We start from the raw sequence: 115,343 nt of genomic DNA, 5'->3' as shown, positions 1-115,343 counted from the left end.
CAAAGGCCGCCTATCCCAACGACGAGATTGACGCTTAGGGCTGGAGCAAAGGCGCTGTCCGGAAGTCGTTTGATTTAGGACAAACTTTATCTGCGTCCATGCCCTATATTTTGCGTACTGCCGATGCAAATAGGGCCCGTAAAGATTGACTGCAGGAATTGTTACGGGCTGCGGTTTTATTTTGCGAAAACCGTATACGTGCGGGTTTATTCGGTATAATTAGGGATCGTTGGATTCGCGGTAGCAGTGCAGTTAGTCTGTCATTTGTTTCTTGCTTCTTCAAACGATCGTAAACGGACTTCGGTCCACTTCAACTGAAATAGGAAATTGTAATGGCAACTGGCATCGTTAAATGGTTCAATGACTCCAAAGGCTTCGGGTTCATCACCCCGGACGAAGGCGGCGAAGATCTGTTCGCACACTTCTCGGCGATTCAGAGCCAGGGCTTCAAGTCCCTGCAGGAGAACCAACGCGTCTCGTTCGACGTGACCTCCGGTCCGAAAGGCAAACAAGCTTCGAACATCCAGCCGCTGTAATGCGCTGAATGTCTGACAAAAAATCCTCGGAATCTCCGGGGATTTTTTTTGTCCAGCCGCCCAGTAAAGCCGAGTGATCCCGGCCTTACTGGGCGGTTTTCATATGGCGGTCATATTCTTGCGCCAGTATTCCGGCTGGGAATACGCGTGACGCAGGAAATCGACGAACACGCGTATGCGCAGCGGCAAGTGCCGGCGCTGCGCGAACACGGCATAGATATCGTTGCCGGGCGCCGCATACTGATCCAGCACCGGCACGAGCAGTCCCGCTTCGATTTCCGAACTGACTTCCCACATCGAACGCCATGCGAGGCCGCGCCCCGCCATGGCCCAGTCGTGCAACACGGCGCCATCGTTGCACACCATATTGCCGCCGACCTTCATGGTGACGATCTTGCCGTGGTCGCGGAACGACCAGCCCCGCTGGCTGCCCTGGCTGCTGATGGCGAGGCAGTTGTGCTTCGCCAGGTCGTCAAGGGTCTGCGGCGTGCCGTGGCGCTTCAGGTAGCCCGGCGTGGCGACGACGACGCGGTGGTTGTCGGCCAGCTTCACGCCGACGAGGTTCGAATCCGTCAGGCTGGCGATGCGGATTGCGATGTCGACGCCTTCGCCGATGACGTCGACGACGCGGTCGGACAGGTTCAGGTTCACGCTCACTTCGCGGTGCTCGGCGAGGAAGGAGGGCACGAGCGGCGCCACGTGCTGCCGGCCAAAACCCGCAGGTGCCGACACGACGAGGTGCCCCGTTGCGCGCGCGCTCCGTTCGGACACGGCCGCTTCCGCTTCTTCCAGTTCCGCAAGGATGCGCTGGCAATCCTCAAGGAACGCCGCGCCTTCGTCCGTCAACGCCAGCTTGCGCGTGGTACGCTGTAAGAGCTTGACGCCCAGCCGCGCTTCCAGCGCATCCAAGCGGCGTCCGATCATGGCCGGCGCGATGCCCTCCGCGCGCGCCGCTGCCGACAAGCTGCCGCGGGCGATGACTTCGACGAAGGTTGATATCTGCCGGAAATGGTCCATAGGAAAGCCTCAGTTCTGCTCCTCATCTGTGACAAAAACGCACAGATGAATATATTTTTTGTCTCGTTTAGGCGAGTAATAGTGAATATACTTGAAGCAATATCAAACGCCAAGGCGGCTTGTGCCAAGACGGCCGCGGCGTGCCGAATTTCATACTAAACAGGAGAATGCAATGACCATCGCCACCCCAGCCGGAATGGAAATCCGGGCCGAGATCAAGCCCGGCTACGAACAGATCCTGACCCCGGAAGCGCTCGCGCTGGTAGCGAAACTGAGCCGCGAATTCGAGCCACGCCGCCAGCAACTGCTGGCCGCCCGCGTGGAGCGCGCGAAACGCCTGGACGCCGGCGAGCGCCCGGACTTCCTGCCCGAAACGGCGCACATCCGCAACGGCGACTGGACGATCGCACCGATCCCGAAGGCGCTGGAATGCCGCCGCGTGGAGATCACGGGCCCGGTCGAGCGCAAGATGGTCATCAATGCGCTGAATTCGGGTGCCGACAGCTATATGACGGACTTCGAAGACTCCAACACGCCGAACTGGGACAACCAGATCTCGGGCCAGATCAATATGCGCGACGCCGTGCGCAAGACGATTTCTCTGGAACAGAACGGCAAGCAGTACAAGCTGAACGACAAGGTCGCGACGCTGGTCGTGCGTCCGCGCGGGTGGCACCTTGACGAGAAGCACGTGCTCGTCGACGGCAAGCGCATCTCGGGCGGCATCTTCGATTTCGCCCTGTTCATGGTCCACAACGCGAAGGAACAGCTGGCGCGCGGCGCCGGCCCGTACTTCTACCTGCCGAAAATGGAATCGCACCTGGAAGCGCGCCTGTGGAACGACATCTTCGTCATGACGCAGAACGAACTGGGCCTGCCACAGGGCACCATCAAGGCGACCGTGCTGATCGAGACGATCGTCGCCGCGTTCGAGATGGACGAAATCCTGTATGAACTGCGCGAGCACAGCGCCGGCCTGAACGCGGGCCGCTGGGACTACATCTTCTCGTGCATCAAGAAGTTCAAGCTGGACAAGGACTTCTGCCTGGCCGACCGTCCGAAGGTCACGATGACGGCGCCGTTCATGCGTGCGTACGCGCTGCTGCTGCTGAAGACCTGCCACAAGCGTAACGCTCCTGCAATCGGCGGCATGTCGGCTCTGATCCCGATCAAGAACGATCCGGAAAAGAACGAAGTTGCGATGGGCGGTGTGCGCAACGACAAGGCACGCGACGCCACCGACGGCTACGACGGCGGCTGGGTCGCGCACCCGGGCCTCGTCGACCTGGCGATGACGGAGTTCAAGAAGGTGCTGGGCGACCGTCCGAACCAGATCGACAAGCAGCGCCCGGACGTTGAGGTGACCGCGAAGGACCTGTTGGACTTCCGTCCGGAGACCCCGATCACGGAAGCGGGCTTGCGCTACAACATCAACGTCGGCATCCACTACCTGGGCGCCTGGCTGGCCGGCAACGGCTGCGTGCCGATACACAACCTGATGGAAGATGCGGCCACCGCCGAGATCAGCCGTTCGCAGGTGTGGCAATGGATCCGTTCGCCGAAGGGCGTGCTGGAAGACGGCCGCAAGGTCACTGCCGACATGGTGCGTGCGATGATTCCGGAAGAGCTGGCGAACGCGAAGGCAGCCGCGCCGAACGGCGACAGCCCGACCTATGACCGTGCTGCGCAGATCTTCGAACAGATGTCGACGTCGGAAGAATTCGCCGAGTTCCTGACGTTGCCGCTGTACGAAGAAATCTGATCGTGCGGTAGGGTGGACGGCTCCGACGCGCCGCCGGCATCCCGGCGGCGCTCGCGCCGTCCACGCGTCCAACGTGCGCCGACTCAGCGCCGACGCTGCGACAGGGGTTCGCGCGCGAGAAACGCCCGCAACGCTTCTTCATCGATCGCTTGGCCCAGCAGCCGCCAGAGCAGGGTATCGATCCGGTCCGCTCCCCAGAACAGTTCCTCGTCGCCGTCGACGCGTAACGTCGGCACGCCAAATACCCCATCGGCCACAGCCCGCGCCGTCGCGTCGGCCAGCGCCGCTTTTACGGCAGGCGTCTGCGCGGCCACCAGCAGGCTGGCGCCATCCAGTCCGGCCGCGTCCGCAAGGCGCTTGAGCGTTTCGTCGTCCATCAAATTCTCTCCGCTTTCCCAGGTCGCCCGCGTGAACGCGACCAGGAGCGTGCGCCGCTGCGCGTCGTCCTCCACCGCCGTGCACATGCGCAGCGCGGGCAGCGGGTTGAACGGGTGGCCGGGCGGCCCGGCGAATTGCAGGCCGCGCCGCGCCGCTTCGCGCATCACGTCGCGGAACAGGTAGCGCCGCTTGGCGTCGACCTCGGCAGGCCCGACCGTGCCGTGCGCGTTCAGCAGGCCCGCGAACAGCACGGGCACCACGACGACGCGTGCGCCCGCCGCCTCGATGCGCTCGAGATCGGCCAAGCCCAGCCATGCGTAGGGGCTGACCGGGTCGGCATAGCAGCGCACCGCCGTCATGGCGCGCTCAGAAGACATTTTTCCACGCGCGCAGCGCGGCGAACACCGTCACGGGGTCGGCGCCCGGATCGACACGGCCGGCTACTATCAGGCTGTCGACGATCGCAGGCTCGCTCGTGCGCAAGAAGGGATTCGTCGCCTTTTCGATGGCGATCGTCGACGGGATCGTGGGCAGGTGCGTGCCGCGCAGCTGGCTGTCGTGGGCGATGCGCATCTGCAGCGCCCGGTTGCCCGGTTCCAGCGCTTCCGCGAAACGCAGGTTCGACAGCGTGTATTCGTGGGCGCAAAATACGAGCGTATCGTCGGGGAGGGCGGCAAGTTTCGCGAGCGACGCCGCCATTTGGGCGGGCGTCCCTTCGAACAGGCGGCCGCAGCCGCCGCCGAACAGGGTGTCGCCGCAGAACAGCCAGCGCGTCTTGCCGTCGTCGCGGACGTACGCGATGTGTCCGTTCGTGTGGCCGGGAACGTCCAGCACGGCAAGCTCGAGCGGCAGCCCGGGCACGTGCACGCGGTCGCCTGCGCCAAGTGGATGGTTGACGGCCGCAATGACCTCGTTGCGCGGCCCGAATACGGGGACGTTGCTGAGTTCGAGCAGGCGCGTCACGCCGCCAATGTGGTCAGCATGGTGATGGGTGAGTAGAATGGCGGTCAGGGTCAGGCCGTTTTCCTGCAGGGCCGCGAGGATAGGCTCGGCGTCGCCCGGGTCGACCACTGCCGCATGGACGCCGTCATGGATGATCCACAGGTAATTGTCCTTGAACGCGGGCACGGTCAGTACAGCAAGCTCAGTGGGCGCGGAAGTCATATGGGCATCGATAAAGGTTGGGCATGGACAGCGCGGCATCCGAAAAATCCATTATAGCGCTCGACCGCTGGCTGCAATCGCCGGCGGGCGCGTACGTGCGCGCGTGGGAACAGGCGTGCCTGGACGAGTTGACGGCCGATATCTTCGGCTTCAACGCCATCCAGATCGGCGTGCCGCAGATCGATGCGCTGGCCGCCAACCGCATGCCGAATAAATGGCAGGCGGCCACGCGCACGTCGACGGCCGACGAGCTCGCGTACGCGGCGCGGGGCAAGCAGATCGCCGTCGCACTCGATTTCGCCGACTTGCCGTTCGCGTCGCAGAGCCTTGACCTGGTCGTGCTGCCGCACGTGCTCGAGTTCGCGGCCGAACCGCACCAGGTGCTGCGCGAGGTCGAGCGCGTGCTGATTCCGGAAGGCCAGGTGATCATCTGCGGCTTCAATCCGGCCAGCCTGTGGGGCATGCGCCAGGGGATGGGCCGCATCACGAGCAGCGACTACCTGCCTGCCGCGGGCGAGTTCATCTCTATGCCGCGCCTGAAAGACTGGTTAAAATTGTTGAATCTCGGCGTCACGCGCAGCCATTTCGGCTGCTATGCGCCGCCATTCCGGACGGCGCAGTGGCTCAACCGCTTCGCGTTCGTCGAAGGGGCGGGGCGGCGCTGGTGGCCCTATCTGGGCGCCGTGTATATGGTCCACGCGATCAAGCGTGTGAAGGGCATGCACATCATCGGCCCGGCCTGGAACAAGAAGCCGGGCAAGGCGCCGCAGGCGGTGCCGGCGACGAACCGCAACGAACATCACAAGTAACAGACAAGGAAGCGAAGCAGCATGACCAAAGTTGAGATTTATACCGACGGTGCCTGCAAGGGAAATCCGGGCACCGGCGGCTGGGGCGCGCTGCTCGTGGCCGACGGCGGCCATGAAAAGGAAATCTTCGGCGGCGAGCCGAACACCACGAACAACCGGATGGAGCTGCGCGCCGTGATCGAGGCGCTGACCGTCCTCAACCGCCCGTGCGAGGTCGTGCTGCACACGGACAGCCAGTACGTCCAGAAGGGCATCTCCGAATGGATCCACGGCTGGAAGGCACGCGGGTGGAAGACGTCGACGAAGGAGCCCGTCAAGAACGACGATTTGTGGAAGGCGCTGGACGCTGCCCAGCAGCAGCACGCCGTCGAATGGCGCTGGGTGCGCGGGCACAACGGCCACCCCGGCAACGAGCGCGCCGACGCGCTGGCCAATATGGGCGCCGCATCCGTAAAGCGCTGATTTTGTTATACTTACGGGTTCTCTTCACCGCTTTTTGAGTCATCACGCGCATGCGCCAAATCGTCCTCGATACCGAAACCACTGGCCTCAATCCGCGCACCGGCGACCGCATCATCGAGGTCGGCTGCGTCGAGATCTTCAACCGCAAGCTGACGGGCAATAACTTCCATCGCTACATCAATCCCGAGCGCGATTCGGACGAGGCGGCATTGGCGGTCCACGGCCTCACGACGGAATTCCTCAGCGATAAACCGAAGTTTCACGAGATCGCCCACGAGCTGCGCGAATTCGTGCAAGGCGCGGAGATCATCATCCACAATGCGCCGTTCGACCTCGCGTTCCTGAACCACGAGTTCGAGCGCATGGGCTTGCCCCCATTCATCGAGCATTGCTCCAGCGTGATCGACACCCTCGTGCACGCAAAGGAACTGCACCCGGGCAAGCGCAACTCGCTCGACGCGCTGTGCGACCGCTATGGCATCTCCAACGCGCACCGCAAGCTGCACGGCGCGTTGCTCGACTCGGAGCTGCTGGCCGACGTCTACCTGGCCATGACGCGCGGCCAGAACACGCTGTCGATGGACGTCGAGGTGGACGCGGGCGGCGGCGGGGGCATGTTGCTGGAAGCGGGTCCGCTGGGCGACATCCTCGTGCTGTCGGCCAGCGCCGACGAGCTTGCCGCGCACGACGACGTCCTGGCCGCCCTCGACAAAGGCGTGAAGGGAGAATGTGTTTGGAGAAAATATTCTCCGCAGGGGTGACAAAACGCAAAACTCCCCCTATAATGCTCGTCATTGCAGCGACGCAATCGTAGCAAAGCAGTAGAAAGTAGGGCGGTTAGCTCAGGGGTAGAGCACAGCATTCACACTGCTGGGGTCGCAAGTTCGAAACTTGCACCGCCCACCAGAATTCAAGGTAGCACAAAATGAAAGCCAGCGATCAGCTGGCTTTTTGTTTTTGCCGTCCCGTTGGGGCCTTTTGTCGCGGCGCGTTTCGTCGTTCAGGGACATGGCATGGCGCCGGTCGTGGCGCCGAGCGTACCCGCCGGTACGATCGTCTCGGCGGACGGCAGCTTCATCGCGGACAGATTGAAGAGCGGGAAAATCATCTGGTAGGGCAGCGTTTCGCAATTGCCGTCCCCATCCATCGACGCGCACACCCGCGCACGCACGAACCGGATGCAGTTGTCCGCATCGGGATTGGTCATGCAGTTCAACCGGTTGGCCGCGGGGCAGCTCGGCAGCGTGCTCATGTGATTCAGGTCCCACGTGGCGTTCGACACGGACAGATAGTCGATCTTCACATTGTCGGAACTGACGGGCGTACCCAGCGCAAGCGGGCCCGACGCGTCACGGAAGACTGCGTTCGCCTGGACTTTCTGCAGCGCGGCCGCGTCCCGGAAGTCGACGTTGGCGGCGGCGGAGGCGGCACGGCGCGTCACCTCTTCCAGCGTGTTCAGCAGGAACTCCATGCGTGCCAGCTCGAGTGTGGCGAACACGATCGTAAAAAAAATGAGCGCGACCAGCGCGAATTCGACGGCCACCGAGCCCGCCTCCCGCGTTCGCCCCTTGAACGCCGGCTGTTGCATATCAATTCCCCACGTAGCGCGCGGGCGCATAAGGTGAAATCAACAATCCGGTATCGCTGCCCGTGAGAGGGTTGGTGTAGCTGAAACCGAGCGACACGTCGAATTGATACAGCGTGTGATTGACGTCCTTTGTGTACGTGATCGTGCAGGGTTTCGTCATCGGACTCCCCCCGACCTGGTAGGTACAGAAAATGGCCGGGTCCACCGTGGCGCCGGCCGGGACGATGCCGGCCATTTCCCGTTCGACGATCTTCCGTGCCAGGGTCAGCGCTGCAAAATTTCCGTCCGGCCCGGATGTGACGACTTCCACCCGTGGCGCGGTGGACAGATAGAGCGTCGCGTCGTGCACGGCTTTTTGTGCAGCCGAGTACTGGCGACAATAAAAGGCGAGCACGATCGATGGGAATGTCAGGAATAACGTCAGGATGGGAAGCACGAACGCCATCTCGATGGCGACTGCGCCATGGTCGTCACGCCGACCGGTCGATTTGGGTCTTGGTCTCATCGGTAGAGCCTCGCATTACCGCCCAGTGCGGTCTCGGTGGCCATGCCGGCGAACTCCGCATCGATGGCGGTCGACGTTGCGGGGACGGTCATGAAGAATTTCGCGATGCCGAGTACGGTCGCCGTCGCGCTCGTGCCTGCGGCAACCGGGCAGCTCAACAGGGGGATATTGAGCACGCGGGTATTGCGGTAAGGTTTGTAGCTCGCGGTGCCGCCGGTTGCCTGATACGGCGTCGTGCCCGGGTAGGATTGCGCGACGGGCGAGCCCGGGTTGTAGAGCAGGCTCCAATCCGTCGTGCTGAACGTCTGGTAGCCTGCGGCGGGTTCGACGCCGCCATTTGCGGTATAGGAAGCGTACTTGGCCGCCTTCGCATACGACCACAGCGGCCCATACGCTGTCTTCGTCGCGCCGGCCGGCTTTTCCGCGACCGTCAGCAGGGGATCCGGGGCGGACAACGCGTTGGCGGTGAGTCCATCAGGCCGGTATTTCATCCACGTCGCGTTGGTGAGATCGAAGCTCCTGACGTTCGGATCGGCCGGCGCCGTCGATGACTGGCAGGGTGCGACATACGTGCCGAACCGGGAATTCAGGTACATGTAGAGCGAGCCGATGGGGAAGCCCCGCTCGACCGTGATGGTGCCGCCGTTCAAGGTGGGCATCGCCATTTTTCCTGTGCAAACAAACGGCGCAACGACATCCATCCGGGTCATCACTGACGTGCCGACCGTGCCCGGTTGTGCGATGGGGTTGACAAGGAAGTTTTCGGGCGTGCGTCCTCCCGGGTTCAGGCTCATCAGGTTGTAGCTGACGCCGCGTCTGAAGCCGAACTCCATGAGTTCTCCGGATGCAAGAGCGGTTGCAGGCGTGTTCGCGTTCGCGCAGACGGCCAGCGGCAATACGTTCAGTGAATCGCGGCCGGCCACGGCCGACGCCGTGATGTTCGATGTCGCAAATGCCGATGACAGGACGGGCATGAGGAAGTTCTGGACACGGCCATGGCTGGCATCGAGGGCCGCTGTGTCGACGCGGGCGAAAAACGCGTTCGAGGCACGCGCCTTCGCCGTGGCGCCGTCCATCCAGCCCCCGGCGCCACCGCTCGCATCTGTGCCGAACGTCAACGCGGCGCTCGACCAGGAAACGGTCGCCCCGCTATAAGAATAGGTGTAACCGACCGCAGCCTGCCCAGCCGCCGCGACGGCCCTGTCGATACCGGCTGGCGTACCGTCCAGGGCGGAGGCCGCAGCCAAGGCAATGGCGTCGGCGACGCTTTGCAGTTCCGCTTTACGGTTGTAACTGCGGCTGAGGTCAAGCGCCATTCCGAACATCGCGACCATGAGGAGGATGACAAACGGCGTCATGATGGCGATGGCGCCGTCTTCCGACCGCTTGTGCCGCAACCAGTCGCGTCGCGCGGGAGGCGGCGCCGCAAGGCTTGATGTGTCGATGGGCACGAATCGATCCTCCTGGTGGCTTCCAAGACGAATCCTAGAGGTTGGTACTGGCGCTACGTTGAGGCGTCGCAAAATCGGACGGTGCATCGGCGATGACCGGGGTCTCGCCGGGCATGCCAACCCACCGTGAATGAAGCGCACGACCGGTTGTGATAAAGCGCGTACCTTCGGCGCTGCCGTTCTGGTAACGTGTGAGGTTTCGTTTTGGCAAATTTGCGATCCAGAATGTCATTCTCATTGCCGCCCAGCGCAGTCCACCGGATCTCCCGCAGCGCCGTCCTGCTCTCGATCGTCTGCGCGACGCTCGTTCCGCTTGCGGCCATCGGCGCCGACGACGGCACGGACACATCGATCACCGTCGTGAAAGAGCTGCAGGAATTCGTGGTCCAGCCCGACGGCAGCTTTGTGCTGACCCAGCAGTCGGCCAGACAAGTGAACGAGCAGCGCGCCGTCGCCGGGGCCGGCCAACGCCAATTCCATTTCAACCGCACGGTCGAAGAGGTCGCGGTCCTCGAGGCGTACAACCAGAAGCCCGACGGTCGCCGCATTCCCGTGCTGCCGGAGCAGATCAAGCTGCAGCAGGAGCCGGCCTACAGCGGGGCGCCCATGTTCCAGGACATGCAGGTCAAGACGCTGATCTACAGCGACGTCGCGGTGGGCGACGTGCTGTACTCGACGATCCGCCGCACGCGCCGCGTCGCCATGTTTTCCGGGCAGTTCGACGACGTCACGTATCCGGAATACCATCCGACCGGGCAATACACGGTGATCTATGACATGCCGGCGTCGATGGCGCTGAAGGTCGACGACGTGGGCTACAAGGCGGCCGCGCCGGCGCACCACGACGGTCGCACCGTCTACCGTTGGGATCTCGTGCCGGCCGAGAATCCGCGGCTCGAAGCCGATACGGTGGCGTACTGGGACTTCGGACGCCGCCTGATCGTCTCGACCTTCGACAGCTACGCCAGTGTGGGCCTCGCGTATGACAGCGCAGCCGCACCCGCCGCCGCGCCCGGGCCCGCGGTCGCGGCCCGCGCGCGCGCGCTCGCGGAAGGCTTGGCCACGCCGCGCGCCAAGGCCCTGGCGGTCGCGGACTGGGTGCGCAAGAACATCCGCTACGTTGCCGTCTATATCGGCAACGGCGGCGTCGTGCCGCACAGCGCCGATTCCGTGCTCGCCAACCGTTACGGCGATTGCAAGGACCACACGACGCTGATGGAGGCGATGCTGCGCGCCGTGGGCATAGCCAGCACGCCGGCGCTGATCAACGCCGGCAACTCATACAAGCTGTCGCCGGTCGCCAGCCTGGGGCAACTCAACCACGCCATCACGTACGTGCCGGCCCTGGACCTGTTCCTCGATTCCACGGCCGAAGACATCGCGCCAGGCTACCTGCCCGCATGGGAGCTGGACAAGGACGCCATCCTGACCCGTACCGGTGCGCTCGCGCACACGCCGGTCACGCAGCCGGGTGCCGTCAAGAGCCGTTTCCGGGTGCGGATCGCCGCCGACGGTGCCGCCACGTTCCAGTTCACGCGCGACCAGACGGGGTGGCTGGCAGATCCGGTCCGCTTCGAGCACCGCAACTGGCGCAAGGCCGACCAGGACCGGTTCGTCGCGACCCTGCTGGCGTCGTTCGGGATGAAGGGCAGCGGGACCGTCGAGCAGGGCAACCCGGGCGACGGCGACGTCGCAAGCGCGGGCAAGGGCTACAGTTTCACGCTGCGCGGCAAAGCCGACAACTGGACGTATTTGCCGGGCACGATGGGCATGGCGGCCGCCAGCAGCCTGTACATCGGCCTGGCGAACGAGGTGTTCGCGCTGACCAACGAAACCGCGCGCACGCAGCCGTTCGTCTGCCCGGAGAGCGACTTCGACGAGGAGGCCGACTACGAATTCCCGGCCGGCGCCACGCTGTTGGCGGTGCCGCCGGACGTGCACGTCGCCAGCCCGTATTTCCAGTACGACGCCCGCTTCACCCGCCTGGACGGGCGGCTGCACATCGCCCGCCGCTTCAAGAGCGGCAAGGCCGGCACGCGCGTGTGCACCCCGCAGGATCACGCCGCGATGCAGGCCGACATCCGCCGGATGGTGCGCGACCTGCGCAGCCAATTCATCCTGCAGGTGCCGGACACCGCGCTCGCGGCGCACTCGCAGCCGGCCGCCGGCGCACGAACCAATCTGGATTGAGGAACCATGGGAATCATCGATTTTCGCGAAATCGTCTCCGCCAAGGCCGATCATGCGTCCGTCAAGAATGCGCCGGTGGGCACATCGGCCCTGCCGGACGACTTCGAGACGTTTTGCCGCGATTTTTTCGAATCGCTGCGTGGCATGACGATTTTTGAACAAATCTCCACGGGGCCGGATAACGGCATCGACCTCGGGGTCGAGGAAACCCGCGCCGATGGAAGCAGGATTCGCTGGCTGGTGAGCTGCAAGCACAAGGCCCACTCGCGAGCTCCGGTGAACGAGGACGAGGAAAAGAACATCCTCGAGAGAGTGTACAAATGGGAGTGCGACGGCTTCATCCCGTTTTATACGACCTCGCCATCGGCCAAGGTGAAATCGAACATCGAAGGGGTGGCGAAGTCGGGGAAGCGGGTCGACTGGTATCTGAAGGATCGCATCGAACGCGAGCTGCTCGGATCGGCCGCCGGCGTCCGGATGGCTGCCAGGTATTTCCCGAAGTCGATGGTGAATCACTACTCGACCTTCATCGCGACCCTGCAGACCTGGTCGGCGAGCGACGTCGTCGTCGACGACGACGGCGTCGCCAGCATTGCCGGCTTTCGCCGTGTGGTGGGCCATGCGAATGACGACGCTGCCGCGGCCATCCAGCACCTGGCCAGGCTCGCGAACCTGTCCGACACGATGGACGCGCACGAGCCATACTTCGTCAAGGCGCTGAACGACGCCATCGAGCTGGCACCGGATTTCTTCGACTACAGGAAGTCCCCGGTGACGTTGGCGGATTTCGCGCATGTGAGCCCGACATGGTGTTCTTATTCGCTCTACCGCGCGAGCATCGACAGGAACAATGGACGTGCGCTCGCGTTTGCGTATTTTGTCGGGGCGGTCTGGAGCTTCTGGGATCACGCGAGGGCAAACCGGGTCTTTGCCGAGATGCGGGCGTTCCGCGGCCGTCTGTCGCTGGACGACGACCTGACGCCGGACCAGGTCGAGAGCATGCGAGCGTCGGAGGAATTCAAGCAGGCGGTACGTCACCATATGGCGCAGGGTTATCTGTCGGTCGGCCAGGTAGGCATGCTGCTGCAGGAACAGATGAGAGACATCGTGACGCGTCTGTTTGCTTACACGAATCCGATCCCGTGCACTGCATGAGCGCGCAGGAACGATACTCCCGCGCCCGGGAGCGCATTGAAGTCGGCCAGTATGAAGCGGCCTTGGCGGACCTGATCTGGTTCCATGACAACGCGCTGTTGGAATCGCGCGCATGGTCGGGTGTCCGGCTGTCTTATGCCCTGGACGACTGGGTCAGGCTGGGCGAGCTGTACCCGCCGGCGATGGTCGCGTTGCACGGCGTGAGGGACGACAAGGTTGCGGGATTGCTGGACGGGCGGTTGGACAGGTCGGCTTTCCACGACGTCGCCGCCATCAACGCGATCCTGCAGACGCCGGAAAAAACGCACGGGTTGTATCGGCAACTCATGGACGCACAGCCCGAACTTGCCCGGTCCTGTGTGCAATCCGCCTTGCCGTCCATCGTCGCAGCGAAAGACTATCGACTGGCGGCGCAGCTGCTTCCCGATCCGGAAAGCGCGGTGCGAAGGTATGCCGCCCGGTTGAATTACGATGTTCAGTACATCAAGCGTTGCCGTTACACCCGTGCGCCACGCCGCTGGGCCTACCTGTGCCATTACCTGGAAGGCGTCCAGCGCCTGCTGGCGGTGCTGCGCGGCGTGGACAACCACGGCGAGGCGGACCGCTTGAAAGCACTCGCGATCGCGCTCGTTCCTGATCCGTCGCTGCGCAGGGAAGTGCGCAACGGATTCGTGAAGATGCCGCGCGCACCGATGATGAAGCGGTGACCGGCGCGGCGCCGCCGACGTGCGGCGCTTGCACCCGAATTATTTTAGGTCTAAAGTAATTCGAGGTACTCACCGATCCCATCTTCTCCGGGGGCGCTTCATGGCACGTCCGTCCGTTGCAGAGTCCAGTCCCTCGGCCCACGTCGACACGTTCGCGCGCGACCATCTCCCGCCGCCCGACCTGTGGCCGGACCTCGTGTTCGACCTGCCGTCCCTCCGGTATCCGCCCCGGCTGAATTGCGTCGCCGAGCTGCTCGACCGCCACGTCGCGGCCGGCCGCGGGGCCCACACCGCCGTGCTGGGCGACACGCTGACGTGGACGTATGCGCAGCTGCGGGACCACGTCGACCGCATCGCCCACGTGCTGCGCGCCGACATGGGCCTCGTGCCCGGCAACCGCGTGCTGCTGCGGGGCGCGAACTGCCCCACGATGGCCGCCGCCATCCTCGCCGTGTTCAAGGCCGGCCTGGTCGCGGTCCCGACGATGCCGCTGCTGCGCGCCCGCGAGCTCGGGATCGTCGTCGACAAGGCGAAGGTGAATGCGGTCCTGTGCGCCCGTCCGCTGGCGGGCGAACTGGAACAGGTCGATGGCCATCCACCCGTCGTGTACTTCCACGACCCGGACGCGCCGGACGGCCTCGAAGCGCGCATGACGCGGCACGACGGGCCGTTCGCGCCCGTCGACACGGCCGCCGACGACGTCTGCCTGATCGCCTTCACGTCCGGCACGACGGGCATCCCGAAGGGCACGATGCACTTCCACCGCGACATCCTCGCGATCTGCGACTGCTTCCCGCCGCACGTCCTCGGCGCGGACGCGGACGACGTCTTCATCGGTACGCCGCCGCTCGCGTTCACGTTCGGCCTCGGCGGCTTGCTGTTGTTCCCCATGCGGGTGGGCGCGTCCGGCGTGCTGCTGGAAAAGCTGACGCCCGAGGGGCTGCTTGCGGCGATCGAACGCTTCCGCGCCACCGTCTGCTTCACGGCCCCCACGTTCTATCGGCAGATGACGCCGCTGGTGCCGCGCTACGACGTCGGCTCGCTGCGCCGATGCGTATCGGCCGGCGAGGCGCTGCCGGTGGCGACGCGCGACGCGTGGCGTGCCGCGACCGGGATCGAGATGATCGACGGGATCGGTGCGACGGAACTGCTGCACGTCTTCATTTCCGCCAGCGGCGCCGACGTGCGTCCCGGCGCGACGGGCAAACCCGTGCCCGGCTACCGCGCGTGCGTGCTGGACGACGACGGCCATCCCGTGGGGCCTCGTGTCGTCGGGCGCCTTGCCGTGAAAGGCCCGACGGGTTGCCGCTACCTCGCGGACGAGCGCCAGCGCGACTATGTGCTCGATGGCTGGAATCTCACGGGCGACACCTACGAGATGGACGCCGACGGCTATTTTTACTACCGCTCGCGCACGGACGACATGATCATCTCGGCCGGCTACAACATCGCCGGCGCGGAAGTCGAAGACGCGTTGTTGCGGCATCCCGCCGTGGCCGAATGCGGTGTCTTCGGCCGCGCCGACGAAGAACGCGGCCAGATCGTGGAAGCGCACGTCGTCCTCAAGCCCGGCCACGACGGCACGGCGGACATGGCGCGGGCGCTGCAGGAATTCGTCAAGGCGCAGATCGCGCCGTACAAATACCCGCGCGCCGTGCGCTTCACCGACAAGCTGCCGCGCACGGAAACGGGCAAGCTGCAACGCTTCAAGCTGAGGCAATCATGAACATTGTGTGCATCGGTGGCGGACCGGCCGGGCTGTATGCCGCGCTGCTGATGAAGAAGCGCGACCCGGCGCACCGCATCGTCGTCGTCGAACGCAACCGGCCGTACGACACGTTCGGTTGGGGCGTCGTGTTTTCGGACCAGACGCTCGGCAACCTCGTCGCGGCCGACGAAGCGACGGCGCGCGCCATCCTGCAGGCGTTCAACCACTGGGACGACATCGACGTGTTCTTCAAGGGCCAGCGCATCACGTCGGGCGGCCACGGCTTCTGCGGCATCGGACGCAAGCGGCTGTTGAACATCCTGCAGCAGCGCTGCGAGGAACTCGGTGTCGAACTCGTGTTCGAGACGACCGTGCAGGACGACCAGACCGTCGCGCAGTGTTACGGTGCCGACCTCGTGATCGCGGCCGATGGCCTCAACAGCCGCGTCCGGGCGCGCTACGCGGACACATTCCAGCCGTCCGTCGAGACGCGGCGCTGCCGTTTCGTGTGGCTCGGCACGAAGAAGAAATTCGACGCGTTCACGTTCGTGTTCAAGGAAACGGCTTTCGGCTGGTTCCAGGCCCATATCTACCAGTTCGACGGCGACACGTCCACGTTCATCGTCGAGACGCCGGAAGACGTGTGGCGCCGGGCGGGCCTCGCCGACATGCCGCAGGAAGAGGGCATCGCGTTCTGCGAGCGGTTGTTCGCCGAGCACCTGGACGGGCATCCGCTGCTGTCGAACGCGGCGCACCTGCGCGGCGCCGCCATCTGGATCGCGTTCCCGCGCATCGTGTGCGAGCGCTGGGCGCACTGGAACGGCGACGTGCCCGTCGTGCTGATGGGCGATGCGGCGCATACGGCCCATTTCTCGATCGGCTCCGGCACGAAGCTGGCGCTGGAAGATGCGATCGAACTGGCGCGCTGCGTCGACGTGCATGACAGCGACCTGCGCGCGGCGCTCGACGCCTACCAGGCCAGCCGTTCGGTGGAAGTGCTGAAGATCCAGTCGGCGGCGCGCAATTCGATGGAGTGGTTCGAGAACGTCGAGCGCTACGGCGCGCTGGACGCCCAGCAGTTCGCGTACTCGATGCTCACGCGCAGCCAGCGCATCTCGCACGAGAACCTGCGCCTGCGCGACCCCGGCTATGTCGCGCAGTTCGAGGACTGGTTCGCGCGGCGCGCGTGCGCGCAGGCTGGCATGGCGCTGCCCGCGGAGGTGCGCGTGCCCCCGATGTTCACGCCGCTACGCATGCGCGGCGTGCTGCTGAAGAACCGTATCGTCGTGTCGCCGATGGCGCAATACTCCGCGGTCGACGGCGTGCCGGGCGACTACCACCTCGTGCACCTGGGCGCGCGCGCACTGGGCGGCGCGGCGCTCGTGATGGCGGAGATGACTTGCGTGTCGGCCGACGCCCGGATCACGCCCGCGTGTCCCGGCATGTATGCGCCCGAACACACGGCCGCGTGGCGGCGCATCGTCGACTTCGTCCATGGCCAATCGGATGCGGCCATCGGCATCCAGCTGGGCCACGCCGGCCCGAAAGGATCGACGCGGCCCATGTGGGACGGCATCGACCAGCCGCTGCTGGAGCACAACTGGCCCCTGATCGCCGCGTCGGCGCAGCAATACCTGCCCGGCATCTCGCAGGTCGCGCGCGCAGCGACGGCAGACGACCTGGCCCGCGTCGAGGCCGACTTCGTGTGCGCCACGCAGGCGGCCGACGCGGCGGGCTTCGACTGGCTCGAACTGCATTGCGCGCACGGCTACCTGCTGTCGTCGTTCATCTCGCCGCTGACGAACCACCGCACGGACGACTACGGCGGCACTCTTGAAAACCGCTGCCGCTATCCCCTGCGCGTGTTCCGCGCGATGCGTGCCGCCTGGCCGGCGCACAAGCCGATGAGCGTGCGGATCTCCGCCCACGACTGGGTCGACGGCGGCATCACGCCCGCGGACGCCGTGCAGATCGCGCGCCTGTTCAAGGAGGCGGGGGCCGATATGATCGACTGTTCGTCGGGGCAGGTGAGCAAGCAGGAGAAGCCGGTATTCGGACGCATGTACCAGACGCCGTTCGCGGACCGCATCCGCAACGAGGCCGGCATTCCGACGATCGCCGTCGGCTCGATTTATGAGGCCGACCACGCGAACAGCATCATCGCTGCCGGCCGGGCCGACCTGTGCGCCGTGGGGCGGCCGCATCTGGCGAACCCCGCGTGGACGTTGGCGGAAGCGGCGAAGATCGGCTGCACGGCCGTTTCCTGGCCGCGGCAATACCTGGCGGGCAAGGCGCAGCTCGAACGCAATCTCGAACGCGAACGCCAACTGGCGGCGGCAGGCAGCGGCCTGTCGCCACAACAGATCGCGGCGCGGCTGCTGGAGGGATGATGGAGACGTTGAACGGAAAGCATGCGGTCGTCACGGGCGCCAGCCGGGGCATCGGCCTCGCGGTCGCGCGCACGCTCGCGGCGCATGGCGCGCGCGTGACCCTGATGGCGCGCGACGAGGCGGCGCTCGCGGAGGCAGCGCTGGCCCTGGGCGGCGCGGTGGCCTGGCAGGTCGTCGACGTGGCCGATCTGGACAGCGTCGGGGCCGCGTTCGCGCGCGCGGGCACCGTCGACATCCTCGTCAACAACGCCGGCCAGGCCGCGTCGGCGCCGTTCGGCCGCACGGATGCCGCGCTGTGGCAGCGCATGCTGGACGTGAACCTGACGGGCGCGTACCACTGCATCCAGGCCGCGCTGCCGGGCATGGTGGACAAAGGATGGGGGCGTATCGTGAACGTCGCGTCGACGGCCGGCCTGACGGGCTACCGCTACGTGGCGGCATACTGCGCGGCGAAGCACGGCCTCGTCGGCCTCACGCGGGCGCTGGCGCTGGAGGTGGCGGCGAAGGGCGTGACGGTCAATGCCGTGTGCCCCGGATTCACGGAAACGGACATCGTGCGCGACGCCGTCGCGACCATCGTGCGCACGACGGGCCGCACCGTGGCCGAAGCACGGGCCCAACTCGCGTCCGCCAATCCGCAGGGCCGCCTCGTGCAGCCGGACGAGGTGGCGCACGCCGTCGCGTGGTTGTGCATGCCGGGCGCTTCCGCGCTGAACGGCCAGGCCGTCGCCGTGGCGGGCGGGGAGGTCATGTGAAGCCGGCGCACGACGTTCCCGTCGACCTGACGGCGCGCCTGACGGGCGGACACCACCAGGCGCTGAAGCTGTGGCTGCGGCTATTGGCGTGCACGGTGCGGGTCGAGTCGACGATCCGCAGCCGCCTGCGCGCCACGTTCGGCATCACGTTGCCCCGCTTCGACTTGATGGCCCAGCTGGAACGCCATCCTGACGGTCTGCGCATGGGCGAGCTGTCGAAACGCATGATGGTCACGGGCGGCAACGTCACCGGCATCGCCGACCAGCTCGAGCGCGAGGGCCTGGTCGTGCGCGTGCCCGACCCGCAGGATGGCCGCGCGTTCATGGTCAAGCTCACGCCGCGCGGCCGCAAGACGTTCGCCGACATGGCGGCCGTGCACGAAGGCTGGGTCGCGGACCTGTTCCGCGACATCCCGGCCGCCGACAAGGCCACGATGATCGCGTTGCTCGACACGATGAAGCGGCACCTGAACGACGACAATATCGATAACCGGGACTAGGAGCACACGATGCGTTACCTGCAGGGCGACCCGCATGCGCTGCCGCGCGGCCGCGCGGCACTGGCCGGCTACCGCGCCGAACATTTTCTTTACGCCGCGAGCGACGGCGTGGCCACGATCACGCTGAACCGGCCCGACCGCAAGAATCCGCTGACGTTCGACTCTTACGCGGAGCTGCGCGACCTGTTCCGCGCGCTCGCCTACGCGGACGACGTGAAGGCGGTCGTCATCGCGGGCGCCGGTGATAATTTCTGTTCCGGCGGCGATGTCCACGAGATCATCGGACCCTTGACGCGGCTGGACATGCCTGGCCTGCTCGCGTTCACGCGCCTAACCGGCGACACCGTGAAGGCGATGCTGGCGTGCCCGCAGCCCATCGTGGCGGCCATCGACGGCGTGTGCGCGGGCGCGGGAGCGATCCTCGCGATGGCGTCCGACCTGCGCCTGGCCAGCCCGCGGGCGCGCACGGCCTTCCTGTTCGCGAAGGTGGGGCTCGCCGGCTGCGATATGGGGGCGTGCTCGATCCTGCCGCGCCTGATCGGCCAGGGCCGCGCGGCGGAGCTGCTGTACACCGGACGGGCGATGTCGGCGGAGGAGGGCGAGCGCTGGGGCTTCTTCAATCGGTTGTGCGCGCCGGACGTCTTGCTGGACGAGGCGTTGGCGCTGGCGCGCGGCCTGGCCGCCGGCCCCACGTTCGCGCACGGGATGACGAAGAAGATGCTGCAGCAGGAGTGGAGCATGGGTGTCGCGGAGGCCATCGACGCGGAGGCGCAGGCGCAGGCCATCTGCATGGCGACGAACGATTTTCATCGTGCGTACCACGCGTTCGTCGCGAAGACGGCGCCCCGCTTCGAGGGAGATTGACATGGCGGACAAGGCTTACCTCGCGTGGCCGTTCTTCGATACTCGGCACGCGGACCTGGAAGCGGCGCTCGACGCGTGGGCGGCGGAGTATGTGCGCGACTTGCACGGGACCGATATCGATGACGATTGCCGTCACCTCGTGCGGTTGCTGGGCCAAGGCGGCTGGCTGCGCCACGCGATCGCGTCCGACGGTGCGGTGATCGACACGCGCGCGATCTGCCTGATCCGCGAAACGCTGGCGCGCCACAACGGCCTGGCCGACTTCGCGTTCGCCATGCAAGGGCTGGGTTCCGGCGCGATCAGCCTGTTCGGCACGGCCGCCCAGCGCGAGCGCTATTTGCCGCGCGTGGCGCGTGGTGACGCGATCGCCGCGTTCGCGCTGTCGGAGCCGGACGCCGGGTCGGACGTCGCGGCGATGCGCTGCACGGCCCGGCCGGACGGCGACGACTATGTGCTGGACGGCGAGAAGACGTGGATTTCCAATGGCGGGATCGCCGACTTCTACGTCGTCTTTGCACGCACGGGCGAGGCGCCGGGCGCGCGCGGCATCTGCGCGTTCATCGTCGACGCCGACACACCGGGGTTCGCCATCGCCGAACGCATCGATGTGATCGCACCCCATCCGCTGGCGCGGCTGCGCTTCAACGGGTGCCGCGTGCCGGCTGACCAACGTATCGGTGAGCCGGGGCAGGGCTTCAAGGTCGCGATGGCCACGTTGGACGTGTTCCGCACGTCGGTGGCGGCCGCGGCCCTGGGCTTCGCGCGACGCGCGTTCGACGAAGCGCTGGCACATGCGCTGGCGCGTCCCATGTTCGGGCAGCACCTGGCGGACTTCCAGCTTACGCAGGCGAAGCTCGCGCAGATGGCGACGGCGATCGACGCAAGCGCGCTGCTGACGTACCGTGCCGCGTGGCAGCGCGACCGCGGCGTCAAGGTGACGAAGGAAGCCGCAATGGCGAAGATGACGGCGACGGAGTCCGCGCAGCAGGTGATCGACGCAGCCGTGCAGATGTTCGGAGGACTCGGCGTCACGAGCGGCCACCCGGCCGAACGGCTGTACCGCGAGATCCGCGCGCTGCGTATCTACGAAGGTGCGACGGAAGTCCAGCAATTGATCATCGCGCGCGAGCTGCTGCGCGCGGCGGCGGAAGGGGCGTGATGGAGATCCTGCAACCACCGGACTGGCCGCGCCCGCGGGGCTACGCGAACGGCGTCGCGGCGCAGGGCCGCCTCGTGTTCGTCAGCGGCATGATCGGCTGGAACGCGCACGGCGAGTTCGAGAGCGACGCCTTCGCCGAGCAGGCGCGCCAGGCCCTGCTCAACGTCGTCGCCGTGCTGCGCGAGGCGGCGGCACGGCCGGAGCACATCGTCCGGATGACGTGGTACGTCGTCGACAAGGGCGAGTACCTCGCCGCGTCGGCCGCGCTCGGCGCCGCGTACCGCGAGATCATCGGCGCCCATTACCCGGCCATGACGGCCGTCGAAGTGCGGGCCCTCATCGAGGACCGGGCCCGCGTGGAGATCGAGGCGACGGCTGTCGTCCCCGACGACAGGTAGCGGCTCGGTCAGCTGGATGCGATCAGCGCGGCGATGTCCGCAGCCGTGAGGGCGCCGCGGTAGATGCGGAATTCGTCAATGCGGCCGTTGAAATAGGGGTCGCCCGCGTATTGCGAGCGACCGATCCAGTTCTGGCCCGTGCCCCCCAGCTGCCACGGCGGCAGGAATTCCGCGCTGTTGCTGCCGACCGCGGTGCCGTTCACGTACAAGGTGGCGACCTGCCCGGACAACGTGACGGCCACGTGCACCCACTGCGCCGTCGGCAGCGCGGCCGTGCCCGTCACCGCCTGTTCGCCGTGGCCGCCGTCGACGGTGATGGCGAAGCGCACGGTGCCGCTGCCGGAGCGCGGCGTCAGGAACATGTAGCGGCCCGTGCCCGAGCCGAAATCGAAGATCCGCTCCCAATTGCGTGACGCGTTCCAGTACACCCAGCACGCGACAGTGAAGTCCGACAGGTCCGTCACGGAGTTCGCGGGCAGGCTCACGTAGTCCGTGCTGCCGTTCAGCGCGAGCGCCGTCCCCGATTTGCCCGCACCCCAGGCGCCGCTGCCGACGAGTGTGCCCGTGTGACCCTGGCCGCTCGCGTCGGACACCGTCGTGCCCGTGCTTTCGTTGCAGGCGAGGTAGGTGTGCAAGGTCTTGCCGACCTTCGCCGTCGCGCGGTTCGAGTCGGCCGTCTCGCCGCTCGGGGTCATGGCGGAGACGACGTAGTACCACGTGCCCGTACCCGGGTTGTCCGCGTAGGTCAGCAAGTCCGTGATGCCGCTGGCGATCGTCGTCCACGGCCCGCTGGTGGACGTCGCACGCTTGACGTTGTAGCTCGTCGCATAGGCGCTGCCCCACCACGACAGTTCCACGCCGCCCGCCGGCGTGCGTGCCTTCAGGCCGCTGGGCGGCACGCCGGCCGCGATCGGGTCGCGCGTGCACGTCAGGGTGCCGTAGCCCAGCTGGTCGTAGCCGCCGCTCGTCGAGCCGTAGTTGCCGCCGCCGCCTTCCGGCTGGATCTGCAGCGCGAACATCTTCGAATAGGGCGCCGCCAGGCCGCGGCGGTTCACGTAATGGTTGTAGACGAGCGCCCAGCAGGGCCGGACGTTGCCCTGGCTGCCCGTCGCGAACACGGTCTGGTTGACGTTGTCGGCGTTGTTGTAGGGGACGTACGGCACCGTGTAATACGTCGTGCCCGACTGGATCAGGTTCGCCTTAGCCACGTATTCGGCGCCCATCAGGAAGCGGTTGTTGTCGTAGCCGTACAGGTCCACGCCCTGGTTCCAGGCCATCTCGCAGATGGCGCCGCCCAGTGCGATGCCGAGCGTGTTGTGGCCCTGGTCGCGGCCCGATTCCTGCCATTGCCCCAGGAAGCCGGGATGGATGTAGTACACGGCCTGCGCGATCGCGCCGTTGCCGGGGCCGGACTGGAAATACGTGACGGCTTCGTCGAACAGACTCCGGTCGTCGCACAGCACGCCGATGGCGAGGATGGACGCGATCTGGCACAGGTCCCAATTGGCCCAGTAATGCGTGATGTCCGTGCCGTTGTGGCGGATGAGGAAATCGTGGTTGATCGGATAGAAGACGGTCTTCATCATGTTCTGGAAGCGCGCGAAGTCGGCCGCGGCCCAGCCGGTGTACGTGCGCACGATCTCGCCGGCGTTCGCGAATTCGTAGCCGTAGATGCCGGCGGCCAGCGCGGCGTCCGACGTGCCCTGAATCGCGGTCAACGTGGACGACCATCCGTTCATGATTTGCACTGCCTTGTCCGCATAGGCAGTGTCGCCCGTGATCTTCCAGCGCAGCGCGCAGGCGTACGCGGCGGCCACGTCGTTGAACAGGGTGCCGTAGTTCTCCGGGTGGACGCCATCGTAGCCGCGGTAGACGATTGTCTGCGGGTGCGGCGTGTATGTCAGGCTCGCATGGGAGTTGTTGATCAGGAGGTTCCAGCTGCCGGCCCACGGTGTCGCCGTGTACTTCGCGTTCATGCGGTCGAAGTCGGCCTGCGTGTGCAGCAGGCCCGGATGGGCGAACGGGCCGGTCGTGGCGGCTGTCACGGCGCCGGCGAGAAGGCGCGGCGCGGATGCGCTGCCGGTACCGGCGCCGCAACCGGTGAGCGCGAGGGCGCCGAGGCTCAGGAGGAAGCTGCGGCGTCCGAGCTCGGCGCGAGAGACGTCGTCCGGGGCGTCAGCAGGTGTCAGTGGAGATGAGGCGGGTGCGTTGTCGTGCGGTTCGATTCTTTTCATGAAGCGTCTCCATGCCATGCAGGCGTGTGTGATGCGATCGAAGGGATGTCACAACGGGTGCTGCCGTACTGCGGCGCCGATGCTAGCACGGACACGTGGCCGTTGTTATCGTTAACTTCAATCGTGTCAGCCATGTCCAAAACATATTGATATCGCGAAAAATGGAATGGGTCCGCGCCTGATGTTGCGGTAGGATCGCTACGTATCGTTAGCACCTGACCGGGCATCTCACATGTAAAGCCTTGACAGTGCGATCGCTTGTGATATAAATGTAATCGTGGCTGTTATCGATACCAAGAATGGCGGGGCGCAGAGCGGCCAGCCGCGACCAAACGACAAGCCCGGCGACGGCGGTATCCGGACGCACGGGCACGAGGAGACGATTTGTTGTCGACGTTCCGTGCGTGCGCGCGCTTGTGCGCCGCGTCCCTTGCCGTCCTGTGCACCTGCCTCTGCGCAGTGCCCCCGCTGGCCGCGCTCGCCGCGCCGGGCGTTGTCGCGGACGTCGCCGTGAACCGCGTGCAGGTGCACCCGTTTCCGAATGCGATCCGGTATTCGCACCACAACGACGACTACACGGTACGGGTGCGCGTACCCGGCGGTGCCTGGCAAGCCCTGTACGAGTACAACGTCAAGGTCGATCTCGACAAGCCGCAGGATGCGTCGATGGTCTATTTCAGTTTCGACGGCACCGTCGAGGTGGCGGTCCAGAAGAATAACGGGACGTTCGCCAATGTGCTCGTGCGCCCGGACGGGAAGGGCGTCCGGCCCGCCGTGCGCGACGGCATCGTCTACTTCACGCTGCGCCGGCCCGAGAACCTGAGTGTGGAATTCGATGGCGACCACCTGCACAACCTGCACGTCTTCACGCACGCGATCCGCGCCGACATGCCGGCCGTGCCTGCGACATTGACCTCGAACGACATCGGTACGGGCACGATGCCCGACATGACGCAGCGCACCGTCTTCTTCGGCCCGGGCATCCACGGCGGCGAATTCCGCGTGCGCTCGCACAGCACGGTGTACATTCACGGTTCGGCCATCTTGCGCAATCCCCTCGTGATCGACGGTGTCGAGGACGTGAAGGTGATCAGCGACGGCCTCATCGAAGGGGCCGACCTGACCGTGCGGAATGCCCGCAACGTCGAGATCGATGGCCCGATCTTCCTCAACCCGCCGCACGGCACGATGCGCTGCATCGCGTCGCAGGATCTCGTCGAAAAGAACATCCGTACGATCGGCGCCGGCCAGTGGTCGGATGGCCTCGGCCATTTCGCGTGCCAGCGCGTGACGATCGCCGACAGCTTCGTGCGCACGTCGGACGACTGCCTGACGTTCTACAATCATCGCTGGGACATCTGGGGCGACACGCGCGACGTGACGGTGAAGGACACGACCTTATGGGCCGACATCGCGCATGCCGTCATGATCGGCATCCACGGCAACACGCCGACCCCGGCCCACCCGGACAGCGAAGTGCTGGAGCGGCTGCGCTTTTCGAATATCGACATCCTCGACCACGACGAGGACGAGCCGGAGTACGAAGGCGCCCTCGGCATCATGGCCGGCGACGACAACCTCGTGCGCGACGTCGTGTTCGAGGACGTCCGCGTCGACCGCATCGAGGAGGGCAAGCTGTTCAACTTGAAGATCGCGTACACGGCGAAGTACAACACGAGTCCGGGCCGCGGCATCGAGAACATCACGCTGCGCAACGTCCATTACACGGGCAGGGGCGCGCCAAGCGCGTCCGCGATCACGGGTCGCGACCCCGCGCGCAAGGTCAGGAACGTGACGCTCGAGAACGTGACGGTGGGCGGCAAGCGGTTGGCGGGACCAGCGCCGGACCTGCTTGAGGTGAACGATTTCGTGGAAGGCTTGCGATTCCGTTGAGTGATCGATCACATTCCGGACCCGGCTGTCAAGCGCAGGGCGTCGCTTGGATGCGACACTGATAATGTTATTTCATAAAGGCATCAATACAGGGAAGGATGGCACGTATAATTCAACGCAGATTTGTTATCGATATCTAAAACGCCGGTCCAACGAGGCCGGACTTGAACCAGCAGACAAACAATACTGGAGGAGAACACAATGAATCATCAACGCAGCATCGGACCGAAGATGTCGCTCGTCGCCCTGGCGCTGGCGCAAGCCTTCGCGGGCCACGCCTACGCGCAGCAGGCGGATGCAAACACGGTCGTCGTGACGGGCATCCGCGCGAGCGCGCAGTCGTCGGTGGCGATCAAGCGCAACACGATGGAAGTCGTGGATTCGATCACGGCGGAAGACATCGGCAAGCTGCCGGACCCGAACGTCGCGGAAACGCTCACGCGCCTGCCCGGCGTGCAGGGCTATCGCTACGGCGGCGAGGGGGCCTCGCCGTCCGGCAGTGGCTCCGGCCTGACGATACGTGGCCTCGCGGGCCAGACGGCGTCGCAAGTCAACGACCGCGCCTACTTCACGGCCGGCGCCCGCGAATTCAACATCGAGGATGCGATCCCGGGCATGATCGCCGGCGTCGACGTCTACAAGAACCCGTCGGCCGAACACATCGAGGGCGGCATCGGCGGCCTCGTGAACCTGCGCACGCGCAACCCGAGCGACTTCAAGAAGTTCACCGCCGCGCTGAACGTGAATGCGCGCTACAACGATCTCGCCAAGAAGACGGACCCGGAAGTGTTCGGCCTGCTGGCGAACCGCATCGACCTGGGCGGCGGCTCGCGCATCGGCCTGATGGCGGCGTTCGCGTTCCAGAAGAGCACGGGCCGTTCGGACAGCAACCCGGCGAACCGTGGCCCGGACTTCCGTCGGGTCGTGCGCGGCGACAGCGCCGAGTATGCGAGCCTGGCGGCCGCGAACACGGCCAACAGTACAGGCCAGCCGATGGCGCAATATGTCGGCCGCAACGACGTCAGCTATCTCGCGCCCGTGACGATGCGTCCGGTGTCGTCCACTGTCGGCGTCAACACGCCGGACACGAGTATCCTCACCCCGGACCAGGCCGCGAACATCATCTCCACGCCGGGCGTGAACACGAGCGTGTTCCAGGAAACCATCATGCGCCAGCGTAAGGGCCTGAACCTGGCGGCCGACTACCGCGTCGACAACTCGCTGCGCTTCTATGTGGAAGGCAATTACACGTACTACCTGTACCACCAGAACTACCGCTTCGTCTTCGTCGACAATGGCGGCAACGTCCAGAACCTGCGCACGACGGCGTTCCCCGTGACCGAGAGCATGGTCAACCGTAACTTCAACGGCGGCAGCAACGACGTCATCACGAGCCAGCGCCTGTTGAGCGGCACGTTCCTGAATGCGTCGCTGCGTCCGTGGGGCGGCGACGAGCACAGCCCGTACTCGACCTGGATCGGCGCGGGCGGCGTCGAGTGGAGCCCGACGCCCGCGTGGAAGTTCAAGGGTGACTTTTCCTACATCAAGTCCGACCGCAAGCAGGACAACCGCCGCGTCGAGATGGCCGGTTTGCAGAACGAGTACTGGGACGTGACGCGCGTCGCCGACGGGGCGCCGCACCAGCTGACGTTCAGCGGCCCGAGCCTGTCCGATCCGCGCAATTTCGTGTTCAACCAGTACGCGAGCGGTAATTTCCAGACCTGGGACGACAAGGGCCACGCCATCGCGCTGGACGGTTCTTACACGTTCGAGAGCGGACTGCTCGACAGGCTGAAGTTCGGCACGCGCTATGCGCACCAGCAGAGTCTGTACAAAAACAACTCCTGGGGTGCCCGCCCACTGACGACGGACGGCAAGGGGCTCGCCGCCGACCGTTCGAATGCGATCCTCGTGTCGACCATGCCTGGCGTCCTGCAATATGCGCCGTCAAACTATATGGGGGGTAATGCGGGCTATTCCGGCGGCTATGTCGTCTATTCGCCGGATGCACTGTTGGGCAACCAGGTACGGAACCAGTTCCCGAACGCGAATATTCCGGACGAAAACTCCTTCGCTGAGAATGCGATCGCGCGCCGCTTCCTGGAAGAGAACACGCTGGCCGGCTACCTGGTCGGCGAGTTCACTGCGCTGGGCGACCGCATCAAGGGCAACGTCGGTGTACGCGTCGTCCGGACCGAGTCCAAGGCGACGGGACGGGTGCTGGACCAGACCCAGGCCACGCCGACCATTATCGACAACCGTCAGGAAAAGTCATACACGAACGCGCTGCCGACGTTCAACGCCACGTATTCGTTCACGGACGATTTCCTCGTACGCTTCGGCTACGGCCGCGGCATGACCCGTCCCGACCTTGGCTCGCTGAACCCGAGCGTCTCCGTGGACGCGACGGGCAACTACAGCATGGGCAATCCGGACCTGAAGCCGCAGACGGCGAACAGCGTCGACCTGTCGTTCGAGCGCTATTTCAATTCGACGAATTACGCGGCCGTGGCCATCTTCAACAAGGACATCAACGGGTTCTTCAGCACCGTGGCGCGCTGCATGACGGTGCCGTTCCTGCCGCGCTTCAACGGCGCCGGCAGTTCCTGCCCGAGCGGCCAGTACCTGATCAACCAGCAGGTCAACGCAGCGAAGGGCTATGCGCGCGGCGCCGAGGTGTCCGGCCAGTGGTTCTTCAACGGCGCGGACAACTGGTTCAAGAACTTCGGCGTGTCGGGCACGTACACGTACGTCAAGACGTCGAATCCCGTCAACGTGGGCACGGCCATCGCGCCGGTGTACATCACGACGCCGCAGCCGTTCGCCTCGAAGAACAGCTACAGCGTCTCCGGCCTGTACGAGGATAACAAGCTCTCGGCGCGTCTCGTGTACACCTGGCGTTCGTCGCAGCTGTGGGGCGGCGTGAATGCCCTGAATCCGATGGGCAGCGGCTACATCGCCGGCTACGGCCTGCTCGACGCGTCGTTGAACTACGCGTTCGACGAGCACCTGACCTTGTCCGTGAACGGCTCCAATCTCACGAACAAGGCGCCGAACCGCTACATCGGCGAGGCGCTGTCGATGGAAACGGGCCAGGAACTCCAGCACTTCGACAACGGCCGCACGTTCAGCGTCGGCCTGCGCTACAAGTTCTGATCCCACCGCGTCGCAACGACACCGGCCGGCCGCATCGCGCGGCCGGCCGGTGTCGTTTCAGGGATCATCCGGCGCGGGGACGGCCGTCAGTCAGGCATCGCGGCGGGCGCCGTCACGTTGACGTAGTCCGCTTCGAGATACGCGTCCTGCACGCGCGCGCGCGCCTGCGTGCCCACGCTGAACAGGCCGACCTGCGCGCCGACCCACGTGCCGCGCGTGACGGGGAACGCGTCGCCGGCCGGCTTGAACGTGCGGCCGTCCAGGCTGTACGAAAAGCCGACGAACGCGTTCTCGTTCATCGCCATGCGCAAGTACACCGTGTCCGGCGCGTCCGCCAGCACGACGGTGGAGTCTTCGCGGCAGCGCGGTCCGAACGGGCCGCACACGGTGCGCACGAGATCCGTGTGGCCGCCGCTGCGGCGCAGTCCCACCCAGGCGTATTGCATGGCGTTGACGATCAGCCCGGCGCGGTCGCCGTCGACCGCACCGTGCAGGCGCACGCGCGTGTCGACGACGAAGCGCGACGCGGGCGTCTTCTGCGTGAGGATCGCGCCCGCCGCCCGGACATAACCGTCGGATTCCGGCACGACCTGCGTGAACAGGCGAAGGTGGCCCGGGTTGTCGGTCAGCGAGTACCAGCCTGGCGCCGGATTGGCGGCCCACTGCCATTGCGGGCCGAGTCGCGGGCCGGCGAACGTGTCGCTCGTCGCGGGCGCGGCGGGCGCGAACCCCTGCACCGGCTTCGCGTACGTCGCCACGGGTTCGCCGACGCCCGGCGTGCGTCCCGACGCGCCGATGACGGGCCAGCCGTCCTGCCAGCGCATCGGCTGCAGGTGCACGACGCGCCCATAGGCGCCCTTGTCCTGGAAATGCAGGAACCAATCCTTGCCGTCGGGCGCATCGACCCAAGCACCCTGGTGGGGCCCATTGACCGGGGTGTCGCCCTGGTCCATCACGCGCCGCGCCTCGTATGGCCCGGTGATCGTACGGGAGCGGAACACGGCCTGCCAGCCCATCTCGACGCCGCCGGCGGGCGCGAACACATAGTAATACCCGTTCGCCTTGTAGAATTTCGGGCCTTCGACCGTGTGGTAGCCGGGATAGCGCGCGCCGTCGATGATGACCTGGCCAGCGTCGTCCAGCATGCGCGTTGCGCCCGCGTCCATGCGGCGCAGCGTCAGCACGTTGTTGATGCCGGCGCGGCTCTTCGCCCACGCGTGCAGCAGCCAGGCGTTGCCGTCGTCGTCCCACAGCGGCGTCGGGTCGATGATGCCGCGTCCAGCCAGCAGCAGGCGGGGCGCCGTCCACGGGCCGGCGAAGTGCTCGGCCGTCGTGACGTACACGCCATAGTCCGGGTCGGGATAGAAGATCCAGAAGCGGCCGGCGTGCCAGCGCAGGCACGGCGCCCAGACGCCCTTGCCGTACTGCGGGCGCTCGAACGCGGCGGCCGGCACCAAGTGGGGAAGGGCGTGGCCGACGAGCGTCCAGTTCACGAGGTCCGGCGACTCCAGCAGCGGCAGGCCCGGCGCATTGTTGAAGCTCGATGCCGTCATGTAGAAGGTGGTGCCGACGCGGATCGCGTCCGGGTCCGAGTAATCCGCGTGCAGCACGGGATTGCGGTAGCGGCCGTCGCCGAGGTCGGCGCGCCATGGCGCCGATGCAGGCAGCGGCGCGATGGCCGTGGCGGGCGCGGGTTCGCCGATGCCGCGGCAGCCGGCGACGGCGGCCAGGACGAGCATGACGGCGGCCGCGCCGCGCGTGCGTGCGGGACGGTGATCGGGCGGCGGGACGGGCAACTGAGGGGGCACCGATATCTCCTGGTCGGGTTGGGTTGTTATCGATCTCATGGTAGCATTGTTGAATTGGCACAATCAAGGCAATCCGTGCCGCATAAACAGGCATCAAGTGGGCATTCGGGCACCGGCCCGTGGGCCGACGGTGGCGCTTCTGCGCCGGCGGCGCTATGATGTTCAAAAGAACACACTGTTTGAAATCGATAACATCGCCAGGCAGCCAGACTACAGGACAATAACTCAATGAGCAGTGAAACGAAGCAGGGCGACCGCTCCACCGGCGGCGCGACGGTCTGGGACGTGGCGCAAAAGGCCGGCGTCTCCGCGATGACCGTCTCCCGCGTCATCAACGGCAATGCCAGCGTCAGCGACAAGACGCGGGAAAAGGTCAACCGCGCGATCCAGGAATTGAACTACCAGGTGAACGTGGCCGCGCGCGCGGCACGCATCGGCACCCTGCGCGTGGGTCTGTTGTACAGCAACCCCAGCGCCGCGTTCCTCAGTGCGTTCCTCGTCGGCGCCCTCGGCGAGTGCAGCCAGACGGGCGCCCACCTGATCCTGGAGAACTGCGACAACCTGCGCAGCCAGCGCAAGGCGATCGACCGGCTGATCGCGGACGGCGCCGACGGCATCATCGTGCCGCCGCCGCTGTGCGACTCCAAGGCCGCGCTGAAGCAGCTGGGGGAACTCGGCATTCCCTCCGTCGCCGTCGCGACGGCGCGGCCGTCGCCGCAGATGTCGGCCGTGCGCATCGACGACTACCAGGGCGCGCTGACGATGACGAAGCACCTGCTGGCGCTGGGCCACACGGACATCGGTTTCATCAAGGGCGACCCCGAGCACACGCCGGCGCAACTGCGCTACCAGGCGTTCATCGACGCCATGCGCGAGGCGGGCCACAACGTGGCGGCGGAACGCGTCGCGCAGGGCATGTTCACGTATCGCTCCGGCCTGTTGGCCGCACGCGAGCTGTTGTCCCAGCCGACGCGGCCCACGGCGATCTTCGCCAGCAACGACGACATGGCGGCGGCCGTCATCGCCGTCGCCCACGGGATGCATCTGCAGGTGCCGGACGACATCGCCGTCTGCGGCTTCGACGATACGCCGGTCGCGACGACCGTGTGGCCGGAGCTGACGACGATCCACCAGCCGATCACGGAAATGGCCGGCAGCGCCGTGGCGCTGCTCGTCGAGCACATCCGCGCGCGCCGTGCGGGGCAATCCTATATGCCGCAGCACCGGCTGATGCCGTTCACGCTCGTGGAGCGCGAATCGACGGAAGCCGTGGAGTAGGCGTCACCAGTAGGGGCGCCACGTGCGGGTGAGCCGCACGAGCGCCTCGAGGTAAAAATAATCGCCCCAGATGCACGCCTCGTCCACGCCGACGCCGTTCGGCTTGTGGTAGACGCCGTGCTTCAGCAGGCCCGAGCCGGGCGTGATGCCCGTGTCGGCATAGTCCTGCGCGAGCGTGCACACCATGCCGGCGGCCGCGCGTTCGTACTCGCTGCGCAGCGGGTCGGCGAGGGGCAGGTGCTGCGCCAGTTCCAGCAGGCCGCACGCGGCGATCGCGGCACCCGAACTGTCGCGCGGTTCCGGCCCGGACGTGAAGTCCAGGTCCCAGTAGCAGATGCCGTCCTCAGGTAGCCTGTTCAGGAAGTAGTTCGCCAGCACCTGCGCGAGCTGGATGAGGCGCGCGTCGCCGTTGTGGCGATAGACGAGGGGGAAGCCCGAGATGCCCCAGGCCTGGCCGCGCGCCCAGCAGGAATCGTCCGCGTGGCCCTGGTGTGTCTTGCCGTGCAGCGGCGCGCCGCTGGCCGGGTCGAAGAAGAACGTGTGGAACGTGGAGCCGTCCGGACGCACGATGTGGCGCGCGGCCGCTTCGATGTGGCGGTCGGCCGCCATGCGGAACGCCGCGTCGCCCGTGTGGTCGCTCGCCCAGTACAGCAACGGCAGGTTCAGGTTGCAGTCGATGATCATGCGCCCGCGCTGGGCCGGATCGGACAGTTCGCCCCACGCCTGGATGATGCCGGCGCCCGGCAGGTAGCGCTGCAGCAGCAGGCGCGCGGCGCCGAGGGCCGCTTCCGCCGCCAGCGGCTCGCCCGTCAGCTGCCAGCCTGCGACGCACGAGAGGCTGTACAGGAAGCCGAGGTCGTGGTGGTTCACGTTGATGCGTTCGCGCTGGCGCGTGTGGAAGCTGTGTACGTGGCGCAGCGCGGCGGCGCGGTAGCGCGCGGCGCCCGTCAGCTCGTACGCGAGCCACAGCATCCCCGTCCAGAAGCCGTTCGTCCATTCCGTGTTGTCCATCGCGGCATACACGCCGTGCGTCGACGACGGACGCGGGAACGCGTCGCCGAAGTAAGTCAGGTTGCGGTCGACCGTGTCGAGGGCGCGCCCGATGGCGCGGTCGATGGCGGCGCGGTCGATGCCGCCGCGCCAGCGGGCGGGCAGGGCGGCCGTATTCAGCGGCTCGAGCGCGGCCGGGTTCAGCGGGGATGACATATCAACTCCTTGCGATCATTTGGCCGGTTCCGCCAGCGGCGCGACCGGGTCCGCCGCCGTTTCCGGTGGCGTGGGCAGAAGGAAGACGGCGGACAGGACGATGAACACGAGGCCCATGCCCGCCATCGCGAGATAGGTGGCCGGGTAGCCGATGCGGTCGTAGCTGATGCCGGCCAGCGGCGACAGCGCGGCCAGGCCGATCGAATGGCCGAAGCTCACGCCGACCATGTACACGGTCGACGCGAAGCGGTTGTCGAAGTGGCGCGCGATGTAGCGGAACAGCGAGACGGCGAGGATCGGCAGCTCGACCGAGTGCAGCAGCTTCATCGCGGAAATCGACAGCGGGCCCACGGCGAGGCCCGAGCCCGCGATCCGGACGAGCATGATGGACCCGGCCAGCAGCAGGCCGTGCTTGGCGCCGATGCGCCGTACGAGCAGCGGCGCGAGGAACAGGCCGGCCGCCTCCAGGAAGATCTGCGTCGAATTCAGGTAGCCGAACATGGCGGCGCCCGTCTGCACGTCGGGGAACAGCGACGCGAAATAGCTGGGGAACTGCTGGTCGAACACGAGGTACAGGTTCGTCACACCGAGCACGAACACCATGAAGCGCCAAAAGCCGGGCATGCGCAGCAGCGCGAACGCCTCGGCCAGCCGCACGCCGTCGCGCGCGCGCACGGCGGTGTCCGGCGGCCCGGTGCGCCAGACGGCCAGCAGCGCGAGCATCAGTACGCCGGCGGCCGAGGCGAGCGCGAAGTTGATGCCCGGGTCGATGTTGTAGATCCGGCCGCTGAACAGCGCGGCACTGGCGAAGCCCAGCGAGCCCCACAGCCTCACGCGGCTGTATTCGAAGCCGTCGCGGCGGCCGATGCGGTCGACGTACGACTCGATCGCATAGCTGCCTGCGATGAACGTGATCCCGAGATACAGCCCGCCGACGGCGGCGCCCAGCAGGATGTTCAGCTTCAGCAGCGGCGCGTACACCATCGTGAAGAACGCGCCCGACAGCGCGACGAGGGCCGCCACCGTCCACAGGATGTTGCGGCGCGTGCCCACGCGGTCCGACACGAAGCCATATACCGGTTGCGAGCACATGGCGGCGATGAAGTTCGCGGAGAAGACGATGCCCGTCTCTGTGCCCGACAGCTTCAGCGTGGAGCGCAGCCACAGGGCGAGCAGCGAGATGCTCATCGCCTGCGCGAAGAAATATATGTAGACGAAGCCGCACAGGAACCGGAAGTGCGAGTGTCGCGTTGCCATGCTGTCTCCTTGCTGTCGTTATCCGGCGCACCGGAGCCGTGGCGCGGCTCCCGTGCCGAGATACTGTTGGCCGCGCGCCCGGAAGTCAAGGGCCGTCATCGCGCCGCCTCCAGCGCGCGCAGCACGTCGTGGCAGGCGCCCATCGTGTGGTAGTCCGTCTTGCCGGCCGGGCTCTTCTCGTCGCTCACCTTGCGATTGTCCGGACCGAGGATGCGGTACCAGGCGCCGTGCTCGTGATCGACGAAGTGCCGCCAGCTGTACGCCCAGATGCGGTCGTACCAGTCCCAGTACAGCGGATTCCCGGTGCGCACGGCCAGCAGCGCGGCGGCCGCGACGCTCTCGGCCTGCACCCAGAAATACTTGTCGCCGTCGCAGATGGTACCGTCGGGCGCGTATCCGTAGCAGATGCCGCCATGGCGTTCGTCCCATGCGCGCGCCAGCGCCGCGTCGAACAGCTGGACGGCGCGCGGCGCCAGCCAGTCGGCGTCGCCCGCCAGGTGGGCGCGGTGGCGTTCGAGCAGCAGCAGAAGCTTCGCCCATTCCGTCAGGTGGCCCGGCTGGTAGCCCCATGGGCGGAAGATGTTGGTCTTGTCGTCGCGGTTGTAGTTCCAGTCGACCGACCAGTCGGCGCGGTAGTGCTCCCAGACGAAGCCGCCTGCGAGCGCGGCCTGGCGCTGCGTGATGTTCGTGGCCAGCAGTTCGGCGCGGCGCAGGTAGCGGACTTCGCCCGTCGCCTCGTAGGCGGCGAGCATCGCTTCGCACGCATGCATGTTCGCATTCTGGCCGCGGTAGGTGTCGAGCGTCGACCAGTCGGCGCTGGCCTGGTCCGCATACAGGCCGTGCGCCGGCTCCCAGAAGCGTGCTTCCATCAGCGCGTACGTCTCGGCGAGATACTCGCGCGCCTCGGCGACACCCGCCTGCAGCGCATGGGCATAGGCGAGGACGACGAACGCAAGGCCGTAGCAGTGGTTGTCGGCGTCGAGGACCGTCTTGCGGCCCCGGTCCCACGCGACCTGCCAGGCGTAGCCGCCCGTGTGCGGGTCGCGATGTGCGCTGCGCAGGAACGCGACCCCGTGGCGCACGGCGGCGAGGTAGTCCGGATCGCCGAAGCGGCGGTATGCCGTCGCGTAGTTGAAGACGAAGCGCGTGCTGCTGACGAGGTGGCGCGTCGTGCGGTCGTACACGGTGCCGTCGTCGCGGAAGAAGTGATAGAAGCCGCCCGTCGGATCGATGGCGCGCGGGTGGTAGAACCGCATCGTGGCGGCGACGTGGTCCAGCAGGAAAGGGGGAGAACGGAAGTTGGGGGCCATTGCTCGCTCGTTTAGTCGGAAGTCGGGGATGCGGCCTGCGGCCAGGCGGCGATGCGGTAGCGGGTTTCCCACGGCGCGCTTGGGGCGATCGCGATGCCGTGGCGGTCCGCGAGCGGATGGCCGGCCGGCGCCGTCGCCACGCGTCCCAGGTCGAACAGGCTGTTCACCGGCTCGGCGCCGAGCGCCAGATGGCTGCTCATCCAGGGGAAGTGGATGCGCCCGCCGTTGCTGACCCACAGCAGCAGGTCGGGCAGCTGCGCCGTGTCCCACCAGAGGCCCACGCATGCGTCGTAGTCCAGGTAGTGCAGCGCGAGCGGCGGGGCGCCGTCGACGCCGCCGACCGCGCGCACCTGCACCAGTTCTTCCGCCGGCGCGGCCAGTGGCAGGTGTGCCAGGTCGATGGGGCCATCGACACCGGCCAGTGCGTCGAGCGCCGGCGACATCGTATCGGCAAGGAGGCGCGACACGGCGCCCGCCGGCTGCGCGGGATAGCTGTGGATGCCGGCGTGCGGGCCGAGCGCGACGCGTACCCGGCCCGCCGCCGGCGGCAGACGGAACGTCGGGTGCAGGCCCGCGGGCACGCGCGCGGGGCGGCGCGCCCATACGCGCAGCACGATGTCGACGGCCGGCGCGTGCGGATCGGCCGCGATCTCGCGCTCCATGTACTCGATCGGCGAGCCGGCCGGATAGTCGATGGCGAGGTGGATGCGCGCACCCGTCGCGGACACGCAGCGCCAGTGATGGTTGGCCGCGTAGCCGTGGTTCCAGCCGTCTTCCGGCGCGTGCGTGCGCCAGTCGGCCGGCAGGCCGTGCGGCGGTTCCGTGCAGCCGAACGGCACGCAGGGCCATTCGCCGCGCAGGCGGCGCATGAGGCCGGGCAGCCGGCTGGCGCGCGTCATGCCGGCCCACGGCGCCACGTGCATGATGTCCAGCTCGCGTTCGTCGCCGATCCGCAGGCTCAGGGGCCCGAGCATGCCGCCCAGCGATTGCACTTCCGCGCTGCCGTGCTCCCAGGCGAGGCGCCACGGTCCGGTCATGTGCGCCTCCACGCGTCAGTGCCCGGCATCGAAACCTCCGGCGTGCGCCGCCGCCCGCCAGTCGGCGGAGGCGGGCATGACGTCGTCCGCGATCGCGTGCTTCAGCGCCGCGGCGGCGAGCGCGAACCCGGCCACGTCCTCCGGCGCCATCCCGCATTGCAGCCCGTGCAGGACGCCGGCCGCGAACGCGGCGCCCGTGCCGATACGGTCGACGCTGCCCGACAGCCGGTAGCTGCCGCCCGTCACCGTCTTCGTGCGCGTGTGCAGCGTCGCCGACAGCTCATGGGCGTCGGCGCCGACCTGTACGCGGCGGGTCCACGCGAGCAGGGTCAGGTGCGGGAATGCGGCGAACGCGGCCCGCGCCGCGTCCGTGTCGCGCGCGGGATCGGCCAGCTCGGGGCGCGCGAGCGCGGCGGCGAGATCGTGCGGCGCGGCGAACAACACGTCGGCGTGGCGTAGCGCATCCCTCAGCGGGGCCGCGGCGCCCGGGCGCTGATCGTTCCAGGACGAGCTGCAGTCGCTGGCATCGATGGCGACGCGCACGCCGCCGGCGCGCGCCGCGCGCAAGGCTGCCGGCACCGCGTGCGCGGGACCGTTGGCGCTGCCGGGCACGATGCAGGACACGTGCAGCCACGCGGCGCCGTCCAGCAGGGCGGGCCAGTCGTAGACACCCGGCTCGGCCAGCGAATACGCGGAACCGGCGCGGTCGTAGACGATCTCCGACGTGCCGCCCGCGCCGCCGGGCGCGAGGAAGTACAGGCCCATGCGACCCGGCCGCAGGCGGATGCCGGACGTGTCGACGGCGTGGGCATCGAGCGCGGCGAGCGCGCCGCGGCCCAGCGCGTTGTCGGGCAGGACGCTGACCATGGCCGTCCGGTGGCCGAGCAGGGCGAGCGAGACGGCGACGTTCGTGTCCGCGCCTCCCGGGGCGGTGTCGGTGGACACCTGCAGCGGCAATCGTCCCGGCGGCGCGGCGAGGCGCAGCAGGATTTCGCCGAAGCAGACGATGCGGCCGCTCATGTCGGGACGGGCGCTCATCGGGCCAGCCAGCCGCCGTCCACGGGCAGCACGACGCCGTGCACGTAGTCGCTGGCGCGGCTTGCAAGGAAGACGGCGGCGCCCGCGAGGTCGCCCGGCTCGCCCCAGCGCCCGGCCGGGATGCGGGCGAGGATGGCCGGCTCGCGCACCGGGTCGGCGCGCAACGCCGCCGTGTTGTTCGTGTCGAAGTAGCCAGGCGCGATGGCGTTGACGTTGATGCCCCGCGCGGCCCATTCGTTGGCGAGTGCGCGCGTCAGTCCCGCTACGGCGCTCTTGCTGGCGGCGTACGCCGGTACGCGGATGCCACCCTGGAACGACAGGAGCGACGCGATGTTGATGATCTTGCCGCCACCGCGCTCCGCCATGTGGCGCGCGGCCGCTTGGGCGAGGAAGAACACGGATTTCAGGTTCGTGTCGATGACGGCATCCCAGTCGGCTTCCTCGACGTCGAGGCTGTCGGCGCGGCGGATGATGCCGGCATTGTTGACGACGATGTCGAGCCGTCCGCTCAGGCTGATGGCGGCATCGACGGCGGCGCGCGCGGGGGCCGTCGACGACAGGTCGGCGCGGACATCGAGGAAGCGCCGGCCGACTTCGGCGACGCGCGCGCCCGTCTCCGTCGCGGCGCTGCGGCCGACGGCGACGATGTCGGCGCCCGCCTCGGCCAGCGCGATCGCGATGCCCTGGCCGAGGCCCGTGTTGGCGCCCGTCACGAGCGCCGTGCGCCCGTCGAGGTTGAACAGGTCGAGCATGCGGTCCCTCATTTGAGCTGGCAGATGTCGAGGACGTGCATGTCCGTGTAGTCGAGGTTCTCGCCGCCCATCGCCCAGATGAACGCATAGTTCGCCGTGCCGGACCCCATGTGGATCGACCACGGCGGCGACACGACGGCCTGCTCGTTCGCGACGACGATGTGGCGCGCGGCGTCGGGCTCGCCCATGAAGTGGAAGACGCGCTGGTCGTCTTGCAGGTCGAAATAGAAATAGACTTCCGAGCGGCGTTCGTGCACGTGCGGCGGCATCGTGTTCCACACGCTGCCCGTCTTCAGCACCGTGAGACCCAGCAGCAGCTGTGCCGATTTGCAGACGCCGGGAATCACGTATTGGAAAATCGTTCTCTCGTTCGACGAGGCCGGGCTGCCGCGCTCCAGCGGTACGGCCTCTGCATGCGTGATCTTCGTGACTTCGCAGCGCACGTGGGCCGGTGTCGAGGCGAGGTAGAAACGGGCCGGGTTCGCGGCGTCCAGCGATTCGAAGACGACGTCCGCGCAGCCCATCGGCACGTACAGGCCATCGCGCGGCGCCAGCTCGAACGACCGGCCGTCGACGGTGACGCGGCCGGTGCCGGCGGCGACGTTGATGATGCCCAGTTCGCGCCGCGCGAGGAACGGCTGGCCGGCGGCGGACGCGGGCTCCGTGTGGTTGGGCAGGGCAAGCGCGCGGGACACCGGTGCCGCGCCGCCGATGACGAAGCGCTCGTCGTGGCAGTAGTTCAAGGCGACGGCATCGGCCGCGAACATCCGGTCGATGAGGTAGCGGCGGCGCAGCTCGTCCGTGCTGGCGCCCGCCATCATGTCGGGGTGGGTTGCGTAATAGGTCTTGTCGAACACTGCGGTCTCCTCGTCGTTCGTCACGTTGCCGGTCATCGGGTCTCAGTTATCGATAACAATCATAACAGGGTATTTCGAAATGTCAAAGCATCGGTTCAGGGTCCGGGGACGTCGCGGCCGCTCGTGCTCGCGCGGACGGCAGCTGCGGCACGCTGACCGACAGAAAACGCTTGTGCGGATCGGTTACTGTTGTTATCGTTAACTTTCGCTGTGCCCGGTGTCGGTAGACGCGAACCGCGGTGCCGTTTCACGCGCGTCGTCGCGTGCAGATGAACGGCGCCGCAGCATGACCGGTCCATGCGGGCATAGCGATCTCCTTGCGGGTATGTTCCGGCCCGTATTCGACCTGCCTCATCGAACAGGCAGGTCTTTTTTTTTTGCCCGGACGCCGCGCGGCCCGGCAATGAGCGACCGGGTGTGCCGGCGCGACGGGCTGCCGTGCCGCTCGACGCGATCCCGGCGTGTGGCGGCCGCCACCGGGCGTGGCCGCGCCGACGCGCCGCTAATCGCTGGCGGCCTTGCCGGTGCGGGTGGCCGCAGGGAGTGGCGCGCTGCCGAGCGCCTTGCGCAATGCGTCCGCCCGGGCGTCGGTCGTCGTGCTGTCGAGGGCCTGCTGCGCGGTGACCGGCTTGCCGTCATACGCTTCCGTCAGACGCTGGTTGAAGCGGACGTCGTTGATGCCCACGGTGACGGCACTGCCGAACAGCCCCTTGTTGCCGGACCAGACGACGACGTCGCCGACCGTCGAGCCTTCGGCCATGCGCGCGAAGTTGACGACGGTGATGCCCGCATCGGCACTGAGCGAGAAATTGTTGCGCTTGCGGAAGCTGTCGACGGCTTTGTCGTTCAACAGCACGAGGGCGATGGGGCCGCCTTCGGCGCCGGCTTGCAGGCCGATGCTGATGGCGCCGATGTCGAAGAACGCGGGGTTGCTCCAGGTCCCGTCGGGGCGCCGGATCATCAGCACGCCGGCTCCGCCCGCACCGCCTATGCCGAGGGCGGCGCGGCCGTAGGTGGGTACGATGAATACGCCGTGCGCCCGCGCCAGCAGTGCCGGCATGCCTGCGTCCGCATGCATGGTCTGCACGACGCCGACGGCATCGTCGACGTGCTTGACGGCCGCCTGCTGGCGGCGCGTAGCCGTGTCGCCGTCGTGGGCGGCCTGTGCGGGTGTGGCCCGGGCCGTGCGGGCGGGCTGGGACGCCTGCGCAGTGGCCGCGGGCGGCAGGCAGGCGAGCATGAGCAGGGCGGCAAATGCGGTGGCCGGAAGCCGGAAGGCGAGGCCGCGCCAACCGGCGCGGGGCAGCATGGTGGGATCTGGCATCGCGTACGTCATGACGTTCTCCTCGGCGGGTGTCAAGGTTGGGCCGGAAGTTGCCGGCGATGGAGGTGGAGCTTATGTCCGCACCCGCGTCCTGGTTTGACATGCGTCAGTCGTGCGCAGGTGTCGACACCACGCGCTGGTCCGCCGTATCATCGACGCTCCGCCGCATGGAGTCGTCGAGATGGGGTATCGCTTCCTCGCCGCCGCGGTGCTGCTGCTGCACCTCGGCTTCATCCTGTTCGTCGTGGCAGGCGCGGCGCTCGTCGCGCGCCGGCGCCGGCTGGTGCCGCTGCATCTGGCGGCCGTCGCGTGGGGCATCGTCGTCGAGGTGACGGACGCCGCCTGTCCGCTCACGGCGCTGGAGGGCCGCCTGCGCCTGCTGGCCGGCACGGCCGGTTATGCGGGCGGCTTCCTGGATCACTATTTGGTGGCGCTGATCTATCCGGCCGGCCTCACGCGCGGCATGCAATGGATGCTGGCGGGCGTCGTGCTGGCGCTGAACGCCGTGCTGTACGCGCGCATCCTGCACCGCCATCGATCCGGGCCGCATTGATCTTGGTCTGACGGACGCCAGGAACCCTCGACGGGCCATCCGCTCAAACGCAGGACGGCCGCGTTGTCGGTCACGGGAGAATTCATGGAAAGTATTTTCTTTCGCTCATGGTGGGTGCCCGCCCTGCGTGGCCTGCTCGGCATTCTGTTCGCGGTATTGGCCATCGGGTGGCCCGGGCTGACGCTGCTGTCGCTCGTCGGCCTGTTCGCCGCGTATGCGATCCTGGCCGGCATCGCGTCGCTGGCCGGCGCAATCCGTCACCGTACCGCCGGGCAGATGCACTGGGATGCCGTCATCCTGGGCATCGTCAGCATCGGCGCGGGGCTCGTGGCCGCGTATCATCCGGCCGCGACGGCGTTGCTGCTCGTCCTCATCATGGGCGCGAACGCGCTCGTCGTGGGCGTGCTCGACATCCTCGCCGCGGTCCGGCTGCGCCAGTCGATCGCGGGCGAGTGGTTGCTCGCGCTCGCCGGCGTCGCGTCCGTCGTGTTCGGCGCGTTCGTGTTCGGCGCGTTCGTGTTCGCGCGGCCGGGCGCGGGGGCGCTAGCGCTCGTGTGGCTCGTGAGCCTGTATGCGTTCGTCACCGGCGCGCTGTTGCTGGCGCTCGGCGTGCGCATGCGCGCGCTGGAGCGCGCGGGCGGGACGGGGCACGACAGGCGCGTCGTGCCCGACCGGCGCATGTCGCCAGCCCGCTAGCGGTCATCGCCATGCATTCGGCGGCGCGCGTACGGCGCGGGACGGGATCGGTTAGCATGGACATCTATCGTTTGACGACGGGAGAGATGCATGCCGACTTCGATGAAGACTCCGGGGCCCGACCACCCGATCACTATCGCCCCCGCGGGCGGCCATGTCACCGTGCGTGCCGGCGGCGCCGTGATCGCCAGCAGCCACCGCGCCCTCGCGCTGCGCGAAGCGGCTTATCCGCCCGTGCTGTACATTCCGCGCGCCGACGTCGCGATGGATCTGCTGCAGCGGACCGACCACCAGACCTACTGCCCGTACAAGGGCGATTGCGCGTACTACTCGGTGGCCGGTGCGGGGCCGCGGGGCGAGAACGCCGCGTGGAGCTACGAGTCGCCGTATCCGGCCTTGGCTGCGATCCGGGAGCACCTGGCGTTCTATCCCGACCGCGTCGATGCGATCGACGTCCGCTGAGCGTCGCGGACGATGAGCGGTACGCCATTCGACGAGCTCGAACTGACGGGGCGGGCTCGTACGCACGTGCGCCAGTACGCGCAGCCCCGCTTCGCTGCGCGGCCGGAGGTCGCGGCCGCCTTCCTGGACATGCGGGCGGCGGCCAGCCGCGACGGCATCGACATGGTGCCGATCGCATCGTGGCGGCCGTTCGAGGCGCAGGCGCGCAACTGGAACCGCAAGTTTGCTGGCGCGGCGACGCTGTACGATTGCGACGGCAACCCGCGCGACCATGCGGTGCTGGCGCCGGAGGCCATCGTGCGTGCGATCCTTGCCTGGACGGGGCTGCCCGGTGCGACGCGGCGGCATTGGGGCACGGACATCGACGTCTTCGACCGCACGGCGCAGCCGCCCGGCTACCGGACGACGTTGCTGCCGGACGAAGCCAGGCCCGACGGTGTGTACGCGCGCCTGCACGCGTGGCTCGACGTGCATGCCGTCCGCTTCGGCTTCTTCCGGCCTTACCGCACCCGGCGAGCCGGGATGTGCCCGGCGCCGTGGCATTTGAGCCATGTGTCGTCGTCGGCGGCGGCGCTGGCGGCGCTGGACATCGACATGGTCGCCCGCGCCGTGCGCGCGTCCGACTTGCTCGGGCGCGACCTCGTGCTGGCGATGCTGCCTACGCTGTTCCGCGACCACGTGTCGAACGTGGACGGCCCGGACGACCCGGACGGTCCGGCGCTCCCGTCGCCGCGTTAGGCGCCCGCGCGGCTGAGGCGGTGTACGCCGCCCACGTCGGCACGATCCGCGCGTGCGGGTGGCGGCGTCAGGTGCAGCGTGGTGCGGGCGAGCGCGTCCATGCGGACGCCGAGCGGCCGGCGCATGGGGCCCGGCTCGAGGCGGGTGGCGAACATCCACAGCACGGGATAGTCCAGCGTCGCCGGCACGGCCACGTTCAGGATCATGGCGAGCTGCCAGTCCGCGTTCTGGAGGTCGTCGATGCTGACGAGCAGCGGTCCGTTCGCGGCGCGGCACTGGATCAGCGCGCACAGCGCGGCCGTCTGCAGCAGCTGGGTCGTCGGCAGCGGCCAGTCCGGCGCCGTGTCGACGAGGCTCGCGCACGCGTCGGCGTGGATGGCCGGCAGCGCCAGGTCGGCGCAGCGGGTGCGCACACGGTCGGCCAGCGGCGCCGCGTCGTCGTCCCGTGCCAGGCCGAGCAGGGCCAGCATCAGGTCCGCGGCCGTGTGCGCGACCGCTTGCCCGGCGGTGCCGCCGTCGAGCAGCACGCAGGCATAGCCGCGCGCGCGCGCGTCGCGGGCGCCGAATGCAAGCAGGCTCGACTTGCCGGAGCCAGCCTGTCCCTGTACGTCGATCAGCCTGCCCCGGCCGCTGACGTGGACGGCATCGATGACGGCGCGGCATTGCAGCCGCTCGACGTCCGAGGCCTCCTCCGCGCCGCGTGCCTGGGCGGTCCGGCGCGGCGGCGCCATCTCGATCAGCGACTCGACGCCGATGCCGTAGAACGCAGCCAGGTGACGTACGGTGCGGTACGGCACCGGCTTGCCGGACTCGGCCCGCTTGATCGCGGCACGCGTCAGGCATTGGCGGCGTTCCTGGAACTGTTCCGACAGGGCCTCGCGTCCGCCGCGGCGGTGGCGCAGGGCTTTCAGATTGTGCACGTCGAGCAGGACGCGGGCATCGAATGGCGGGATGGACGAGGAGGCGCAGTTGAATGTCATGGCACGTTCGCAAAGTGGCGCCGCCCGGCTGGCGGCAACCATGTCATTGCAAACGCCGTGCCATGGCGAAAATCACCCGCGGACGCATCGGATGGGCCTGGTGCAAGGTCATCTTGGCCTGTTTTGCTATTTCTACGTGTAAAATTGCCATGTCCTTTACATGTAAAGCGTCCGACGTGCTTCCCGACTTTACCGCATGAGCGATTCCACCGAATACACACAGACGTTGCAGCTGTCCGCGCAGGGCCTCCCGGGGCGGCCTCTGCTCGCGCTGACGATCCTCTGGCATCCGGACCCGGCCCGCATCGGCGAACAATTCGTCGGCGATCCCGGGGTGTTGGAGGTGAACCGCTACGCGCCCCTGTTCTACCGGCCCGGCGAAGCGGGACTGCCGCTGGGCCACGGCACGATTTCGCGCGACCCCGTGCGGATCGTGCGCGACGGCGAGGTCGTTTTGTTGCACTTGCCGGCGACGCGCATGCCGGTCGAGCTGAACGGCCGCGCGGCGACGGGCCAGGTAAGGCTGGGTGCGGCCGACGTCGCGCATGGCCAGGTGCTGACGTTGGGCCGCGCCGTCGTCCTGTGTCTGCACTGGATGACCTGCCTGCCGAAGCACAATCCCGTGCCGGGCCTCGTCGGCGTGGGCGCGGCGGCGATCAGCCTGCGCGACCAGATCCGCATGGTGGCCCCGACCGACATCCCCGTGCTGCTGCTGGGCGAGACGGGCACCGGCAAGGAGATCGCCGCGCGCGCCATCCACGCGCTGGGCCAGCGCGCGCAGACGCGGCTGGTGGCCGTCAACATGGCGGCATTGAACGAATCGCTGGCGGCGGCCGAGTTGTTCGGCGCCACGCGCGGCGCGTACACGGGCGCGCAGGAGCGCCGGGGCCTGTTTGCGGAAGCGGACGGCGCCACGTTGTTCCTGGACGAGATCGGCAATGCGCCCGCGAGCGTGCAGCCGATGTTGCTGCGCGTGCTGGAAGGCGGCGACTACCGGCCGCTGGGCGCGAGCCAGGACCGCAAGACGAGCGCGCGCCTCATCGCGGCCACCGACCAGGACCTGGACCTGGCCGCATTCAATCAGGCCCTGCTGCGGCGGCTGGAAGGGTTCGCGATCCAGCTGCCGCCGCTGCGCGCGCGCCGCGAAGACATCGGTGTCCTGATCGCGCATCTGCTGAAGGCGTATGGCGCCGAGCCGACATTGCCGGTGGAACTCGTGGTGGAAATCGCCTGCTTCGACTGGCCCGGCAACATTCGCCAGCTGGGCCACGCGCTGCGGCGTGCGGCGCTGCTCGTGCAGCATGGTGGTACGCCCCAGTTGGAACAACTGGTGCGGCTGACGCCGGCGCCGGCGGGCAGCGCGGCCCGCCTGATGCCGGCCGCCGACGTCGCGCCTCCGGTGATGGCGGCCCCGGCGCCTGCAGCTGTCCCGTCCGCGCCGGACGCACCGCGCCGCAAGCCGTCGGCGCTCTCCGATGCCGACGTCCTCGATGCCATGGCCGGCAACGATTGGAATATCCAGGCGGCCGCCCGCACGCTCGGGATCTCGCGTCCGACCATGTACAAGCTGCTCGACGGGCACCGAGAGATCCGCTGGGCCGAACGGATTCCGCCCGAGGAGATCGAACGTGCGCTCGCCGCGTGCGACGGCGACGTCGGGCGCTGCGCGGCGTCGCTCAGGACGCCGACCGAGTCGCTGCGGCGGGAGATCCGGCGCCTGGCCCTGGACAGGGTGGCGCCGCTGTAACGTGCCGGATCAGCGGCCGTTCACATCGTGTCGACTTGCATCTCCGGGTCCGGCAGGTAGTAGAAGGAGCTCGTGCCGCCGCCGTCATGCGCGGAGAACGACACCGTGAATCCCCACGTGCCGAGATCCTGGCCCACGTGCACCGTCGAATTGGCCTTGAGGTTGATGCGATTGCCTTCCGTGAACGGGGAGCTGTTGCGGCTGCTGGTTGCCATCACACCGCTGATCAGCACGCATTCCGCGATGTCGCCGGGGCCGGAGAACTGGAAACTGACCTTGTCGCCTTGCTTGACCAGGAACTTGTCGCCGTCCTGATGCGGGACGCCGTCCAGGCTCCAGGTCGCCAGCGTCTGGCCTTGCACATAGGTGACGACGAGTTGATGCGTTTGCTGCGGCATGATGCTCCTTTCGGTTGAACTGCGATCGGTGGGGTGAGTCGAGATCAGTCAGCGTGATAGGCCGGGTCGCGGCGCAGCGCTACGAGGTCGGGTTCGGCTTCCACGTATTTGGCCGGGTAGCCGAGACGGAGGGCGGCGGCGACCGCCGCGAGCGCCAGCTTGCGGTCGCCCAGCAGTTCGTATGCGAGGCCGGCGCGGAACTGGACGTCGGCCGTGGCGGGCGCCAGCGTCAGTGCGCGCCCCATCAATGCCCGCGCTTCGTCGGGGTGGCCGGAGCGGGCGGCGTACAAGCCCATGCGCGAAATGAGGACGACGTCGCTCGGCGACCGCTCCAGGCGTTCCGCCAGCAGGCGCCGCGCCTTGTCGTAGGCTTGCCGCGCTTCTTCACCACGGCCGGGGATCCACAGCAGCGTGTCGGCCAGGTTGGCCCAGTTCAGATAGGAGCCCGGTGCCCCGCGGACCGGCGACACGGCATTTTCGAACGCGTCGGCCGCGCCCACGTAGTCGCCGCGCACGAACAGGATGTTGCCGAGGTTGCCGTACAGTTTGGCACTCGGGCGCACCTGCAGTCCTTGCTGCAGCACGCGCAGCGCCTCGTCGACACGGTTTTGGCGCATCAACACGGCCGTCAGGTTGGAATAGGCCGTCACGGCATCGGGCTGCAGCGCGATACTGCGGCGGAACGCCTCCTCGGCGGCCGCGTCGTCGTGCTGTTCGTAGTTCACGACGCCGAGCGCATCGGTGAAGACGCGCTCGCGCGGGAACCGGCGCATCGCTTCGGCGATGGCGGCGCGGGCTTCGGCGTAACGGCGCGCGTGGCGCAGCGCTTCGACCTTGCCATACCACGCGAAGAAATTCGCAGGATCGAGGCGCAGCGCCCGCTCGTGCGCGGCGAGGGCATCGTCGCGCTTGCCCTGGAAATCGCGCACCCAGCCGCGTGCGATATGTGCCAGTGCCAATTGATCGTTCAGGTTCAACGCCTGCTGCGCATCCGCGTCGGCCTTGCGCAACCACGTGTCGTCCTGGCGATCGCTGCCGTAGCGGAACGCGTGGACGAGCGACATGCCGGCCGCGGCGGCCGCATTGTCCGGACTATGTTTCAGGATGCGGTCGAAGTGACGTTCGGCCGTTTCGAGACTGCCGGGACGGTCGAACAGTTTCACGTCGGCGAGGCCCTGTTCCATGTCGAGCGCTTCGGAATACGGGGCGATGCTCGCGGCGAACGTGCCCAGCCGGGGCCCGATGCCCCACCACGTGCCAGCGGCCAGCGCGGCGCCGACAGCCACGATGGCGCCGATGCGGGTCACCCGGCGGGACGGCGCGCGGCGCGGCGCGGCGCGGGCTACCGCGGCCGGTGCGGTCCGTGCAGGCTTGCCGCCCAGGTCGGCGAGGCGCTTCACGACCTCGTCCATGCTTCCCAGCCGTTGTTCCGGCTGGCGCGCCGTCATCGCCCGGATCAGCGCGATCAGCGAGGTATCGAGGGTGTCGGGATAATCCCATCCGTCGGACGACGTCTGCACGAGGGCGGCGGCGAGCGCCAGGCCGTGCAAGGTCGCGAACGGCCGCGTGCCGCCTGCGAGTTCGTACAGGATGACGCCGAGCGCGTACACGTCGGAGCGCGGGTCCGGCGTCGCGCCCTGCAGCCGTTCCGGGGCCATGTAGGCGATCGTGCCTTGGGGATCGGCGTCGCTGCCCGACGTCGCCGTGCCCAGCGATACGGTTTCCGTGGCGAGCGCGTCGTGGCGCAGCGCGAGACCGAAGTCGAGGATGCGCACGCGGGCGTCGGCTTCGACCATCAGGTTCGACGGCTTGATGTCGCCGTGCACGAGGCCGGACGCGTGCGCGTCGCGCATCGCATCGGCGACCTGGCGGACCCAGTCGAGCGCGGTGGCGAGCGGTACGGGACCGTCCTGCAGGATCTGCTTCAGCGTACGGCCATCGACCAGTTCCATGACGATGAACTGGCCATCGCTGTCGTCCTCGACGGCATGCACGGTGACGAATGCGGTGTGGCGCAGCGATGCGGCGAGGCGCGCCTCGCGCACGAGGTCGGCGCCGGCCGAGCCGCCGTGGCGGATCGTCTTGATCGCGACGCGCCGCTGCAACCGCGTGTCCCACGCTTCGTGGACCGCGCCGAAGCCGCCTTCGCCGAGGCGGGCGCGGAACTCGTAATGTGCGGGTTGGCGGCGTTCGCGCTGGACGTCCGGTGCCGTGTTGACTTCAGAAGGAATAGTAGCCACCCATGAGCGACAATGTGATTTTCAGCAACATTATAGCGAGAGTGCAACTGTAGGGAAGGGCTTTGGGGCATGTCTGGCAACTATTTTTGACAAGCCCGGTTGACAGGAGGCGCGCGATGCGGCCGCGCGACTCATCCCCGCGGCGCCCGCTCCGGTGCGACGAACGCCAGCGCTTCCTCGAATGAGCGCAGGACGATGTCCACGTGCTCTTCCACGGTCGGCTGCGGCACGGACGACAGGTCGAACGGCAGCTTGATCGTGGCAAGCAACGCGTCCGGCAAATGCGTGCGCAGTTCCGCCGTCGCGTTCATCCAGTCGCCCAGCCGCTCCTCGACGGGATAGGGCAGGATCACGTTCGAAATCAGCTCCGCCTTTTCCGGGCCTGGCCGGTCGGCCGAGCCGAGCAGGGTGCTGCGCGCGTCGACGTTCGCTTCGCGCAGCGCCGAGACGAGCAGCTCGCTGAGCAGCTCGTCGCGTTCGACGGCGAGCGCGGCGCACAGCACGACGGAGTGCGCGGGCACGTCCAGCGAACCTTGCCAGCGGCCCTGCCGCGTCTCGCGCATCTGGCGGAGGTACGCCCCGAGGTTCGCGTCCAGCAGCGAGACGTCGCGCCGGCGCCGCGTGCGCGCGGGGGTGCGGCCGTCCGGATTCAACGTGGCGGCCACGCGGCCCATGGCGGCGCGCATCGTCTCCATCTGGCCCGCGTCGATGCGGCCGGCGCGCATGTCGGCGCCGGCGAGCGCGAGGCCCGGCAGCAGCACCTTGTCGCAATAGCGCGCGAAGCTGGCGCGGCGCAGATAGGCGAGGGCATCGCGCACGATCGTGTCGCTGTCCGCCGTCAGCAGGCGTTGGTACAGGCGCTGGGCGCCGGAGACGTTGGGGGCGTCGCCCAGCAGGATCGTCACCGGTTCCAGCCCACGCACGTGCCGGCCGGCCACGACGAAGCACAGCGTGAGCGGCGTCGAGAGCAGCAGGCCGACGGGGCCCCACATGGCGCCCCAGAACACGGCCGAGATGATGATGGCGAGCGGCGACAGGCCCGAGCTGTGCCCGTAGACCTTCGGCTCGACGACATTCGCGACGAACAGTTCGAGCGCGACGAACAGCGCGATGCACGATAGCGCGAGCTCCCAGCCGGGGTCGATCGCGGCAACGAACACGGCGATGACGGCGCCGGCCGCCATCACGCCCAGGTAGGGCACGAAGCGCAGCATGCCCGAGAGCGCGCCCCACAGGCCCGCGTGCGGCACGCCGGCCAGCCACAGCAGCAGGCCGATCAGTGTGCCGAACGTCAGGTTGACGGTGAACTGCGACAGGAAGAAGCGCGACACGCCCTGCGCCGCGTCGCCCAGGGTGCGGATCGTGCGGTTGATTTCCGTCTGGCCGGCGAGGCGGATCAGGCGGTCGCGCAGCGATTCATGCTCGAGCGAGATGAAGACGAGCAGCACGAGCACGAGGCCCACCTCGCCCAGCGGGCCCCAGGCCATCGCGAACAGGCGCGCAAGCGAGTCGCGCGTCGTCGGACGCGGCTGGCGGATCTCGACCGGGAGCGGCTGCGTCGGGCTGACCGTGACAGTCGTCATGCCGCGCCGGCCGCTGATGATGCCCCGTTCCTGCGGCTGTACCGCGCTGATCTCGGCCTCGATCCGGGCGAACGGCCGCTCCGTCAGTTCACGCACGGCTGAGACCTTCGTGCGGATCGCGGCGCGGTATTTCGGCAGGTCGGCCGTCACTGCGACGAGCTGGAACGCGAGGACGATGCCCAGGCCCACGATACACGTGCCGACCATCAGGACGGACAGCATCGTCGCGGGTGCCTGGCCCAGGCCGATGCGGCGCAGGGTGCGGATCAGCGGGGCGATGACGAGGCTGAGGATGACCGCCAGCGCGAGCGGTTCGAGGACGTCGCGCCCGAAATACAGCAGACCGAGTACGCAGCAGCCGGTGACGATCGAGCTGGAAGTCAGTTGCTTGAACAGAGTGGAATCGCGCATTCGCGGCCGGCGGCAAAACCGCCAATGTAGCAAAAAATGCCGTGCCCGGCCAAATTTCGCAGAAGAAATTTTTTAGCGGGCGACGATCAACCGCAGCCCCAGCGCGATGAAGATGGCGCCGGCGGCGCGGTCGAGCCATTGGCCGGCCTTCGGACGGCGCGCCAGCCATTGCCCGATGGCGCCCGAAAAGAAGCCCAGCAGGCCGAACAGGACGATGGCCTGCGCCGTGAACGTGAGGCCCAGCAGCGCCGTCTGCAGGTTGGCGTCGCCGCGCTGGGCGACGACGAATTGCGGCAGGAACGACAGGAAGAACAGCGCGACCTTCGGATTGATGGCGTTGGCGACGAGTCCCTTGACGAACAAGGTACGGGCCGGCGCGGCCGAGGCGCCGGCCGTGTCGATGCGGGCGCCGCCGCGGCTGCGGATCGCGTGCCAGCCCATCCACGCGAGGTACAGGCCGCCGCAGACCTTCAACGTGGTGAACGCGAGTGGCGACGCGGCGATCAGCGCGGAAACGCCCACGACGGCCAGCAGCGTGTGCGACAGGCAGCCGAACGCGCAGCCGAGTCCGAACGCGACGCCGCGCGCGCGGCCTTTCGAGACACCCACGCTCAGCACCATCATGTTGTCCGGTCCGGGCGACAGGGTAAGCAGGATGGCGGCGGCGAGGAAGGCGAAGAACTGGTCGGGTGTCAGCATGGGTGGTCCTGGCGCAAAAGGCAATGTTACCGTGGCGGGGCCGATTGCACCAGTGCACCGGGAGTGGCGCTTTCGTGTACAGTGCGATTCCGCTAGTTTTCCGGCCTTCGCATGTCCAAGCATCACCGTCCCTTCCGTCACCTCACCGAACGGATCCTGAATGCCGTGCTGTCGAACGGGGCGGTGGCCGACTTGAGCTACCGTCTCGGCGGCACGGGCACCGTGCGGGTGACGCGTCAGGTCGTCGACCTGGGGCCCGAGCGGCGCCCGGCACAGCCGCTGCGGATCGGCTTCGCGTCCGATTTCCACGCCGGGCCCACCACGCCCTCGGTCGTGTACGACGACCTGCTCAGGTGCGTACGCGAGGAGGCACCGGACGTGCTGCTGCTGGGCGGCGATTACGTCTCCTTCTGCGCCGACAACGTCGCGCAACTGAAGCCTTTTCTCGCCGGGCTGCGGGCGCCGCTGGGCGTCTATGCGGTGATCGGCAACCACGATATCTGGAACGGCCGCGGCGTGATCGAAGACGCCTTGCGCGCGACCGGCGTGCAGGTGCTCGTGAACCGCAGCGTGGCGCTGCCGGCGCCGTTCGGCCACGTCAGCGTGTGCGGCATCGACGATCCATGGCTGGGCCGTCCGTCCGGGCCGGATGCGTTCGCCGGCGCGGGCGATGTGCGCATCTATCTGATGCATTCGCCGGACGGGTTGCGCCACGTCGGGGGCGAGCGCTTCGACGTCGGCTTCGCCGGTCACACCCACGGCGGCCAGATCGCGCGGCCCGACGGCGTACCGCTGTTCCGGCCGAAGGGCCGGTTTTCGCGCCTCTACTGTTACGGCCGCTTCGACTTGCCCGGCCACGGGCCGCTGCTCGTCAGCCGCGGCGTCGGCTGTTCCGCCATTCCGCTGCGGGTGAATGCGGACCCCGAGCTGCTCATCTGTACGTTGCGCTAGTCATGTAACATTTTTCATGGCCGATTTTGCATGTTTCCATGCGCGCTGGCTTGAAATATTGAGTATTTCCTTTGATTCTCGATAACAGAATGGAGATAATGGCACGCCGCCAAGCGCCTGATCGGCATTGATTTTGCATGTCAGGCGGCTTTGCCGGTCCGAGCCCCAGGAGGAGACCGCCTCAAGCGTCCGTATGCAGGCTACCGCCTGCCCGTCGCGCGCACAATAATCAGGGACCGGGATCTATCTACATATCGATTGGAGAAAGCAGTGAGTCTTTTCAGAACCAAGAATCTCGACAACATGGTCGCAGCCTCCCGTACCCCGGGCGGGCTGAAGAAAGTGCTGGGGCCAACCGACCTCATCCTCATGGGCATCGGGGCGATCGTCGGCACCGGTATCTTTGTGCTGACCGGCACCGGCGCGTTGACGGCCGGTCCGGCGTTGACGCTGTCGTTCATCGTCGCCGCCATCGCCTGCGGCTTCGCGGCCATGTGCTACGCGGAGTTCGCGTCGACCGTGCCGATCGCCGGTTCGATCTACACCTACAGCTATGCTGTGCTGGGCGAACTCGTGGCCTGGATGATCGGCTGGGACTTGCTGCTCGAGTACGGACTCGCGACGTCGGCCGTGGCCGTCGGCTGGTCCGGCTATTTCCAATCGCTGCTGAGCGGCTTCGGCATCACGATCCCCGAAGCGCTGTCCGCCGCGCCGGGCGCGCTGCCGAACGTGCACACCGTCATGAACCTGCCCGCGGCGTGCATCATGCTCGTGCTGACGGCAATGCTGTCGTGGGGCGTGCGAGAATCCGCCCGCGTCAACAACGTCATGGTCGTCATCAAGATGATCGTCGTGCTGCTGTTCATTGCCGTCGGCGTCAAGCACGTCACGCCGGCCAACTGGCATCCGTTCGCACCGTTCGGCGCGTCGGGCGTCATGAGCGCCGCCGCCGTCGTGTTCTTCGCGTTCATCGGCTTCGATGCCGTGACGTCGGCCGCCGAGGAAGTCAAGCGTCCGGAACGCGACCTCCCGATCGGCATCATCGGTTCGCTGACGATCTGCACGATCCTGTACGTGATCGTCGCCGCCATCATGACGGGCATCGTCCCGTTCCAGATGTTCAAGGGCGTCGACCACCCCGTCTCGCTGGCGCTGCAGCACGCGGGCGAAAACTGGTTCGCCGGCTGGATCGACCTGGGCGCCATCCTCGGCATGACCACCGTGATCCTCGTGATGGCCTATGGCCAGACCCGCATCATCTTCGCGATGTCGCGCGACGGCCTGCTGCCGGCGAAGCTGTCGACCGTGCACCCGAAATTCGGCACCCCGTTCTTCGCCACGTGGGTGGTCGGCATCGTGTTCGGCTTCATCGCCGCGTTCGTGCCGCTGAACGTGCTGGCGGAACTCGTCAACATCGGCACCTTGGCCGCGTTCTGCCTCGTGTCGATCGCCGTGATCGTGCTGCGCAAGAAGCGTCCGGACCTGAAGCGCGCGTTCCGCTGCCCGGGCGTGCCGATCGTGCCGGGCATCGCCGTCGTGTTCTGCCTCGCGCTGATGTCGTTCCTGTCCGCGATCACGTGGATGGCCTTCGTCATCTGGCTCGTGCTGGGCCTGATCGTGTACTTCGGCTATGCGCGCGCCCGTTCGGCCCTGAACGGCGTCACCCAGTCGTAAGCGGTTCCCTCCGGACGGCGCCCGCCGTCCGGTCGCATGGCGGCGCTGCGGCGCCGCTCGTCGTTTACGATCGATATATTTTTTGTAATCCCTGTCCGACATCGTCGAGGGAATCGTACCGATTACGCCCGCAACGCCGGGTCCGCATAATCGGGGCAGCATCGTTACCAAAAGATTCTCATGACTTCCACGTTCGTCGATGACGGCCACGCATGCGCGGCGGCGCGCGCGGCCCGTCCCGCCCAGGTGCCCGCCGCCAAGGCGCTGTATTTTTCCTTGCTGGACAACCCCGCCGGCTGCCGCGCGTCTGCGTCCGCCTTCCTGCGGGCGCAGATCGAGGTGGCGCGCGCGGAACCGTGCGAGCTGCCGGACGCCGTCTGGCAGCTGCAAGGCTGGATCCAGGGCCGCGCCGAAGCCGTCGGCATCGCGTACCGCGAGTACCTGGCGGCGCGCAAGAACGGCGCCCCGCGCCGCTACTTCTCGAACAAGGCGCATGCGCTGTACTTCCTGAAGGGCGTCGCGCCGACGAAGCTCGTCGACGGCGCCTGGTTGTACGGCACCTTGGGACGCTGGAACCATCCCGACTTCCACCCGCTGATCAAGACCTATCTCGAAGAACTGGGCGACGGCGTGCCGGACAAGAATCACGTCACCCTGTACCGCCGCCTGCTCGCGACACACGGCTGCGAGCATTGGGAGACGCTCCCTGAAGACCATTTCGTGCAGGGCGCGATCCAGCTGGCGCTGGCCCATGAGGCCGACGCCTTCCTGCCGGAGGTCGTGGGCTACAACCTCGGCTACGAACAGCTGCCGCTGCACCTCCTGATCACGGCTTACGAATTGAACGAACTCGGGATCGACCCGTATTACTTCACCTTGCACGTCACGGTCGACAACGCGGGCAGCGGCCACGCGCACAAGGCCGTGCAGGCGTTGGCACACCTGATGGCGCAATCCGGCGATCCCGCCGCGTTCTTCGCGCGCGTGCTGGACGGCTACCGCCTGAACGATCTCGGTGCGTGCACGACGTCCGTCATCGGCGCCTTTGACCTGGAGGCGGAACTGGTCGAGATCCTCACCGCGAAGGCGGCCATCGGCAGGAACATGCATTCCGATTACTGCCGCGTGGCCGGCCGCTCCGTCAACGACTGGCTCGCGGATGCGACACAGATCCCCGCATTCCTCACGGCGCTGGAAGACGCGGGCTGGATCCAGCGCGGCGCAGACGTTGAGCACAGCCGCTTCTGGCGCCTGATCCAGGGCGAGCGTGCCGAGATGTTCGGCGTGTTTTCCAGCTACGAGCAGCAGGTGTTGCGCGACTGGATCATGACGCCCCGCGACGCCGGTGCGACGGCGCGCACGGACCGCGTGCTTAGCCACCGCGCGCGGCAGCGCGCGCTCGACAGCCTCACGCAGCATGCGCCCCGCAGCGGCTACCCGGAGCGGGGCCTGATCCGGCGCCGGCCCGCGGGCGCCGGTGGCGACACGGAACTGCACCAGCTGGAAGAGCGCGTGGCGAATGCGGCCGGCAAGGTTGAGGCGATGGCCATGCTGGCGCGCCTGATGTCGCCTTCCGTGCATCATACGGCGATCGGGCTGATGGCCACGCGGATGTATTCGCGCCTGCTCGACGCGTAGCAAGACCCAGCGGCGCGCCACCTGCGCGCGCCGCGATGACAAGCAACCCGTCCGAACGAGAGACTCCAGTGCACATACTCGAACAACGCTTCCTGCGCGGACCGAACATCCACGCCGCCACGCCCTGCATCCTGTCTGTGCTCGACCTGGACGATTTATATGGCGTCTCCACGCGCGACCTCCCGCATTTCAACGACGCCTTGCTGGACCTGCTGCCGTCGCTGGCCGACTACCTCGTGCCGACGGGACAGCCGGGCGGCTTCGCGCAGCGCCTGCGCGAAGGCACGTACCTGGCGCGCGTGATCGAGCACGTCACCCTGGGCCTGCAATGCCTGGCGGGCGCGCCGGCCGCATTCGGCCGCACGCGCCCCGTGACGGGCAGCCCCGGCCAGTACCGCATCGTCTGCGCCTATCTGCTGGAAAAGGTGGCGCAGCCGGCGTTCGCGCTCGCCGTGGACATCGTCGACGCGCTCGCGCACGGCCGTCCGTTCGACCTGGCGCCCCGGCTGGATGAATTGCGCGACCTCGCGGACCACTACGCCGTCGACGCGAACACGGCCGCCGTGCTCGTGGCCGCGCACGAGCGGAATATTCCCGTCCAGCGCATTACGGAAGATGCCAACCTGTTCCAGCTCGGATGGGGCGTGAAGCAGAAACGCATCCAGGCGACGCTCACGGGCGACACGGCCACAATCGCCGTTCGCATCGCCGGCGACCGCCAGCTCACGCGGCGGCTGCTGGACGAAGCGGGCATCCCCGTGCCGGCGGGCGAGACCGTCACGGCGGTCGACGAGGCGCTGCGCGTCGCCCGCAACCTGGGCACGCCCGTGACGGTGAAGCCCCTCGACGCGGAGCAGGCCGACGGCGTGACGGCCGCCTGCCGCACGGACGCCGAGATCGAGCACGCGTACGCGCACGCGCGCACGTTCGGCCGCCAAGTCGTCGTCGAGCGTCACGTCGAAGGCCAGCAATACCGCGTGCTCGTTGCCGGCCGCAAGGTCGTCGAGGCCACGCTGCGGCAGCGCACCGACGGCGCCGATGGCGACGTGACGGACCTGCTGCCGGAGTCCACGCGCCGCCTGTGCGTGCGCGCCGCCGCGAAAATCGGCCTCGACGTCGCCGGCATCGACATCGTGTGCCGCGACATCGCCGTCCCGTTGGCCGACCAGGGCGGCGCCATCGTCGGCGTGAGCGCGGCCCCCGCCATCGGCGCGTCGCGCGCCGCGGGCGACGCCATCGTCGACGGCTTGATGGGCGGCTCGGACGGGCGCATCCCCCTGATCGCGTGCACGGGCACGAACGGCAAGACGACCACCACGTTGCTGATGGCGCATGCGGTGCGCCTCGCCGGGCGCGTCACCGGCGTGACGTCGACGCATGGCGTCACCATCGCGGGCAAGGAAGTCACGAAGGGCGATTGCACGGGCTACTGGTCGGCGCGCACGGTGCTGGCGTCGCCGGACGTGGAATTCGCCATCCTTGAAACGGCGCGCGGCGGCATCCTCAAGCGGGGCCTCGCGTTCGACCGCTGCGACATCGGCATGGTGTTGAACGTGTCGCCCGACCACCTGGGCCTGGACGGCGTCGACACGATCGAAGACCTCGCGCAGGTGAAGGCCGTCGTGCCGCTGTCGGCCAGCCGCGCCGTCGTGCTGAACGCGGAAGACCCGCTGTGCGTGGCGATGGCGCGCCGCGTGCACCCGGACGTGGAGATCGTGTATTTCTCGATGGAGGCGGACAACCCCGTGCTGCTGCGCCATCTGGAAGAGGGCGGCCGCGCCGTCTACTTCCAGGATAATGCGATCGTCGTCGCCGACGCCACCTATCACCAGGAATTGCTGCGCGTGGAAGCGATGCCGATCGCGTTCGACGGGCGCGCGCGCTACAACATCGCGAACGGCCTGGCCGCCACGGCCGCACTGATGGCTGCGGGCATGTCGAACCTGCAGATCGCGACGGGGCTGTCGACGTTCGTCAGCGACGGCAAGACGAACCCGCTGCGCACCAATGTGTTCGATGTGCGCGGCGTGACCGTGATCGTCGACTACGCGCACAACCCCGCCGCGTACGCGGCACTGGCCGAGATGGCCCGCTCGCTGCTGCCCGGCCAGCTGGTGGGCATCGTGACGGCACCGGGCGACCGCCGCGACGAAGATCTCCTCGAGGTCGGGCGCGTGTGCGCGGGCCGCTTCGACGAGCTGGTCGTGTACGAATCGTCCAGCCGCGGGCGGGCGTATGGCGGGGCCGTCGACCTGATCCTGCAAGGCGCGGAAGACGTCGTCGGCAAGACGGACACCCTGCACCGCGAACTGGACGCGGGCGCCGCGATCCGCCTGGGCTTGTCGCTGTGCCGGCGCGGGGACGTGCTCGTGTTCGCGTGCGGCTCGTCGCTGGACGTGTTCGTGGAAGCGATCCGCGTGACCGATCCGGAAAGCGCCGCCCGGATCGCGGCGCAGGTCAGCTGACGGCGTCAGGCCGCGGTTGAAGCCCGCCCGAGCGGGAAGGTGCGGACGACGTAGCGCCACGGCACCGCGACGATCGGCAGCAGGACCCACGCGAAGGCGAACGTCATGCCTTCGGCCGGGGAGCCGGTCAGCCGATCGTGTGCCCACAGCGGGTACGCGACGACGACCAGCCAGATGATCTTGTAAAGGATCTCCAGCAGCAGGATCGGCAGCATCCGCACGGGCTGCAGGATGCCGAGCAGGCCGAACGACGCGAACGCGGCCCACACGCTCCAGGCCAGCGCATCGAATGGCGCCCAGTCGCCCTGGTGCGTGAGGAGGGTCGTCCAGGAATCCTTGCCGAGAAAGACGAGCATCAGTCCGTAGATCAGGCGCATCAGGTAGATGTTGATCGGCGCGATGCCGTCGTAACGGGCGGCGTTGCCCGTGAAGAGCGATTTGATCATGGCGTCACCTCGCTGCGCACGGCGTTCGTCCGGCGCGTCCACGCCGCCACGTCGACGCCCTTGATCAGCAGCCACAGACAGAACGTGCTCTCGCCGACCAGGGACGGCAGCAGGATGAACGGGAACAGCACGCTTTGCAGCGCGGGCGACAGGATCATGCTGAAGCTGTTGACGAGGTAGCACAGGCCCGCAAGCTGCATCAGGACGCCAATCGTGGCGGGGAAGAACCCGGAGCGGCGGATCAGGTGGCCGATCAACAGGCACTCCACGCCGAAGAAGATCAGCGCCAGGCCGAACGCGTGCGCATGGGCGACGACGGACTGGTAGGCCAGCACGTGCAGCAGGGCCGGATCGGCCGATTGCAGGTACGCGCCGCCCAGCAGCGGCGTGAGTACCGCGTGCAGGTGCAGGGCGCCCACGCTTTCCACCGCCAGCGACATGAACGCGAACGCGATCGCGAGCTGCGTGAGTCGCCTGTCGACGGGGCGCAGCAGCACATACCACAGTGCCGTGAGCCCGACCGCGCAGATCAGCAACACGTCTTCGCCCGCAATGCCGAGGCGCCAGAGGAATTGCGCGCCCAGGATGTGCTGCGCCGTCGCGTCGGGGTCGCCGTCCACGATCAGCCGTCCGCGGATCAGCGCTTCGCTCGCCAGGCCGATGACGATGATGATCAGGTAGAGCACGCCGGCCACGCGGGCATAGCGTTGGACAGGGGGCATGGCCGGCGCCGCCGGCAAATCCGGGCGGCGGCTCATCCGACGTCCTTCAGCATTTTCTCGACGGAGGCCAGCCGCACCTGCATGTCGGCGAGCGTGGACTGGATGGCCGCCAGCGCGGCAGCCGTCTCGGTGTGTGCGGCGCTGCGCAGCTTCGCCTGCTGCACGGTGGCGAAGGCGCGCATGCCGAATACGACGATGACTGTGCCGAAGACGGCGGCGAGTGTGATCAGATATACGTGCTCTTCCATGTTGTCCTCTAGTCGTTGTGGTCGTTGCCCAGGGATGCGGCCGCCGCGGCGATCAGGTCCGGCGTCAGCGCGTACTCGAAATCGGCGACCTCGATGTAGTTCAGGGCCTTGCCGTCGGCCGAGACTTCCATCCGGCTGACGACGAGGCCCGCGTCCTGCAACTTCTGCACGTGCAGATGCAGCAGCGGACGGCTGATGCCCAGTTCGCGCGCCAGCTGGCTGATGTAGTTGCGCCCGCCGACCCGCAACGCGGCAATGATGCGCAGCCGATGCGGATTGGACAGCGCCGCCAGCATCGCCAGCAGCTCGTCTCCGGTGAGATGTTTCGGCCGATCTTTCATGTGTCAACAATAGCTGACATGTGAAAACGAGTCAATACGCGCCTGGCGGGGAGCCAGGCCGTGTGTTTACCGTGATGCGTCACGGGAAGGCGCCTACACGGCCTCCGCCTCGATCCTGCTGGCCGTCGCCGGCGACGTGGGCCGGATCGCGTCCGTCAACTCCGTGATCGACGACCCGCACCCGAACACGAGGACGTCGCCCGGCGCGCAGCGCGCGAGTCCCGCGCGGATGGCCTCGTGCACGTCCAGCTCGACCCGCAGCCGGTCGGCCTCGAATTTGCCCAGGCCCGCGCCCTGCACGAGCAGCGCAGCCACTTCGCCGTCGGCGCGGCCGCGATTTTCCGTTTCGTACACGACGAGGTCGTCGAAGCCCGCCGCGCACGTCTCGCCGATGGCGACGAGGTCTTCGTCGCGGCGGTCGCCCGGCGCCGCGACGACGCCGACGAGGCGGCCCGGCGTCAGCGCGCGCGCCGCCTCGGCCAGCGCGGCGTAGGCGGCCGTGTTGTGGCCATGGTCGAAGATGACGGTCACGCCGTCGACGTCGAACACGTTCGAGCGCAGCGGGTTGTGCTTCCAGTCGGAGACGAACGTGCGCAGGCCCGTGGCGATCTCCTGGTTGGCGAACCCGCACGCGGCCAGCGCGGCGGCGGCGGCCAGGCCGTTGGCGATGTTGTAGCGCGCCGCGCCCTGCATGGTGCACGGCATCGTGCGCACGTCCAGCAGCGCGTCGTGGCGCGCGCCGTTCGCGAGCACGATCGTGCTGTCTTCCAGATAGGCGCCGCGGCCGCCCCGTTCCAGGTGCCGCAGCAGCACGGGATTGTCGGGGTCCAGCGCGAAGTACAGGATTTCCACGCTGCGCGCCAGCTCGGCGGACATCGCGACGCAATGGTCGTCCTCCGAGTTCAGGACGACGGTGCGGCGGGCGCGTTCGGCGATGACGAACTTGAGGCGCGCGAGGTCCTCGACCGTGTCGATGCCGTCGCTGCCCAGGTGGTCTGCCGTGACGTTCAGCACGACGGCGACGTCGCACCAGTCGAACGGGAGGCCGTGCTCGAGGAGGCTGCCGCGCGCCGTCTCCAGCACGGCGAAGTCGACGTCCGGCGCCGCGAGCACCGCGCGTGCCGAACGGTAGCCCGTGCAATCGCCCTTGACGATGCGTTCGCCGCCGATGTATGCGCCTTCGGTCGTCGTCACGCCCGACGAGAAGCCCGCCAGCCGCGCCGCGTGCGCGACCAGGAGGCTCGTCGTCGTCTTGCCGTTCGTGCCCGTCACGGCGACGACGGGGATGCGGCCGTCGTCGTCGCCGAACAGCGCGTCGACGATGGCGGCGCCGGCGTCGCGCGGCGCGCCGCGGCTCGGGTACTGGTGCATGCGGATGCCGGGCGCCGCGTTGACTTCGATGATGCCGCCATGCTGTGCGCACAGCGGCCGGGCGATGTCGTCGCAGACGATGTCGATGCCGGCGACGTCCAGGCCGATCGTGCGCGCGGCGCGGATGCAGATGTCGCGCGTGTCGGCCGGCAGCAGGTCCGTCACGTCTTCCGCCGTGCCGCCCGTCGACAGGTTGGCGTTGCCGCGCAGGTCGACCTGGCGGCCGGTCTCCGGCACTGCATCGAGGTCCAGGCCCTGTTGCGCCAGCACCTGCAGCGCGAGGTCGTCCAGCGGAATCTTCGTGAGGATGTTCGCGTGGCCGTCGCCGCGTGCGGGGTTGCTGTTCTCGACGTCCACGAGTGCGCGCACGGTGGAGACGCCGTCGCCCGTCACGTGCGGCGGGCGCCGCCACGACGCGGCCGCGATCTTGCGGCCCGTGACGAGCACGCGGTAGTCGCGGCCTTGCAGGTGTTCTTCGACGATGACGCGGTCGCCGTATTTGCGGGCGAAATCGAATGCGCGCGCGATTTCGTCTTGTGTCGCGCACGCGACCGTCACGCCCTTGCCCTGGTTCGCATCCAGGGGCTTGACGGTGACGGGCCCGCCGAGCCGGCGTGCCGTACGCAGCGCGGCATCCAGCGTGGTGACGGTGGCGCCGGCCGGTACGGGGACGCCGGCCTGGTCGAGCAGGGTCTTCGTCAGCTGCTTGTCGCTGGCGATGCCGACGGCGACGTGGTTCGTGGCACCCGTGATCGTGGCTTGCAGGCGTTTCTGGCGGCGTCCCCAGCCCAGCTGGAACAGGTTCGCTTCGTCCGTCAGGCGCAGGCTCGGGATGCCGCACCGGTGCGCGGCCGCCAGCACGGCCGCCGTGCTCGTGCCGATGGCGTGGCGGCGGGCCGTGTCGCGCAGGTCGGCCAACGCGGCGTCCAGGTCGAACGCTTCGTGATGGGCGCACGCGGCGATCAGCGCGGCCGCCGTGCAGAGCGCTTGCCCGGCCACCTGTTCGATCGTGTAGCCGCACACGATGCGGGCGCGCTGCGGGCGGGCGGGATCGATCCGCGTCAGGCTGAACGGCCCGGGTGCGCCGGCGAGTCGCTGCAATTCCATCGCGACGGCTTCGAGGGCTTCATGCCCGGCCTGGCAATCCGACATGCGGGCCGCCGCTTCGGCCGGCATCGCGGGCAGCAGCGCGAGCAGTCGCGCGCCGAGGCCGGCGGCATTCTGCTGGCCGGCGACGTCGACGACGGCCAGCAGGCAGGGCCCCGGTGCGTACAGGTTCGGGCCGTGCAGGAAGCGTTGTTCGGCGATGTTCATGAGATCGGATTCCGTTTCGTGATGTTTTCCAAAAACTCGAGCAGCGGGGGCGGGATGCGTCGGGCGTCGCGGTCGTCCGCGCCGGGCAGGCCGTAGCGGCTGCCGGCCGGGAGCAGGTGCAGGCGCACGTCGATCAGTTCCGGCGTGGCGTGGTCGGCGATCTCCGCCACGTTCGTCGACATCGCGCGACCGTCCACGATCGTGACGGCACCTTCGCCCACGACTTCGATCCCGACGCCCCGCTCGACGACGAGCGCCGTATCCTCGTCGATGCCGATACCCTGCAAATACGGGTTCTGCGCGACGACGGACAAGAGTCGCGAGAGCCGCTGGCGCTCGGAAAAATGCTGGTCGATGACGACCTTGTGCAGGAAGCCGAGGCCCGCGCCCAGGCTCACGGATCCCTTTTCGGGATGCAGCTCGGCGCGACCCTGCGCAAGCATGTGGCCGGACATCGCGGACGCGCCCGCGCTGGTGCCGCCGATGCACGCGCCGCGCAGCTTCAGCGCCGCGTGCATCTCGGCGTCCAGCGCCGTGCCGCCGATGATCGCGAGCAGACGCTTCTGGTCGCCGCCCGTCATGAAGATGCCGTCGGCATCGAGGACGTCGCGGATCAGGTCCTCGTCGTTGGCGTCGTGGCGGGTCATGAGGTGCAGGTGCACGTGGCGCGTGACGCCGAGGTCGCGGAACGCGCGGTCGTACGTCTCCCACATCCGGGCGCACACGGCGCTGGCCGCGGTGACGACGACGATCTTCGCGGACGGCCCGCCGCACAGTTCGACGAAGCGCTTGAGGATCGCCATGTCGCGCTCTTTGTCCTCGCCGCCGCCGATGATCACGAGGTGGCCGTGGCTGCTGGCCAGCTGGTCGGCTTGTGCGGCCTGCGCGGTCATGGCGTCACGATCCGCGCGTGCGGCATGTCCTGGTTGCTGAAGGATGCGGCGTCCGTGCGGCTGACGGCGATCAGGCCGACGGGCACCTTCGCGTCGAACAGGCCGACGCCGCGCGCCAGCGCCTGCGCGAGCGGCATGCCGTCCTCGATCCAGGCATAGACGGTGCGGGCCAGCAGGTGGCGCACGATCTGCTCGCCGATGCCCGTCGCCGCGACGGCGCCCGCCGGGCCGGCGTAGAAGCCGCTGCCGATGATCGGGGTGTCGCCCACGCGCCCCAGCAGCGACGGGGCCGAGCCACCTGTCGACAGCGCGACGGCGAAGTGGCCGTCGGGACCGCGCACGACGGCGCCGACCGTGTCGCAGGCGGCGTGCGCGGGCAGGTCGAGCGGGGTCTGGTAATTCCAGAAGCGCAGGAACGCCTTGGCTTCCGGAGCGATGCCGGGCATGGCGGGCACGCTGCCGGCCAGCTCACGCACGACCCTGGCGTGTGCCGCACGCTGGTGCGCCGAGATCGTCGTGTGGACCGGATGGCCGATGGCGGCGGCGAAGCGGCTCGCGCCTTCGCCGGCGAGCAGCCAATGGGGTGTCTCCGCGACAGCCCGCGCCAGCAGCACGGGATTCCTGACGCCTTGCACGCAGGCGACGGCACCGAGGCGGCCGCGCGTGTCCATGATGGAGGCGTCCATCTCGACGGTCGCGCCGTCGAGGCACAGCACGGACCCGCTGCCCGCGTTGAAGCGGCCGTCGTCTTCCATCGACGCGACGGCCGCGATGGCGGCTTCGAGCGCATCGGCGCTGATAGCCAATTCTTCGACGGCGCGCTGGGCCGCGCGCGCGCAACCATCGTCGTACGCGCGCGGGCTGCCGGCCCCGCCGTGCACGACGATGGCATATCCTGGTGTCACACTCATCTTGTTATTTTCTCCTTGCGATGCCTGCGCCGCGCGCGCCCATCCGGTCCGCGCCGGCCGATACCGCATTATGCAAAACGTAAAAAATTAGAAACATCGGTACCCTGGCCGTGTGGTTGTCGGACGCCGCTTACACGGCACAGCTTGGCGGCGGCATGTCTACTTGGGCCGTGAAACGGGTGGTTTCGGCCAGAATGTTTGAGGGGAGGAAACGGTGATGAGGGGCGCTAGCGCATCACGGACACGCCGCGCAATGCGTGGCGCAGCTCGCGCGCGACCTGGCGCCGGCGGGTGTCGTCCACGTAGCGTCCGATCTCGACTTTTACGCCGCGCGATTCCAGCTGGATGAGGGATGGATGCCGCTCGTCCGGCGCGACGACGCGCGTCCACAGCGGGTCGAGCCGCGTCAGCTCGCGGCGGTCGGCCTGCACGCGGGTAACGAGCAGCCCCGATTCGGACAGTGCGATGCGCTCGTGGTCCGTCGCGTGGCGCGCATAGATCAGGAGCGCCAGGCCGACGAGTGCCAGCTCGACCAAGGAAAACGCCAGGACGAGCCAGATCCCGTGCAGCAGGAAGCCGACGGCGACGGCGAGCGAACCGATGCAGAGAACCGCGTACGCGCGTGCGACCTGGCGCGGCGACAGCGAGCAGTTGCGTCGCAGGGTCCATTCGCGCGTCATGGCCGCTCCTTCGCGCCGGGCTGGCGCGCAGGGGCGGCTGCCCAGCTGGGCATCTTGGCTACCGCTCGTCGCTGTCGTGTCCTGTCCATGCCGGCGCCCGGAGTCTGCGGAAATGCGCGACCACTGGCCGAGTATCGCGCACCTCGGCGCGACAGGGCGCCACGGAGACGCGTGGTATGCATGAGACAAGCCGTAGCGGCGCCCGTCGCGTGGCCCTGCCGCAAGGGACGCCGCGCCCGGAATCTGGTAACATTCCGCCCCTTTTCATCGAAAGACTTCCATGGCGAACGCTTGCGGCGTCGATTTCGGCACGTCGAATTCCACCGTCGGCTGGGTGCGGCCCGGCCAACCCGTGCTGCTGACCCTCGAGGACGGCAAGCCGACGTTGCCGTCCGTCGTGTTCTTCAACGCGGACGATGACCAGGTCCGCTATGGCCGCGCCGCGCTGGCCGATTACCTGGAGGGTTACGACGGCCGGCTGATGCGTTCGCTGAAAAGCCTGCTGGGCACGCCGCTGATGGAAGGACAGACGGAAGTGGCGGGCCGCGCGTTGCCGTTCCGCCAACTGCTTGGCCACTTCATCGGCGAGGTCAAGCGCCGTGCCGAGCGCGAGGCGGGCCGCCCGTTCGAGCGCGCCGTGTTCGGGCGCCCCGTGTATTTCGTCGACGACGATCCGGACGCGGACCGCCTCGCCGAGGACACGCTCGCCGGCATCGCCCGTGCCGTGGGCTTTACGGACATCGGCTTCCAGTACGAGCCGATCGCCGCCGCGTTCGACTACGAATCGCGCATCGACCGCGAAGAGCTGGTCCTGATCGCCGACATCGGCGGCGGCACGTCCGACTTCTCGCTCGTGCGCCTGGGCCCCGCGCGCGCGGGCCGCGCGGACCGCCGCGACGACATCCTCGCGACCGGCGGCGTGCACATCGGCGGCACGGACTTCGACAAATACCTGAGCCTCGCCGCGGTGATGCCGCTGCTGGGCCATGGCAGCGCGCTGCTGTCCGGTGCCGCGGTGCCGTCGAGTTACTACTTCAACCTGGCGACGTGGCATACGATCAACCAGGCGTACACGCGCAAGAACATCGCGCAACTGGCCGACCTCGTGCGCGACGCGGCCGAGCCGGCCAAGCTCAAGCGCCTGCAACACCTGATCGACGAGCGCTCGGGACACTGGCTCGCCATGCGCGTGGAAGAGGCGAAGATCGGGCTGTCCGATGCGCCGGAAGTCGTGCTCGACCTCGACCGGCTCGCGCCGCCGGAGCGGCTGAGCGTGGGCCGCGACGTCTTCACGGCGTCGATCGGCGGCCTCGTCGACAGCGTCGGTGCGACCGTGCGCCGGCTGCTCGACGAGGCCGGCATTGCGCCGGAGGGCGTCGATACCGTGTTCTTCACGGGCGGTTCCAGCGGCGTCGCGAGCCTGCGCGAGCGCATCGCCGCCATCGTCCCGGACGCGCGCAAGGTCGAAGGCGACCTGTTCGGCAGCATCGGCGCGGGACTCGCGATCGATGCCGCTCGCAAATTCGGCTGAAACCCGTCTTTACTCATCTGAAAGGCAGTACCGTGTTCGAACGCCCCATCGTCATGCTCGACTTCGAGACCACCGGCCTGTCGCCCGACGCCGGCGACCGCATCACGGAAGTGGCGGCGCTGCGCATCGCGGACGGACGCATCGTCGAGCGCTATGTGTCGCTCGTGAATTGCGGTGTGCGCGTGCCGTCGTTCATCACGCAGCTGACGGGCATCACGCAGGCGATGGTCGACGGCGCGCCGCCGTCCGACGAGGTCGTGCCCGCGCTGATCGACTTCATCGGCGACGACGTGCTGGCCGCGCACAACGCCAGTTTCGACGAGAAGTTCCTCAAGGCCGAGGGCGCGCTTCTGGGGCACACGTGCCGACACGGCGGGCTCGTGTGCTCGCTGAAACTGTCGCGCCGCGTGTTCCCGGGCCAGTCCAGCTACAAACTGGGACAGCTGGCGCGCACCCTCCGTATCGCCTTCAGCGGCCGCGCCCACCGTGCGGAGGCCGACGCGGAAGTCGCGGCCCAGTTGCTGCTCCACATCGGTCGGCACCTGGACGACGCGTATGGCCTGGGCGGTGTCGATCCCGCGCTGCTCGTGTCGCTCAACCGCGTGGCGGCCGCCAAGCTCGAGGCGTTCATGGCTGCCTACGCGGCCGGCCGGCGCGTGCCGGCCTGACGGCGCCCGCCGTCCACTCGTTTCCCCCACGCAGCTCGTGTCGTCGCGTGCGCGCGGCCGCTTCGGCTGAGGCGTCGCACCGGCGTCGCGCCGGTGCCTTTTTGCGTTCGTCCATCCCCCAGACGTTGGCGCACCTCAAATCCGTGATGCATCGCATCATTACACTTTTGCCAATTCTTTGACCCGTCCGGGAGCAACGCATGCAAATCGACAAGTCGGTACCGCGCGCGGGCGCGTTCGCCTGGTTCGCGCGCGCGGCGGCCCGCGACAACCCCTACGCGCAGTTCAACCTCGGCATGATGTACAAGGACGGCGACGGCACCGCGCAGGACGAGGCCGCGGCCTGCCGCTGGCTGGAACGGGCTGCGCGCCAGTACCTCGCGTTCGCGCAGAACCACCTGGGCGCCATGTATTTCCAGGGCCGGGGCGTCGCGCAGTGCGACCGGACGGCCGCCTACTGGTTCGGCCGCGCCGCCGCGCAAGGCGACGCGTCGGCACAGCAGAACCTCGGCGACCTGTACCTGGCCGGACGGGGCGTCGAGCGCGATGCGGGCGAGGCCGTCGCGTGGTACTACAAGGCGGCCGAGCAGGACCTGGCAAGCGCCCAGCGCATGCTTGGCACGTGCTACCTGGACGGCGCCGGCGTCGCGTGCAGCCACCCGCTCGCGCTGGCGTGGTTCCGCAAGGCCGCGTTGCTGGGCGACGCCGAGGCCGAAGTCAGCCTGGGGCTGATGGTCCGCCGGGGCCAGGGCGTGGCGGCCAGCGAGGCAGAGGCGTTGTGCTGGTTCCGGCGCGCGGCCGCGCGCGGCCATGCGCCTGCGCAGCGGCTGCTGGGCCTGGCCTATCTGGCCGGGCTCGGGACGCCGTCCGATGCGGTGGGCGCACGCGCCTGGCTCGAATGCGCGGCGGAACAGGGCGACGCGGAAGCGCAGCTCAGCCTCGCCCGGTTGTGCGGCGACGGCGGCACCGGGCCGGCGTTGTACTGGTACCGGCGCGCGGCGGAGCAGGGGGTGGCGAAGGCGCAGTTCACGCTCGGGGTGATCCATGCGAACGGGCAGGGCGTGCCGCGCGACGACGCGCTGGCCGCCGCGTGGTATCGCCGTGCGGCCGAGCAGGGCGACGCGAGCGCCCAGAACAACCTCGGCGCGATGTATGCGAACGGCGCCGGCGTCCCGCAGGACGATGCGCTGGCCGTGCACTGGTACCGCCTCGCCGCCGGCCAGGGGCATGCGCTGGCCCAGTACAACCTGGGCACGATGGTCGGCAGCGGACGCGGTGTCGCGCGCGATGCCGTACGGTCGTATCTGTGGATGCTGCTCGCTGCCGACGCCGGCGATGAGGCCGCGGCTGCAGGCAAGGCCGGTGTCGGCCGGCACCTGGGGCGCGGGCAGACTGGCGCCGGCATCGATCGGCGCCGGCAGTGGCAGCGGGTTCGGCTGTACGCGGGGCCGGAGCGCCGCGCCGCGTGATGTCGGCCATGGTTGGCGATAAGCCGTCGTGATGGGGCACGCAGCCACGCGTGATATCGCGCTGCCGGGACATCACTAACGTGTATGGCGGCGATCGGAAATGGGAATTGGATTGATATCTGGCGTCGACGTACACTGTCTTCATCACTGAACGACATGAATGATGGAGCCGATATGAACGCCTACACTACGATCTCCGCCCGCCGCACGACCGGCAGCGCGCTGGGCCGTCTGTTCCGCGCGATCCGCACGGAAGCTCGCCGCGCGCTCGAACTGGTCGGTGCCTCGTACCGGAGCGGCCCGCTGACGCCGCGCTGAGCACCCGCCGGAACCTCACGACGACCCCTGCCGCGCGCAGGGGTTTTTGTTTTGTCAACGGTGCACGACCACCAGCAGCGCCTTCGCTTCCGTCTTGCCGGCATTCCGGATGGCATGGTTCTGGTCGGCCGGATAGCGCGCCGTCGCGCCGTGCTTGATTTTTCGCTTCTCGGCCCCGACCTCCAGTTCAACCGTCCCGGTGACCACGGTCAAGTGCTCGGTGGTACCCGGATCGTGGGCCTGCGACGCCAGTTCGCCACCCGGCTGCAAGGTCAGCTCATACCATTCATACTTGCCAGCAAGGTCCATCGGTCCGAGGATGCGCAGCGAATACCCCGCGTGGTTGCCGGGCAGGGTCGGGATTTCGTGGGCGTCGACGACACGGATGAGGTCGACCGCGCGCACTTCGGACGACAGCAGTTCGCCGATCTGCACGCCGAGCGCATTGGCCAGACGCCACGTGATGGCGATCGTGGGGTTGGCCTTTTCCCGTTCGATCTGCGACAGCATCGATTTCGACACGCCCGCGATGCGCGACAGGTCTTCCAGGGTGAGGCCGCGCGCGAGGCGCAGCCGCTGCAGGGTGGCCCCGACTTCGGGCGGGGCGCTGGTGGTGACTGCTTTGTTCATGGACCTTGCTTGCCAAGTTCAATGGCTGGGGGTAAGATTCAATATATTGAATTTTTGTTCGAAATATAGAACACGTTCCATACATCGAACGCACCGCCACTATACCATTCGCCAACCACAAGGACGAGAACGATGAGCGACCCAGCATTCTATAGCGACCTGCAGCAGAAACTCGACACGCTGAAGACCGAAGGCCTGTTCAAGCCCGAGCGGGTGCTCGCTTCGCGCCAGGGCGCCGAAGTGGTGGCGGATGACGGCCGCACGCTCATCAATATGTGCGCCAACAATTACCTGGGTCTGTCGGGCGACCTGGAGACGCAGAAGGCCGCCGAGGCCGCGCTGCAGAAATACGGCTATGGCCTGTCGTCGGTGCGCTTCATCTGCGGCACGCAGACCGTGCACAAGGAATTGGAGAAGAAGCTGTCCGCATTCCTCGGCACGGACGACACGATCCTGTACGCGGCCGCATTCGACGCCAACGGCGGCGTGTTCGAACCGCTGTTCGACGAGAACGACGCCATCATCTCCGACGCGCTGAACCACGCATCGATCATCGACGGCGTCCGCCTGTGCAAGGCGGCGCGCTACCGTTACGCGAACAACGACATGGCCGACCTGGAACAGCAGCTGCAGGCCGCGACGAGCGCCGGCAAGCGCCACAAGATCATCGTCACGGACGGCGTGTTCTCGATGGACGGCACGATCGCGCAACTGGACAAGATCGTCGCGCTGGCCGCGAAATACGGGGCGCTGACGATGATCGACGAATCGCACGCCTCCGGCTTCATGGGCAAGACGGGCCGCGGCACGCACGAGCACTGCGGCGTCATCGGCAAGATCGACATCATCACGGGCACGCTCGGCAAGGCGCTGGGCGGCGCGATGGGCGGTTTCACGTCCGGCCGCAAGGAAGTCATCGAGACCTTGCGCCAGAAGTCGCGGCCGTACCTGTTCTCGAACACCTTGGCGCCGATGATTGCCGGGGCATCGCTCGCGGTGCTGGACCGTATCGGCAAGTCGACCGAACTGCGCGACCGGCTGCACGAGAACACGGCATACTTCCGGCGCGAGATCGAGCGCATCGGCTTCACCATCAAGCCGGGCACGCACCCGGTCGTGCCGGTGATGCTGTTCGACGCGCCCGTCGCGCAGAAATTCGCGGCGCGCATGTTCGAGCTGGGCGTGCTGCTGTCGGGTTTCTTCTACCCGGTGGTGCCGATGGGCCAGGCGCGCGTGCGCGTGCAACTGTCGGCCGCGCACACCCGCGAACAGCTGGACAAGGTGCTGGGTGCCTTCGAACAGGCCGGGCGCGAGCTGGGCATCATCAAGACTGCCTGATCGCGGCGCTCGACAAATCGACCGGTCGCCGCCCACGAAGCGAAGCACCGGAACAGGCTCACGAAGCCGGAAAGAACAAGGTAGAACATGGAACGCATCCTCATCATCGGCGCCAACGGCCAGATCGGCAGTGAACTGGTGACCGCTCTCGCGCAGCAGCACGGCGCCGCGAACGTGATCGCGGCGGACATCGGCGTCGACAACCTGTACGGCGCCACGCGCTATGTGCGCCTCGACGTGCTCGACAAGGACGCGGTGGCACGCCTGGTCGCAAGCGAAGACGTCACGCAAATCTACCAGCTGGCCGCGCTGCTGTCCGCCACGGGCGAGAAGGCGCCTTTGAGGGCATGGACCTTGAACATGGACGGCCTGCTTAACATCCTCGAGATCGCGCGCGAGCGCGGCGACGCGGGCAAGCCGTTGAAAGTGTTCTGGCCGTCGTCGATCGCCGCGTTCGGCCCGAACACGCCGAGCGAAGCCACGCCGCAGTACACGATCATGGACCCGACGTCGATCTACGGCATCAGCAAGCTCGCGGGCGAGCGCCTGTGCGAGTACTACCACGCGAAGTACGGCGTGGACGTGCGCAGCATCCGCTACCCGGGCATCATCAGCTACAAGTCGCCGCCGGGCGGCGGCACGACCGATTACGCGATTGCGATTTTCCACGCGGCGCTGCGCGGCGAAACGTACGAATGCTTCCTCGGCCCGGAAACGACGCTGCCGATGATCTACATGCCGGACGCGATCCGCGCCACGATCGAATTGATGGACGCGCCGGCGGAGCAAGTCGTCATCCGCTCGTCGTACAACGTGGCCGGCGTGTCGTTCAACCCGCGCGAGCTGGCCGCCGCCATCCAGGCGAAGCTCCCCGCGTTCCGCATCGCGTACAAGCCGGACAGCCGCCAGCAGATCGCCGACTCCTGGCCTAAGAGCCTGGATGACAGCCGCGCCACCGCCGACTGGGGCTGGAAGGCACGCGTCGGCATCGAGGCGATGGTCGACGACATGCTCGCCAACGTCGACGTGGGAATGAGCAAGGCGGCCTGACCGCCATCCGATTGCTGCGGCCGCCACGAGCGGCCGCGCGTCCACACAAAGGGGCGGCGTCCACGAGGCGCGAACAGCCCCGGTCACGATAACAGGAGACAGCTCATGGACATGAGCGTATTTGACCTTTTCAAGATCGGCATCGGCCCATCGAGTTCGCACACCGTGGGCCCGATGGTCGCGGCGCGCCGCTTCCTCATCGAGTGCGGCCCGCTCGACGACGTCGTGGGCGTGGAAGCCCACCTGTACGGCTCGCTCGCATTGACGGGCGTGGGCCATGCGACCGACAAGGCCGTCATCCTCGGCCTGATGGGCGAGACGCCGCAGGATGTCGACCCGGACACCGTCGAGGACAAGCTCGCCGAGGCGGAACTGGACGGCGTGCTGAACCTGCTGGGCACGAAGCCCGTGCCGTTTGCGCGCAGCACGGGCCTCGTGTGGCACAAGCAGTCCACGTTGCCCGAGCACCCGAACGGCATGCGCTTCGTGCTGAAGCTGGCGGACGGCAGCGTCATCGAGCGCATTTATTATTCGGTCGGCGGCGGCTTCATCACGGCGCCCGGCGAGACGCAGGCGGCGCGCGAGACGGTCGCGGTGCCGTTCCCGTTCAATACGATGCGCGAGCTGCTCGATCAAGGGGGCCGTGACGGCTTGACGATCCCCGCCATGCTGCGCGCGAACGAGCGGGCGCGCATGACGGACGTGGAGCTGGATGCGGGCCTGGACCGCATCTGGGACGTGATGCGCGGCTGTATCGCGCACGGCCTCGTCACGGAAGGCGAGTTGCCGGGCGGGTTGAACGTCAAGCGCCGCGCCGCGAAGCTGTGGCGCCAGGAACACCAGGCGCGCGACGCGACGAACCACCTGCCGCACGATGCCGTCAACCAGGTCAGCCTGTACGCGATGGCCGTCAACGAAGAGAACGCGGCCGGCGGGCGCGTCGTCACGGCGCCGACGAACGGCGCGGCGGGCATCATCCCGGCCGTGCTGCGCTACTACGCCGAGGATTGCCGCCCGAGCGACGCGCGCCGCGGCATCCACGACTTCCTGCTGACGGCGGCCGCGATCGGCATGCTGTGCAAGAAGAACGCATCGATTTCCGGCGCCGAGATCGGGTGCCAGGGCGAAGTCGGCGTCGCGTGCGGGATGGCGGCGGCGGGCCTCGTGGCGGCGCTGGGCGGCTCCAACGGCCAGATTGAAAACGCGGCCGAGATCGGCATCGAGCACCATCTCGGGATGACGTGCGACCCGATCGGCGGGCTCGTGCAGATCCCGTGCATCGAGCGCAACGGCATGGGCGCCATCAAGGCCATCACGGCGGCGTCGCTGGCGCTGAAAGGCGACGGCACGCACTTCGTCAGCCTGGACGACGTCATCGAGACGATGCGCCAGACCGGGTTCGACATGCAGGCCAAGTACAAGGAAACGTCGCTCGGTGGCCTGGCCGTGCACGTGGTGACGGTGAACCATGCCGCGTGCTGAGCGGATGGCGGCGGTGGGCGGAGGACCGCCCACCCTACGATATTCGCCGGCCGCTACCGCATGTTGCCGTAGGGTGGGCACCCCGTGCCCACCAAACGCCAATTGCATCGATTTGATACGAATTTGGTGAACAATATTCGGTAAAAAGACAATATTGCTCGGTCCAGACTATAATAATTGTTCAACGCCTGCCAACCCCGATCTTTTCTACCGTATGCAATATGTGTCCACCCGCGCGACGAGCGCGTCCGCAGCACGTAATCCCCACAACTTTTCCGACATTCTGCTGGGCGGCCTCGCGCCGGACGGCGGGCTGTACCTGCCCGAACAGTATCCGCAGGTGACGGGCGCCGAGCTCGACGCCTGGCGCTCGCTGTCGTACGCGGAACTCGCCTACGAAATCCTGCGCAAGTTCGCCACCGACGTCCCGGATGCCGACCTGAAGGCGCTGACGGCGAAGACGTACACGGCCGACGTGTACAAGAACGCGCGCGCCGACGAATCAGCGACCCAGATCACGCCGCTGCGCGTGCTGGAACAGAGCCCGGAACGCACGCTGATCCTGCAAGGCCTGTCGAACGGCCCGACGCTGGCGTTCAAGGACATGGCGATGCAGTTGCTGGGCAACCTGTTCGAATACGCGCTGGCGAAGAACGGCGACGAGTTGAACATCTTCGGCGCCACGTCGGGCGACACGGGGAGCGCGGCGGAATACGCGATGCGCGGCAAGCGCGGCATCCGCGTGTTCATGCTGTCGCCGCACAAGAAGATGAGCGCGTTCCAGACGGCGCAGATGTTCAGCCTGCAGGACCCGAACATCTTCAACATCGCCGTCGAAGGCGTGTTCGACGATTGCCAGGACATGGTGAAGGCCGTCTCGAACGACCTCGAATTCAAGGTCCGGCACAAGATCGGCACCGTCAACTCGATCAACTGGGCGCGCGTCGTGGCGCAGGTCGTGTACTACTTCCGCGGCTATCTGGCGGCGACGACGTCGAACGATCAGAAGGTGTCGTTCACGGTCCCGTCGGGCAATTTCGGCAATATCTGCGCGGGCCACATCGCACGCATGATGGGCCTGCCGATCGCGAAGCTCGTCGTCGCGACGAACGAAAACAACGTGCTGGACGAATTCTTCCGCACGGGCGTGTACCGCGTCCGCAAATCGTCCGAGACGTACCACACGTCGAGCCCGTCGATGGACATCTCGAAGGCATCGAACTTCGAGCGCTTCGTGTACGACCTCGTCGGCCGCGACGCGGACCGCACGCATGCGCTGTTCCGCAAGGTCGACACGCACGGCGGCTTCGACCTGTCCGGCGGGCCGGGCAGCGACGGCGACGAATTCAAGCTGGTCGCGAAGTACGGCTTCCAGTCCGGCTGCTCGACGCACGCGGACCGCCTCGCGACGATCCGCGACGTGTTCGACGACTACGGCATCACCATCGACACGCACACGGCCGACGGCATCAAGGTCGCGCGCGAGCACGTCGAACCGGGCGTGCCGATGATCGTGCTGGAGACAGCGCTCGCTGCCAAGTTCAACGAGACGATCCTGGAAGCGCTGGGCACCGACGCCGCGCGTCCGGCCGGCTTCGAGAACATCGAGGCCCTGCCGCAGCGCTTCGTCGTGATGCACGCGAACGTGGCCGAGATGAAGGAATTCATCGCGGCGCACACGGGACTCGCAAAGTGAATCCGCAGTTGCCCCACCTTGCGCGCAAGCCGTTGATGCCCGTGAAGGAGGCGCTGGACGTCCTGCTGGCGGCCGCGCGCGTGGTGGACGGCGTCGAAGACGTCGCCACGCTGGACGCCAACGGCCGCGTGCTGGCGGCCGACCAGGTGTCCGGCCTGTCGGTGCCCAGCGCGGACAACACGCAGATGGACGGCTATGCGGTGCGTGCGGCCGATTGCGCGACCGGTGCCGCCACATTGCGCGTCGCGCAGCGCATCCCCGCGGGCACCGTCGGCCAGAAGCTGGAGCCGGGCACCGCCGCGCGCATCTTCACGGGCGCCCTGATTCCTGAAGGCGCGGACGCCGTCGTCATGCAGGAACAGTGCGAGGTGAACGGCGACAACGTGACGGTAAAACACGCGCCGCAGCCGGGCGAGTGGATCCGCCGCGCCGGCGAAGACATCGTCGCGGGCAGCGTGATCCTGCCGGCCAGCACGCGTCTGCGCAGCCAGGAACTGGGGTTGGCGGCCTCCGTCGGCCTCGCGAGCCTGCCCGTGCGCCGGCGCGTGCGCGTGGCCGTGTTCTTCACGGGCGACGAGCTGGCGATGCCGGGCGAGCCGTTGAAGCCGGGCGCCATCTACAATTCGAACCGCTTCACGTTGCGCGGCCTGCTGGAAAACCTCGGCTGCGACATCAGCGACTATGGCATCGTGCCCGATTCGCTGCAGGCGACGCGCGACACGTTGCGCGCCGCGGCCGCGCAGCACGACGTGATCATCACGTCGGGCGGCGTCTCCGTCGGCGAGGAAGACCACATCAAGCCGGCCGTCGAAGCGGAAGGGCGCTTGAACATGTGGCAGATCGCCGTCAAACCGGGCAAGCCGCTGGCGTTCGGCGAAGTCGATCGGGCCGATGGCAATGGCGCCGCGTACTTCCTCGGCCTGCCGGGCAATCCTGTGTCCAGCTTCATCACGTTCTTGCTGTTCGTGCGGCCGTTCCTGCTGCGCGTGCAGGGCGTGACGGGTGCCGTGGAACCGCGCGCGATCCCGCTGCGCGCGGACTTCGACTGGACGAAACCGGACCGCCGCAACGAATTCCTGCGCGCCCGCATTAACGACGCGGGCGGTCTCGACCTGTTCGCGAACCAGGGTTCCGGCGTGCTGACGTCGACCGTGTGGGCCGACGGCCTGATCGACAATCCGCCGGGCCAGGCGATCGCGCAAGGCGACATCGTGCGCTTCATTCCGTTCAGCGCGCTGCAGTACTGAGAGACAACCATGAAGATCAATCTGCGATTCTTTGCCAGCGTGCGCGAAGCGCTGGGCAGCTCGGGCGAGTCCGTCGAGCTGCCGGCCGGTGTGGCGACGGTGGGTGCCGTGCGCGATTTCCTCATTGCCCGCGGCGGCGCCTGGGCGGAAGCGCTCGCGCACGAGCGCGCGCTGCGCATGGCGTTCGACCAGGTGATGTGCGAACCGGGTACGCCGCTGCGCGAAGGCGGGGAAGTGGCGTTCTTCCCGCCGGTGACGGGCGGCTGAGCGCCGTCACCGGGGGAGCGTTCAGACGATCGTCTTTTCCGCGAGCGCCAGCAGCTTCGCGCAATTCGCATTGCGCTCGCCGAAGTCGCGCCACGCTGTCGCGCGCGCGAGGTCCTGCCATTTGCGCAGCGAGTCCGTATTCAGGTCGACCGTGCGTCCGCCGGCACCCTGGAACAGCGCGGCCACGGCGGCGTCGTCCTGCTCGGCCGACTTGCGCGCGAACGCTTCCAGGTCGGCACCGACCGACAACAGGATGGCCTGCTGGTCGCGCGGCAGGCGGTCGAACGCGGCGCGCGACATGATGAGGGGCTCCAGCATGAACCAGTAGGTGCCGCCGCGTGCCGTCGTCACGGATTTGCTCACTTCATCGAGCCGGTACGAGATCAGCGACGACGACGACGTCATCGCCGCATCGAGCTGTCCCTTTTCCATTGCGCCGCGGATGTCGGTCGACGGCATCGCGACGACGGTGGCGCCCGCTTCTTTCAGGATGCGATCCATTTCCGGCGAGCCGCCCCGCACCTTCAGGCCGGCCGCGTCTTCCGGGTCGATGATGGGCTTGCCGCGCGACGCCATGCCGCCGGCCTGCCAGATCCAGCTCAGCAGGATCAGGCCCTTGTCGGCCAGCATGCGGTTGAATTCGCGGCCGATCTCTTCATTCTTCCACGCATAGCCTTGTTCGTACGACGTGACGAGGCCCGGCATCAGGCCGATGTTCACTTCGGGCAGGTCGGCGCCGGCGTACGAGAGCGGCACGAGCGAGATGTCGAGCTTGCCCTGCGCCAGCGCGGGGATCTGCGCGTCGCTCTTCATCAGCGTGGAGCGAGGGTAGATCGAGAACTTGATGCGTCCTTTGGTCCGCCGCTCCGTCTCGGCCGCGAACATGCGGCACAGGCGGTCGCGGAAATCCCCTTCGGCGACGCTGCCGCCAGGGAATTGATGGGAAATCTTGAGGTTCGTGGGCTGGGCCCATGCAGCTTGTAGCAACAGCGGACTGGCCGCGACGGCGACCAGCATTGTCCTGCGCGTCATTACCGACATATACATCCTCCAAGATGGTATTACGGACTACCGGACGAATCGTGGACCCCTCTGGACGACCGCTCGAGGCGTGCATCGTTCGCATTTGTGACTTTTATAGTGCGTATAAGAATAGACTCAGCCGTTGGCTTGTCAAGAAAATATTGAGACAAAGAATAATGCGTCGCAGCATAAAAATCGCCTGAAAAATCAAGCACTCAGCGCCAAAGTATGGCGCGCCAGAGTCGACGCTTGTTGCGCTGGATCGCGTGGGGAACATGCTGCGCCGCCGCGCGTACGGCGGGCGCGGCCGGTTGGTTACCGGCGTTTTTTGACAGATCATGCAGGGCGGGACACGCCCCGCAGCGGTCAGCGGGCGGGAACGGGGTAGGTGGCGGGGCTGACGTTGCCGTCCTTGTCGACGGCCTGCACGCCGAACAGCAGATTGTCCTTCGACAGGTCGAGGCGGTACGCCGTCACGTTGCCGACGAATTGCGCGCCCTGCCACTGCGGGGCCGTCGTCTCGCGCCAGACGATGCGGTAGCCGGCGAGGTCCGGTTCCGTGTTCGGGGCCCACACAAGGTCCGTGCCGTTGTCCAGGTTCGCCGTCCTGACTTTGACGTCGCGCGGCGCGGTCGGTGCCAGCGCCAGCGAGGCGAGCGACGCGGCGTTCACGCGCGCGACTTGCGCCACGTAGTCCGGGTCCACGTATTCCGGCAGGTCGCCGATCCGCTTGCCGTGTTCCGTGCGCAGGTCCTGGTGCTGGTGGTCGAAATCCTCGTGCGGCTCCGTGAAGCGCACGGCCGCATAGCCGGCGTCGAGGAACGGGCTGTGGTCGCCGCCGCGCAGGTAGCGGTCGCGCCGGTAGACGATGTTCACCTTGAAACCGGGGACGTAGCGCTCGCCCGTCTCCTTGACGTGGCGCGCGAGCTGGCGCGTGATCGAATCGTTCTCGCCGCCCGTCTGCAGCAACGTCCGCAGCGCGGGTGTCGTTTCCTTCACTGGCGGGACGCCTTCCGCGAACAGGCGCACCTCGGCATTATCGAGCTTGCCGTGCTCGTCGTGCGCGCTGCCGATGATGTCGTTGTTGAGCATCCCCGCGATGTTCACGCCGGCCGCTTTCGCCTTCGCGGCGTAGTCGCCGGAGCCGTACAGGCCTTGTTCTTCGGCCGCGACGGTCATGAAGACGAGCGACGCGTCGAAGGTGTGGCGCGCCATCACGCACGCCATCTCGATGACGGCCGCCGTGCCAGATGCGTCGTCGTCGGCGCCCGGCGCATCGGCCGTCGCATTCATCACGTCCGTCACGCGCGAATCGTAGTGGCCGCTGACGACGTAGTAGCGGTCTTTCGATGCGGCCTGCGTGCCGGGCAAGGTGGCGACCACGTTGACGATCTCCGTCGGCCGCGGGATGCGCGGGGCGACGGGGTGGACGTGGCTCTGGAATTGCACGTCGAGCCGGCCGGCGCCGCAGCGTTCCAGCTCGGCCTTGATCCAGCGCCGCGCCGCGCCGATGCCGCGCGTGTCCGATTCGGTTTCCGACATCGTGTGGCGCGTGCCGAAGCCCGCGAGCTTCTCGACATAGGCCTGGATGCGCTGCGGCGAGATCTCGCGGACGATGGCATCGATCTCGGCCTGGCGCGCGGGCAGCGGCGCGTCGGCCGGTGGGGCCGCCTGGACTACTCTGGCGCCGGCGCCGGCCAGCAGCAGAATGGAGAGGGTCTTGAGTACGGGATGCATGTGGCTCCTTCGGCTGACGGGACGGCGCCGCGGATCGCGCGGCGCCGGCGCATGCACTGTACCCGACGGCGCCGGGCCGGGGAAGCTTTACAAGGTGCCGAGGAACGTGCGGATGGCCGCGGTGACGGCCTCCGGCTGGTCGAACATCGCGAAATGGCGCGCCGGCGCGACCGTCACCACTTGCAGCTTCGGCGTGCCCTCCATCAGCGCGCGGTAATAGTCGGCCTTCGCGGCCGGCGTCAGGCCTTGTTGGGTGCTGTCCAGGTCCAGGTAGGGGACGATCGTCAGCACGGGCGCCTGAATCGTCTTCAGGCCGGGGCGCAGGTCCAACGTGAGCACGTCCGCCGCCCACGCGCCGACCGAGGCCGGGTCGCTGCGCGCCGTCAACTGGGCCAGCGCGTCGGCGCGGCTCATGTCCAGCACGCCGATCGTCCGCATGTACGCCTGCTGCTGCTGGGCGAACAGCGCGGGCGGCTGGCGGCCGATCTGCAGGCGCGTGCGGTCCGCGAACTGGGTGCGCTGCAGCGGCGGCAGGTCTTCCGTGCCGGGCATGACGGGGAGACCGTCGATGCTGACGATGCCGCCGACGGCCGCGGGCTTGTCCTCCGCGACCGCGAGCGCGAGGATGCCGCCCAGGCTGTGGCCGACGATGACGGGTTTGTCGAGGTGGCGGGTCGCGATCAGTTCCTCGACGGCGGCGCGGGCTGCGGCGAACGGCGCGGGACCGGCCGGCGGGCGGCCGTCGAAGCCCGGCAAGGTCAACACGTAGACGGCGTGGTCGGGCGAGAAGGCGCGCACCGTGTCTTGCCACACCCAGCTGCCGCTGGCGAGGCCGGGGATCAGGATCAGCGGCCGGCCGCCGCTGCCGTGGCGCTCGGCGAGCACGCCGCCGATCTCGAACCGTTCGGCCGGCTCGATCGTGGCGGCGTAACGGTTCGGCGTCGGCACCGCATCGGCTGCGTGCGCGGCAGGCAGCGCGCCGAGGGCGAGGGCGGCGAAGAAGGCGGCGCGTGCCGCCGTAAGTCTTACGAGGTTCATGCGGTCTCCTGGTCGGGGAAGAAAATGGATTCTATCGGTTGTTCGAACAGCCGGGCCAGCGCGAACGCGAGCGGCAGGCTCGGGTCGTAGCGGCCCGTCTCGATGGCGATGACGGTCTGGCGCGACACGTCCAGCAGCTCGGCCAAGTGCGCCTGGCTCCAGCCGCGCGTCGCGCGCAGGTCGCGAATGGTGTTCTTCATGATTCCATGGCACGGCGCGTACGCATGCCCAGGGCGAAGCTCGCGACACCCCAACTGACGCCCATGACCATCCAGACGCTGAACATCGAGAGCTTCGGGTAGCCGGCCGTTTCGAGGAAGCCGTAGCTGAACGTGACGGCGCCCGTGATTGCAAACGCGAGCGCCAGGGATTCCAGAAGGCGCAGCCGCTGATATTCGTCGATGCGCGCCACGTGGCGTGCGATGGCCCGGATCATCATGGCGAAGCCGATCATCGGCGACAGCAGGACGACGGTGCGCAGCAGCCCACCCTCCATGGGACGGCCGAAACGGATCGACGCCGCGACGAGTACGACGTACACGGCAATGGCCGTCCACAATTCGATCCGGTAGGCCCGGCCGACACGTTTCTCATGCATTTCACACCTCCGGTTGACATGAATGTAAAGTATGCTTTACATCGTAGGTCGGTGCTTGGACGATGTCAAGCTTCCTTTACATCCTTTTTTGCCGCGCATTCGACTACAATGCTCGCCTCCGATTTTTTCCCGCCACCGCCATGTCCGAGTCCCCGACCGCAGCCTACCCACGCCACGCCATCGTCATCGGCGGCGGCCCCGCCGGCCTGATGGCGGCCGAGGTGCTCGCGGCGGGCGGCGTGCGGGTCGACCTGTACGACGCGATGCCGTCGGTCGGCCGGAAATTCCTCCTGGCCGGCAAGGGCGGCATGAACATCACGCACGCGGAGCCGTACGATGCGTTCGTCGGCCGCTACGGCGAGCGCGCGCCTGCCGTGAAGGCGTGGCTGGACGCGTTCCCGCCGGACGCCGTGCGCGCGTGGATCCACGGGCTCGGCGTCGACACGTTCGTCGGTACGTCCGGCCGCGTCTTCCCGACCGACATGAAGGCGGCGCCGCTGCTGCGCGCGTGGCTGCACCGGCTGCGCGAGGCGGGCGTCGCCTTCCACATGCGGCACCGCTGGCTGGGGTGGCGCGACGGCGCGCTCGTGTTCGCGACGCCGGATGGCGAGCAGCGCGTGGAGACGCACGGCGCGGCGACCGTGCTGGCGCTGGGCGGCGCGAGCTGGGCGCGGCTCGGGTCAAGCGGCGCCTGGGTGCCGCTGCTGGCGGCACGCGGCGTCGCCGTGGCGCCGCTCGTGCCCGCGAACTGCGGCTTCGACGCGGACTGGAGCCCGCATTTCGTGGAGCGCTACGCCGGCGTGCCGTTGACGACCGTTGCGATGGCGCTCGAGGGTGAGGATGTCCGCAAGGGCCAATTCGTCGTGACGGCGACGGGCATCGAGGGCAGCCTCGTGTACGCGCTGTCCGCGCGCATCCGCGAGCGCATTGCGCGCGACGGCCAGGCGACCGTGCTGCTGGACCTGCTGCCCGACCACGATGCGCAGCGTGTGCTGGACGAGGTCACGCGCCCGCGCGGGACGCGGTCGATGGCGAGTCACCTGCAGAGCCGTCTCGGCATCAAGGGCGTGAAATCCGGGCTGCTGCACGAGGCGCTGAGCAAGGCCGATTACGCGGATCCCGTCAAGCTGGCGCGCGCGCTGAAGGCGTTGCCGCTCGTGCTGAAGCGTCCGCGTCCGATCGACGAGGCGATCAGCAGCGCGGGCGGCGTGCGCTTCGAGGCGTTGGCGGATGGCGCCATGCTGAAGGATGCGCCCGGCGTATTCGTCGCGGGCGAGATGATCGATTGGGAAGCGCCGACGGGCGGCTATCTGCTGACCGCGTGCTTCGGCAGCGGCCGTGCGGCGGGGCGCGCGGCGCTGGATTGGCTCGTCAGTTCTTGTCGTCGAACGTGACGGCCCCGGTGCCTTTGCGGCTCACCGTCCGTTCGTCCGGATTGCCGAACACGCGCGCCTCGCCGCTGCCGGCAATGTCGGCATGCAGCCGCTTGCGCGCGTAGACAGAGCCGTCGCCCGAGCCTTCCAGCCGCAGGTCGACGTCGTCGGCACGAAGGTGGCGCGCGTCCAGGTCGCCCGCGCCGCGCAGCTCCGCGTGCAGCTCGCGGCTCGAGCCGACCAGCGTCAGGCGCCCCGTGCCGACGACGGCCGCGTCGACCGTATCGCAGGCACCGCCCGTCAGTTCGAGGTCGCCGCTGCCGTGCACGGCCGCCATGACTTCGCGGTAGCGGCCGTTGAAGCGCATATTCCCCGAGCCGTCCAGCGCCAGGTCCAGGTGGTCGCCCGCGAAGCCGCTGACCGTGTGTTCGCCGCTGCCGTTGACCGCGAGCGATTCCAGCGCCGGTAACGTGACGGTGACTTCGATCGGCGTGCGGTGGCGCAGCAGGATGCCGCGCGGGCCGATGTGCAGCATGTCGCCGTCGATCGTCGTGTCGATGTTCGCGAGCAGGCGCTGCTCGCCGCGCACTTCGAGCGCCGGCGTCGCGCCCTGGCGCAACGTGAGGTTCACGGGCCCGGACAGGTCGATCTTCGCGACGGCCTTGTCGAGCGGCCGCCGTTCCGTGGCGACGAGGCGCCCGCCGGGGCTGGACGGACCGCTCGTGCCGTGCGAGCGCAGCATGTTGTACGCGGCGCCGATCAGCACGACGGCGAGGACGAGGAGGCTGAACGCCACTTTGAGGAGACCGCGCATGATGTCAGCTCCCTTTCAGCAGCGAGCGGTTCATCTGTACGTAGCGTCTCAACCCGGCGAACGAGTAGCGGGTGACGACGAGCGACAGCAGGAACAGGGCGATCCCCCCGAGCACGAGGCCCAGGCCGAACAGCGTCTGCGTCGTGCGTGACTCCGCATCCATGTCGGTGCTGATGCGCAGCGTGCTGTCCGCGAGCGTATGCGCGCTGCGCACGGCGCGCGAGCGTTCCAGCCGGCTGTCCGGAGCGGCCTTGTCTTGCGGCGGCAGCGGGTCGGCGACCTGCGGACGCTCCTCGTTCACGATGATGCCGTTGCTGCCGATGTTGACGCGCAGTTGACGTCCGCGCCCATCGTCGTCGATGGTGACGAAGCGGCTCGGCCAGTCGAGCACGAGCTCATTGGCACCCGCGAGGGCGCTCGCCGTTGTCGCGATGCCCGCGACGTAGAACGTCAGCGCCGATACGTACAGGCACAACACGAGGGTCGCGTAGACGAGCGCGGGTACGAGCATGAACAGGTTGAAGATCGCGAGGCCGACGGCTGACACCATCACGCGCAGCACGTTGGCCGGATTGGCCGTTGCGGCGAACGCGTTCGCCGGCTTGTCCTTCCCGGCGAAGGCGTTCAGGTGCGCGCTGGCGCGCAAGGTCATCGCGATCTTCGTGGGGTCGTCGAGCTCGCGCGCCACGTCCGGTTCGCCCCGCCCGGCCGCGATGCCGTCGACGAAGCGTTGTTCGTAATAGGCCAGCGTCTTCGCCTGGACGTCCGGCGGCAGGCCGAGCATGGCTCGCTTGAGTGCGTCGAGGTATTCCAGTTTGCCCATCGTGATTCCTACCGCGATCCTGTCAGTTTCGGCCAAGCAAGAGCGCGGCGTTCAACGCCGGGTCCCCGGCGATGCCCGGATGGACGAGGATGATCGTTGCGGCCGCCACGATGGCCAGCAGGGCTAGGGTGCGCACGCCGAGATGGATGTTCATTTGCATTTCCGCTAACACTCGTTTCGATGTTGCCACTGTACGGAAGTGCACCGGCACGCGCCACTGCCGTGCGACGGGCTGCGGAATTCGCGGGGCAGGGCGCAGCCGGGCCCGACGACCGGTGGCCCATCATGGCGTTGCCTTTCCCGCGATGATGCCCGCGGCAGCGACGCCGCTGCGCACGGCGGCCTCCAGCGTGGCCGGATACTCGCCGGCCGTGTAGTCGCCCGCGAGCACGAGACCCGGCAGGCCGGTCGCGTTGGCGGGACGGGTGAGGCCCGGCGCGCACGCGAACGTCGCCCGCTTTTCCGTGATCGTGCGCGACCAGAGCGGCTTGCCCAGCGCCGGCAGCGCGAAGGCGGCGGCCAGTTGGGCGGCGACGGCGGCGGCGAGGGCCTCGTGGCCGATGGCGCCGGCCGGGTCCGCGCCGCTGACGACGACGGCCAGCAGCCCGTCCTGGCCAGGGTCGAGCTGGCCGCGGTCGAACACGAATTGGCCCCAGCGGCCCGCGTCGGGCGCATCGGCCAGCGCGCAGAACGGCAGCGGCAGGCGCATGCCTGCCTCGTATTGCAGGTAGATCGTGGCGATCGGTTCGTAGGTGAGCGCGTCGACGCGGGCGATCGTGTCCGCGGCGCCGTCCAGGGGGCGCAGCAGCGCGGCCGCCTGCCACGGCGCGGTGGCGAGGACGACGGCGTCGAACGTCCGGTCGTCGGTGCCCGCGTGCAGGCGCCACGCGCCGCCGTCAGGAGTGATTGCCGTGATGCGTTCTCCGGCGCGCACGGCGGCCCCGCGACCTTCCAGGTGGCGCCGCGCCGCGTCGGGGAACAGGGCGTCCAGCAGCACGCGCGGCAGCAGCATGTCGGAAGCGGCGCGGCGCGCGCCCAGGCTGTCGCGCAGCACGGCGAGGAAGACCTGGGCTGATGCGCGTTCCGGCGGCGTGTTCAGCGCCGCGAGGCACAGCGGGCGCCACATCAGCTGGACGAGGCGCGGCGTCTGGTCGAAGCGCTCCAGCAGTTCCGCGACGCTGCAGTCGTTGTGCAACTGCCAGTCCATCCAGCGGGCGCTCGTCGTGAAGCGGGCCAGCGCCATCTTGTCGGCGCGGTCCAGCCCACGCGCGCGCAGCAGCGCGACGAGGACGTGCAGCGGCGCGGGCAGGCGCGGCGCGACGAAGTCCATGCCGGCGTCCGCCACCGGATAGCGCATCTGCAGGGGCAGGCGCAGCAAGGCCCGGCGCGGGTCGACGCCCACGCGCCGCATCAGTTGGAGTGTCGCGGCATAGGCGCCCAGCATGATGTGCTGGCCGTTGTCCAGCAGGCGCCCGTCCGTCTCGATGGCGCGCGCGCGGCCGCCCAGCGTGCGCGCCGCTTCGAACAAAGTGACGCCACAGCCGGCGTCCAGCAGCGCGACGGCCGCCGCGCAACCGGCCCAGCCGCCGCCGACGACGGCGACGCGGCGCTGCTCCTTAGCCGCGGACATACGTCTTCCACGCGAGCCACAGCTTGCGCAGCGGCGTCAGGGAGATCTTTTGCGTGAGGACGTGGAACCCGTCGCGCTCGATCTCGTCGAGCAGGGTGCGGTAGATGGCGGCCATCATGAGGCCGGGACGCTGCGCGCGCCGGTCTTCCTTCGGCAGCAGCGCATACGCTTCGTCGTACAGCGCCTGCGCGCGCTGCGCCTGGAACGCCATCAGCGCCTCGAACTTCTCGCTGTGGCGCGCGTTCAGGAGGTCGGCCGCCGTCACGTTGAACTGCTGCAGCTCGCTGATCGGCAGGTAGATGCGGCCCTTGCGCGCATCCTCGCCCACGTCGCGGATGATGTTCGTGAGCTGGAACGCGAGGCCCAGCGTCTCCGCGTACTTCAAGGTCTGCGGGCTCGTCACGCCGAAGATGCTCGCGGACAGAATGCCGACGACGCCGGCCACATGCCAGCAATATTTTTTCAGGTTCGGGTAGTCGAGATAGCGCGACTGGTCGAGGTCCATCTCCATGCCGTCGATGATGGCTTGCAGGTGTTCCTGTTTCAGGTCGTACGGCTGCAGGTGCGGCTGCAGCGCCAGCATCACGGGGTGTGTCGGCGTGCCGACATACATCTGCGCGACCTCGCCACGCCACCACGCGAGCTTGATGCGCGCGACGGATTGGTCGGTGGTCTCGTCGACGGTGTCGTCGACTTCGCGGCAGAACGCATACAGCGCCGTGATCGCGCGGCGGCGCTCCGGCGGCAGGAACAGGAAGCTGTAGTAGAAGCTGGAGCCGCTTTGTGCGGTCTTTTGTTGGCAGTAGTCGTCGGGGGACATAGTTAGGTTGTTCTTGCGCGGACCAAGTCCGCTATCTTAGCCGATGAGGCGTTACATCCGTATGGCGCGCCAGGCCACGACGAGCCAGTCGAGGCGTTTCAGGCGCGGGCGGCGCCGGAACACGTCGTAGTCCACGCGCTCGATCGCTTCCAGGATCCGCAAGCCACCCTGGACCACCATGCGCAATTCCCAGCCGATGCGGCCGCGCAGCGTCGTCGCGAGCGGCGCGCCTTCCAGCATCAGCGCACGCGCCCGTTCCACCTCGAAGCGCATCAGCGCCCGCCAGGCCGGATCCGCGCGCCCGTGTTCGATGGCGTCGACCGTCACGCCGAAGCGCGCCATGTCGTCCTGCGGCAGGTAGATGCGGCCTTTCGCGATGTCGATGGCGACGTCCTGCCAGAAGTTGATGAGCTGCAGCGCCGTGCAGATCGCGTCGGACGCGCGCAGGCTCGCCCCGTCGTTGACGCCGTACAGCGCCAGCATCAACCGTCCGACGGGGTCGGCGGAACGTCGGCAATAATCCTGCAGGCGGGCGAAATCGGGATAGCGGTGCGTGATGACGTCCTGCTTGAACGCGGACAGCAGGTCGCGCAGCGGCCGTTGCGGCAGGCCATACGCCGTCAGCACGGTCGCCAGGCGCTGGAACATGGGGTCGCGCGGCGGGGCGCCCGCTGCGATCGCGTCCAGCGCGGCCTCGTACGCATTCAGTGCGGCGAGGCGCTCGGCCGGCGCCGCGTCGCCTTCGTCGGCCAGGTCGTCGGCGCTGCGCGCGAACGCATAGATCGCCTCCACCGCGGGCACGAGGCGGCGCGGCAGCAGGAATGACGCGACAGGAAAGTTTTCGTAATGGTCGACGGCCATGCGATCGATAGATTGCTGACTCTAAAGTCATTTACTGGCGATAATTGCATGATTATAATTGGTAGGTTAAATCCACGACAGTGCCGCGCCATCCCGGCCCGGCCAGCATGAGGAAACCAATGCCTGCTTTTCTCTCGATGTCCCTGCGCCCGCGCGGCGCCGCCCCGTTCGTGTTCTCCCTGGCCCTCGCCGCCGCGCTGTTGGCCGGCTGCTCGCGTAACGAGGCGCCGCCCGAGGACGTCCGCCCCGTGCGGGCGTTGACCCTGGCGACGGGCGCGGTCGGGTCGATCACGGAATTCTCCGGCGACGTCCGGCCTCGCTACGAATCGCGGCTGGGCTTTCGTGTCGGCGGCAAGATCAGCGCGCGCAAGGTCGACGTGGGTACGGTCGTCAAGCGCGGCCAGGTGCTGATGCAACTGGACCCGCAGGACCTGCGCCTCGGCCAGGCCCAGGCCCAGGCGAATTTGCGCGCGGCGCAGACGAATTACGAGCTGGCACGGGCGGACATGAAGCGTTACCAGGATCTGCGCAGCCAGAATTTCGTCAGCCAGGCGGTGCTCGACCAGAAAGTGGCCGCCGCGCACTCGGCGCAGGCCAGCATGGAGGCGGCGCGCGCCGCCGCGCGCGAGCAATCGAACCAGACGGGCTATGCGAGCCTCGAATCGGACACGGACGGCGTCGTCACCGGCATCGATGCCGAGGTCGGGCAGGTCGTGCAAGCGGGCACGCCCGTCGTGCGCGTGGCGCGGACGGACGAGAAAGAGGTCGTGATCGGCGTGCCGGAAGACCAGGTCGACCAGCTGCGCAACGTGAGCGACGTGAAGGTCAGGCTGTGGGCCGATCCGAACCGCAGCATCGCGGGCAAGATCCGCGAGGTCTCGCCCGTCGCCGACCCGGCCACGCGTACGTACACGGTGAAGGTGTCGATTCCCGCGCAGGACGACGTCCGCCTCGGCATGACGGCCGTCGTCCAGCTGGCGCACGCCGCCGGCGCGGCCGGGATCAAGGTGCCGCTGTCGGCGCTGTACCAGAACAAGGGCGCCACGTCCGTCTGGGTGATCGAGAACGGGGCCGTGCGGCTCGTGCCCGTGCAAGTGGGTGGCGTGGCCGGCAACGACGTGCTGCTGGCCGGCGGCGTGAAGCCGGGCCAGACGATCGTCACGGCCGGCGTGAACCTGCTCAAGCCCGGACAGAAAGTGAAGATCCTCGCGGCCGACGTGGCGCGCCGGGGCGACGCGGAAGCCGAGGCGAGTGGTAAAACGGCGCCGGCCGGCGGGGCGGCCAAATGAAGGGCTTCAACCTGTCGCGCTGGGCGCTGGAACACATCCCGCTGACCCGCTACCTGATCGCCGCGCTGCTCATCGGCGGCATCGTCAGCTACGGCAAACTCGGCCAGGACGAGGACCCGCCGTTCACCTTCCGCGCGATGGTCATCACCGCGTACTGGCCCGGCGCGACCGCCGTGCAGATGGCGCAGCAGGTCGCCGACAAGCTCGAGCAGAAGCTGCAGGAGACACCGTACGTCGACAAGCTGCGCAGCTTTTCCAAGCCGGGCGAGACCACGTTCATCCTCGAGCTGCGCGAATCGGCGCCGCCGAAGGACGTGCCGGGTGTCTGGTACCAGGTGCGCAAGAAGGTCGGCGACATCGCGGGGACGCTGCCGCCGGGCGTGATCGGGCCGTTCTTCAACGACGAATTCGGCGACACGTACGGCTCCATCTTCGCGCTGTCCGGCGACGGTTTTACTTATGCCGAGATGCGCGACTACGCCGACTTCGTGCGCCAGCAGCTGCTCGCGGTGCCGCTCGTGTCCAAGGTCGAGCAGTTCGGCGTGCAGCAGGAAAAGATCAACATCCTGTTCTCGCAGCAGAAGTTCGCCCAGCTGGGCGTGCCGTTCGAGCAGATCGTGAACCAGATCGCCACGCAGAACGGCATCGAATCGGCGGGCGTGCTCGTCACGCCGCTGGAAAACCTGCAGGTGCGCGTGACGGGCGGCCTGAAGTCGATCAAGCAGCTGGAAGACCTGAGCCTGCGCGCGGGGAACACGACGTTCCGCCTCGGCGACTTCGCCACCGTCCAGCGCGCGTACGAGGATCCGCCGCACGACAAGATGCGCTTCAACGGCAAGGACGTCATCGGCCTCGGCGTGTCGATGGAAAAGGGCGGCAATATCATCGAGCTGGGCAAGGGCCTGGAAAAGACGGTCGACCGCATCCGGAGCCAGCTCCCCGTCGGCATCGAACTGCAGCGCGTGTCGAACCAGCCCGCGGCCGTGACGGCGTCCGTCGGTGAGTTCATGCACAGCCTGATCGAGGCGATCGTCATCGTGCTGGGCGTGTCGTTCGTCGCGCTCGGACTGCACAGCAAGCCGAAGCTGCGGCTCGACGTGCGCCCTGGCCTCGTCGTCGCGCTGACGATTCCCCTCGTGCTGGCGATCACGTTCCTCTTCATGCGCATTTTCGACATCTCGCTGCACAAGATCTCGCTCGGTGCGCTGATCATCGCGCTGGGTCTCCTCGTCGACGACGCCATCATCGCCGTCGAGATGATGGTGCGGAAGATGGAGGAGGGCATGTCGCGCCTGGATGCGGCCACGTTCGCGTACACGTCGACCGCGTTCCCCATGTTGACGGGGACCCTGATCACGGCGGCCGGCTTCCTGCCGATCGGCCTCGCGAAATCGGCGGCCGGCGAATACACGTTCGCGATGTTTTCCGTGAACGCGATCGCTTTGATCGTGTCGTGGGTCGTCGCCGTCACGTTCACACCGTATATCGGGTTCATCCTGCTGCGCGTGCAGCCGCACGGCAGCGGGCACCACGACGTGTTCGATACGCCGATGTACCAGCGCTTCCGCCGCCTCGTCGACCGCTGCGTGGAATGGCGCAAGACGACGATCGCGCTGTCGCTGGCCGTGTTCTTCCTCGGCGTGTTCGGCTTCAAGTTCATCGAGAAGCAGTTCTTCCCGGACTCCAGCCGCCCCGAGCTGATGGTCGAGATGTGGACGCCGGAAGGCACGAGCTTCGCCGTCAACGAGGCGCTGGCGAAGAAGTTCGAGGCGTTCGCGCGCGCGCAGCCGGAGACGGACAGCGTGACGTCGTACATCGGCACCGGCAGCCCTCGCTTCTACCTGCCGCTGGACCAGATCTTCCCCGCCTCGAACGTGTCGCAATTCGTCGTGCTGCCGAAGAACGTGCATCAGCGCGACGCGCTGAAGCGCAAGATCGAGACCCTGTTCAAGAATGATTTTCCGGAGGTGCGTGGTCGCGTGAAACTGCTGCCGAACGGGCCACCGGTGCCGTATCCCGTGCAATTCCAGGTGATGGGGCCTGACATCGGCGTCGTGCGCAAGTTCGCCGACCAGGTGAAGGAGATCATGATCGCGAACCCGAACACGGTGGGCGTGAACGACAACTGGAACGAGTCGGTGAAGGTATTGCGCCTCGACCTCGACCAGGACAAGCTGCGCGCGCTGGGCGTCACGTCGCAGGCCGTGCGCCGCACGGTCGCCACCGTGCTGTCCGGGACGACGGTGGGACAGTTCCGCGAAAGTAACCGGCTGATCGACATCGCCGTGCGCCAGCCGCTCGACGAGCGCTCGAGCATGTCCGTGCTCGCGAACACGAACGTGGCCACGCCGTCCGGCAAGGCCGTGCCGCTGTCGCAGCTGGCGCGCATCGAGTTCGTGTGGGAACCCGGCGTCGTGCAGCGCTACGGGCGCGAGTGGGCCATCATGGTGCAGTCCGACGTGGTGGAAGGCGTGCAAGGACCGACCGTGTCCGACCAGGTCAATGCGAAGCTGGAAGCGGTGCGGGCGAAGCTGCCGGCCGGCTACCGCATCAAGCTCGAGGGCGCGGCGGCGAACAGTTCGACGGCGGAAGAGTCGATTTCCGCCAACGTGCCGCTCGTGCTGTTCATCGTCTTCACGTTGCTGATGCTGCAGCTGCACAGCTTCTCGCGTTCCGTGATGGTCTTCCTCACGGGCCCGCTGGGCATCGCGGGCGCGGCGATGGCGCTGCTCGTGTCGCACGAGCCGTTCGGGTTCGTGGCGAACCTCGGCGTCATCGCGCTGTTCGGCATGGTGGTGCGCAATTCCGTGATCCTCGTCGACCAGATCGAGAAGGACATCGCGGCCGGACATCCGGCGTGGGAGGCGATCGTCGAGAGCGCCGTGCGGCGCTGCCGGCCGATCCTGCTGACGGCGGCCGCGGCGGCGCTGGCGATGATCCCGCTGTCGCGCTCCGTGTTCTGGGGCCCGATGGCCGTCGCGATCATGGGCGGCCTCGTCGTGGCGACGGCGCTCACCTTGCTGTTTTTGCCGGCGCTGTATGCGGCGTGGTTCAGGGTGAAACGGCCCGTGCGTACCAAAACGGCGGTATCGCCGCAGGCGTAAATGCTTGAAATAGTTGATGAATTCCCGGAGGGCACACGTGAATTAAAATGTGCCCAATGGTGTCAGAAAATCCAGTAAAATATCGGGTTGAAGTTGTAGCCCCTAGACATTGGATTCAGGGCGGCCGGTTTCGTTGTCGGGCGCCCTTTGTTTTTGTGGCAAGATCAGCAATCCTGCGCGAGGATGGCGAAATTGGTAGACGCACCAGGTTTAGGTCCTGACGCCAGCAATGGTGTAGGGGTTCGAGTCCCCTTCCTCGCACCACGAACAATTATTTTTTTGGACGATTTTTACAATGGCAACTGCAGTCGAAAACCTGGGTAAACTCGAGCGTCGCTTGACTCTCTCTTTTCCGCTGAGCGACGTACGTACGGAAGTTGAAAAGCGCCTCAAGAGGCAGGCCAAGACCGCACGTGCGCCGGGCTTCCGTCCGGGTAAAGTGCCGATGAAGATGGTGGCGGCCCAGTACGGCTACCAGATCGAGTCCGACGTGCTGAACGACAAGGTTGGCCAGGCGTTCAACGTTGCCGCCACCGAAGCCCAGCTGCGCGTTGCCGGCATGCCGAAAATCGAACCGAAGCAGGACGCACCGGAAGGCATGCTCGCCTTCGACGCGACCTTCGAAGTCTATCCGGAAGTGGCGCTGCCGGAACTGGCCAACGTCGAGATCGAAACGGTCAAGACCGAAGTCACCGATGCTGAAATCGACAAGACCATCGACATCCTGCGCAAGCAGCGCGTCCACTACCACACCAAGGGCGAAGCCGGTGAACACGGCGACGGCGGCGCGCCGGTCGCGGCGAACGGCGACCGCGTGACGGTCGACTTCGTCGGCGTCATCGACGGCGTCGAGTTCCCGGGCGGTAAGGCTGAAGACTACGCATTCGTGCTGGGCGAAGGCCGCATGCTGCCGGAATTCGAAGCGGCAACCGTCGGCCTGAAAGTGGGCGAGAGCAAAACCTTCCCGCTGGCATTCCCGGAAGACTACCATGGCAAGGACGTGGCCGGTAAAACCGCCGAGTTCACCATCACCCTGAAGAAGCTGGAATGGGCGCACCTGCCGGAAGTCGACGCGGAGTTCGCCAAGTCGCTGGGCATCGAAGACGGCAGCATCGAGAAGATGCGCGAAGACATCAAGGTCAACCTGGAGCGTGAAGTCAACGCCCGCATCAAGGCCCGCAACAAGGAAGCCGTGATGGACGCCCTCGTCAAGCACACCGAGATGGACGTGCCGAAGGTGATGATCGAGCAGGATTCCGAGCGCCTGGCCGAGCAGACCCGCCAGGACATGGCCCAGCGCGGCATGGACGTCAAGAGCCTGCCGTTCCCGGCCGACCTGTTCGCCACGAAGGCCGAGCGCCGCGTGCGCCTGGGCCTGATCCTGTCGCAACTCGTCCAGGACAACAACCTGCAAGCCACGCAAGAGCAGGTGAAGGCCCAGATCGAAGACTTCTCGCAGAGCTACGAAGATCCGAAGGAAGTCCTGAAGTACTACTACAGCGACCGTCGCCGCCTGGGCGAAGTGGAAGCTCTTGTATTGGAAGAAAACGTCGTTAACTATGTGCTCGGCAAGGCAAAGGTGACGACCAAGGACATCGCCTTTGACGAACTGATGGGAAGCGTCGCTCAGGCATGACTTCCTTGATGAAGCCGTACGACATTCTCGAAAGAAGTCTGAGATAGTGCGGCTTCGTAACTTTTACAAAGGAATTGACAGGTATGAATCGTAATCCGGCATTGGATACCCAAGCCCTCGGCCTCGTGCCGATGGTGATCGAGCAGAGCGGCCGCGGCGAGCGCGCCTACGACATCTACTCGCGCCTGCTGAAGGAGCGCGTGATTTTCCTGGTCGGTCCTGTCAACGACCAGATGGCCAACCTCATCGTGGCCCAGCTGCTGTTCCTGGAAAGCGAGAATCCGGACAAGGACATCTCGCTGTACATCAACTCGCCGGGCGGTTCCGTGTCGGCGGGTCTCGCGATCTTCGACACGATGAACTTCATCAAGCCCGACGTGTCCACGCTGTGCACGGGTCTGGCCGCGTCGATGGGCGCCTTCCTGCTGGCGGCAGGCGCGAAGGGCAAGCGTTTCTCGCTGCCGAACTCGCGCGTGATGATCCACCAGCCGTCCGGCGGTTCGCAGGGTATGGCGTCGGACATCGAGATCCAGGCCAAGGAAATCCTGTACCTGCGCGAGCGTCTTGCGCGCATCATGGCGGACAACACCGGCCAGACGATCGAACAGATCCACAAGGATACCGATCGCGACCGTTTCATGTCCAGCGAAGAGGCCATGGAATATGGTCTCATCGACAAGGTTCTCACGAACCGCGGCTGAGGTTTTCCACGCGGTCTTCGGCATCGCGTGGGCCCGTGGACAACTGTTGCTCAAATACGCCCGGACGCGACAGCGCTTCGGGCGTTTTGTTTTCAAATCGGGTAGCATGGCGATGTACGCCCTTGTTGCGTACTCGTATTAGCGTTATATTCATAGCAATTCAACTGAAACCTGCCCCATGTCAGACAAAAAATCCTCTAGCGGCGAAAAACTCCTGTACTGCTCGTTCTGCGGCAAGAGCCAGCACGAGGTGAAGAAGCTCATCGCTGGACCTTCGGTCTTCATCTGCGACGAGTGCATCGACCTGTGCAATGACATCATCCGCGACGAGACTTCGAACGTCGAATCGGTGGCGGGCGCCAAGTCCGACCTGCCGACGCCGCACGAGATCGCCGAACTGCTCGATCAATATGTCATCGGCCAGCTGACGGCGAAACGCATCCTGTCGGTGGCGGTCTACAACCATTACAAGCGCCTGAAGCACCTGGGCAAGAAGGACGACGTCGAACTGGCCAAGAGCAATATCCTGCTCGTGGGTCCCACCGGTTCCGGCAAAACCCTGCTCGCACAGACGCTCGCGCGCATGCTGAACGTCCCGTTCGTGATCGCCGACGCGACCACGCTGACGGAAGCCGGCTATGTCGGCGAGGACGTCGAGAACATCATCCAGAAACTGCTGCAGAGCTGCAATTACGAAGTCGAAAAAGCCCAGCGCGGCATCGTCTATATCGACGAAATCGACAAGATCTCGCGCAAGTCCGACAACCCGTCCATCACCCGCGACGTGTCGGGCGAGGGCGTGCAGCAGGCGCTGCTGAAGCTGATCGAAGGTACGATGGCGTCCGTGCCCCCGCAGGGCGGCCGCAAGCATCCGAACCAGGACTTCGTGCAGATCGACACGACGAACATCATGTTCATTTGCGGCGGCGCATTCGACGGCCTGGACAAGATCATCCAGAACCGTTCCGAAAAGAGCGGCATCGGCTTCGCCGCAAGCGTCAAGAGCCAGTCCCAGCGTTCCGTCAGCGATATCCTGATGGAAGCGGAACCGGAAGACCTGATCAAGTTCGGCCTGATTCCGGAACTCGTCGGCCGTCTGCCCGTCGTGGCGACCTTGTCCGAGCTCACGGAAGATGCGCTGATCCAGATCCTCGTCGAGCCGAAAAACGCGCTGATCAAGCAGTATTCGAAACTGCTGGAAATGGAAGGCGCCGAATTGGAAATCCGCCCGGCGGCTTTGCACGCGATTGCCAAGAAGGCATTGGCGCGCAAGACGGGTGCGCGCGGCCTGCGTTCCATCCTGGAGCATGCGCTGCTCGACGTAATGTATGAATTGCCGAGCCAGCAAAACGTCGTGAAAGTCGTGATCGATGAAAATACGATCACGAATGGCGCGAAACCTTTACTGATTTACAGCGAATCGCCGAAGGCCGCAGGCGAAAACTGAAAAATTTCCGGGCGCAAACACAACAAAGGTATTGAATCGCTGAGTTGAGGCGGTACAATAAATCTCAACAAAAGACGGCTTCAATCGAAAAGCCACTCGCGGCCGATGCTGTGTAGTGGCTTTTTTATTTGAATATTCGGCTTTTGTAGAAACGGCTAGTATTCGTATCAAGTTAAAGATTTTTTACTTGTAGAAAATATTTCCGGGCCGGTATTGTGTTTCGACAGTGTGCTCCCACATCGTCTACACGCTTTCTATAAGGTATGCCATGACAACTTCCAAATTGACCGAGCAAATGACGCTGCCCCTGCTGCCCCTGCGCGACGTGGTGGTGTTCCCGCATATGGTGATACCGCTGTTCGTCGGCCGCCCGAAATCCATCAAGGCGCTCGAGGCTGCCATGGAACAGGGTAAGAGCATCATGCTCGCAGCCCAAAAGGCCGCTGCCAAGGACGAACCTTCGGCCGCAGACATCTACGAGATCGGCTGCGTGGCCAATATTCTGCAAATGCTGAAGCTGCCCGACGGTACCGTGAAGGTGCTGGTCGAAGGCGCGCAGCGTGCACGCATCAATCACATCAACGACGCACCGAGCCATTTCATCGCCGACCTGACCCCGATCAATTCGGAAATCGGCGACGACTCCGAAGTCGAGGCTATGCGCCGCGCGATCGTCCAGCAGTTCGACCAGTACGTCAAACTGAACAAGAAGATTCCGCCCGAGATCCTGGCATCGCTGGCCGGTATCGACGATGCCGGCCGCCTGGCCGACACCGTCGCTGCCCACCTGCCGCTGAAACTCGAGCAGAAACAGGTCATCCTGGAAATCTTCAACGTCGCCAAGCGCCTCGAGCACCTGCTCGGCCAGCTGGAAGGCGAGCTCGACATCCTGCAGGTCGAGAAGCGCATCCGCGGCCGCGTCAAGCGCCAGATGGAGAAATCGCAGCGCGAGTACTACCTGAACGAACAGGTCAAGGCCATCCAGAAGGAATTGGGCGAAGGCGAAGAGGGCGCCGACATCGAGGAACTCGAGAAGAAGGTCATCGCCGCCAAGATGCCGAAGGAAGCGCTGGAAAAGGCCCAGGCCGAGATCAAGAAGCTCAAGCTGATGTCGCCGATGTCGGCCGAAGCCACCGTCGTGCGCAACTACATCGACACCTTGGTGTCGCTGCCGTGGAAAAAGAAATCCAAGGTCACGATCGACCTGGAAAAGGCCCAGGAAGTGCTGGAAGCCGACCACTATGGCCTCGACAAGATCAAGGAACGCATCCTCGAATACCTCGCGGTGCAACAGCGCGTCGACAAGCTGAAGGCCCCGATCCTGTGCTTCGTCGGTCCTCCGGGCGTGGGTAAGACGTCGCTGGGCGAGTCGATCGCGCGCGCGACGAACCGCAAGTACGTCCGCATGGCGCTGGGCGGTGTGCGCGACGAGGCCGAGATCCGCGGTCACCGTCGTACCTACATCGGTTCGATGCCGGGCAAGGTGCTGCAATCGCTGGCGAAGGTCGGCGTGCGCAACCCGCTGTTCCTGCTGGACGAGATCGACAAGATGGGTGCGGACTTCCGCGGCGACCCGTCGTCCGCGCTGCTCGAAGTGCTCGACCCGGCCCAGAACCACACGTTCTCGGACCACTACGTCGAAGTGGACTTCGACCTGTCGGACGTGATGTTCGTGGCGACGTCGAACTCCTTCAACATTCCGCCGGCGCTGCTGGACCGGATGGAAGTGATCCGCCTGTCGGGCTACACGGAAGACGAGAAGACGAGCATCGCGCAGCGCTACCTGCTGCCGAAGCAGATCAAGGCGAACGGCTTGAAGGACGACGAGATCAAGGTCGACGAAGCCGCGATCCGCGACATCATCCGCTACTACACCCGGGAAGCCGGTGTGCGTTCGGTGGAGCGTGAAATCTCGAAGATCTGCCGCAAGGTTGTCAAGATGCTGCTGCTCAAGAAGGACAACAAGCGCGTGATCGTGTCGTCGAAGAACCTGGATAAATTCCTGGGTGTCCGCCGCTACGACTTCGGCGTGGCCGAGAAGGAAAACCAGGTCGGCCAGGTGGCGGGCCTCGCGTGGACGGAAGTCGGCGGCGACCTGCTCACCATCGAAGCCGTGCAGGTGCCGGGCAAGGGTGCCGTCATCCGTACCGGTACGCTGGGCGACGTGATGAAGGAATCGATCGAAGCCGCGCGCACCGTCGTGCGCAGCCGTGCGGCGCGCCTGGGCATCAAGAACGAGGTGTTCGAGAAGACCGACATCCACGTGCACTTGCCGGAAGGCGCGACGCCGAAGGACGGTCCGTCCGCCGGTATCGGCCTGACGACGGCGCTGGTGTCCGTGTTCACCGGTATCCCGGTTCGCGCCGACGTGGCAATGACGGGCGAGATCACGTTGCGTGGCGAAGTCCTGCCGATCGGCGGCCTGAAGGAAAAACTGCTGGCGGCGCAGCGCGGCGGCATCAAGACCGTGCTGATCCCCGAGCAGAACGTGAAGGATCTCGCCGACATTCCTGACAACGTCAAGAACAAGCTCGAGATCGTGCCGGTGCGCTGGATCGAGAAGGTACTGGAAGTCGCGCTGGAACGCCAGCCGCAAGCCATCGTCGACGTGCCTGCCGTGGCGTCGTCGGTGACCCCCACGGCTGCCGACAGCCAGAGTGAAGTCGTCAAGCACTAAGCGCTGAAACGCTCGGAAAGCGGCACCTTCGGGTGCCGTTTTTTTTTGCCGTGTTGTTGCTCGCGCGTTACTTGACACAAGGCATTGTCGGCTTGTTTAATACGCCCTTGCGGTTTTTTGCCGAAGGTCGAGCCGGCCGGGACGCCGCCGCGTCCGAACGTACAACGAGGGAAGAAAGTGAATAAAACTGAACTGATCGAAGAAATCGCGAAGTCCGCGGACCTGACCAAAGCTTCTGCGGCGCGCGCCCTCGACGCGATGATCATTGCTGTCACGACCACCTTGAAGAACAACGACAGCGTGACCCTGGTCGGCTTCGGCACGTTCACGGTGGGCGAGCGCGCTGCGCGCACGGGTCGCGATCCGCGCACGAAGGAAGCCATCAAGATCAAGGCAGCCAAGGTCCCGAAATTTAAGGCTGGTAAAGCACTGAAAGATGCAGTAAACTAATGCCTCCGCTGCGCTGACACGCAGCAGGAAGCACCTGGTGGCGATGCCTCTTCGCATTGCGCCTTGTGCGTAGTACCCAGTATTTCGTGGAGCGGTAGTTCAGTTGGTTAGAATACCGGCCTGTCACGCCGGGGGTCGCGGGTTCGAGCCCCGTCCGCTCCGCCACGAAACCTTGACCTTGCAGGTCGGGTCGCCGTGGTTACGGAGTACACGAATTTGGAGCGGTAGTTCAGTTGGTTAGAATACCGGCCTGTCACGCCGGGGGTCGCGGGTTCGAGCCCCGTCCGCTCCGCCAGATTTTAGGAGTAAGAAGTGTTGCCCCTGCGGGCGACACGGCTTCGGGCTCGAAGGGAGCCGCTTGCAAGCGGCTCCGCGGCCTGCGGGACGTAGGCGAGCCCCGTCCGCTCCGCCAGATACTGAAAAAGAGGCGAACCTAGGTTCGCCTTTTTTTTTAAGTTTTTTCGATAACGCATTTTCAACCTTGATTGGCTGACCATGTTTGAATTTATCCGCACTCACCAGCGCCTGATGCAGTTCCTGCTGTTGCTGCTGATCCTGCCGTCGTTCGTGCTCGTCGGAGTCAGCAGCTACAACTCGCGCGGCGGCGGCGCCGACGATGGCGTGGCGACCGTGGACGGGAAAAAGATCACCCAGCAGGAGTGGGAAGCCGCGCAGCGCCGCCAGCTCGACCAGGCCCGCCAGATGATGGGTGCGCAGTTCGATCCGAAGCTGTTCGAGACGCCGGAAGCGAAGCAGGCCGTGCTCGACCAACTCGTCGCCGAGCGCGCGCTGAACGCCGAGATCGTGCACAACCACCTGACCGTCGATAACGCCGCGCTGCAGAAGGCCATCCTGGAAATCCAGGCGTTCCGCAAGGAGGACGGCACGTTCGACATGGACCGCTACAAGGCCGCGCTTGCCGCGCAAGGCATGACGCCGGACGCGTTCGACGCCCGCATGCGCCATGATATGGCGGTGCAGCAGCTCGTGGGCTCCGTCCAGCAGACGGCCTTTGCGCCGCGCACCGTCGCCAACCGCCTGTCGGACATCAATGACGAGGAACGCGACGTGCAGGAACAACTGTTCCCGATCGCGAACTATGTCACGCAGGTCAAGGTCACGGACGAGATGGTGAAGGCGTTCTACGACAAGAACGCGGCGCTGTTCCAGGTGCCGGCGACCGTGAAGGCCGAGTACGTCGTGTTCGATCCGTCCGTCGTGGAAAAACAGGTCACCGTGTCCGATGCGGAAGTCGCCGACGCGTACAACAAGAACAAGGCCCGCTTCTCCTCGCCGGAAAAGCGCACCGCCAGCCACATCCTGATCGCCGTGAAGAAGGACGCCCCGGCCGCTGAGGATGCTGCCGCGAAAGCGAAGGCGCAGGTCTTGCTGGATGAAGTGCGCAAAAACCCGGCCGATTTCGCGAAAATCGCCAAGCAGCAGTCGCAGGATCCTGGCTCGGCCGAGCTGGGCGGCGACCTCGGCGTCGTGCAGAAGGGCCTGTTCGACAAGCCCGTCGAAGATGCGATCTACGGCTTGAAGGAAGGTGAACTGAGCGGCCTCGTGCGTTCGGCGTTCGGCTACCACATCGTCAAGGTCACCAAGGTCGTGCCGGAAACGCAGAAGACGCTGGAAGAAGCGGAGCCGGAAATCGTCGCCGAGCTGAAGAAGGCCAAGCTGTCGGCCAAGTATTCGGAACTGGCGGAGACGTTCACGAACACGGTGTACGAACAAGCGGACAGCCTGAAGCCCGTCGCCGACAAGCTGGGCCTGACCATCCAGACCGCCGAAGGCCTGACTCGCAAGCCGAATCCGGCGCTGGGCGCGTCCCCGGTCAATAACGAGAAGTTCCTAAATGCGATCTTCGCGGACGACGCCGTCAAGAACAAGCGCAACACGGAAGCCGTCGAAGTGGCGCCGAGCACGCTGGTGGCGGGCCATGTCGTCGAGTTCAAGCCCGCGACGCAGCGTCCGCTGGCCGAAGTGGACACCGTGATCCGCCAGCGCGTCACGCAGGAAGAAGCGGCGCGCCTCGCACGCCAGGCAGGCGAAGCGAAGCTGGCGGCCGCGAAGGCATCCGGCGACGCGACCGGTTTCGGCGACGCGAAGCCGGTGTCGCGCACGAAGCAGCCGCCGTTCAACGACACGGCCGCCATCGCCGTGCTGAAGGCCGACGTGAGCAAGCTGCCGGCGTATGTCGGTGTCGACATTCCGGGCCAGGGCTATGGCGTGTACCGCATCGTCAAGGTCAGCCAGCCGGCGCAGCCGGACGTGGCGCGCCGCAAGCAGGAAGCGGAACAGATCGGCCGCGCCATCGGCAACGGCGAGACGTTCGGCTTCGTCGAAGCGCTGAAGCACAAGGCGAAGGCGAAGGTCAACGTCAAGGCGGCGGACCTGGGCGCGAACAAGTCCGAATAAGCCGAACGCGTCACACGACAGCCCGGCCGCGCGAGCGGACCGGGCTTTTTTTTGCCGCTACAATCGAGGTCCGATCAACGACGTGACCGACGCCACATGACCATCACCTGGACCGATACGCTCGACAACATCGACTGGAACGAACTCTCCGATCTGTACCGCAAGGCGCCGCTGGGCGAGAAGCCGCCCGAGCGGTTGAAGACGGTGTTCTCGAACAGCATGTTCCGCCGCTTCGCCTACGAGGACGGCGTGCTCGTGGCGGCGGGCCGGGCATTGGCCGACGGTGCGGATTGCTCGTACATCTGCGACATCGCGATCCTGCCCAGCCACCAGGGCCGCGGGCTCGGCCACGCCCTGATCGACCAGCTGGTCGACCTGTCGCGCGGGCACGCGAAGATCATCCTGTACGCCGTGCCGGGCAGGGAAGGGTTCTATGCCCATCACGGCTTCCGCCGCATGACGACGGCGATGGCCATCTTCCAGGACCAGGAAGGCGCGACGGCGCGGGGTTACCTGGCGCCGGAATGAGCCGTGCCGCGCTTCAGTATTGTTTGTACGGCAGGAACTTGCCGGACAATACGATATTGACCCGGTCGCCTTTCGGATCGGGCTCGCGCTGGATGTCCATCTTGAAGTCGATGGCGCTCATGATGCCGTCGCCGAACTCTTCATGGATCAGTTCCTTGATCGTCGTGCCGTAGACGTTGACGATCTCGTACCAGCGGTAGATCAGCGGATCGCTCGGGACCGCAGTCGGCAGCGAGCCCTTGTACGGCACGACCTGCAGCCACTTGCACTCTTCGTCGGTGAGGCCGAACAGGTCGCCGAGGATGCGGGCCTGTTCGGGCGACGCGGTCATCTGCCCGAGGCACAGCGCCGTCGTCCACTCCTTCGACTGGCCGATGCGCGTGGCCACGTCTTCCCATTGGATGCCGTTGGCAACCTTGGCGCTGATGATTCTTTCGGTGACATCCATTCGGTTCATGACATTGCCTCTCTTTGCGGGTTGGGGAAAGGAAGAGCCAATGTACGCCGGTGCACGCGGCCGGACGCGATGTACGTCACCGGTGCGCGCGTCGCCCCGGCACAGTGCGTGCCGTGGAGACTGCTCGTTCCATCCCGCGTAGGTGCAAGGCACGTGCCAGCGTGCCCGCCGCGTTACCCGTGGAGGTGCCGCGCCGCCGCGAGGAAGTCGTCCTTCGAGATGCCGGGCAGCGTGAGGACGTCCGCTTGCGGATACTGGATGAAATTCCGGTCGATCGAGCGCAGGTAGGCCGGATCGTAGTGCTCGACGAGCAGCTGGTCCACGAGTTCCGGCATGCGGCCCGTGTTGGCGAGGTCGTGCCAGGCATCGATGCGCGCGCGGCCGTGCAACTGCACGAGGTGGTCGAGCTGCGTGTTCAGCGCGGCCGGGTCGGCGCAGAAGTGGTGGTAGTCCTCCATCAGCAGCTGCACGCGCAGCGGACGGTCCAGCTGCAGCGCGACGCACGGCGACGCGCGCATGCGTTCCATGACGGCGTCCGGCACGCGCAGATTGCCCACCTTCTTGCTCTCCGATTCGACGAACACGGGTTTCGAAGGATCGAAGCGGCGCAGCTTGTCCCAGACGCGCGTCTCGAACATCTTCTGGCTTGGCTGCGGCTCGCCCGGCAGGTGGCCGAGGACGGAGCCGCGGTGCGCCGCCAGCCGCTCCAGGTCGAGCACCTGCGCGCCGACGGATTCCAGCGTCTGCAGCAGGCGGCTCTTGCCGCTCCCGGTCGTGCCGCAGACGACGCGGAAATCGAAAGGCGGCGGGTTCTCCAGCGCGGTCGCGACATACGCGCGATACGCCTTGTAGCCGCCGTCGAGCTGCACGACGGGCCAGCCGATCTTCGCGAAGATCAGCGCCATCGAGCCGCTGCGGTTGCCGCCGCGCCAGCAATAGACGAGAGGTTTCCAGTCCTTCGGCTTGGCGGCAAACAGGGTCTCGACGTAGTGCGCGATGTTCTTCGCGACGAGCGGCGCGCCGATCTTCTTCGCCTCGAACGCGCCCACCTGCTTGTACGTGGTGCCGACGAGGACGCGCTGCGCGTCGTCCAGCGTGGGGCAGTTGATGGCGCCGGGGATGCGGTCGAGCGCGAACTCCGACTCGCTGCGCGCGTCGATGATGGTGTCGAACTGGTCGAGCATGGGCAGGACGTCGTCGACGCCGAGGACAGCGGGGTATTTCATTATCGTTTGACGAGGGGCGCGAATTGCGGCCAGATGTTGTTGAGGATGGTCGGATGGGCCGTCGCGAGCGGGTGCATGCGGTCGGCCTGGAAGTTTGCCGCGTCTTGCGCGACGCCGTCCAGCATGAACGGCACGAGCGGCACCTTGTAGGTACCGGCAAGGTCTTTGTACATGCCGGCGAAGCGTTCCGTATAGGCGCGGCCGTAGTTCGGCGGCATGCGCATGCCGACGAGCAGCACTTTCGCCTTGTTCTGCTGCGCGAGCTGGATCATCGTGCGCAGATTGTCTTCCGCAGCCGGTACCGGGAGGCCGCGCAGGCCGTCGTTCGCGCCCAGTTCCAGCACGACGACGTCGGGCTTGTGCTGCAGCAGCAGCGCGGGCAGGCGCGTGCGGCCGCCGCTCGTCGTCTCGCCGCTGATGCTGGCGTTGACGACGTGCGCATCGATGTTCTCGTGCTTCATGCGCTGCTCCAGCAGGGCGACCCAACCCGTGCCGCGCGCGAGGCCGTATTCGGCCGACAGGCTGTCGCCCACCACGAGCACGGTTTTTGGGGCAGAATAGGCGCTCCCCGACGCGGCCAATGCCAGCGCCGCGACGGCGACTATCGTCCAATTCTTCAGCAGAGCAAGCATGCGTGATATTCCCGAGGCGTCAAATAAAGGTGCAGGGCAGGAGGGTAACGGCCGGCCCGCGATCGACGTGCGCGCGCTGTCGAAGCGCGTGCGCGACGCGAGCGGCGAGCTCACGATCCTGCACGACGTCGATTTTACCGTGCAACCGGCCGAGACGCTTGCCCTCGTCGGCGCCTCCGGCTCCGGCAAGTCCACGTTGCTGGGCCTCCTGGCCGGTCTGGACACGCCGTCGTCGGGCCAGGTCGTGCTCGACGGGACCGATATCTTCGCGCTCGACGAGGACGGCCGCGCCGCGTTCCGCAAGGCGCGGCTGGGCTTCGTGTTCCAGTCGTTCCAGCTGCTCGCGCACTTGAATGCGCTGGAAAACGTGATGCTGCCGCTGGAATTGCGGGGCGACGCCGACGCGCGCGCGAAGGCCGAGGCGATGCTGGGCCGCGTGGGCCTGGCCAGCCGCCTGCGCCACTATCCGAAATACCTGTCCGGCGGCGAACAGCAGCGCGTGGCGCTCGCGCGCGCCTTCGTGACGGAACCGCCGTTGCTGTTCGCGGACGAGCCGACGGGCAGCCTCGACGCGGCGACGGGCGATGCCGTCATCCGGCTGATGTTCGAGCTGAACCGCGAACGGGGCTCGACGCTCGTCCTCGTCACCCACGACCCCGCGATGGCCGCGCGTTGCGGCCGCACGCTCACCATCGCTGCCGGGCGCCTCGTGCAATAGCGGACGGCCGCGTCACCCACACGTTACGCGTGGGTACGGTGTGTCCACCGTACGAAGGCGGTCAGGCTTGCTCCGCGTCCGACACGAGCGCATTGAGCTCCGCGCGGATCGCCCGCGGCAGCTCGCCCGCCGTCAGGCCGATGGGCCCGACGCCGCTCGCCACGAGCCGGTCGGCCGCCGCGCCGTGCAGCCACACGCCCGCCAGTGCCGCCTCCCACGCGGGCCAGCCCTGGCTCAGCAACGTGCCGACGAGGCCCGCCAGCACGTCACCCGTGCCGCCCGTCGCGAGGCCGGGATTCCCCGTCGCATTCAGCGCCACTTCGCCGTCCGGCCGCGCCACGATGCTGCCGGCGCCCTTCAGCACGACGACGGCATCCATGCGCTGCGCCAGCTCGCGCGCGTGCTCGAGGCGGTCGGCCTGCACGATGGGCGCCGTGACGCCCAGCAGGCGCGCCGCTTCCAGCGGGTGCGGCGTCAATACGAGCGGGCCCGCATGTGCGGCGAGGCGCGTGGCCAGGTCGGGGCTGGCCGCGCACAGGTTCAGCGCGTCGGCGTCGACGAGCAACGGCCCCGTGCCGTCGATCACCTTGCCCAGCAGATGCATGGCGCCGGCGGAATCGCCGAGGCCGGGCCCGGCGACGACCGTGCGGCCGTCGAATGCGAAGCCGGCGGCGTCGCGGAACATGATTTCCGGCTGCGGCGGGTCGTAAGCCGGGGCCGTGTCGACGGCCGCGACGAACACGCGTCCCGCGCCCGCATACAGCGCGGCGCGGGCGGCGAGTATGCCGGCGCCGGCCATCCCGCGCGCCCCGCCCAGCACGGCGACGTCGCCGAACGTGCCCTTATGCGAATTGCGCCGGCGCGGCGCCAGCAAGCCGGTGAACAGGGCCGGCCGGTTCAAGCGCGCGCGCGCATGCTCGCCGTGCATCGACGCCGTGCCGAGGCGGTTCACGTGCACGCGTCCCGCGTGGTCGCAGCCGTCACCGGTGTACAAGCCCGGCTTGTTGCCGAGGAACGTGATCGTGTGCGTGGCGCGCACGGCCACGCCGTCCGGCCCGATGATGGCGCCCGTATCCGCATCGAGGCCACTGGGCACGTCCAGCGCGAGCACGGGGCACGTCATGGCGGCCACGCGCTCCACGAGTGCGCGGGCACGGCCATCCAGCGGGCGCGACAGGCCGATGCCGAATAGGCCGTCGACGACGAGGCAGCCGCCATTGCCGGCATCCACGTCGTCGATGAAGCGGGCGCGGCTTGCCTGTGCGCGCGCGAGGGCGTGCTGCGCCTCCGGCGACGGCGCCGTGCCGGCGACGTGCACGATGTCGACGTTGGCGCCGAAGTTGGCGAGGTTCGCGGCGACTTCGAGCGCGTCGCCGCCGTTGTTGCCGGGGCCGGCCAGCACGAGGATGCGGCCGTTCGGCAGGCCGCCCAGCACTTCGAGCGCGTAGGTCGACGCGGCTTCGCCCGCGCGTTGCATCAAGGTGCCGGGCGGGAGTTGCGCCTGGGCAGCCTGTTCGATGGCGCGGATCTGTGCGACGCTGTAGAGCGGATTGTCCATGGTGGCTCCAAAAAGCACGGAAGTGCGCAAGCGTGCATTTTCGCCAAAATCGGCACGACGCGCGACTACAATAGCCGCTGGCTTGACACGACGAGGATTTACGATGGATTGGCAGTTCTGGATCGACCGCGGCGGCACGTTCACCGACATCGTGGGGCGCCGCCCCGACGGCACTCTCGTCACGTACAAGCTGCTGTCGGACAATCCGGAACAGTACCGTGACGCGGCCGTCGCGGGCATCCGGCACCTGCTCGGCCTCGGGCCGGGCGCGCCCGTGCCTGCTGGGCAGGTCGAGGCCGTCAAGATGGGCACGACGGTCGCCACCAACGCGCTGCTCGAGCGCAAGGGTGAGCCGACCGTGCTCGCGATCACCAAAGGTTTCCGTGACGCCTTGCGCATCGCCTACCAGAACCGTCCCCGCCTGTTCGACCGCCACATCGTGCTGCCGGAGCTGCTGTACGGCCGCGTCGTCGAGATCGACGAGCGCATCGGCGCGCACGGCGACATTGTCGTGCCGCTCGACGAGGCGGCCGCCGCGCGCGACCTGCAGGCCGCGTACGATGCCGGCATCCGGGCATTGGCGATCGTGTTCATGCACGGCTATCGGTACCACGCGCACGAGGATACGGTGGCGCGCATCGCCCGCGCCATCGGTTTTACGCAGGTGTCCGTATCCCACGAGGTCAGCCCCTTGATGAAGCTCGTCGCGCGCGGCGATACGACGGTCGTCGACGCCTATCTGTCGCCGATCCTGCGCCGCTACGTCGACCAGGTCGCGCAGGAGCTGCCCGGTGTGAACCTGCAGTTCATGCAATCCAGCGGCGGCCTGACGGACGCCCGCGCGTTCCAGGGCAAGGATAGCATCCTGTCGGGCCCGGCCGGCGGTATCGTCGGCATGGTGCGTGCGAGCCGCCTCGCCGGGTTCGACCGGATCATCGGCTTCGACATGGGCGGCACGTCGACGGACGTGTCGCACTACGCGGGCGAGTTCGAGCGCGTGTTCGAGACGCAGGTCGCGGGCGTACGCATGCGCGCGCCCATGATGAGCATCCACACGGTGGCGGCAGGCGGCGGCTCGGTCCTGCACTTCGACGGCAGCCGCTATCGCGTGGGGCCCGACAGCGCCGGCGCGAATCCGGGACCGGCCAGCTACCGCCGCGGCGGGCCGCTGGCCGTCACCGACTGCAACGTCATGCTCGGCAAGATCCAGCCGCAGCACTTCCCGCAGCTGTTCGGTCCGGACGGGAACGCGCCCCTGGACGCCGGCGCCGTCCGTGCGCGCTTCGCGGAGATGGCCGACGACGTCGAGCGCGCGACCGGGACGCGGCCCGCGCCGGAAGCGATGGCGGAAGGCTTCATCCGCATCGCCGTGGGCAATATGGCGAACGCGATCAAGCAGATCTCCGTGCAGCGCGGCCACGACGTGACCGACTATGCGCTGACGAGCTTCGGCGGCGCGGGTGGCCAGCACGCCTGCCTCGTCGCGGACGCGCTGGGCATGAAGACCGTGTTCATCCACGCGCTGGCGGGCGTGCTGTCCGCGTACGGCATGGGCCTCGCGGACCAGGGCGCGCTGCGCGAGCGTGCCGTCGAGCGCCGGCTGGACGACATCGGCGCCGACGTCCTCGCGGCCGACCTGGATGGGCTGGCCGCTGCCGCGCGCGCCGACCTGCTGGCGCAGGGCGTCACGCCGGAACGCATCGGCGTGCTGCGCCGCGTGCACCTGCGCTACGAGGGCACGGATTCCGCCATCGTCGTGATGGACGGCGACCGCGCGGCGCTGCGGGCGCAGTTCGAGGCGGCCTATCGCCGGCGGTTCTCGTTCCTCATGCCGGGCAGGGCGCTCGTCGTGGAAGCCGTGTCCGTGGAAGCGCTGGGCGCGTCCGACGCGCCGCCCGAGCAGCCGGTGTCCGCGGCACCGCGCGACGGCGCCCCGCCCGTGTTCGAATCCGTGCAGATGTATGCCGACGGCGCGTGGCGCGACACCGGTGTGTACCGCCGCGGCGACATCGGGCCGGGCGACGTCATCGACGGGCCGGCCATCATCGCGGAAGCGAATGCGACGACGGTGGTGGAGGCGGGTTGGCGCGCCGAGGTCACGGCCTACGCCCACCTCGTGCTGCGCCGCGTGCAGGCGCTCGCGCGCGCGCATGCGATCGGCACGTCGGTCGATCCCGTGATGCTGGAGATCTTCAACAACCTGTTCATGTCGATCGCCGAGCAAATGGGCCTACGGCTGCAGAACACGGCATACTCCGTCAACATCAAGGAGCGCCTGGACTTTTCCTGTGCCATCTTCGACGCCGATGGCAACCTCGTCGCGAACGCACCGCACATGCCCGTGCACCTCGGGTCGATGGGCGAAAGCATCAAGACCGTCATGCGCCGCAATGCCGGCACGATGAAGCCGGGCGACGTGTACGTGCTGAACGACCCGTACAACGGCGGCACGCACCTGCCGGACGTCACCGTGATCTCGCCCGTGTTCGACGAGGCGGGCGACACGATCCTGTTCTATGTCGGCTCGCGCGGCCACCATGCGGACATCGGCGGTACGACGCCGGGCTCGATGCCGCCGGATTCCGCGCACATCGACGAAGAGGGCGTCCTGATCGACAACGTCAAGCTGGTCGACGGCGCGGACGGCGTCCTGCGCGAAGCGGAGATGCGCGCGCTGCTCGCGGGCGCGCGCTGGCCCGCGCGCAACCCTGACCAGAACATGGCGGACCTGCGCGCGCAGGTCGCGGCGAACCAGAAGGGTGTCGACGAGCTGCGCAAGATGGTCGCGCATTTTGGATTGGACGTCGTGCGCGCGTACATGGGGTACGTGCAGGACAATGCGGAAGAAGCCGTACGCCGCGTCATCACGGCGCTGTCCGACGGGCACTTCGTCAATGAACTCGATAACGGTGCGCGCATCGAGGTCGCGATCCGCGTCGACCGGCAAGCGCGCAGCGCGGAGATCGATTTTACGGGCACGTCCAACCAGCTGCCGAACAATTTCAACGCGCCGTCCGCGGTATGCGTGGCGGCCGTGCTGTACGTGTTCCGCACGCTCGTCGACGACGCCATCCCCCTGAACGCCGGCTGCCTGAAGCCGCTGAAGGTGATCATCCCGCCGGGCTCCATGCTCAACCCGCACTATCCGGCCGCCGTCGTGTCGGGCAACGTCGAGACCTCGACGTGCATCACGAACGCGCTGTACGGCGCATTGAAGGCGATGGCGGCCGCGCAGGGCACGATGAACAACTTCACGTTCGGGAACGCGGGTTACCAGTATTACGAGACCATCTCCGGCGGCTCCGGCGCTGGACCGGGATTCGACGGTACGGACGTCGTGCAGACGAATATGACGAACTCGCGCCTGACGGATCCGGAAATCCTGGAGTTCCGCTTCCCCGTGCGGCTGGAGAGCTACGCGATCCGGGACGGTTCGGGCGGTGCGGGCCGCTGGCACGGCGGCAACGGCGGCGTACGGCGCATCCGCTTTCTCGAGCCGATGACCGCGGCCATCCTGTCCAACAACCGCGTGCACGCGCCGTTCGGCATGGCTGGCGGCGCGCCGGGCGCACGGGGGCGCAACCTCGTCGTGCGGGCCGACGGGCGGATCGAGGAACTGGGCCACATCGGCAAGACCGAGATGGGTGCCGGCGACCAGTTCGTCATCGAGACGCCGGGCGGCGGTGGGTACGGCGCCGCGTGACGCACGCAGCCGCTATACGTTTTTCGCCGGCGGCTATATGAAATCGGCAGTTTTCCGTTCGTGAGCCGCGTCCCATACTCTCGTGCCGGCGCGTGCCGGCAAGGAAATCGTTCATGACCACACCAAAACACCTGCTGCTGTACTGGGCGCTGTGCGCAGCGCTGCCCGCGTTCGCTGCGCCGCAACGCGACGTGCAAACCATCGCGCTGGATGCCCGGACGCCGGGCACGCGCTTCGACGGCATCGGCGTCGTGGACGGCGGCGGCGCGACGTCGGTGCTGCTGAAGGATTATCCGGAGCCGCAGCGCAGCCAGATCCTCGACCTGATGTACAAGCTGAAGTTCGGCGCGTCCGTCAGCGCCCTGATCGTCGAAATCCCCGGCGACGGCAATTCCACGCAGGGTTCGATGCCCAGTCACCGCCACACGCGGGCCGATGTGAACTACGGCCGCGGCTACACGTGGTGGGTGCTGCGCGAAGCGAAGAGGCGCAATCCGGCGTTGACCCTGGACGCCGCCGCGTGGAGCGCACCCGGCTGGATCGGCGACAGCGGCGGCAGCCACGACTTCTTTTCGCCCGACGGCGCCGACTACTACGTCAGCTGGCTGAAGGGCTTGCGCGACGTGTACGGCCTCGAGCTCGACGCGATCGGCAGCCGCAACGAACGCGGCGTCAGCTACGATTTCGCGAAAACGCTGCGCGCCCGCCTGGACGCCGGCGGCTTCGCGAAGGTCAAATTGCACAGCTTCGACAACTGGCCCGACGATTCCAAATTCGACTTCGTCAAGGACCTGCCGAAGGATGCCGACCTGCGCAAGTCGATCGACATCATCAGCGCCCACGTGAACGCGCCGGAATCGATCGTTCCCACGTGGGTGCGCGAGGCGGCGGCCGCCATGGACAAGCCGATCTGGAACACCGAGCAGCACGTCTACGTGGCCGGCTTCGACGGCGCGCTGGGCATCGTCCAGGCGTTCAACCGCAACTGGATCGACAGCGGCGTGACGAAGATCGTCGACTGGTACGGCATCGCGGGCCTGTACACGCTCGAACCGTATTCCGGTGTGAAGGAGGCCGCGATCCGCGCGAACTGGCCGTGGAGCGGCCATTACGAGATCAACCCCCAGCTGTGGGCGTATGCGCACTACGGCCAGTTCACGGCGGCCGGCTGGACCTATCTGCCGCACGGCAGCGGCTCGCTCGCGGCCGGCGGCAGCTATGTGGCGCTGAAGTCGCCCGGCCGGGACTACAGCGTGATCGTCGAGACCCGCCACGCGAGCACGCCGCAGACGCTGCGCGTGGCCGTCGGCGCCGGTCTCGCGAAAGGCGACGTGGCCGTGTGGCGCAGCGATGCGCACGCGCAGTTCGTGCATGTCGCTGACCTGCATCCGAAGGGCGGCGCGGTGGCGCTGACCGTCGACCCGGACGCGATCTATTCGCTGACGACGACGCGCGGCCAGCAAAAGGGAAGTTTTGCGAACGTGGCGCCGCAGCAGGCCTTCCCCTTCCCCTACCGCGAGACGTTCGAACGCTACGGCGACGGCCGCGCATGGGGCTATCTGCCGCGCTACTTCGCCGACATCGAGGGTGCGTTCGAGCTGGCGCCGTGTCCGGAGGGCGGTCATACGTGTCTGCACCAGAGCGTGCCGGTGCGGCCGCATTCGTGGGCGCCGGACTGGAAACCGTACACGATCCTCGGTGACGACGGCTGGACGGATTACGAAGTCAGCGCGGACGTGAGGATGCGCCCAGACGAGGCGGCGGCCGTGATGGGGCGGATCAACGACGTCGGCAGCGGCTACGGCGCGATCCCGAAAGGCTACTACCTGGAATTGGACGGCAAGGGCGACGTGCGCCTCGTCGTCGTGCGGGGCAAGGTGGACAAGAAGGCCCTCGTCGGCGACGCCGAGCAGCATGCGCTGATCAAGGCCGCGAACGATGCGGCGGAGGGTGGAGAAAAAGTGCTGGCGCGGGCGGCACTCGGCCCGGCCGCCGACGGCTGGCATACGTTGAAGCTGCGGTTCAGCGGCACGAGCCTCCGCGGCTACGTCGACGGCAAGCCGGTCGTCGAGGCGACGGATGCCCTGTACGGCAAAGGCATGGCGGGCTTGCTGGCCGGCCCGGCGCAATCCGGCCTCAGCATGCCGTACTACCGGGATGTCGTCGTGAACCGCGTCGACGGCGCGCTGCCGCCACCGACGGCGCCATTGCCGGGACAGGCGCCGATGTATTCGCGGCCGCGCTGACGGCGCGTCAGCCCGAGATACCGTATTTGCGCTTCGCCGCCGCCATCTCCGCGTCGAGGGCGGCGAGGCGGGGGTGTGCGGCGTCGAGGGCGCGGATGTGTTCCAGCTGCTCCTGCGCGAGCGCGGCGAGCGGGTGGTCCCAGCCCATCTCCATGACCTGGCGGAGGACGCCGCCGACGACGGCGATCATCACCTGCAGGTTGTTCGGCGCCATGTGCAGCGCTTCCAGCAAGGTCTGGACGGCACCGCGCACGTCGCCCATATTCCGTTTTTCGTCCGCCACGCCGAGCAGGATCTGCGCCTGCGCTCGCAATTGCTTGCCCATGCCGTCCGCGAGGTCCGGCCGGCCCGCCTTGACGAACACGTTCAGCGCCTGCTGCGCCGACAGCGCATCGTCGCCGCCGTTCAGCGCGCCCAGCATCATTTCCGACGCCTCGTCGTCCATGCGGTGCGCGAGGCAGCTTTGCGCCAGCCCCACGCGCATGTTCGGCGACAGTGGGTCGCCCGCGCGCACGGCGTCGACGGCGGTCTTGAGTTCCTTGACGGCGGCGGCGCCATTGCCCGCCGCGTCGTGCAGCAGCGCGACGGAGATCGCCTTGCACGCATCGGCCGCAGGCGTGCCGCGCAGCGACCGTTCGAGGTCGCGGATGACGGTCGACGCACCGGCCGGATCGCCCTTGCCGACGAGCGCGCGCACGAGATTCACGTGGTCTTCGGGATTGCGGAACTCCGAAAAGCGCGAGCGGGTGACGACCTGGCGGAACGATTTCTCGGCGCCGTCCGTGTCGCCTGCCTCCAGCGCGACCTCGCCCAGCCGGCGCAGGCGACGCACGACGTATGGCGAAATGGCGACGGCGTCTTCCAGCGTCTTCTTGGCCAGGGCGGCGTCGCCTCGTTCCTGCTGGCAGCGCGCGAGCAGGTCGTAGGCAGCCATCAGGCGCGGATTGTCGGCGACGAGCTGCTCCAGCAGTGGGATGGCATCGAGCGTGCGGCCCTGCGCGGCGATGGCGCGCGCGAGGCCCAGCCGCGCCCAGCCCACCGGTTTCATGGCGAGGACGTCGCCGTACACGGTCTCCGCCAGCTCGTGCTCCTTCAGCGAGGTGTGCAGTTCGGCGCGCAGCCGGGCGAAGTCGAGCGCGTACGCGGGCCGCGTGCGCGCGGACTCGATCGCCGCGTCGATCGCCTCGCGCGCGCGGCCCTGGGCGATCAGCTGGTAGACCGGAAGCAGGGCGGTGCGGCGGGCGACGGCCTTCTGGATGCGCTCGTGCAGCACCTGCGCCGTGAACGGCTTGAGGATGTAGTCGGTGGGTGTAAGTTCGGCCGCGCTGACCACTTTGCCGTACGCGCCTTCCGCCGTCAGCATGATGAAGATGGCCCACGGCGGGATGATGCGGTGGTGGCGCAGGTCTTCGAGCAGTTGCTGGCCGTCCTGGCCCTCGTTGCTCGTCGTGCCGCTGCCCAGTTCGTACTCGCACAGAATCACGTCGAACGACTTGCGGCCGAGCGCCTTGATCGCCGTGCTCGCGTTCACGGCCGATTCGATGCGCGTCACGCCCGACTGGTTGAGCATGTTCTGCAAGTTCGCGCGCAGGCCGGGGTTCGGGTCGACGATGAGGACGCTCAACTGGGCGTTCAGCGGGGTGGCCGGCTGGCTGGATGGGCTGTTTTCTGGCATGCGTGTCGTTATCCGTCGGGCCGCGCGAAGGGTTTTTTCACACTACGATACCGGTAAGCTGCCACGTCGGCAACTTTTCGCGTGCCAAGCGTCGCCTGCGCCCGACGGAGAGGGTGCCGACGCTGTATAATAGCGGGCTTCTTTCACCCGCAGCCACGCTGCATCAACCGACTTCCAAGCCATGTTGATTCTGCCGGGTTCCAACGCCCTCTCTGCCTTCCGTAGCCAACGCCTCCTCGCGCAACTGCAAGCCGTCGCCCCGACGATTGCCGCCGTGTCCGCACGCTACTACCATTTCATCGATGCAAGCGCCCCGCTGTCCACGGAGGACACCGAGCGCTTGAGCGCCATGCTCACCTATGGCGAGCCTGTGCCGGAAACGCAGTACGAGGGCGTCACCGAGGAATTCTTCGTGATCCCGCGCCTGGGCACGATCTCGCCGTGGGCGTCGAAAGCCACCGACATCGCGCACAACTGCGGCATGGCCCACATCCACCGCGTCGAGCGCGGCGTCGCGTTCACCGTGGTGCTCAAGAGCGGCATCCTCGGCACGGGCTTCGGCGCGCCGAAGAAGCTGGTGGAGAACGAGATCCAGGCCGTCGCCGCGCTGCTGCACGACCGCATGACGGAAACGGTGCTGCGCAGTGCCGACCAGGCGCAAGCGCTGTTTACGGACCTGGAAAGCCGTCCGCTCGAGCAGATCGACGTGCTGGGCCGCGGCCGCGCGGCGCTCGTCGAGGCGAATGCCACGATGGGTCTGGCATTGGCCGAGGACGAGATCGACTACCTGTTCGACGCGTTCTCCCGCGTGCAGCGCAACCCGACGGACGTCGAGCTGATGATGTTCGCGCAGGCGAACTCGGAGCACTGCCGCCACAAGATCTTCAACGCCGAGTGGACCATCGACGGCGTCAAGCAGGACAAGAGCCTGTTCCAGATGATCAAGAACACGCACCAGCTGCAGCCGAAGGGCACGATCGTCGCGTACAGCGACAACTCGGCGATCATGGAAGGCGCCGACGCGCTGCGCTTCTTCCCGCAGGCCGGCAGCCAGGCGTACGCGCCCGTCACGGAGTTGACGCACACGCTGATGAAGGTCGAGACGCACAATCACCCGACCGCGATTTCTCCGTTCCCGGGCGCGTCGACGGGCGCCGGCGGCGAGATCCGCGACGAGGGCGCGACGGGCCGCGGCGCCAAGCCGAAGGCCGGTCTCACGGGCTTCACCGTGTCGAACCTGTACCTGCCGGATGCCGTGCAGCCGTGGGAAAACGCCGCGAACGTGAACTCGGCGGACAAGGCGGGTGCCGACAAAGTCTATGGCAAGCCGGAACGCATCGCGTCGCCGCTGCAGATCATGGTCGACGGCCCGCTGGGCGGCGCCGCCTTCAACAATGAATTCGGTCGTCCGAACCTGGGCGGCTACTTCCGCGTCTACGAACAGAACGTGGGTGCGACCGCCATCGGCGCGAACACCGTGTACGGCTACCACAAGCCGATCATGATCGCGGGCGGCATCGGCAACATCTCCGCCGCCCACACCCACAAGAACGACATCCCGGTCGGCAGCCTGCTGCTGCAACTGGGCGGTCCGGGCATGCGCATCGGCATGGCCGGCGCCGCGGCGTCGTCGATGGCGACGGGTACCAACACGGC

General features: G+C 67.3%; 98 protein-coding genes and 4 tRNA genes (2 of these 102 only partly in view). 56 read left to right on the top strand and 46 right to left on the bottom strand.

Features of this window, described 5'->3' with window-relative positions; translation table 11 throughout:
• Positions 1–38 carry the 3' end of an Hpt domain-containing protein gene (locus NX784_RS02205; protein WP_258815060.1) on the top strand. 337 nt of this gene lie to the left of the window's left edge, so 38 of the gene's 375 nt are visible here — the last part of the coding sequence; the start codon falls outside the window, past its left edge; its stop codon occupies positions 36–38.
• Positions 39–332: 294 nt separating this feature from the next.
• Positions 333–536, top strand: coding sequence for a cold-shock protein (locus NX784_RS02200; RefSeq protein WP_036166698.1), 204 nt, complete (start codon positions 333–335; stop codon positions 534–536).
• Between the two features lie 99 nt (positions 537–635).
• Here the strand turns inward: NX784_RS02200 and NX784_RS02195 are convergent, their stop codons facing one another.
• Positions 636–1,553, bottom strand: a complete 918-nt coding sequence (locus NX784_RS02195) for a LysR family transcriptional regulator (RefSeq protein WP_258815059.1) — start codon at positions 1,551–1,553, stop codon at positions 636–638.
• A gap of 172 nt (positions 1,554–1,725) precedes the next feature.
• Between NX784_RS02195 and aceB the strand changes: the two genes are divergently transcribed.
• Positions 1,726–3,315 (top strand): malate synthase A, encoded by a 1,590-nt coding sequence (gene aceB, locus NX784_RS02190; protein WP_258815058.1) that lies wholly within the window; start codon positions 1,726–1,728, stop codon positions 3,313–3,315.
• Positions 3,316–3,398: 83 nt separating this feature from the next.
• Here aceB and NX784_RS02185 read toward each other — a convergent pair whose 3' ends face one another.
• Both NX784_RS02185 and gloB read right to left on the bottom strand, forming a co-directional pair.
• Entirely contained in the window at positions 3,399–4,052 is a 654-nt protein-coding gene (locus tag NX784_RS02185; RefSeq protein WP_258815057.1) for a 2-hydroxychromene-2-carboxylate isomerase, read from the bottom strand.
• Between the two features lie 7 nt (positions 4,053–4,059).
• A complete protein-coding gene (gene gloB, locus NX784_RS02180; protein WP_258815056.1) occupies positions 4,060–4,857 on the bottom strand; it encodes a hydroxyacylglutathione hydrolase in 798 nt (265 codons plus the stop codon).
• A gap of 23 nt (positions 4,858–4,880) precedes the next feature.
• On the opposite strand from gloB, the gene NX784_RS02175 reads away from it, so the two are divergent.
• The 4 genes from NX784_RS02175 (at position 4,881) to NX784_RS02160 (ending at position 7,034) form a co-directional block, all read left to right on the top strand.
• Positions 4,881–5,666, top strand: a complete 786-nt coding sequence (locus NX784_RS02175) for a class I SAM-dependent methyltransferase (protein ID WP_258815055.1) — start codon at positions 4,881–4,883, stop codon at positions 5,664–5,666.
• A 21-nt stretch (positions 5,667–5,687) separates the two neighbouring features.
• Positions 5,688–6,128: a ribonuclease HI gene (gene rnhA / locus NX784_RS02170; protein ID WP_258815054.1), complete on the top strand. Its 441-nt coding sequence runs from the start codon at positions 5,688–5,690 to the stop codon at positions 6,126–6,128.
• Positions 6,129–6,178: 50 nt separating this feature from the next.
• Entirely contained in the window at positions 6,179–6,889 is a 711-nt protein-coding gene (gene dnaQ, locus NX784_RS02165) for a DNA polymerase III subunit epsilon (protein ID WP_258815053.1), read from the top strand.
• A gap of 70 nt (positions 6,890–6,959) precedes the next feature.
• Positions 6,960–7,034, top strand: a tRNA-Val gene (locus NX784_RS02160).
• Positions 7,035–7,128: 94 nt separating this feature from the next.
• On the opposite strand, the gene NX784_RS02155 is transcribed toward NX784_RS02160, so the two are convergent.
• From NX784_RS02155 to NX784_RS02145, 3 genes are read right to left on the bottom strand one after another with little or no spacing between them, the layout of a single operon-like run.
• Entirely contained in the window at positions 7,129–7,716 is a 588-nt protein-coding gene (locus NX784_RS02155; protein ID WP_258815052.1) for a TadE/TadG family type IV pilus assembly protein, read from the bottom strand.
• A 1-nt stretch (position 7,717) separates the two neighbouring features.
• On the bottom strand, positions 7,718–8,221 hold the full coding sequence (locus NX784_RS02150) for a TadE/TadG family type IV pilus assembly protein (RefSeq protein WP_258815051.1): 504 nt from the start codon (positions 8,219–8,221) through the stop codon (positions 7,718–7,720).
• The gene (locus NX784_RS02145; protein ID WP_258815050.1) at positions 8,218–9,672 is read right to left on the bottom strand and encodes a pilus assembly protein TadG-related protein; all 1,455 of its coding nucleotides are present in this window, start codon (positions 9,670–9,672) and stop codon (positions 8,218–8,220) included. The genes NX784_RS02150 and NX784_RS02145 overlap by 4 nt, the downstream gene beginning before the upstream one ends.
• 225 nt (positions 9,673–9,897) lie before the next feature.
• On the opposite strand from NX784_RS02145, the gene NX784_RS02140 reads away from it, so the two are divergent.
• The 10 genes from NX784_RS02140 (at position 9,898) to NX784_RS02095 (ending at position 21,498) form a co-directional block, all read left to right on the top strand.
• Positions 9,898–11,862: a DUF3857 domain-containing transglutaminase family protein gene (locus tag NX784_RS02140; RefSeq protein ID WP_258815049.1), complete on the top strand. Its 1,965-nt coding sequence runs from the start codon at positions 9,898–9,900 to the stop codon at positions 11,860–11,862.
• A gap of 6 nt (positions 11,863–11,868) precedes the next feature.
• Complete coding sequence (locus NX784_RS02135; RefSeq protein ID WP_258815048.1) at positions 11,869–13,017, top strand: restriction endonuclease; 1,149 nt, start codon at positions 11,869–11,871, stop codon at positions 13,015–13,017.
• Positions 13,014–13,724: a hypothetical protein gene (locus NX784_RS02130; protein WP_258815045.1), complete on the top strand. Its 711-nt coding sequence runs from the start codon at positions 13,014–13,016 to the stop codon at positions 13,722–13,724. The genes NX784_RS02135 and NX784_RS02130 overlap by 4 nt, the downstream gene beginning before the upstream one ends.
• Positions 13,725–13,824: 100 nt before the next feature.
• Positions 13,825–15,450, top strand: coding sequence for an AMP-binding protein (locus tag NX784_RS02125; RefSeq protein ID WP_258815044.1), 1,626 nt, complete (start codon positions 13,825–13,827; stop codon positions 15,448–15,450).
• A complete protein-coding gene (locus NX784_RS02120; protein WP_258815043.1) occupies positions 15,447–17,822 on the top strand; it encodes a bifunctional salicylyl-CoA 5-hydroxylase/oxidoreductase in 2,376 nt (791 codons plus the stop codon). Before NX784_RS02125 ends, NX784_RS02120 begins: the two co-directional genes overlap by 4 nt.
• Positions 17,819–18,577, top strand: a complete 759-nt coding sequence (locus tag NX784_RS02115; protein WP_258815042.1) for an SDR family NAD(P)-dependent oxidoreductase — start codon at positions 17,819–17,821, stop codon at positions 18,575–18,577. Before NX784_RS02120 ends, NX784_RS02115 begins: the two co-directional genes overlap by 4 nt.
• Positions 18,574–19,077, top strand: coding sequence for a MarR family winged helix-turn-helix transcriptional regulator (locus NX784_RS02110; protein WP_258815041.1), 504 nt, complete (start codon positions 18,574–18,576; stop codon positions 19,075–19,077). Before NX784_RS02115 ends, NX784_RS02110 begins: the two co-directional genes overlap by 4 nt.
• A gap of 9 nt (positions 19,078–19,086) precedes the next feature.
• Positions 19,087–19,941 carry an enoyl-CoA hydratase family protein gene (locus tag NX784_RS02105; RefSeq protein ID WP_258815040.1) on the top strand — a complete coding sequence of 285 codons (855 nt, stop codon included), beginning with the start codon at positions 19,087–19,089 and terminating at the stop codon, positions 19,939–19,941.
• A gap of 1 nt (position 19,942) precedes the next feature.
• Complete coding sequence (locus tag NX784_RS02100; protein ID WP_258815039.1) at positions 19,943–21,100, top strand: acyl-CoA dehydrogenase family protein; 1,158 nt, start codon at positions 19,943–19,945, stop codon at positions 21,098–21,100.
• A complete protein-coding gene (locus NX784_RS02095; protein ID WP_258815038.1) occupies positions 21,100–21,498 on the top strand; it encodes a RidA family protein in 399 nt (132 codons plus the stop codon). The genes NX784_RS02100 and NX784_RS02095 overlap by 1 nt, the downstream gene beginning before the upstream one ends.
• Positions 21,499–21,506: 8 nt before the next feature.
• Here NX784_RS02095 and NX784_RS02090 read toward each other — a convergent pair whose 3' ends face one another.
• Complete coding sequence (locus tag NX784_RS02090) at positions 21,507–23,732, bottom strand: LamG-like jellyroll fold domain-containing protein (RefSeq protein WP_258815037.1); 2,226 nt, start codon at positions 23,730–23,732, stop codon at positions 21,507–21,509.
• A 387-nt stretch (positions 23,733–24,119) separates the two neighbouring features.
• Between NX784_RS02090 and NX784_RS02085 the strand changes: the two genes are divergently transcribed.
• Entirely contained in the window at positions 24,120–25,625 is a 1,506-nt protein-coding gene (locus NX784_RS02085) for a glycoside hydrolase family protein (protein ID WP_258815036.1), read from the top strand.
• Positions 25,626–25,826: 201 nt separating this feature from the next.
• Positions 25,827–28,781, top strand: a complete 2,955-nt coding sequence (locus NX784_RS02080; protein WP_258815035.1) for a TonB-dependent receptor — start codon at positions 25,827–25,829, stop codon at positions 28,779–28,781.
• 86 nt (positions 28,782–28,867) lie between these two features.
• Here the strand turns inward: NX784_RS02080 and NX784_RS02075 are convergent, their stop codons facing one another.
• Entirely contained in the window at positions 28,868–30,589 is a 1,722-nt protein-coding gene (locus NX784_RS02075; RefSeq protein ID WP_258815034.1) for a glycoside hydrolase family 43 protein, read from the bottom strand.
• A 228-nt stretch (positions 30,590–30,817) separates the two neighbouring features.
• Here NX784_RS02075 and NX784_RS02070 point away from each other — a divergent pair, with 228 nt between their 5' ends.
• Positions 30,818–31,867: a LacI family DNA-binding transcriptional regulator gene (locus NX784_RS02070; protein ID WP_258815033.1), complete on the top strand. Its 1,050-nt coding sequence runs from the start codon at positions 30,818–30,820 to the stop codon at positions 31,865–31,867.
• 3 nt (positions 31,868–31,870) lie between these two features.
• On the opposite strand, the gene NX784_RS02065 is transcribed toward NX784_RS02070, so the two are convergent.
• From NX784_RS02065 to NX784_RS02030, 8 genes are all read right to left on the bottom strand, one after another.
• Complete coding sequence (locus NX784_RS02065; protein ID WP_258815032.1) at positions 31,871–33,073, bottom strand: glycoside hydrolase family 88 protein; 1,203 nt, start codon at positions 33,071–33,073, stop codon at positions 31,871–31,873.
• A gap of 15 nt (positions 33,074–33,088) precedes the next feature.
• Positions 33,089–34,330 (bottom strand): oligosaccharide MFS transporter, encoded by a 1,242-nt coding sequence (locus tag NX784_RS02060; protein ID WP_258815031.1) that lies wholly within the window; start codon positions 34,328–34,330, stop codon positions 33,089–33,091.
• Positions 34,331–34,425: 95 nt separating this feature from the next.
• Positions 34,426–35,640, bottom strand: coding sequence for an AGE family epimerase/isomerase (locus NX784_RS02055; protein ID WP_258815030.1), 1,215 nt, complete (start codon positions 35,638–35,640; stop codon positions 34,426–34,428).
• Positions 35,641–35,651: 11 nt separating this feature from the next.
• The gene (locus NX784_RS02050; RefSeq protein ID WP_258815029.1) at positions 35,652–36,677 is read right to left on the bottom strand and encodes an aldose epimerase family protein; all 1,026 of its coding nucleotides are present in this window, start codon (positions 36,675–36,677) and stop codon (positions 35,652–35,654) included.
• Positions 36,678–36,692: 15 nt separating this feature from the next.
• Positions 36,693–37,715 carry a PfkB family carbohydrate kinase gene (locus NX784_RS02045; RefSeq protein WP_258815028.1) on the bottom strand — a complete coding sequence of 341 codons (1,023 nt, stop codon included), beginning with the start codon at positions 37,713–37,715 and terminating at the stop codon, positions 36,693–36,695.
• Complete coding sequence (kduD, locus tag NX784_RS02040) at positions 37,712–38,467, bottom strand: 2-dehydro-3-deoxy-D-gluconate 5-dehydrogenase KduD (RefSeq protein ID WP_258815027.1); 756 nt, start codon at positions 38,465–38,467, stop codon at positions 37,712–37,714. The genes NX784_RS02045 and kduD overlap by 4 nt, the downstream gene beginning before the upstream one ends.
• 8 nt (positions 38,468–38,475) lie before the next feature.
• Positions 38,476–39,360, bottom strand: a complete 885-nt coding sequence (gene kduI, locus NX784_RS02035; RefSeq protein ID WP_258815026.1) for a 5-dehydro-4-deoxy-D-glucuronate isomerase — start codon at positions 39,358–39,360, stop codon at positions 38,476–38,478.
• 466 nt (positions 39,361–39,826) lie between these two features.
• A complete protein-coding gene (locus NX784_RS02030) occupies positions 39,827–40,660 on the bottom strand; it encodes a lipid-binding SYLF domain-containing protein (RefSeq protein ID WP_258815025.1) in 834 nt (277 codons plus the stop codon).
• A 169-nt stretch (positions 40,661–40,829) separates the two neighbouring features.
• On the opposite strand from NX784_RS02030, the gene NX784_RS02025 reads away from it, so the two are divergent.
• From NX784_RS02025 to NX784_RS02010, 4 genes are all read left to right on the top strand, one after another.
• Complete coding sequence (locus NX784_RS02025; protein WP_258815024.1) at positions 40,830–41,201, top strand: DUF2784 domain-containing protein; 372 nt, start codon at positions 40,830–40,832, stop codon at positions 41,199–41,201.
• 84 nt (positions 41,202–41,285) lie between these two features.
• Positions 41,286–41,897, top strand: a complete 612-nt coding sequence (locus NX784_RS02020) for an HdeD family acid-resistance protein (RefSeq protein ID WP_258815023.1) — start codon at positions 41,286–41,288, stop codon at positions 41,895–41,897.
• A gap of 90 nt (positions 41,898–41,987) precedes the next feature.
• Complete coding sequence (locus NX784_RS02015) at positions 41,988–42,359, top strand: DUF427 domain-containing protein (RefSeq protein ID WP_258815022.1); 372 nt, start codon at positions 41,988–41,990, stop codon at positions 42,357–42,359.
• Positions 42,360–42,371: 12 nt separating this feature from the next.
• Positions 42,372–43,097 (top strand): M15 family metallopeptidase, encoded by a 726-nt coding sequence (locus NX784_RS02010; protein ID WP_258815021.1) that lies wholly within the window; start codon positions 42,372–42,374, stop codon positions 43,095–43,097.
• Here NX784_RS02010 and NX784_RS02005 read toward each other — a convergent pair.
• On the bottom strand, positions 43,094–44,077 hold the full coding sequence (locus NX784_RS02005; RefSeq protein ID WP_258815020.1) for an ATP-binding protein: 984 nt from the start codon (positions 44,075–44,077) through the stop codon (positions 43,094–43,096). The genes NX784_RS02010 and NX784_RS02005 overlap by 4 nt on opposite strands.
• 196 nt (positions 44,078–44,273) lie before the next feature.
• On the opposite strand from NX784_RS02005, the gene NX784_RS02000 reads away from it, so the two are divergent.
• Positions 44,274–45,824, top strand: coding sequence for a sigma 54-interacting transcriptional regulator (locus NX784_RS02000; RefSeq protein ID WP_258815019.1), 1,551 nt, complete (start codon positions 44,274–44,276; stop codon positions 45,822–45,824).
• 20 nt (positions 45,825–45,844) lie between these two features.
• Here NX784_RS02000 and NX784_RS01995 read toward each other — a convergent pair whose 3' ends face one another.
• The 4 genes from NX784_RS01995 to NX784_RS01980 form a co-directional block, all read right to left on the bottom strand.
• A complete protein-coding gene (locus tag NX784_RS01995; protein WP_258815018.1) occupies positions 45,845–46,222 on the bottom strand; it encodes a hypothetical protein in 378 nt (125 codons plus the stop codon).
• A gap of 44 nt (positions 46,223–46,266) precedes the next feature.
• Positions 46,267–48,462, bottom strand: coding sequence for a serine/threonine-protein kinase (locus NX784_RS01990; protein ID WP_258815017.1), 2,196 nt, complete (start codon positions 48,460–48,462; stop codon positions 46,267–46,269).
• A gap of 131 nt (positions 48,463–48,593) precedes the next feature.
• Positions 48,594–50,456 (bottom strand): AI-2E family transporter, encoded by a 1,863-nt coding sequence (locus NX784_RS01985; protein ID WP_258815016.1) that lies wholly within the window; start codon positions 50,454–50,456, stop codon positions 48,594–48,596.
• A gap of 72 nt (positions 50,457–50,528) precedes the next feature.
• Positions 50,529–51,155, bottom strand: a complete 627-nt coding sequence (locus NX784_RS01980; protein WP_258815015.1) for a LysE family translocator — start codon at positions 51,153–51,155, stop codon at positions 50,529–50,531.
• A gap of 111 nt (positions 51,156–51,266) precedes the next feature.
• Between NX784_RS01980 and NX784_RS01975 the strand changes: the two genes are divergently transcribed.
• The 4 genes from NX784_RS01975 (at position 51,267) to NX784_RS01960 (ending at position 57,883) form a co-directional block, all read left to right on the top strand.
• Positions 51,267–52,106 (top strand): metallophosphoesterase, encoded by an 840-nt coding sequence (locus NX784_RS01975; RefSeq protein ID WP_258815014.1) that lies wholly within the window; start codon positions 51,267–51,269, stop codon positions 52,104–52,106.
• Positions 52,107–52,376: 270 nt separating this feature from the next.
• Positions 52,377–53,780 carry a branched-chain amino acid transporter BcaP gene (gene bcaP, locus NX784_RS01970; protein ID WP_370662900.1) on the top strand — a complete coding sequence of 468 codons (1,404 nt, stop codon included), beginning with the start codon at positions 52,377–52,379 and terminating at the stop codon, positions 53,778–53,780.
• Between the two features lie 180 nt (positions 53,781–53,960).
• Positions 53,961–55,418, top strand: a complete 1,458-nt coding sequence (locus NX784_RS01965) for an iron-containing redox enzyme family protein (protein WP_258815013.1) — start codon at positions 53,961–53,963, stop codon at positions 55,416–55,418.
• Positions 55,419–55,486: 68 nt separating this feature from the next.
• On the top strand, positions 55,487–57,883 hold the full coding sequence (locus NX784_RS01960; RefSeq protein WP_258815012.1) for a cyanophycin synthetase family protein: 2,397 nt from the start codon (positions 55,487–55,489) through the stop codon (positions 57,881–57,883).
• A 5-nt stretch (positions 57,884–57,888) separates the two neighbouring features.
• Here NX784_RS01960 and NX784_RS01955 read toward each other — a convergent pair whose 3' ends face one another.
• From NX784_RS01955 to NX784_RS01920, 8 genes are all read right to left on the bottom strand, one after another.
• Positions 57,889–58,329, bottom strand: a complete 441-nt coding sequence (locus NX784_RS01955) for a hypothetical protein (RefSeq protein WP_258815011.1) — start codon at positions 58,327–58,329, stop codon at positions 57,889–57,891.
• Positions 58,326–59,051, bottom strand: a complete 726-nt coding sequence (locus NX784_RS01950; RefSeq protein ID WP_258815010.1) for a DUF4386 domain-containing protein — start codon at positions 59,049–59,051, stop codon at positions 58,326–58,328. The genes NX784_RS01955 and NX784_RS01950 overlap by 4 nt, the downstream gene beginning before the upstream one ends.
• Before the next feature lie 32 nt (positions 59,052–59,083).
• Entirely contained in the window at positions 59,084–59,299 is a 216-nt protein-coding gene (locus tag NX784_RS01945; protein ID WP_258815009.1) for a hypothetical protein, read from the bottom strand.
• 8 nt (positions 59,300–59,307) lie between these two features.
• Positions 59,308–59,640 carry an ArsR/SmtB family transcription factor gene (locus NX784_RS01940; protein WP_258815008.1) on the bottom strand — a complete coding sequence of 111 codons (333 nt, stop codon included), beginning with the start codon at positions 59,638–59,640 and terminating at the stop codon, positions 59,308–59,310.
• Positions 59,641–59,733: 93 nt separating this feature from the next.
• On the bottom strand, positions 59,734–62,325 hold the full coding sequence (cphA, locus tag NX784_RS01935; protein ID WP_258815007.1) for a cyanophycin synthetase: 2,592 nt from the start codon (positions 62,323–62,325) through the stop codon (positions 59,734–59,736).
• Positions 62,322–63,218, bottom strand: coding sequence for a cyanophycinase (locus tag NX784_RS01930; protein ID WP_258815006.1), 897 nt, complete (start codon positions 63,216–63,218; stop codon positions 62,322–62,324). The genes cphA and NX784_RS01930 overlap by 4 nt, the downstream gene beginning before the upstream one ends.
• A complete protein-coding gene (locus NX784_RS01925; protein ID WP_258815005.1) occupies positions 63,215–64,129 on the bottom strand; it encodes an isoaspartyl peptidase/L-asparaginase in 915 nt (304 codons plus the stop codon). Before NX784_RS01925 ends, NX784_RS01930 begins: the two co-directional genes overlap by 4 nt.
• A 227-nt stretch (positions 64,130–64,356) precedes the next feature.
• On the bottom strand, positions 64,357–64,809 hold the full coding sequence (locus NX784_RS01920) for a DUF2244 domain-containing protein (protein ID WP_258815004.1): 453 nt from the start codon (positions 64,807–64,809) through the stop codon (positions 64,357–64,359).
• Positions 64,810–65,089: 280 nt separating this feature from the next.
• On the opposite strand from NX784_RS01920, the gene NX784_RS01915 reads away from it, so the two are divergent.
• The 4 genes from NX784_RS01915 to NX784_RS01900 all read left to right on the top strand — a co-directional run bounded on the left by NX784_RS01915 (position 65,090) and on the right by NX784_RS01900 (position 68,795).
• Positions 65,090–66,340 (top strand): Hsp70 family protein, encoded by a 1,251-nt coding sequence (locus NX784_RS01915; protein ID WP_258815003.1) that lies wholly within the window; start codon positions 65,090–65,092, stop codon positions 66,338–66,340.
• A 32-nt stretch (positions 66,341–66,372) separates the two neighbouring features.
• Positions 66,373–67,008: a 3'-5' exonuclease gene (locus tag NX784_RS01910; RefSeq protein WP_258815002.1), complete on the top strand. Its 636-nt coding sequence runs from the start codon at positions 66,373–66,375 to the stop codon at positions 67,006–67,008.
• A gap of 200 nt (positions 67,009–67,208) precedes the next feature.
• Complete coding sequence (locus NX784_RS01905) at positions 67,209–68,477, top strand: tetratricopeptide repeat protein (protein WP_258815001.1); 1,269 nt, start codon at positions 67,209–67,211, stop codon at positions 68,475–68,477.
• 174 nt (positions 68,478–68,651) lie between these two features.
• Complete coding sequence (locus NX784_RS01900) at positions 68,652–68,795, top strand: hypothetical protein (protein WP_258815000.1); 144 nt, start codon at positions 68,652–68,654, stop codon at positions 68,793–68,795.
• A 54-nt stretch (positions 68,796–68,849) separates the two neighbouring features.
• Here the strand turns inward: NX784_RS01900 and NX784_RS01895 are convergent, their stop codons facing one another.
• Entirely contained in the window at positions 68,850–69,425 is a 576-nt protein-coding gene (locus tag NX784_RS01895) for a helix-turn-helix domain-containing protein (protein ID WP_258814999.1), read from the bottom strand.
• 132 nt (positions 69,426–69,557) lie between these two features.
• Between NX784_RS01895 and NX784_RS01890 the strand changes: the two genes are divergently transcribed.
• From NX784_RS01890 to moaD, 6 genes are all read left to right on the top strand, one after another.
• Positions 69,558–70,763: a glycine C-acetyltransferase gene (locus tag NX784_RS01890; protein ID WP_258814998.1), complete on the top strand. Its 1,206-nt coding sequence runs from the start codon at positions 69,558–69,560 to the stop codon at positions 70,761–70,763.
• Between the two features lie 87 nt (positions 70,764–70,850).
• Positions 70,851–71,813: an NAD-dependent epimerase/dehydratase family protein gene (locus NX784_RS01885; RefSeq protein ID WP_258814997.1), complete on the top strand. Its 963-nt coding sequence runs from the start codon at positions 70,851–70,853 to the stop codon at positions 71,811–71,813.
• Between the two features lie 105 nt (positions 71,814–71,918).
• Positions 71,919–73,295: an L-serine ammonia-lyase gene (locus NX784_RS01880; protein ID WP_258814996.1), complete on the top strand. Its 1,377-nt coding sequence runs from the start codon at positions 71,919–71,921 to the stop codon at positions 73,293–73,295.
• Positions 73,296–73,509: 214 nt separating this feature from the next.
• Positions 73,510–74,991: a threonine synthase gene (gene thrC / locus NX784_RS01875; RefSeq protein ID WP_258814995.1), complete on the top strand. Its 1,482-nt coding sequence runs from the start codon at positions 73,510–73,512 to the stop codon at positions 74,989–74,991.
• A 35-nt stretch (positions 74,992–75,026) separates the two neighbouring features.
• Entirely contained in the window at positions 75,027–76,238 is a 1,212-nt protein-coding gene (locus NX784_RS01870; protein ID WP_258815074.1) for a molybdopterin molybdotransferase MoeA, read from the top strand.
• 9 nt (positions 76,239–76,247) lie between these two features.
• Entirely contained in the window at positions 76,248–76,505 is a 258-nt protein-coding gene (gene moaD, locus NX784_RS01865) for a molybdopterin converting factor subunit 1 (protein WP_258814994.1), read from the top strand.
• A gap of 21 nt (positions 76,506–76,526) precedes the next feature.
• Here moaD and dctP read toward each other — a convergent pair whose 3' ends face one another.
• The 5 genes from dctP to NX784_RS01840 all read right to left on the bottom strand — a co-directional run bounded on the left by dctP (position 76,527) and on the right by NX784_RS01840 (position 80,901).
• Positions 76,527–77,546 (bottom strand): TRAP transporter substrate-binding protein DctP, encoded by a 1,020-nt coding sequence (gene dctP, locus NX784_RS01860; RefSeq protein WP_258814993.1) that lies wholly within the window; start codon positions 77,544–77,546, stop codon positions 76,527–76,529.
• 348 nt (positions 77,547–77,894) lie between these two features.
• Entirely contained in the window at positions 77,895–79,265 is a 1,371-nt protein-coding gene (locus NX784_RS01855; RefSeq protein WP_258814992.1) for a M28 family peptidase, read from the bottom strand.
• An 87-nt stretch (positions 79,266–79,352) separates the two neighbouring features.
• Positions 79,353–80,303 (bottom strand): alpha/beta fold hydrolase, encoded by a 951-nt coding sequence (locus tag NX784_RS01850; RefSeq protein ID WP_258814991.1) that lies wholly within the window; start codon positions 80,301–80,303, stop codon positions 79,353–79,355.
• Positions 80,300–80,503 (bottom strand): helix-turn-helix transcriptional regulator, encoded by a 204-nt coding sequence (locus NX784_RS01845; protein WP_258814990.1) that lies wholly within the window; start codon positions 80,501–80,503, stop codon positions 80,300–80,302. The genes NX784_RS01850 and NX784_RS01845 overlap by 4 nt, the downstream gene beginning before the upstream one ends.
• Positions 80,500–80,901: a hypothetical protein gene (locus NX784_RS01840; protein ID WP_258814989.1), complete on the bottom strand. Its 402-nt coding sequence runs from the start codon at positions 80,899–80,901 to the stop codon at positions 80,500–80,502. The genes NX784_RS01845 and NX784_RS01840 overlap by 4 nt, the downstream gene beginning before the upstream one ends.
• A 140-nt stretch (positions 80,902–81,041) precedes the next feature.
• On the opposite strand from NX784_RS01840, the gene NX784_RS01835 reads away from it, so the two are divergent.
• Positions 81,042–82,295, top strand: a complete 1,254-nt coding sequence (locus tag NX784_RS01835) for a TIGR03862 family flavoprotein (protein ID WP_258814988.1) — start codon at positions 81,042–81,044, stop codon at positions 82,293–82,295.
• Here NX784_RS01835 and NX784_RS01830 read toward each other — a convergent pair.
• The 6 genes from NX784_RS01830 to hpnC all read right to left on the bottom strand — a co-directional run bounded on the left by NX784_RS01830 (position 82,273) and on the right by hpnC (position 87,222).
• Positions 82,273–83,088 carry a head GIN domain-containing protein gene (locus NX784_RS01830; RefSeq protein ID WP_258814987.1) on the bottom strand — a complete coding sequence of 272 codons (816 nt, stop codon included), beginning with the start codon at positions 83,086–83,088 and terminating at the stop codon, positions 82,273–82,275. The genes NX784_RS01835 and NX784_RS01830 overlap by 23 nt on opposite strands.
• 4 nt (positions 83,089–83,092) lie before the next feature.
• Complete coding sequence (locus NX784_RS01825; protein ID WP_258814986.1) at positions 83,093–83,911, bottom strand: DUF1700 domain-containing protein; 819 nt, start codon at positions 83,909–83,911, stop codon at positions 83,093–83,095.
• A gap of 22 nt (positions 83,912–83,933) precedes the next feature.
• A complete protein-coding gene (locus NX784_RS01820; RefSeq protein WP_258814985.1) occupies positions 83,934–84,065 on the bottom strand; it encodes a hypothetical protein in 132 nt (43 codons plus the stop codon).
• Positions 84,066–84,194: 129 nt separating this feature from the next.
• Positions 84,195–85,541 carry a hydroxysqualene dehydroxylase HpnE gene (gene hpnE / locus NX784_RS01815; RefSeq protein ID WP_258814984.1) on the bottom strand — a complete coding sequence of 449 codons (1,347 nt, stop codon included), beginning with the start codon at positions 85,539–85,541 and terminating at the stop codon, positions 84,195–84,197.
• Positions 85,528–86,361 carry a presqualene diphosphate synthase HpnD gene (hpnD, locus tag NX784_RS01810; RefSeq protein ID WP_258814983.1) on the bottom strand — a complete coding sequence of 278 codons (834 nt, stop codon included), beginning with the start codon at positions 86,359–86,361 and terminating at the stop codon, positions 85,528–85,530. Before hpnD ends, hpnE begins: the two co-directional genes overlap by 14 nt.
• Positions 86,362–86,412: 51 nt before the next feature.
• Complete coding sequence (gene hpnC, locus NX784_RS01805; RefSeq protein ID WP_258814982.1) at positions 86,413–87,222, bottom strand: squalene synthase HpnC; 810 nt, start codon at positions 87,220–87,222, stop codon at positions 86,413–86,415.
• A 119-nt stretch (positions 87,223–87,341) separates the two neighbouring features.
• On the opposite strand from hpnC, the gene NX784_RS01800 reads away from it, so the two are divergent.
• From NX784_RS01800 to NX784_RS01745, 12 genes are all read left to right on the top strand, one after another.
• A complete protein-coding gene (locus NX784_RS01800) occupies positions 87,342–88,511 on the top strand; it encodes an efflux RND transporter periplasmic adaptor subunit (RefSeq protein ID WP_258814981.1) in 1,170 nt (389 codons plus the stop codon).
• A complete protein-coding gene (locus NX784_RS01795; protein ID WP_258814980.1) occupies positions 88,508–91,615 on the top strand; it encodes an efflux RND transporter permease subunit in 3,108 nt (1,035 codons plus the stop codon). The genes NX784_RS01800 and NX784_RS01795 overlap by 4 nt, the downstream gene beginning before the upstream one ends.
• A gap of 177 nt (positions 91,616–91,792) precedes the next feature.
• Positions 91,793–91,879: transfer RNA gene (locus NX784_RS01790), tRNA-Leu, on the top strand.
• 31 nt (positions 91,880–91,910) lie between these two features.
• Entirely contained in the window at positions 91,911–93,251 is a 1,341-nt protein-coding gene (tig, locus tag NX784_RS01785) for a trigger factor (protein WP_258814979.1), read from the top strand.
• Positions 93,252–93,334: 83 nt separating this feature from the next.
• Positions 93,335–93,952 (top strand): ATP-dependent Clp endopeptidase proteolytic subunit ClpP, encoded by a 618-nt coding sequence (gene clpP, locus NX784_RS01780; RefSeq protein ID WP_258814978.1) that lies wholly within the window; start codon positions 93,335–93,337, stop codon positions 93,950–93,952.
• A 178-nt stretch (positions 93,953–94,130) separates the two neighbouring features.
• A complete protein-coding gene (gene clpX, locus NX784_RS01775) occupies positions 94,131–95,399 on the top strand; it encodes an ATP-dependent Clp protease ATP-binding subunit ClpX (RefSeq protein ID WP_166861695.1) in 1,269 nt (422 codons plus the stop codon).
• A gap of 268 nt (positions 95,400–95,667) precedes the next feature.
• On the top strand, positions 95,668–98,076 hold the full coding sequence (gene lon, locus NX784_RS01770; RefSeq protein ID WP_258814977.1) for an endopeptidase La: 2,409 nt from the start codon (positions 95,668–95,670) through the stop codon (positions 98,074–98,076).
• 117 nt (positions 98,077–98,193) lie between these two features.
• Positions 98,194–98,526, top strand: a complete 333-nt coding sequence (locus tag NX784_RS01765; RefSeq protein ID WP_258814976.1) for an HU family DNA-binding protein — start codon at positions 98,194–98,196, stop codon at positions 98,524–98,526.
• Between the two features lie 88 nt (positions 98,527–98,614).
• Positions 98,615–98,691 (top strand) — tRNA-Asp (locus NX784_RS01760).
• A gap of 53 nt (positions 98,692–98,744) precedes the next feature.
• Positions 98,745–98,821 (top strand) — tRNA-Asp (locus tag NX784_RS01755).
• A gap of 200 nt (positions 98,822–99,021) precedes the next feature.
• Positions 99,022–100,944, top strand: a complete 1,923-nt coding sequence (locus tag NX784_RS01750; RefSeq protein ID WP_258814975.1) for a SurA N-terminal domain-containing protein — start codon at positions 99,022–99,024, stop codon at positions 100,942–100,944.
• Between the two features lie 96 nt (positions 100,945–101,040).
• Positions 101,041–101,472, top strand: a complete 432-nt coding sequence (locus tag NX784_RS01745; RefSeq protein ID WP_258814974.1) for a GNAT family N-acetyltransferase — start codon at positions 101,041–101,043, stop codon at positions 101,470–101,472.
• A gap of 13 nt (positions 101,473–101,485) precedes the next feature.
• Here the strand turns inward: NX784_RS01745 and cynS are convergent, their stop codons facing one another.
• The 3 genes from cynS to NX784_RS01730 all read right to left on the bottom strand — a co-directional run bounded on the left by cynS (position 101,486) and on the right by NX784_RS01730 (position 103,787).
• Complete coding sequence (gene cynS, locus NX784_RS01740) at positions 101,486–101,929, bottom strand: cyanase (RefSeq protein WP_258814973.1); 444 nt, start codon at positions 101,927–101,929, stop codon at positions 101,486–101,488.
• Positions 101,930–102,102: 173 nt separating this feature from the next.
• Positions 102,103–103,155 (bottom strand): tRNA 2-selenouridine(34) synthase MnmH, encoded by a 1,053-nt coding sequence (gene mnmH / locus NX784_RS01735; RefSeq protein ID WP_258814972.1) that lies wholly within the window; start codon positions 103,153–103,155, stop codon positions 102,103–102,105.
• The gene (locus NX784_RS01730; RefSeq protein ID WP_258814971.1) at positions 103,155–103,787 is read right to left on the bottom strand and encodes an arylesterase; all 633 of its coding nucleotides are present in this window, start codon (positions 103,785–103,787) and stop codon (positions 103,155–103,157) included. Before NX784_RS01730 ends, mnmH begins: the two co-directional genes overlap by 1 nt.
• On the opposite strand from NX784_RS01730, the gene NX784_RS01725 reads away from it, so the two are divergent.
• On the top strand, positions 103,786–104,505 hold the full coding sequence (locus tag NX784_RS01725; protein WP_258814970.1) for an ABC transporter ATP-binding protein: 720 nt from the start codon (positions 103,786–103,788) through the stop codon (positions 104,503–104,505). The two genes, NX784_RS01730 and NX784_RS01725, sit on opposite strands and share 2 nt — an antisense overlap.
• A gap of 61 nt (positions 104,506–104,566) precedes the next feature.
• On the opposite strand, the gene NX784_RS01720 is transcribed toward NX784_RS01725, so the two are convergent.
• The gene (locus NX784_RS01720) at positions 104,567–106,063 is read right to left on the bottom strand and encodes an NAD(P)H-hydrate dehydratase (RefSeq protein WP_258814969.1); all 1,497 of its coding nucleotides are present in this window, start codon (positions 106,061–106,063) and stop codon (positions 104,567–104,569) included.
• A gap of 103 nt (positions 106,064–106,166) precedes the next feature.
• Between NX784_RS01720 and NX784_RS01715 the strand changes: the two genes are divergently transcribed.
• Together NX784_RS01715 and NX784_RS01710 are read left to right on the top strand one after the other, a co-directional pair.
• On the top strand, positions 106,167–109,766 hold the full coding sequence (locus NX784_RS01715) for a hydantoinase B/oxoprolinase family protein (RefSeq protein WP_258814968.1): 3,600 nt from the start codon (positions 106,167–106,169) through the stop codon (positions 109,764–109,766).
• A 113-nt stretch (positions 109,767–109,879) separates the two neighbouring features.
• Positions 109,880–112,012 carry a glycoside hydrolase family 30 protein gene (locus tag NX784_RS01710; RefSeq protein WP_258814967.1) on the top strand — a complete coding sequence of 711 codons (2,133 nt, stop codon included), beginning with the start codon at positions 109,880–109,882 and terminating at the stop codon, positions 112,010–112,012.
• Positions 112,013–112,019: 7 nt separating this feature from the next.
• Here the strand turns inward: NX784_RS01710 and NX784_RS01705 are convergent, their stop codons facing one another.
• The gene (locus NX784_RS01705; RefSeq protein ID WP_258814962.1) at positions 112,020–113,687 is read right to left on the bottom strand and encodes a tetratricopeptide repeat-containing response regulator; all 1,668 of its coding nucleotides are present in this window, start codon (positions 113,685–113,687) and stop codon (positions 112,020–112,022) included.
• A gap of 181 nt (positions 113,688–113,868) precedes the next feature.
• Between NX784_RS01705 and purL the strand changes: the two genes are divergently transcribed.
• Positions 113,869–115,343, top strand: partial view of a phosphoribosylformylglycinamidine synthase gene (gene purL / locus NX784_RS01700; protein ID WP_258814960.1) — the start only. Its footprint extends 2,566 nt past the window's final position; the window shows 1,475 of its 4,041 coding nt (coding positions 1–1,475); it begins with the start codon at positions 113,869–113,871; its stop codon lies off the right edge, out of view.

This window comes from Massilia pinisoli (genome assembly GCF_024753285.1).
GTDB lineage: Bacteria > Pseudomonadota > Gammaproteobacteria > Burkholderiales > Burkholderiaceae_D > Telluria > Telluria pinisoli.
This window is presented reverse-complemented; position numbering and strand designations above follow the sequence as displayed.

Bases quoted from the DNA above. Each gene is read 5' to 3' on its own strand.
- NX784_RS02200 (WP_036166698.1), top strand. From the start codon at position 333: ATGGCAACTGGCATCGTTAAATGGTTCAATGACTCCAAAGGCTTCGGG.
- NX784_RS02195 (WP_258815059.1), bottom strand. From the start codon at position 1,553: ATGGACCATTTCCGGCAGATATCAACCTTCGTCGAAGTCATCGCCCGC.
- aceB (WP_258815058.1), top strand. From the start codon at position 1,726: ATGACCATCGCCACCCCAGCCGGAATGGAAATCCGGGCCGAGATCAAG.
- NX784_RS02185 (WP_258815057.1), bottom strand. From the start codon at position 4,052: ATGACGGCGGTGCGCTGCTATGCCGACCCGGTCAGCCCCTACGCATGG.
- gloB (WP_258815056.1), bottom strand. From the start codon at position 4,857: ATGACTTCCGCGCCCACTGAGCTTGCTGTACTGACCGTGCCCGCGTTC.
- NX784_RS02175 (WP_258815055.1), top strand. From the start codon at position 4,881: ATGGACAGCGCGGCATCCGAAAAATCCATTATAGCGCTCGACCGCTGG.
- rnhA (WP_258815054.1), top strand. From the start codon at position 5,688: ATGACCAAAGTTGAGATTTATACCGACGGTGCCTGCAAGGGAAATCCG.
- dnaQ (WP_258815053.1), top strand. From the start codon at position 6,179: ATGCGCCAAATCGTCCTCGATACCGAAACCACTGGCCTCAATCCGCGC.
- NX784_RS02155 (WP_258815052.1), bottom strand. From the start codon at position 7,716: ATGCAACAGCCGGCGTTCAAGGGGCGAACGCGGGAGGCGGGCTCGGTG.
- NX784_RS02150 (WP_258815051.1), bottom strand. From the start codon at position 8,221: ATGAGACCAAGACCCAAATCGACCGGTCGGCGTGACGACCATGGCGCA.
- NX784_RS02140 (WP_258815049.1), top strand. From the start codon at position 9,898: ATGTCATTCTCATTGCCGCCCAGCGCAGTCCACCGGATCTCCCGCAGC.
- NX784_RS02135 (WP_258815048.1), top strand. From the start codon at position 11,869: ATGGGAATCATCGATTTTCGCGAAATCGTCTCCGCCAAGGCCGATCAT.
- NX784_RS02130 (WP_258815045.1), top strand. From the start codon at position 13,014: ATGAGCGCGCAGGAACGATACTCCCGCGCCCGGGAGCGCATTGAAGTC.
- NX784_RS02125 (WP_258815044.1), top strand. From the start codon at position 13,825: ATGGCACGTCCGTCCGTTGCAGAGTCCAGTCCCTCGGCCCACGTCGAC.
- NX784_RS02120 (WP_258815043.1), top strand. From the start codon at position 15,447: ATGAACATTGTGTGCATCGGTGGCGGACCGGCCGGGCTGTATGCCGCG.
- NX784_RS02115 (WP_258815042.1), top strand. From the start codon at position 17,819: ATGATGGAGACGTTGAACGGAAAGCATGCGGTCGTCACGGGCGCCAGC.
- NX784_RS02105 (WP_258815040.1), top strand. From the start codon at position 19,087: ATGCGTTACCTGCAGGGCGACCCGCATGCGCTGCCGCGCGGCCGCGCG.
- NX784_RS02100 (WP_258815039.1), top strand. From the start codon at position 19,943: ATGGCGGACAAGGCTTACCTCGCGTGGCCGTTCTTCGATACTCGGCAC.
- NX784_RS02095 (WP_258815038.1), top strand. From the start codon at position 21,100: ATGGAGATCCTGCAACCACCGGACTGGCCGCGCCCGCGGGGCTACGCG.
- NX784_RS02090 (WP_258815037.1), bottom strand. From the start codon at position 23,732: ATGAAAAGAATCGAACCGCACGACAACGCACCCGCCTCATCTCCACTG.
- NX784_RS02080 (WP_258815035.1), top strand. From the start codon at position 25,827: ATGAATCATCAACGCAGCATCGGACCGAAGATGTCGCTCGTCGCCCTG.
- NX784_RS02070 (WP_258815033.1), top strand. From the start codon at position 30,818: ATGAGCAGTGAAACGAAGCAGGGCGACCGCTCCACCGGCGGCGCGACG.
- NX784_RS02065 (WP_258815032.1), bottom strand. From the start codon at position 33,073: ATGTCATCCCCGCTGAACCCGGCCGCGCTCGAGCCGCTGAATACGGCC.
- NX784_RS02060 (WP_258815031.1), bottom strand. From the start codon at position 34,330: ATGGCAACGCGACACTCGCACTTCCGGTTCCTGTGCGGCTTCGTCTAC.
- NX784_RS02055 (WP_258815030.1), bottom strand. From the start codon at position 35,640: ATGGCCCCCAACTTCCGTTCTCCCCCTTTCCTGCTGGACCACGTCGCC.
- NX784_RS02050 (WP_258815029.1), bottom strand. From the start codon at position 36,677: ATGACCGGACCGTGGCGCCTCGCCTGGGAGCACGGCAGCGCGGAAGTG.
- NX784_RS02045 (WP_258815028.1), bottom strand. From the start codon at position 37,715: ATGAGCGCCCGTCCCGACATGAGCGGCCGCATCGTCTGCTTCGGCGAA.
- kduD (WP_258815027.1), bottom strand. From the start codon at position 38,467: ATGCTCGACCTGTTCAACCTCGACGGGCGCACGGCGCTCGTGACGGGC.
- kduI (WP_258815026.1), bottom strand. From the start codon at position 39,360: ATGACCGGCAACGTGACGAACGACGAGGAGACCGCAGTGTTCGACAAG.
- NX784_RS02030 (WP_258815025.1), bottom strand. From the start codon at position 40,660: ATGACGTACGCGATGCCAGATCCCACCATGCTGCCCCGCGCCGGTTGG.
- NX784_RS02025 (WP_258815024.1), top strand. From the start codon at position 40,830: ATGGGGTATCGCTTCCTCGCCGCCGCGGTGCTGCTGCTGCACCTCGGC.
- NX784_RS02020 (WP_258815023.1), top strand. From the start codon at position 41,286: ATGGAAAGTATTTTCTTTCGCTCATGGTGGGTGCCCGCCCTGCGTGGC.
- NX784_RS02015 (WP_258815022.1), top strand. From the start codon at position 41,988: ATGCCGACTTCGATGAAGACTCCGGGGCCCGACCACCCGATCACTATC.
- NX784_RS02010 (WP_258815021.1), top strand. From the start codon at position 42,372: ATGAGCGGTACGCCATTCGACGAGCTCGAACTGACGGGGCGGGCTCGT.
- NX784_RS02005 (WP_258815020.1), bottom strand. From the start codon at position 44,077: ATGACATTCAACTGCGCCTCCTCGTCCATCCCGCCATTCGATGCCCGC.
- NX784_RS02000 (WP_258815019.1), top strand. From the start codon at position 44,274: ATGAGCGATTCCACCGAATACACACAGACGTTGCAGCTGTCCGCGCAG.
- NX784_RS01995 (WP_258815018.1), bottom strand. From the start codon at position 46,222: ATGCCGCAGCAAACGCATCAACTCGTCGTCACCTATGTGCAAGGCCAG.
- NX784_RS01985 (WP_258815016.1), bottom strand. From the start codon at position 50,456: ATGCGCGATTCCACTCTGTTCAAGCAACTGACTTCCAGCTCGATCGTC.
- NX784_RS01980 (WP_258815015.1), bottom strand. From the start codon at position 51,155: ATGCTGACACCCGACCAGTTCTTCGCCTTCCTCGCCGCCGCCATCCTG.
- NX784_RS01975 (WP_258815014.1), top strand. From the start codon at position 51,267: ATGTCCAAGCATCACCGTCCCTTCCGTCACCTCACCGAACGGATCCTG.
- NX784_RS01965 (WP_258815013.1), top strand. From the start codon at position 53,961: ATGACTTCCACGTTCGTCGATGACGGCCACGCATGCGCGGCGGCGCGC.
- NX784_RS01955 (WP_258815011.1), bottom strand. From the start codon at position 58,329: ATGATCAAATCGCTCTTCACGGGCAACGCCGCCCGTTACGACGGCATC.
- NX784_RS01950 (WP_258815010.1), bottom strand. From the start codon at position 59,051: ATGCCCCCTGTCCAACGCTATGCCCGCGTGGCCGGCGTGCTCTACCTG.
- NX784_RS01945 (WP_258815009.1), bottom strand. From the start codon at position 59,299: ATGGAAGAGCACGTATATCTGATCACACTCGCCGCCGTCTTCGGCACA.
- NX784_RS01940 (WP_258815008.1), bottom strand. From the start codon at position 59,640: ATGAAAGATCGGCCGAAACATCTCACCGGAGACGAGCTGCTGGCGATG.
- cphA (WP_258815007.1), bottom strand. From the start codon at position 62,325: ATGAACATCGCCGAACAACGCTTCCTGCACGGCCCGAACCTGTACGCA.
- NX784_RS01930 (WP_258815006.1), bottom strand. From the start codon at position 63,218: ATGACCGCGCAGGCCGCACAAGCCGACCAGCTGGCCAGCAGCCACGGC.
- NX784_RS01925 (WP_258815005.1), bottom strand. From the start codon at position 64,129: ATGAGTGTGACACCAGGATATGCCATCGTCGTGCACGGCGGGGCCGGC.
- NX784_RS01920 (WP_258815004.1), bottom strand. From the start codon at position 64,809: ATGACGCGCGAATGGACCCTGCGACGCAACTGCTCGCTGTCGCCGCGC.
- NX784_RS01915 (WP_258815003.1), top strand. From the start codon at position 65,090: ATGGCGAACGCTTGCGGCGTCGATTTCGGCACGTCGAATTCCACCGTC.
- NX784_RS01905 (WP_258815001.1), top strand. From the start codon at position 67,209: ATGCAAATCGACAAGTCGGTACCGCGCGCGGGCGCGTTCGCCTGGTTC.
- NX784_RS01900 (WP_258815000.1), top strand. From the start codon at position 68,652: ATGAACGCCTACACTACGATCTCCGCCCGCCGCACGACCGGCAGCGCG.
- NX784_RS01895 (WP_258814999.1), bottom strand. From the start codon at position 69,425: ATGAACAAAGCAGTCACCACCAGCGCCCCGCCCGAAGTCGGGGCCACC.
- NX784_RS01890 (WP_258814998.1), top strand. From the start codon at position 69,558: ATGAGCGACCCAGCATTCTATAGCGACCTGCAGCAGAAACTCGACACG.
- NX784_RS01885 (WP_258814997.1), top strand. From the start codon at position 70,851: ATGGAACGCATCCTCATCATCGGCGCCAACGGCCAGATCGGCAGTGAA.
- NX784_RS01880 (WP_258814996.1), top strand. From the start codon at position 71,919: ATGGACATGAGCGTATTTGACCTTTTCAAGATCGGCATCGGCCCATCG.
- thrC (WP_258814995.1), top strand. From the start codon at position 73,510: ATGCAATATGTGTCCACCCGCGCGACGAGCGCGTCCGCAGCACGTAAT.
- NX784_RS01870 (WP_258815074.1), top strand. From the start codon at position 75,027: ATGCCCGTGAAGGAGGCGCTGGACGTCCTGCTGGCGGCCGCGCGCGTG.
- moaD (WP_258814994.1), top strand. From the start codon at position 76,248: ATGAAGATCAATCTGCGATTCTTTGCCAGCGTGCGCGAAGCGCTGGGC.
- dctP (WP_258814993.1), bottom strand. From the start codon at position 77,546: ATGTCGGTAATGACGCGCAGGACAATGCTGGTCGCCGTCGCGGCCAGT.
- NX784_RS01855 (WP_258814992.1), bottom strand. From the start codon at position 79,265: ATGCATCCCGTACTCAAGACCCTCTCCATTCTGCTGCTGGCCGGCGCC.
- NX784_RS01850 (WP_258814991.1), bottom strand. From the start codon at position 80,303: ATGAACCTCGTAAGACTTACGGCGGCACGCGCCGCCTTCTTCGCCGCC.
- NX784_RS01845 (WP_258814990.1), bottom strand. From the start codon at position 80,503: ATGAAGAACACCATTCGCGACCTGCGCGCGACGCGCGGCTGGAGCCAG.
- NX784_RS01840 (WP_258814989.1), bottom strand. From the start codon at position 80,901: ATGCATGAGAAACGTGTCGGCCGGGCCTACCGGATCGAATTGTGGACG.
- NX784_RS01835 (WP_258814988.1), top strand. From the start codon at position 81,042: ATGTCCGAGTCCCCGACCGCAGCCTACCCACGCCACGCCATCGTCATC.
- NX784_RS01830 (WP_258814987.1), bottom strand. From the start codon at position 83,088: ATGCGCGGTCTCCTCAAAGTGGCGTTCAGCCTCCTCGTCCTCGCCGTC.
- NX784_RS01825 (WP_258814986.1), bottom strand. From the start codon at position 83,911: ATGGGCAAACTGGAATACCTCGACGCACTCAAGCGAGCCATGCTCGGC.
- NX784_RS01820 (WP_258814985.1), bottom strand. From the start codon at position 84,065: ATGAACATCCATCTCGGCGTGCGCACCCTAGCCCTGCTGGCCATCGTG.
- hpnE (WP_258814984.1), bottom strand. From the start codon at position 85,541: ATGTCCGCGGCTAAGGAGCAGCGCCGCGTCGCCGTCGTCGGCGGCGGC.
- hpnD (WP_258814983.1), bottom strand. From the start codon at position 86,361: ATGTCCCCCGACGACTACTGCCAACAAAAGACCGCACAAAGCGGCTCC.
- hpnC (WP_258814982.1), bottom strand. From the start codon at position 87,222: ATGGCCGTCGACCATTACGAAAACTTTCCTGTCGCGTCATTCCTGCTG.
- NX784_RS01800 (WP_258814981.1), top strand. From the start codon at position 87,342: ATGCCTGCTTTTCTCTCGATGTCCCTGCGCCCGCGCGGCGCCGCCCCG.
- NX784_RS01795 (WP_258814980.1), top strand. From the start codon at position 88,508: ATGAAGGGCTTCAACCTGTCGCGCTGGGCGCTGGAACACATCCCGCTG.
- tig (WP_258814979.1), top strand. From the start codon at position 91,911: ATGGCAACTGCAGTCGAAAACCTGGGTAAACTCGAGCGTCGCTTGACT.
- clpP (WP_258814978.1), top strand. From the start codon at position 93,335: ATGAATCGTAATCCGGCATTGGATACCCAAGCCCTCGGCCTCGTGCCG.
- clpX (WP_166861695.1), top strand. From the start codon at position 94,131: ATGTCAGACAAAAAATCCTCTAGCGGCGAAAAACTCCTGTACTGCTCG.
- lon (WP_258814977.1), top strand. From the start codon at position 95,668: ATGACAACTTCCAAATTGACCGAGCAAATGACGCTGCCCCTGCTGCCC.
- NX784_RS01750 (WP_258814975.1), top strand. From the start codon at position 99,022: ATGTTTGAATTTATCCGCACTCACCAGCGCCTGATGCAGTTCCTGCTG.
- NX784_RS01745 (WP_258814974.1), top strand. From the start codon at position 101,041: ATGACCATCACCTGGACCGATACGCTCGACAACATCGACTGGAACGAA.
- cynS (WP_258814973.1), bottom strand. From the start codon at position 101,929: ATGAACCGAATGGATGTCACCGAAAGAATCATCAGCGCCAAGGTTGCC.
- mnmH (WP_258814972.1), bottom strand. From the start codon at position 103,155: ATGAAATACCCCGCTGTCCTCGGCGTCGACGACGTCCTGCCCATGCTC.
- NX784_RS01725 (WP_258814970.1), top strand. From the start codon at position 103,786: ATGCGTGATATTCCCGAGGCGTCAAATAAAGGTGCAGGGCAGGAGGGT.
- NX784_RS01730 (WP_258814971.1), bottom strand. From the start codon at position 103,787: ATGCTTGCTCTGCTGAAGAATTGGACGATAGTCGCCGTCGCGGCGCTG.
- NX784_RS01720 (WP_258814969.1), bottom strand. From the start codon at position 106,063: ATGGACAATCCGCTCTACAGCGTCGCACAGATCCGCGCCATCGAACAG.
- NX784_RS01715 (WP_258814968.1), top strand. From the start codon at position 106,167: ATGGATTGGCAGTTCTGGATCGACCGCGGCGGCACGTTCACCGACATC.
- NX784_RS01710 (WP_258814967.1), top strand. From the start codon at position 109,880: ATGACCACACCAAAACACCTGCTGCTGTACTGGGCGCTGTGCGCAGCG.
- NX784_RS01705 (WP_258814962.1), bottom strand. From the start codon at position 113,687: ATGCCAGAAAACAGCCCATCCAGCCAGCCGGCCACCCCGCTGAACGCC.